Here is a 115343-nt window from a genome sequence, read left to right as displayed (position 1 = left end):
TACGAGGTGCTGTCCGATCCCGAGAAGCGCCGGAACTACGACGCCACGGGGAACGAGAACGGCAACGCCGGCGGCGGCGGACCGGGCGCCGGATTCGGCTTCAACGACATCTTCGAACAGTTCTTCGGCGGACAGGGCCAGTCCGCCGGCCCCGCGTCCCGGCGTAGCCGTGGCCGCGACGCCCTCATCACCGCCACCATCGACCTCAAGGACGCGGTGCAGGGGGTCGTCTACCCGCTGGAAATGGAGACCGCCGTCACCTGCAAGACCTGCGAGGGCTCGTGCTGCCAGCCGGGCACATCGCCCGAGACCTGCACCATTTGCCACGGCCGCGGGCAGATCCAGCGGCCGGTGCGCTCCTTCCTCGGCCAGATGATGACCGTGGAGACCTGCAGTGCCTGCCGCGGGTTCGGAACCACGCTCCCCAGCCCGTGCAACGAGTGCATGGGCCAGGGCCGAGTGCGCGAGCGCGTGAGCAAGCAACTCAAGGTCCCAGCCGGCGTCGCGACGGGCACGCGAATTCACCTCGCCGCACAGGGCGAGGCCGGCCCCGGCGGGGGCCCGGCCGGAGATCTCTACGTCGAAATCGACGTTCGTCGGCACCCGGTCTTCGAGCGCGAGGGCAACGATCTCCACGCCACGCTCACGGTTCCGATGACGGCCGCGGCCCTCGGCGCCGACCTGGACCTCGACACTTTCGACGGCGCCCAGGACATCCGCGTCGAGGCCGGAGCGCAGTCCGCGGACACCATCCGCCTTGCGCAGCTCGGCGTGCCGCGCCTGCGTGGCGGCGGCCGCGGAGACCTGATCGTCCACCTCCAGGTCGAGACGCCCACGAAGCTCGACGCCGAGCAGCGGGACCTGCTTGAACAGCTGGCCCGGCTGCGCGGCGAGGAAGTGGCCGAGGGCCGGCTCTCCGAGCGCGGCGGCGTCTTCTCCCGCTTCTTCGACAAGCTCGGCCACCGCGGCTGATGAGCAACCAGGCGTTCCGCGTCGACCCGGCGGCGCTCGTTGGCGCGGCGCCGGGCGACACCGTGCCGCTCGACGGCCCGGAGGGCCACCACGCCGTGTCCGTCAAGCGGGTGCGGGAAGGCGAGCGCATTGACCTGGTCGACGGCGACGGGCGGCGCGCGGTCTGCGTGGTCACTTCCACGGCGAAAGGATCCCTGGAGGCCAAGATCGAGGGACTCGAGCTCGCGCCCCCGCCGGGCCTGCGCACGGTTTTGGTCCAGGCGCTGGCCAAGGGGGACCGCGACCTGCAGGCCGTCGAGTCCGCCGTCGAGCTCGGCATCGACCACGTGGTCCCGTGGCAGGCCGAGCGCTGCGTCGTGCGCTGGTCCGCCGATAAGGCCGCCAAGGGTCGCGCGAAGTGGGAAGCAACGGTCCGCGCCGCCGTCAAGCAGTCGAGGCGCTCGCGCGAGCCGTCGGTCGGGGAGACCGTGGGCACGGCCCAGCTGGCGGCCCTCGCCGCCGACGGGACGGCGCCGGAGCCCGGCCGCCGCCTAATGGTGGTCCTCCACGAGGAGGCCGCAAGCCCGCTGTCGCGGGTCGTCGCGGAATGGCTCGCCGAAGGGCCGAAGCCGGCCGAAATCCTCCTGGTCGTCGGGCCCGAGGGCGGCATCGCCCCCGGCGAGATCGACAAGCTGGTGGCGGCCGGCGCCACGACGGCGTCGCTCGGAACGAATGTCCTGCGGGCCTCGACCGCCGGGCCCGCCGCACTCGTTTTGGTCCGCCATCTTGCCGGGCTCCTGGACGGGCGGCCCTAGCGCCCCGCGCCCACGGCGGGCGGCCTCCCGTGAGGACCCCCCCGTCGGAAGATTGCCCTATTCCACCGTCAAGCGCTTGGTGTCCTCGCTCAGGCGTTCTCCGCTCTTGGCGCCCTGACCCCACACGGCAAGCTGGTACTCGCCCGGCTCCATGGCGATCACGAGCTCGTATTCGTCGGCGGGGAGGTCGCCGGACCCCAGCGCTACGGCACCCTGGGACACGACCTCTGCCGGGTCGCCGTCCTGCACGCGCCGAACCTCCCAGCGAGTGCCGCCCGGAAACGCCGCCGACACCCCATGGATGGTCAGTCGGCCGGCGGTGTAGGCGCCGTCGTGCTGGGGTTCGATGATCCAGAGGGGGGCGCGCAGGCTGGCCACACGCTCGATGGGTCCCTCCAGGGGGATGTGCCCGAACGCCTGGTATCCCGTGTGGCCGTCCACCAGGACGGTCACACGGGCCGGGGCCGTGCCCGTGATCAGCCCGGCGTTTGCCGCCGCCCCCGTCGCCGTATAGACAAGTTGCTGGACGGCTCGCTCCGCCAGTCCCCGATCCAACTGCCGGGAGAACGCGTCGGCGGAGAGGTCGACGGTGATGACGTTGTCGGTGTCGATGGACGTACCGATGCGCGCCGCCGGCGACCAGACATTGAAGTAGTCGGGATCCGTGGGTGTCTGCTCCAGCATGTACTTGATGCTGGTTGTGATGGGATCGCCCTGGTCCTCGGCCTGGCGGTACTCGCGGTAGAGGTACACCGTGGAGTCCCGCTCGCCCAGCCAATAGATGGGGGAGAGGCGGTGGCTGCTCAGCTTCTCGAGCGGGGCGGCGTCCGTCTTCGCCGAGGCCACGGGAGCCGAGGCGGAGGCTCCGTCCGGCATGGTGCTGGTCGACGCGCCGGTGCCCCCCGCGCACGCCGAGACTGTGCCGAGGCACGCCACAAGCGCCAAAACAGCCAAGCGGGAGCTGGTGCGCCTGCGGTGCCGAGGGCTTGTCAACGTGGTCCTTTTCATGGTGGAGGGGCGCGGTCGCCATGGCCGCCCACACCAAGCTTGGCATAGTGGGCCCCCTCGGGAGCACCGGGTTCCGGTGTTGACGCCGGACTGTTGTACTACCGATATGTCCCGTTGTTGCACTAATTACCGGTGCGTACAAGTGGCGGGCGCGCTACCGCGCGGCGGGCCGCCGTGCCGCCGCCCGTGTTCGACAAGCGTGTTCAAGTACGATGGAAGGGCGCCGGAAACGCCTCGGAGAACCCCGGGTCGGGATAGGCCGGCGCACAGCAACGGGAGGCGACGCCGCCAGCATGACCCAAGACGCCGACAAGCCACAACAGGACTCCGGTGCGGCCGACGTGGTGCGCTTCGACACCACGGATCAGATGGTCGCAACACTAGGAGCGCACGACGAGGTGCTGCGGATCGTGCAAGGCGTCTACCCGCTGGCGAAGCTCCACGTGCGCGGCAACGAATTGACGATCGCTGGCGACGCCGTGGACGCCGCGAAGGCGATGCGCGTCGTCACCGAGGCGCGCGGGCTCGCGGCCGGCGGCACGCGGATTTCGGCCCACCTGGTCGAACAACTCGTTCGCATGGTGGAGGCGCCCTCGTCCGTCCCTGGAAGCGCCAGCGGTGTGTTCGGCCTCAACATCCTTTCGGGGCGCGGCCGCAGCATCCGCCCCAAGACCGTGAACCAGAAGTCGTACGTGGACGCCATCGACGACAACACGGTCATCTTCGGCATCGGCCCTGCGGGCACCGGCAAGACGTTTCTCGCCATGGCCAAGGCCGTGCAGGCCCTCCAGGCCAAGGAAGTCAGCCGCATCATCCTGACCCGCCCGGCGGTGGAGGCCGGAGAGAAGCTCGGCTTCCTGCCGGGAACCCTGACGGACAAGATCGATCCCTACCTGCGCCCCCTTTACGACGCGCTGCACGACATGGTGGACCCGGAGTCCATTCCGCGGCTCATCGCCGCGGGGACCATCGAGGTGGCACCTTTGGCGTACATGCGCGGCCGCACCCTGAACGACGCCTTCATCATCCTCGACGAGGCGCAGAACACAACGCCGGAGCAGATGAAGATGTTCCTGACCCGCCTTGGCTTCGGCTCCAAGATCGTGGTCACCGGGGACATCACCCAAATCGACCTGCCCGGCGGCACGAAGTCCGGCCTCAAGGTGGTCAGCGAGATTCTCGACGACGTGGAGGACATCGCCTTCCGCACGCTGGACGCCAGCGACGTGGTGCGCCACCGGCTCGTCTCCGACATCGTGACGGCCTACGAGACCTGGACGGAACGCGAGTCCGCACCGCCCATCGACTGGCGCACACGCCGCACCAACCGCCGTCCGGGACGGCCGTCCGCGGCCGCGCCCGCAGACGGGGAGGGCTAGCCGTGTCCGTGGAGGTCAACAACGAGTCGGCCTTGGAGGCGGACCTCGAGCAGCTGAGCCGCCTCGGCCGCCACATCCTGGACTCCCTCTATGTCCACCCCGAGGCCGAGGTTTCGATCATCCTGGTGGACGAGGACGCGATCGAGCGCCTGCACATCGATTGGATGGACCTCCCGGGTCCCACCGACGTGATGTCGTTCCCGATGGACGAGTTGCGCCCGGGCAGCCCGGGAAGCCCCACACCGGCCGGGATGCTCGGCGACATCGTAATCTGCCCCCAGGTCGCGGCCCAACAGGCGCGGCGCGGGGGCCACAGCACGGCGGACGAGATTCTCCTGCTGGCCACCCACGGCATGCTGCACCTCCTCGGCTACGAGCACGACGAGCCGGAGGACAAGGAAGAGATGTTCTCTCTCCAGCGCGGCCTGCTCGAGGCCTTCCTGGGGCGCCCCGCCCCACGCGAGACCACCGAATGACCGCAGTCGTCCTCGCGGCGCTGTCGGCGGCGTTCATTTCCTGCGCCGCCCTGCTCACGGCCGCCGAGTCGGCGTACCTGTTCCTCCCGCGGTCCGAGGCGGAGCAAATGCTCGCCGAGCGCCCCCGGAAGCGGCTGCGGCAGATCCTTTCCGAACCCACGGCCCACACGCACGCCGTCCGGTTCTGGCGCATTTGGTTCGAGACCGCGTCGGCCGTCGCCATCGCCATCCTCTACTTCGACCTCCTGGACGACGTCTGGCTCGCGGGTCTCCTCGCCACCGTGACCATGGCCGCCATCGGCTTTGTGCTGGTCGGGGTCTCTCCCCGCCGGCTCGGCCGGGTCCGGGCGGCCGGCGTCGTGGCCTTCACGGCGCCGCTGGTGCGTTTCCTCCGCGTCATCCTCGGCCCGGTGCCCGGTTGGCTGGTGCGGCTGGGGTCAGCCATGGCTCCCGGCACGCCCGTGCAGGAGGAGGCGTTCTTCACCGAAGAGCAGTTCCGGGACATGGTGGACCGCGCGAACGAGGCCGACATGATCGAGGACGTCGAAGCGGACCTCATCCATTCCGTGTTCGAGCTCGGCGACACGCGCGTCCGCTCCGTTATGGTGCCACGCACCGACATGGTCACGGTCGACGTCGGCACGTCCCTGCGTAGCGCCATGAGCCTGTTCCTGCGTTCGGGCTGCTCGCGCATCCCCGTCATCCGCGACAACACGGACCAGATCGTGGGCATCGTGTACCTCAAGGACGTGGCGGCCCGGCTGCACACCAACCCCGACGACCACCGTCCCGTCGAGGCCGTCTGCCGCGACGTGAGGTACGTGCCCGAATCGAAGTCCGTCGCCGAGCTCCTGCAGGAACTCCAGCGCGAGTCCACGCACGTGGCCATCGTCATCGACGAGTACGGTGGAACCGCGGGTCTGGTCACGCTGGAGGATCTCATCGAGGAGATCGTCGGCGAGATCGACGACGAGTACGACACCACCAGAACCGAATCCGAGCACGTCGGCGACGGCGTCCACCGCATCAGCGCGCGCATGTCGATCGACGACTTGGGCGAACTGTTCGACCGGACCATCGACGACGACGAGGTCGACACGGTCGGCGGGCTGCTTGCCAAGACGCTTGGACGCGTGCCAATTGTCGGGTCCGAGGTCAGCGTTGGGGGCGTACGCCTCCACGCCGAACGGCTGGAGGGGCGCCGCAACCGGATCGGGTACATCCTGGCCTGGCTCGACTCCGGAACGCCGGGCGACGGCACGGCATCGGAAGACGGCTCGACCGGCCGCATGGAAACCGCCCACCCGGGCGACACCACAAGGGAATAGGAACCATGCCAGACAAGAACACCGGACAGGGCGGACTGCTCCCGAGCGAGTGGCCTGCGGGCTTCCGCGCCGGCTTCACCTCATTCGTCGGCCGCCCCAACGCCGGCAAGTCGACGCTCACCAACGCGCTGGTCGGCCAGAAGGTCGCCATCACGTCCGCCAAGCCGCAGACGACGCGGCACACCATCCGCGGCATCGTGCACCGGCCGGACGCGCAGCTTGTCCTCGTCGACACTCCCGGGCTCCATCGCCCGAGGACGCTCCTGGGCCAGCGGCTCAACGACCTGGTCGCGGACACCCTCAGCGAGGTGGACGCCATCGGCTTCTGTCTGCCCGCCAACGAGAAGATCGGTCCGGGCGACCGGTTCATCGCTGCGCAACTGGCGCAGCTGCGCAGCAAGCCGATCGTCGCAATCGTCACCAAGGCCGACCTGGTGGACCGGGCCGCCCTGATGCGGCAACTGCTCGCCGTGACGGCGCTGGGCACCGAGACACTGGGCGAGCGCGGTTGGGCGGCCGTCATCCCCGTCTCGGCCACCGGAGACTTCCAGGTCGGGGCCGTCGCCGACGTTCTTGTGGAGCAGATGCCGGTGTCCCCGCCGCTCTACCCGGACGGCGAGCTCACGGACGAGCCGGAGGCCATCATGGTCGCCGAGCTGATCCGCGAGGCCGCGCTCGAGGGACTCGGCGACGAGCTCCCGCACTCGCTGGCCGTTGTGGTCGAGGAAATGATCCCGCGGGAGGGCCGCCCCGAGGACAACCCGCTGTTGGACGTGCACGTGAACCTCTTTGTGGAGCGTTCGTCCCAGAAGGCCATCATCATCGGGCGGGCCGGGTCCCGCCTGCGGGAAGTGGGCACGCGCTCCCGCAAGGCGATCGAGAAACTCCTCGGGACGCGCGTCTACCTGGATCTCCACGTGAAGATCGCCAAGGACTGGCAACGCGATCCGAAGCAGCTTGGGCGGCTCGGATTCTGACGCCGGGGGCGCCGCCGCCCCCGGCGCCGCAACAATGCGCGGGCGCCGCGGGGGATGTGCGTCACGGATGCTAACCTGAGAAACATGCGTGCGGGAATGCTTCTACTTAGCCGCCGCGGCGAGGCAACACGGGGCCAACGGTCCTAGGCCGAACCCTCGCTGCGGAGTTTCGTGCTGCCGGCCACCATTTTCAACCTCCACTGAAAAGGCCACCTGAACATGCGTAACGCCCAAAAGCCCTCCGGAATGCCGATCCACAAGTACGTCCCGTTCCAGGAACAGATCGAAGTGTACCTGCCGGATCGCACCTGGCCGGACAAGACGATCACCAAGGCCCCGCGTTGGTGCGCGGTCGATCTGAGGGACGGCAACCAGGCCCTCATCGACCCCATGAGCCCCGAGCGCAAGCACAAGATGTTCGACCTGCTGGTGTCCATGGGTTACAAGGAGATCGAGGTCGGCTTCCCGTCGGCCTCGCAGACGGACTTCGACTTCGTCCGCCAGCTCATCACCCAGGACCGCATCCCCGACGACGTCACGATCCAGGTGCTCACGCAGTCCCGCGAGCACCTGATCGAGCGCACCTACGAGTCGCTGCAGGGGGCGAAGCAGGCGATCGTCCACCTGTACAACTCGACATCGATCCTGCAGCGCCGCGTGGTTTTCAACCAGGACGAAGACGGAATCGTGGACATCGCACTGAGCGGCGCCCGGCTGTGCAAGAAGTACGAGGAACAGCTCACCGGCACCGACGTGACCTACGAGTACTCGCCGGAGTCCTACACGGGAACCGAGCTCGAGTTCGCCCGCCGGATCTCCGATGCGGTCGCCGACGAATTGGGTGCCACGCCCGAGCGCCCCATGATCCTGAACCTCCCGGCCACCGTGGAGATGGCGACGCCCAACGTCTACGCCGATTCCATCGAGTGGATGCACCGCAACCTCGCCAACCGGGACTCGATCATCCTGTCCCTGCACCCGCACAACGACCGCGGCACGGGTGTCGCCGCCGCCGAGCTGGGCTACCTGGCGGGAGCGGACCGCATCGAGGGATGCCTGTTCGGCAATGGCGAACGCACGGGCAACGTGGACCTCGTCACCCTTGGCATGAACATGTTCGCGCAGGGGATCGACCCGATGATCGACTTCTCCAACATGGACGAAATCCGGCGCACCGCCGAATACTGCAACCAGCTGCCCGTGGCGGAACGGTCCCCATACGGTGGCGACCTGGTCTTCACCGCCTTCTCCGGCTCCCACCAGGACGCCATCAAGAAGGGCTTCGAGGCCATGGAACGCGACGCGGCGTCCGCGGGCAAGCGCGTCGACGACCTGGTCTGGGCCGTCCCGTACCTGCCGGTCGATCCCAAGGACATCGGCCGCAGCTACGAGGCGGTCATCCGCGTGAACTCGCAGTCCGGCAAGGGCGGCGTCGCCTACCTGCTGAAGAACGACCACCACCTCGATCTCCCGCGCCGCGCGCAGATCGAGTTCTCCGGAGTGATCCAGCGCAAGACGGAGGGCGAGGGCGGGGAAATCAGCCCCTCCTCCATCTGGCGCACCTTCCAGGACGAGTACCTGCCCTGCGAGGACGTGGACGGCGCCGAGCGGTGGGGCCGCTACGAGCTCGGCAGCGTCACGACCGAGACGGCCGACGACGGATCGTTCTCCCTGACCGCGACGGTGATCGTGGACGGCGTCCCGCAGCGGCGCCGCGCCGCGGGCAACGGGCCGATCAATGCGCTGGTGAACCTCCTGTCCGAGGACGGCGTCGACGTGCGCGTGCTCGACTTCACGGAGCACGCACTCAGCGAGGGCGGCAGCGCACTGGCCGCCGCCTACGTCGAGTGCGCCGTGGGGGAGCGCGTGCTCTGGGGCGTTGGCATCGACACGAACACCACCATGTCCTCGCTGAAGGCCGTGGTGTCCGCCGTGAACCGCGCCATCAGGGACTCCCACTAGTCCCCGAGGGCGGCGTCCGCCGCACAGGTACGGGCCCGCGCCGCACGGCGCGGGCCCGTTTTCTTGAGAGAATGTCTACGTGTCCCGATCCAGCTTCGCCTCAAAGTCCTACCGCACGCACGGCCTGGTGCTGCGCACGCACAAGCTGGGCGAGGCGGACAGGATCGTGGTGCTGCTGACGCCGGACCACGGACAGGTGCGGGCCGTGGCGAAGGGGGTGCGGCGCACCAGTTCCAAGCTCGGCGCCACTCTGGAGCCGTTTATGCTGGTCGACGCCCAACTGGTCCACGGCCGGTCACTCGACATTGTGACCCAGGCCCAGCTCCGCGCGCCCTATGGCCAATCCCTTGCCGAAGACTACGGACGCTACACTGCGGCCCACGCCATGGCCGAGACCGCCGAGCGCCTCACGGACACGGACGAGCAGTCCGCCGGTCCTCAGTTCAGGCTGCTGCACGGCGCGCTGGCGGCGCTGGCCCGCGGGACCGGCGACGCCGGGCAATTGCTGGACTCGTATCTGTTGCGGGCGCTGGCCACGGCCGGTTGGGCGCCCAACTTCACCAACTGCGCGCGCTGCGGCGCGCCCGGTCCGCACACGGCGGTCAACATCCCCCTCGGCGGCGTGGTGTGCGCGGACTGCCGGCCCGCCGGCTCCAGTTCACCCGCCCCGGAGACCATAGCGCTGCTGGCCGCCCTGCTGGCGGGAGACTGGGAGCGCGTGGCGCAGGGCGACGCGCAGGGCCGGCGGGAGAGCGCGGGCATTGTGGCAGGATACCTGCAGTGGCACTTGGAACGAGTGGTCAAATCCCTGAAGCATGTGGAAAGAGCGTGATCTCCCTGAGGAGCCCAGCAAGTCCCCCCAGTACCCGGACGCCGGTGGCTCCGGCTCCGCACCCCAGCGGCGCCGTCCCGCCCAAGTTGCCGCGCGAACTCGTCCCGCGGCACGTCGCCATCGTGATGGACGGCAACGGTCGGTGGGCCAACCAGCGCGGCCTGCCGCGGACGGAGGGGCACCGCGCCGGGGAGGCCGCCCTGCTGGACGTGATGGCCGGCGCCATCGAGATCGGCGTCGAATACGTCTCGGTCTACGCGTTCTCCACGGAGAACTGGAAGCGCAGCCCGGACGAAGTGCGCTTCCTGATGGGCTTCTCGCGGGACGTGCTGCGCCGCCAGCGGGACCAACTCGACGCATGGGGCGTGCGCGTGCGCTGGGCCGGCCGCCGGCCGCGACTGTGGCGCACCGTTGTCAACGAGCTGTTGGAGGCCGAGCGCGCCACGGACAAGAACACCGTCTGCCAGCTCACGATGTGCGTCAATTACGGGGGACGGGCGGAGATAGCCGACGCCGTCGCCGCCATCGCGCGCGACGTGGCGGACGGACGGCTCAAGCCCTCCGGCGTTTCGGAGAAGACGATCGCCCGCTACCTCGACGAGCCGGACCTGCCCGACGTCGACCTGTTCCTCCGGACGTCGGGGGAGCAGCGGACCTCGAACTTCCTTCTGTGGCAGTCCGCCTACGCCGAGATGGTGTTTATGGACGTCCTGTGGCCGGATGTTGACCGCCGAACCCTGTGGCGGGCCATCGAAACCTACGCCAGCCGCGACCGCCGCTACGGCGGCGCCGTGGACCAGCCGACGGAGGCGGGCGACAGGTAGCCGTCGGACCAGCGCGTCACGGCCCGGTACGCTTCCGCCCGCGCGGGCGCGGAGGACGTGAAGAGATCGTGCATGCCCCGCTCGATCCGAACCACCGTGACTTCCCGACCGAGCTTCAGGGCGCGCTGCCTGACCACGTCGACCTCAAGGACGGCGTCGGAGCTGAGCATTTGCGCGTCGAACTGCTTTCCCAAGTGCGACCTCTCCGAGGTGAGCACCAACACCGGTTCCCTGATGTCCAGGCCCTTGGCCACCGAGGCGTGCCCCGCCAGGACGGCCGTGAGCCAGCCGGCGGTCACCGGAAAGGCATGCCGCGGCCTCCACAGCGGGTGCAGCTTCCATTCGCCATGGGCCTCCACGCTGAGGGACTGCCAATATGTGTCAACCTCGGGCAGTTTCAGCTTGGCCCGGGGCCTGCGCTTCGCAACGGGGTCCAAGAGTCCGGCCGCCGCGTTCCTCACCATCCAGCTGCCCTGCATCTCGAGCCACGGCGAATTCAACACAAGCCCCGAAAGCACCCCGGGGTTCCTGTCCGCCCACAGGGATGCGATCAGGCCGCCGGTCGAGTGCGCCACGCACACCACGCCCTCCAGCCGGCCGACATCGGCGCGGATCGCGTCCAGCGCGGTCTCTATGTCGGCGTCGTACTCCCGCAGATCGGTGACGAACCCGGGGGTCTGCCACGGACGCAGGCTGCGCCCGTAGCGCCGCAGGTCCAGGGCATAGAAGCGGTAGCCGCGGCCTGTCCAGTACCTGGCCAGCTCCACGTTGTAGAAGTAGTCCGTCCAGCCGTGCACCGACAACACCGCGCGGACCGGCCGCCCGTCACCTTGCCCGTGGATTGCCGGCCCGCCGAAGGAACCATCCGCGGCACCCCCGTGCCGGGTTGCCCCCCACTTGCCGTCTCGCGTGCCCGCGTCGGCGCGCAACGCCCCCGTCAGGTCCCGGAGCGCTGCCCGCCAACCGTTCCATACCGCCACGTCCGTCCGGGCCGGCTCCCCGAGGGACGGCAGGTAGCGCACCAGCGTGGCCCGAACGGGGCCTTCCTCATCCGCCCCCTCCCCAAGGGTCGTGAACCGAAACCCCGGCCCCAGCGGGTCCGAAACCCACTGCCCGGGGGGCGAATCCTCGGCGAAGCCCTCGCCCTCTCCAACCAGTTCCGCCGCCGGGGGCACCGTCCCCGCGGAAAGCGGCATGTCCGACGCCACGCCGGTCGGATCGATGCCTTCGTCGCCCGCCTCGAGAGGATCCGCCCGAACCTTGTCCATTACCCGAGCATAACCAGCCGCAACTTGGCAGTCGCGCCCGCTGCGCGGGAGACTTGAGACCATGCGCATCTACCCGACCTTCTTCCGCCTTGTCTTCTCCGGCATGGATCCGGAGAAGGCACACCACATTGGCTTCAGGATGATCCGGCTGGCGGAGCGGGCCGGCGCCTCCGCGGTGTTGCGGCGGATCTGCCGTCCACACCCCTCGCTCGCACGCACCGTCATGGGCATCGACTTCCCCTCGCCGTTCGGTCTGGCCGCCGGATTCGACAAGGAAGGCCACGGCGTCGCCGCCCTCGCGGACCTCGGGTTCGGGCACATCGAGGTCGGCACCATCACCGGGCAGGCCCAGCCGGGAAACCCGCGTCCGCGCCTGTTTCGGCTGGTCGAAGACCGCGCGGTGATCAATCGGATGGGCTTCAACAACGACGGCGCCGCGGCCGTAGCGCCCCGGGTGGCCGCGGTGCGGCCCGTGCTGGCCCGGCGCTATCCGGCCACCCGGCCGGTGGTTGGCGTGAACATCGGCAAGACGAAGGTCGTGGAGCTCGCCGACGCGGTGGGCGACTACCTCGCCGGCACGGCCCTGCTGGCCGAGCACGCAGACTATCTTGTGGTCAACGTCAGCTCGCCGAACACTCCCGGGCTGCGTCTGCTCCAGGACATCGACTCCCTGCGCCCCCTGCTCACGGCGGTCGGCGCGGAGGCGGACCGTGTGGCCGGGCGCCACGTTCCGCTGCTCGTGAAGATCGCGCCGGACCTCTCCGACGAGGACATCGACGATGTGGCGGGCCTGGTCGCGGACCTGCGCCTCGACGGAATCATCGCGACGAACACGACCATCGCCCGAGAGGGCCTCGGACTACGCACCGCCCCGGGGCGCCTTGCCGAGATCGGGGCGGGCGGCCTGAGTGGTGCGCCCTTGAAGTCCAGGTCCCTCGAGGTGCTGCGGCGCCTGAGGTCGCGCCTGGATCCGGGGACCGCCGTCGTGTCGGTGGGCGGCGTCGAGACCTCCGCCGACGTCCTCGAGCGTCTGGAGGCGGGCGCCGACCTGGTCCAGGGGTACACGGCCTTCCTCTACGAGGGACCGTTTTGGGCGTCCCGCATCAACCGCGGGCTGCGGAAGGCCATCGCCTCGCGGGGCGTGGGGTACGCACGCCCGTAAGCGCCCGGACATGGAAACGGGGCCGACCACCAACGGTCGGCCCCGTCGTCGTACCGGACGAGGATGTCCTAGCTGGGCGTCTCGCCGCGCTTGACCTGGGGCTTGGGCAGGCGCATCTTGCGGAACTGCAAGCCGCGCATCGCCGCGTACCAAAGGACGCCGCGCTCGTTGGAGCCGAACTTGGCGACGAGTCGGTTCTTCAGCTGACGGGTCATGATGAAAGCGTCAATAATGGTGATGCCCAGGACGACCCAGAGTCCCAGGGTGATGTAGGCCTGGAGCTGAAGCGCGCCGGGGAGCGTCAGGGCAAGGATGAGGAACGCGAAGATGATGAACATCAGGAACTCGCCCACCATCCAACGCGAGTCGACGAAGTCGCGGGCAAACCGCTTCTGCGGGCCCTTGTCGCGCGGCATCAGGTAGCGCTCGTCGCCGGTTTCGTTGGCGATCCGGACCTTCTCCTGGGCCTCCATGCGCTGGCGTCGCGCCTGCTCCTTCGCCAGCTTGCGGTCCGTCGGGACCAGGGGGCGCTTGCGCTGTGCCTCCTGCTGGTTCCGGCGGGGCGTCGGAGAGCCCTTGCCCCCGTAGGGGTTGGCTACTGTTTCCTCTGGGGCGGCCGGCGTTGCGGCGGCGTCATCCTTCTTGCGTCCAAACACCCGTCAAGTCTAGCGGCCCGGCGTCGGGCGTCCGAACGGACCGGACCGACCTTCGGTAGGGTACTTGCCATGACTACCCCCGACACCCTCGACAACACCGGAAGCGTAGACGTCGGCGCCATCTCTGCCCACGTCGCCGATTCCTTCGCCCGCACGGTCTCCGAGCTCAAGGAACTGGTTGCGATTCCCGGAATCGCCTGGGATGCCTTCGACTCCTCCCAGCTGGACCGCAGCGCGGAGGCCGTGGCGGCCCTGGCACGCGACGCCGGCATGGACGACGTCCAGATCCTTACCGCGACCACGCCGGGCGGCAAGCAGGGGAGCCCCGCCGTGGTGGCCAGGCGCCCCGCCCGCGAGGGCAAGCCCACCGTGCTGCTCTACGCCCATCACGACGTCCAACCCCCTGGCGACGAGGACCTGTGGAACACGCCGCCCTTCGAGGCGACCGAGATCGGCGGCCGCCTCTACGGGCGCGGTGCCGCCGACGACAAGGCCGGGATCATGGTGCACGTGGCCGCGCTGCGCAGCGTTCTCGCCGCCGTCGGGGACCTGGGCCTCGGCGTGACGTTCTTCTTCGAGGGCGAGGAGGAGGCGGGTTCGCCGTCGTTCCGCCCGTTCCTTGAGAAGTACCGCGACCTCTTGGCCGCGGACGTGATCGTCGTGGCGGACTCCAGCAACTGGAAGGTCGGCGTCCCCGCCTTGACCACGAGCCTGCGCGGGATGGTGGCCGGGGTCATCGACATCAGGGTCCTTGACCACGCCGTGCACTCCGGCATGTTCGGCGGTCCGGTGCTGGACGCCCCCACGCTGGCCGCCCGCCTGATCTCCACCTTCCACGACGCCGAAGGCAATGTCGCCGTGGAGGGCCTGGTCTCCCACGAGCGGGCAACCGTGGACTACCCGGAGACCGACTACCGCAAGGATTCCTCCGTGCTGGACGGCGTCCGACTGGCCGGAACGGGCCCGCTGGCCGACCGCCTGTGGAACAAGCCGGCGCTTTCGGTCATCGGCATCGACGTGCCGTCCGTCGCCGTCTCCTCCAACACGCTGCTGCCGACGGCGCGCGTGAAGGTCAGCGTTCGGCTCGCGCCCGGCCAGGATCCCGCGGAGGCGGGTGCGGCGCTGGAGCGGCATGTCCTGGCGCAGGACCTGTTCGGCGCCTCGGTGGGCATCGAGATCGTCGAGACGGGCAACGCGTTCTCCACCGACACCTCGGCCCCCGCCGCGAGGGCCAGCCTGTGGTCCCTCGACCAGGCGTGGGGGGTTCCCGCCGTGGAGACGGGCATCGGCGGCTCCATTCCCTTTATCGCCGACCTGACCGAGGTCTATCCGGGCGCCCAAATCCTGGTGACCGGCGTCGAGGACCCCGATTCGCGCGCCCACAGCGCCAACGAGTCCCTGCACATCGAAGATTTTCGGAGGGCAGTCCTCGCGGAGGCCCTCCTCCTCGCCAAGCTGGACGCGGAGGGCCTGTAACAATGGCCCGGCGACGTACCATGGAGTGGAGAACGCGGCGCGCTACGGCGCCGTTTTCCACCACGAGCAGCAACGGAGGACCCAGATGACCGCCACCACGAACGACTCAACGCCCAGCGCCGCAGAGCTGGAGACCCACGAGGTCCAGCTTTCCGACGTCGCAGCCGGGAAGGTCCGGAGCCTCTTGGAGCAGGAGGGACGCACCGATCTCCGCCTGCGCGTCGCCGTCCAGCCCGGCGGCTGCTCCGGCCTCATCTACCAGCTGTACTTCGACGAGCGCCTGCTGGAGGGGGACGCGGTCCGCGACTTCGACGGCGTGGAGGTGGTCGTCGACAAGATGAGCGTCCCGTACCTCTCCGGCGCCTCCATCGACTTTGAGGACACGATCTCCAAGCAGGGCTTCACCATCGACAACCCGAACGCCGGCGGTTCCTGTGCGTGCGGCGATTCCTTCCACTAAGGGGGGAGCGGTAACTCCGGCGGTGCGCGCCAAAGACGCGGGCCGCCGGGGTTTCTGTCTGCAATTCGCATCACCAGAGGGTAAGCTCTACAGCAAGTAGTAAAACTATGCTTTCCTTCGGCCTAGTCAATGGCGGTTATTCCCTAGGGACCCGTCGCGTCGGCCGAAGAATCATTCAGCACCAAACATAAGAGGAAGGGCCGTCTGTGAGTTCGCAAGACCGAACCAGCAGCAGCCGCCGGGGTAGGGCCAAGGTTTTGGCCATCGCCAGCGCGGGGGCGTTGTTGTTGACGGGTTGTTCAGAACAAGTCCAGCGAGGCTGGCTGCCCAATGTGGAGCGTGACACCACGAACCACACGGGATCCATTCAGGATCTCTGGGTCAATTCGTGGATCGTTGTATTGCTGATCGGCCTCATTACGTGGGGTCTGCTCATCTGGTGCATCGTGGCCTACCGCCGCCGCAAGGGCGACACGGGCTACCCCCGCCAGCTCAGCTACAACCTCCCGATCGAAATCTTCTACACGGCCGTTCCACTGATGCTGGTGCTGACGTTCTTCTCGTTCTCGGACGCAACGGAACGCCAGCTCAACACGCCGGTCGACTCCGAACTCGTCGTCGACGTGCGCGGCAAGCAGTGGTCGTGGGACTTCAACTACAGCTACCAGGGCCAGGAGAAGTACTTCGCCGGCGTCCAGGCCGAGCTTGACGGGACAGAGGGCACCAAAGAGACCCTTCCCACGCTCTACCTGCCGGTCGGCAAGTCGGTGACCTTCGAGCTGAACAGCCGCGACGTCATCCACTCGTTCTGGATCCCCGCTTTCCTGCAGAAGCTGGACATGATCCCGGGCAAGACCAACTACATCTACCTGACCCCCGAGGTCGAGGGCACGTTCGACGGCAAGTGCGCCGAACTGTGCGGCGAGTACCACTCGGAGATGCTCTTCAACGTCAAGGTGGTGTCGGAACAGGAGTTCCTCGACCACCTCGCGACGCTTGAGGACGGACATCTCGGCGAGGAATACGACCGCAAGCCGGACGAGGTAGCCACCATCTCGCAGCCCCACGGCGAAGGAGAGTAGGAATCATGACCACCTACGAGTACGCCACGGACGAGACCAGGACAGTCGCCCCGCGCGTCGTCCCCGTCTCCAAGGGCCGGATCATCGTCAACTGGATCACCTCCACTGACCACAAGACGATCGGCTACATGTACCTGATCGCCTCCTTCGTCTTCTTCTGCATCGGCGGCATCATGGCGCTGCTGATCCGCGCCGAGCTCTTCGAGCCGGGCATGCAGTTGCTGCAGACCAAGGAACAGTACAACCAGCTCTTCACCATGCACGGCACCATCATGCTGCTAATGTTCGCGACGCCGCTGTTCGCAGGCTTCACGAACGTCATCATGCCGCTGCAGATCGGCGCGCCCGACGTCGCCTTCCCGCGGTTGAACGCCCTGGCGTTCTGGTTCTTCCTGTTCGGTTCCACCATCGCGGTCGCCGGCTACATCACGCCGCAGGGCGCCGCCTCCTTCGGGTGGTTCGCCTACGCGCCGCTGTCCAACACCACCTTCAGCCCCGGCGTCGGTGGCGACCTGTGGGTCTTCGGCCTGGCGCTGTCGGGCTTCGGCACCATCCTTGGCGCCGTCAACTTCATCACCACCATCATCTGCCTGCGCGCGCCGGGCATGACCATGTGGCGCATGTCGATCTTCAGCTGGAACGCGCTGATCACCAGCATCCTGGTGCTGATGGCGTTCCCGCCGCTGGCGGCGGCACTGTTCGCCCTCGGCGCGGACCGGAGGTTCGGGGCGCACATCTTCGACCCCGAAGCGGGCGGCCCCGTCCTGTGGCAGCACCTCTTCTGGTTCTTCGGACACCCCGAGGTCTACATCATCGCCCTGCCGTTCTTCGGCATCGTCTCGGAGATCTTCCCGGTCTTCAGCCGCAAGCCGATCTTCGGCTACAAGGGCCTGGTGTTCGCGACCATCTCGATCGCGGCCCTGTCCGTGGCCGTGTGGGCGCACCACATGTACGTCACCGGCTCCGTCATGCTCCCGTTCTTCGGCTTTATGACAATGCTGATCGCGGTGCCCACCGGCGTGAAGTTCTTCAACTGGATCGGCACCATGTGGAGGGGCTCGATCACGTTCGAGACCCCCATGCTGTGGAGCATCGGCTTTATGGCGACGTTCCTCTTCGGCGGCCTCACGGGCATCATCCTCTCGGCCCCGCCGCTGGACTTCCACGTCTCGGACACCTACTTCGTGGTCGCGCACTTCCACTACGTGGTCTTCGGAACCGTCGTGTTCGCCATGTTCGCCGGGTTCTACTTCTGGTGGCCGAAGTGGACGGGCAAGATGCTCAACGAGCGCCTCGGCAAGATCCACTTCTGGATGCTGTTCGTCGGCTTCCACGGCACGTTCCTGATCCAGCACTGGCTGGGCGTTATGGGCATGCCGCGGCGGTACGCCGACTACATGCCGGAAGACGGCTTCACGGCGATGAACCAGTTCTCCACCATCTTCGCGTTTATCCTCGGCCTGTCGATGATCCCGTTCTTCTGGAACGTCTGGACCACGCACCGCCACGGGCAGCGCGTCGAGGTCGACGACCCCTGGGGCTTCGGTGGCTCGCTCGAGTGGGCGACGTCCTGCCCGCCGCCGCGCCACAACTTCCACTCCATCCCGCGCATCCGTTCGGAGCGCCCCGCCCTTGACCTTCACCACCCGGAGCTCGGAATGCGTTCGACGCCCGAGACCGGCGTCGCGAAGATCTTTGGCCCGGCCGACCAGAAGGACAAGTAACCATGAAGATCGAGTCCTGGCTCTTCCTCGGTGGAGTGTTCTTCTTTGTGCCGGTGGGCGTCGTCTACGGCTTTATGACCAACTGGAGCGAATGGGTCGGCTTCCCGGCGCTCTTTATGGTCGCGGGCCTGTCGGCGATGGTCGGCTTCTACCTCTTCTTCACGGCGAAGCGCGTCGGGCCGCGGCCCGAGGACCGCGTCGACGGCGAGATCCACGAGAACGCCGGCGTGGTCGGCGCCTTCTCGCCGTGGAGCTGGTGGCCGCTGGTGTTGGCGACCGCGGCCGCGACCGGTTTTCTGGGCCTCGCGATCGGCCCTTGGATCACTTTCATCGGTGTCGGCCTGGCGATCATTGCCTTGGTCGGATGGGTCTACGAGTACAGCCGCGGAGACCACGCACACTAAGCAACAAGGTCATTGGGGCGGCGACGTCTCGGCCCGAAGGACGGCGCATCACTGGATGCGCCGTCCTTCGGCGTTTAACCCGTCGGGATCCGACGCCCTGCCGCACGCCGGCAATCCGGCGGGGGAGCGGCCTCCGCTGACACCACCCCGCCGGCCCGCAGGACGGCCGTAGAATGGGCTCGTGACCACCAAGCCCCCCAGGAGGACCGGCAATGCCCGGTAGCCGCGCAGAGTCCATCCGGGGCCGCCTCGACGCCGGAGCGGCGCGCTCCAAGCACGGACAGATCAAAGCGATCCTCAAGGTCCACGCCGAGACCGTCTGCAAGCCGGGTCAGGCCATCCCTTCGGAGCGTGACCTGACCCAGCACTTCGGCGTGGCACGCATGACCATCCGCCATGCGATCGACTCGTTGGTGGAGGACGGCGTACTCGAGAGGATCATCGGCGTTGGCACCTTCGTGGCACGTCCCAAGCTGGACCTCCAGGTGAAGCTGACCTCGTACACCGAGGAGATGCAACGCCGCGGCATGGTTCCGGCCGCAAGGGTCCTGAGGTTCGACGAGATCCCCGCCGTCGGCGCGCTGGCCCGGGAGATGGAATTGGAAGAGAACACCCCAGTCGTCCGCTTCCGCCGCCTGCTGCTCGCCGACGGTGCCCCCATGAGCGTTGACGAAAACTATCTGCCCTCGCACAAGGTGCCAGGCTTCCTGGACGAGCCGGCGCCGACATCGCTCTACAGCAGCCTCAACGAGCGCTACGGCCTGGTGATGGAGTGGGGCGAGGACCAGATCGAGGCCACCGCGGCATCGGGCGGGAACGCGCAGCAACTGGGTGTGGATGTGGGTGCCCCGCTGCTGCGCATCCAGCGCCACGCCTACGTGCGGCGAGAGTTGCTCGACTACTCCGTGTCCCTGTACCGGGCCGACCGCTACAAGCTCTGGGTGCCCCTCCAGCGGCCCGGCAGCCGCCCGCCGCACTACTACGACGCCCAGCGCGATTAGGAGCCCCTGCGGGCCACCCAGGCCCCGCACTGTTTTGGGGGCCGGCGGACCAACTTGTGGCACGGCCGCTTGGCGTGGTGGGCGACATACGAAGAGGCCCCGACCTGATGGTCGGGGCCTCTTCGGCGTTCAGTCTCCGCGGAGTGCCTGACTAGTGCCGCTCGATGGCGGCCTGGCGCTCCTCGGTCTCCACCGCGGCCGGGCCGTGGTGGGCGTGTGCCTCCGCGAGCTCGGTCGGGGTAACCGGCGCGACGCGGTCCTCGAAGAAGAACCTGGAGATGGCGCCGCGCGCCTTCTCGCCGCGCGTGATGTGCCCGGCGCGGTCCGCCTCGGCGGGCAGGACCTCGTGGGACTCGAAGGCGACCAGCTTGTACCGCTTGTACTCGTCCAGCTGCGCGTGGCGTTCGGAGAAGCCGCCCTCGGGCGACATTTCGATGACGCCGGCCTCGCGGCCGTGGAGCACGATGTCGCGGTCCTTGCGCTGCAGCGCCAAGGCGATGCGGCGGGCCACGATGAACCCGACGATCGGACCGGCGAAGAACAGGACGCGGAGCCAGTAGGTGACATCGTTCAGCGACACGTGGAAGTGCGTGGCGATGAGGTCCGAGCTGGCCGCGGCCCAGAGGACGCAGTAGAAGATCACACCGGCGACGCCGATTCCCGTGCGGGTCGGGGCGTTGCGCGGGCGGTCCAGGATGTGGTGCTCGCGGTTGTCCTTGGTGACCCAGCGTTCGATCCACGGCCAGGTGAACATCAGGCCGAGCAGCAGCATTGCCGGGCCCAGGGCCGGCGCGAGGACATTGAGCACCAGGGTGTTCGAGCCCCACGGGAACGGGATGATCCACTCGAAGGAGAAGTTGCCGATGTACCCGGGCATCAGGCGCAGCGCGCCGTCGACCCAGCCGATGTACCAGTCCGGCTGCGTGCCGGCGGAAACGGGGGAGGGGTCGTACGGTCCGTAGTTCCAGATGGGGTTGATCGTGAACAGTCCTGCGATGAGCGCCACGATGCCGAACACGATGAAGAAGAAGCCACCGGCCTTGGCCGCGTAGACCGGTCCCACGGGGAAGCCGACGACGTTGTCGTTCGTGCGGCCCGGGCCGGGGTACTGGGTGTGCTTGTGGACAACAACCATGAACAGGTGGATGGCTACCATCAGCAGGATCATGGCCGGAATCAGCATGATGTGCAGCATGTACAGTCGGCCGACGATCGCGGTGCCCGGGAACTCGCCTCCGAAGAGGAACGCCGAGATGTAGGTGCCCACGACCGGAATGGCCTTGACGACTCCGTCGATGATGCGCAGGCCGTTGCCGGAGAGCAGGTCATCGGGGAGGGAGTAGCCGGTGAAGCCCGCCGCGAGGGCGAGTACCAGCAGAACGCCGCCGACGACCCAGTTGAGCTCGCGGGGCTTGCGGAACGCGCCCGTGAAGAACACGCGCAGCATGTGCACGGAGACCGCCGCCACGAAGAGCAGTGCGGACCAGTGGTGTACCTGGCGCACGAACAGGCCGCCGCGGACGTCGAAGGAGATGTCCATGGTGGACGACATCGCCACGGACATCCCCACACCCTTGAGCGGGTTGTAGGAGCCGTTGTACACGGTGTGCGCCATGGAGGGATCGAACCAGAACGTCAGGAACGTCCCGGAGAGCAGCAGGATGACGAAGGTGTACAGCGCCACCTCGCCGAACATAAAGGACCAGTGGTCCGGGAAGATCTTGCGCCCGAACTCCTTGACCATCTGGGACCCGCCGACGCGCTGGTCGACGAAGTCCGCGATGCGGCCTGTGGAGGTCTTGGGCTGGTATGCGTTAGTGGTGCTCATGGTTTAGCCACGCTCCCAGTAGCTCGGCCCGACGGGTTCAAGGAAGTCGCTCCGCGCCACAAGGAACCCTTCGGCGTCCACCGTGATGGGCAGCTGCGGCAGGGGGTGTCCGGCCGGTCCGAAGATGACCTTGCATTCCTGCGTGAGGTCGAAGGTCGACTGGTGGCAGGGGCACAAGAGGTGGTGGGTCTGCTGCTCGTACAGCGCCACGGGGCAGCCAACGTGCGTGCAGATCTTCGAGTAGGCAACAATGCCGTTGTAGTGCCAGTCCTGGCGTTCCGGCGAGATCTGCATCTGCTCGGGATCCAAGCGCATCAGCAGCACCACGGCCTTGGCCTTCTCGTTCAACGGGTCCTCGGTCTCGTTCAGGCCCTCCGGGATCACGTGGAACGCGGAGCCGATCTGAACGTCGGACGCCTTGATTGGCGTGCCCGAGGGGTCGCGGGTGAGCTTCACGTCCTTGTCCCACATCGTGTAGCGCAGCCGGTCCACAATCTGGCCGGCGGTCGCCCCGGTGTTGTCGAGGTCGCGGAACATGAAGATCGCCGGAATCGGGGCCAGCGCCAGCGCGCCGATCAGCGAGTTCCGGATCAGGGGACGGCGCATGATGCCCGTCTCCTCGATGACATCGTTGATGATGCGCTCTGCGTCCGCGCGGTCCGCCTCGGGGCGGATCTCGTGGCGCGACTCCGCGATCTCGTGGTCGGGCATCAGCGTGCGTGCCCAGTGGACGATGCCGACGCCGATCCCGAGCATCGCGAACGCGGTGCCGAGCCCGAGGAGCATGTTCTGGGTGCGGATCTCGCTGATGGACTCGGTCCTGCCCACCACGAAGTACGCGATGAAGAACGACAGCGTGCCGATGATCGAGATGACGAACAGCAGCGCCACCTGACGCTCTGCCCGCTTCGCGGCCCGGGGATCAAGATCCGCGAGGCGCTTCCGATGCGGCGGAATGCCGGGGTCCTGGAAGGTTTCCAAGGAGCCCGGACCAGCCTTAGCAACGGTGCCCGGGTCGTTCGGACTGCCGTGACTATGGTCGCCCATGTTGTCTCTCATCCTTTTATCTCAAAATGGCTTGGTACGAAGTGATCCGGTGTGTGGTGGCCCGCCGGAAGCCCTAGGAAGGACGCGAAGTCAACCAGATGGTGAAGGCGATGATGATGCCCAGTCCGGCGGTCCAGATGAACAGGCCCTCCGATACGGGGCCCAACGAGCCGAGCTTGGCGCCACCGGGGGAGCCCTGCGCCTCGATCTCCTTCAGGAAGGTGATCACGTCGCGCTTTTCCTCCGGGGTGATGTTGGAGTCGTTGAAGACGGGCATGTTCTGCGGACCGGTGGCCATGGCCTCGTAGATGTGCTCCTCCGAGACGCCCTCGAGCGACGGCGCGAACTTGCCCCGGGTCAGGGCGCCACCTGCGGCGGCGGCGTTGTGGCACATGGCGCAGTTCACGCGGAAGATCTCGCCACCATTGGCGGAGTTTCCTGCCGACGCGTCGACCATTTCCTCGTCCGGCACTGCGGGACCGGCACCGAGGGATGCCACATACGCTGCCAACTGCTGCGTCTGCTCGTCGTCGAACTGCTTGGGCTTGACCTGGGCCTGCGGGCCCTGCATCTGCATAGGCATGCGGCCCGTGCCCACCTGGAAGTCCACGGCGGCGGCACCAACACCCACCAGCGAGGGACCGTTGGAGCTGCCCTCGGCGTTGAGCCCGTGGCAGGTGGCGCAGTTCGCCACGAAGAGCTTGTTGCCCTCTTCGATGTCGCTTGCGCTGTAAACGGTCGAAGCCTGGGCCTCGTTGACGCTGCCCGCCGCGGCATATAGGCCGCCGGTGACGAGCAGACCCATCAAGAGCAGCGCGACGGCCGCGAGCGGATGGCGGCGCCTTTGCGAAAGAGCCTTCACTTGCTGGTTCCTCACTAGTTTCTTGGGAGTGGTGGAGCTTGTTCGGCCGTCTCCGGCCGGGGCGCTACTTCAGGAAGTAGATGATCGCGAACAGCGCGATCCAGACGACGTCGACAAAGTGCCAGTAGTACGAGGTGACAATTGCGGAGGTCGCTTCAAAGTGACCGAACTTCCGCGCCACGTAGGCGCGGCCGATGATCAGGAGGAAGGCAATCAGGCCGCCGGCCACGTGGAGTCCGTGGAATCCGGTGGTGATGTAGAAGGCAGACCCGTAGGGGGTCGAGTTCAGGGCCACTCCATGGTGCACCAGTTCGGTGTACTCGTAGGCCTGGACCGCGACGAAGATGGCGCCGAGGAGGAAGGTCACGATGAACCACTCGACCATTCCCCATTCCTTGAAGTTGAAGAGCCCGCCGGTGCGGCGGGGCTTCAGGTCCTCCGCACGGAAGACCCCCAACTGGCAAGTGAAGGAACTGGACACGAGGATGATCGTGTTGATCAGGGCGAACGGAACGTTGAGTTTCGCGGATTCCGTTGCCCACATCTCCGGCGACGCCGCACGGAGAGTGAAGTACATGGCGAAGAGCGCGGCAAAGAACATCAGCTCGCTGGAAAGCCAGACGACGGTTCCTACCGACACCATGTTGGGACGGTTCAGCGCAGGATGCGCCGGGGCATTGAGGGCATGAGTCGCAGTTGTCACAGAGCCATTATGTCTATAAAAGTGCCGCCCGCACCAATGCGTGAGAGGCCGAGTCGTCGCTTTTCGGGCCGGTCAGGCCTAAGTTCCGCGGAATACCGGGGGAGAAACAATTCCGCACTTTCTACAAAACGTAGATAACCTAGATGCGTGTCAACGACTTCAGCCGCCCGCAAGTTCCCAAATTGGCCTTCGCTACTGACCGCGCTGATCGGAGGAAGGGACCTTTCCGCCGCTGAAGCCGAGTGGGCCATGGGCGAAATCATGGCCGGAAACGCCACCGATTCGCAGATCGCCGGCCTCCTTGTTGCGCTGCGCGCCAAGGGCGAAACGGTCGAGGAACTCACCGGATTGGTGTCGGCCATGGTGCAGAGCGCACGGCCGCTGCCCCTTCCGGGCGAGAAGCTGGACATCGTCGGAACGGGCGGCGACAGGCACAACACCGTCAACATCTCCTCGATGGCGTCCCTGGTTTGTGCGGGTGCGGGAGCGCGGATCGTCAAGCACGGCAACCGTGCGGCGTCGTCCTCCTCCGGCTCCGCAGACGTGCTGGAGGCGCTGGGCGTGAGGCTGGACGTTGGCGTGGATCGGCTCGAGGAGGTGCTCGACGCGGCGGGCATCACGTTCTGCTTCGCGCAGGTGTTCCACCCGTCCATGCGCTTTGCCGCCGTCCCGCGGCGGGAGCTCGGCGTCGCGACGGTCTTCAACTTCATGGGGCCCCTGACGAACCCCGCACTCCCGACCGCGTCGGCGATCGGCTGCGCCGACCTTCGCATGGCACCGCTGATGGCCGGCGTCCTCGCGAACCGCGGCGTACGCGCCCTGGTGTTCCGGGGCGGTGACGGCTTGGACGAGATGACGACCACCACGGTGAACCGGGTGTGGGAGGTCCGCGGCGGTTCGGTGCGGGAATCCGAATTCGACGCCGCCGAACTGGGCATTCCACGCGCGACCCTAGATGACCTGCGAGGCGGCGACGCCGCACATAACGCCGAAGTGGTCCTCAGGCTCCTGGCCGGAGACACGGGGCCCGTCAGGGACGCCGTCGTCCTCAACGCGGCGGCGGCACTGGTGGCCTTCGACGAGAACGCCGACGGGACGCTCCTCGAGCGCATGGCGGCCGCCCGGCTCCGGGCGGAGGAAGCGATCGATTCCGGCCGCGCCCGCTCCGTCCTGGAAAACTGGGTGCGGGCCACGGCACCGTAGCGGCGCCCGTTGGGACGTCTACTCGAGGCCCAGTGAGAAAGCCGCGTCGAGGTCGTGCTGCGAGTAGGCGCGGAAGGCGATGTGAGTCGAGGTGTCCACCACGCCGGAGACCTTGGAGAGCCGGTTGGCGATGACCTCCGCGAGATCCTCGTGGTGGCGGACGCGCGCAACGGCGATGAGATCCCAATCGCCGGCCACGGAATACACCTCGCTGATGCCGTCGATCTCGGAGATCTTCTGCGCGCATTCGGGAATGCTGTCCGCCTGCGTCTGAATCATCACGAACGCTGTGATCATGGTGCCTGCCTCCGGTTCTCTCCGCGGGCGCGTGGGCACCCGATCATGCACCCGAGCCTAGTTCACGGCCCGCCCGCCACGCACTTTGCGGGCGGCGACCAACGACGCCACCGCGCGCCGGCCCAGCAGCAGGATGCCTAGGGTCACGGCAGCAACGATCACAAAGGGGAGCGCCGCCGTCGCGCCCGTCAACACCCGGAGGATCAGTCCCAAGGCGACCGTGCCGACCCACAGGACGACGCCGTGGGGCCAGACGCGGTTCGACGTCGTTGTGAAGCGGGTCACCGCCGCGAACACAAGGAGAGCGACGAGGAACGGTGCCGCCGTCTCCATGATGCCCAGAACGCTCAACCCGCGCTCGTGCGAACGCCGGCCCAGACCGGCGAACAGCACCACGAGGGCGACGTCGATGAGAAGGAGGGAAACCCAAGATTTTCGCGCGGCCATGGGTACCAGCGTAGAGGCCCGCGGGGGAGCGGCATCGCTACCGTTAACAATTCGACAAGTGTCAGAGGTTGTTATCTCTCGAACAAGACCATAGCCTTGTGCGATGATTGTCATCACCATCGACCAACGCGCCTCGCGCACGCGCCCAGACCATGTCGATGCGCTGATCCAGCGGCTCAACGGGTCCTACGAGACCCTCCGTCGCTTTGAACGGACTGCCGGCGACGAGCTGCAGGGAGTCTTGGAGAACGGGCGGGTTGCCTGCGCGCTCGCGTTGGACGTCGCGAGAACCGCGGACTGGAGCGTCGGCATCGGCGTGGGGGCCGTTAGGGCGCCGCTGCCGCGTCAGACGCGTGCGGGCGCGGGGGAGGCGTTCGAGATGGCGCGGCTCGCCGTCGAGCGGGCCAAGAACGCGCCGGCGTCGATCGCCGTCGCGGGTCCCGGGGGAGAGGCGGGTCGGATCGAGGCGGAACTGCAATTGGTCGCCGACATCGGCCGGCGCCGAAGCAAGGCGTCGGAGGAAGCGGGCACAATGGTTTCTTCGGGGCTGTCGCAGAAGGAGGCGGCCGCACGGCTGGGCATTAGCCAACAGGCGGTCTCCAGCCGGCTGGCCTCGGGACTCTGGCACCAATGCCAGAACCTCGCGGCACACGCGGCGGAGGCGCTGGACAGGTACTCGCGGGAATCGGATGGAGGGCGCTAGATGGGCGTGATGGCCATTGTGCTCTCGGTGTTCGCCGCCGCAGGTGGGGTACCCCAATATTTCCGGCGCTTCCGCGGGCGTTCGCACAGGGTCCTCTATACGACGGCGCTCGCCCAACTTGTGCTCCTCGGAACCGCCGCGCTCATCGCGGCGGTCGCGGTCGCCACGGGCACGCTGCAACCGGTGTCGCTACCTCTGGCGGCCGCCTTTTCGGTTGCCGCGGCGGCGCTGGGCGGCGGCCCGGTAACCGTGGCCATCCTCCGTCTCTCGCAGCGGGAAGACCACCCTTTGGGCGAAGAGCTGGAACCCGAGGAGCAGCCGCGCCCCGTCCTGCAGGGAGGCGCGTGGATCGGCGTGCTCGAACGCACGGCCATCGCGGCCACACTCTGGGCATCATGGCCGGAGGGACTGGCCGTGGTCCTCGCCGTCAAGGGCCTGGGCCGCTATTCGGAGCTGGGGCAGGAAGGCGCGGCGGAACGCTTTATCCTTGGCACCTTTTCCAGTGTCCTCTGGGCGTGCGCGTGCACGGGAGTGGGCCTGATGGTCCGCGGCTAACCCGGCGGCACCCCGTGTGCCGAGGCGCCTGAGGCAACGGGCCCCGGCAGGCAAGCGTTCGACGGGTGCCAAGTCTTTGTGCGGACCGCCGGACATGCGATCATTCGCCATGGAAGAGAATGTCGACGACACCGATAGCGGGCCGAGGGAGACCGAGTCGCCTTCGCTCGACATGCCGCCCCGTCCAAGGGCCGCTCCACGGATCCGAGGGATCGTTCGGCGCCAACGCGGCATCGAACGCTAACCGAAACGCGCCTGCCGCCCCCGAGGCGAGGGTCGGCACGCCGCCGCGGAGCCGCGATGATGGCGTGTGCGCGCACAGCCATATCGGTGGTGAACCGACCTTGGTAGGATCGCCGACCATGGACATGCTGATGGGCAAACAGATCGCCGAAGCCAACCTGACCGACTGGCGCAAACTGGCCCAGGGACTACACGCCCGCTACCTGATCGACGATTTCCGTGCCGGCGCCCGGTTCGTCGCCGCGGTGGGGGAGGCGGGCGACACTCTCGGGCACTACCCGCGCGTGTCGATCGCGAATGGATGCGTCGACCTCAAGCTGGTCACCGACGACGCCATCTACCGCGACGGAGAGGGTACCGAACACGTTGTTGAATGGGTGACCCAGCGGGACATCGACCTTGCACGACGGATCACCGAGATCGCCGCCGACCACAAGGTCGATGCCGACCCCGCCTCGGTCAGCGATATGGAGCTCGGCCTCGACACGGCGCGCTCAGCGACCATCGCGCCCGTTTGGGCCGCTCTGTTGACCGGGAGCGCGGAGTCCCAGGGCCGCGGGTCCCCAAGCGACGAAATCCGCGACGCCACGGGTCGGGTACCCAATCTGTGGTTCGGGGATGCCGATGCGGCCGAGTCCACGCGTGAGCGGTTCCACATCGAGGTTTATGTGGCACCCGAGTCCGCGGAACAACGCATCGACGCCGCCCTCGCCGCCGGAGGGGCGGTCGTCGATGACAGCAACGCGCCCTCGCTCACGGTCATCGCCGACCAAGACGGCAACCGGGGGATCGTCTGTGTGGACGTGTCCGCCGCGAGAAGGAACTGAAGGCCGATACCGGCCGCCTCGACTCTCCCGAGGCGCCGTTTGGCGTGCTACTTGACATAATGTACATTATCGGCGTTTGAGATTGGGGGGCCGGAGAGGGGTTCAGGGTGCAAGGGAAGCTATCAACACTCTGTCCGATATGCGGTACTCGACACACGCTATGGCAATGCGCCTCGGCGCCTTTGCACCACCGCAATGTCCGCCGCCGATCACAGCGGACGTCGCACGGAATGGTCCGAGTCCTTGGCGGTCGTCGCATGCCGTCGACTGTCACCCAAGCACGCTGTCCGCGTCGTGACAGGCCAGGCAGGCGTTTTCCAGATGGCCCACTGTCCTGGCGGGCGTTATCCCGACGAGCCGTTTCCGGGCCAACCGTGACAACCGACGCCCTCCGCAAGACCGCCTGACGCTTGGGACCTGTCGCTTTACCGCCAGGCAACTCCCTCCTCCTACCCCGCATTCCTCGAGATAATCCAACATGACATAACTACGACCATTTTGTGGCAACGGACACCGAGCGCGGCCATCGTCCAATGTCGTCCATTCTACGAACCCGGCATCATGGCCGATCCGCCCCTCACGGGGTTCGTAGGATGGACGCATGCTCTTCCTCCCCGTCGCCCTGGGTTCGTCCCCCTTGCGCCGTCCGGACATGCCCCGCACCGGGGAACCTGCCGGTCGGAGTCCCGGCCGCCCCTCCCCTGCCCCTTGGCGTGGGTGCGACGGCGAGTGAGGGTCCCCTCTCCCACCTTGCGCACCCCGAGCTCCGCCCACGGCGCCGGCCGCATAGCGGACAAGATGCGTCGGGCCGCGGCCGGCAGCTCGCTGGAACTGGACGCCGCCCAACTGCACATTGTCGACGTGCTCGCCGCCTCGGCCGCCGCCGCGCTTGGCCGGCGCGCCCCCATCGGCGCGGCCGGCCCCGGTGCCCACGCAAGGCCGGGCACCGCCGACGCGGGCGTCTACCTGTGGGGCCCGCCGGGACGCGGAAAGAGTTGGCTGGTGTCGGCCCTGCACAACGCCCTCGACACGCCGCTCGCGATGCGCGTCCACTTCCACGAGTTCTTCGAAAGCCTCCATGCCCGCGCCCACGCCGCCGGCGCCGGGGCCTCGTCCCCACGCGGGTCCGCGATCGCGCAGGCACTGGACGGGCTCCTTGGGAGCGTGCGGATCCTAATGTTCGACGAGTTCCACGTCCACGACCCCGGCGACGCCATGTTCATCGCCAGGGCTTTCAGGGGCCTCCTCGAACGCGGAATCACCCTCGTCGCCACCTCGAACTACGCGCCCGACGACCTCCTTCCGAACGAGTACTTCCACCATCTCTTCGAACCGACGATCGACGTCGTCAAGAGCCGCCTGGCCGTGCTGGAACTCGACGCCGGCGTCGACTACCGAACGCTCGACGCGCCACGGGCAACCGACGGCTTCGCGGCGGGCCATATCCTCGTCCCCGGCACGCCGGGACAACTGACGGGCGCCGGACTTGCGCCGCCCGGTCCCGCGGAGCGGACGGACGTCACTCCCACCACGCACACCTTCACGGCGCTGCGCGTGGCCTCGGGTCAGGTGTGGTTCGATTTCGCCGACCTGTGCGACGCGCCGTCCGCAACCTCCGACTATCTGGATGTCGCCCGAACCTTCGGCCACGTGGTCTTGCAGGGAGTGCCGCGCCCCCAGGGCGCCTCCCCCAGCGCCTGGCAACGGTTCGCCAACCTCGTCGACGTACTCTACGACCGGGATGTCCGCTTCGACATCATCGGGCGCGGGAGGCCGGATCCCGCGGCCGCGGCGGGACATCCGGTCGACGCGGCGCGCCTCACGAGCCGCCTTGCCGCGTTACGGTCTCCCGATCCCGCCTGACACCCCCGAGGGTGGCTAGTGTTCGAATAGGCAGAACGGGTGGCCGACGGGATCCAGGTACACGCGGACCTCGCGCTGCGGCTGGAACTCCGCCACCGTCGCCCCAAGCCGCTCGGCCCGCGCACACGCGGCGGGAAGGTCGTCGACCAAGAGGTCCAGGTGGGACTGCATCTGCTGGTCGCCGGGACCGGCCGGCCATACGGGCCGCATGTGTCCGGGCTCGCCCTGGAATGACAGCCCCACTCCGCCGCCTGGCGGTTTGATCATGACCCACCCGGGCTCCTCGAAGTGGAGTGCCCATCCCAGCAGCTCGCGATAGAACCGGGCAAGTGCCGAGGGGTCGGGGGCGCCGAGCACCACCGATTCGAGACTGATAGCGGCTTTGACGTCCATTGACCCAGCATGTCCGCCCGGGACGGCGCTGTCGAGTGCCGCAAGTGGACCCAGCGGCCGTTCCCTGTGCCACGCTTGTTGGCATGAGCCACGATTTGCCGCACGCACACCACGCCGCCTACCCGGCATCCAGGATCTCGGAACTGGTGCACGGCATCGTCGAGGCGCACCGGCGGGGCCTGCTGCCACCGATCGTCCAGCTCGGCCATCCCGTCTTGCGCATGCGGGCCTTGGAGTTCGACGGGCAGCTAGATGCCGAGCTGCTGCACAACTTCCTCCAGACCATGCGCGCCACCATGCACGACGCGCCCGGCGTTGGGCTCGCCGCGCCGCAGATCGGCGTGCCGCTGCGCATCGCCGTCCTCGAGGACCACTACGACGTCGCGCCGGAGATCGCCGCCGTTCGGGAACGAAGCCCGCTGGACTACTTTGCAGCCATCAACCCCCGCCACACGCCCAATGGGCGGCGCACAGCGGAGTTCTATGAGGGATGCCTCTCCTTCGCCGGTTACCAGGCCGTCGTCAGCCGGCCCGCCGAGATCGAGGCAAGGTACACGGACGGAGCCGGCGCCACGGTCGTCCGGACGTTCGCGGGATGGCCGGCACGCATCTTCCAGCACGAGTCGGACCACTTGGACGGCACGGTCTACATCGACCGCGCCGAGACCCGTAGCCTCGCCAGCAGCTCCGAATACCTTGCCCGCTGGTCCGCCCCTGGAATCGAGCGCGCCCGCGATGGCTTGGGCTTCTAGGGCCGGCCCGAAGCCGCCGGTTCCCGGACCGGAAGATAGCGCGCGAACCATTCGAGGATCGCTTCGAACCGCTGACGCCGGTGCCAAGGGGTTCCCGCCCGGGAAAGCTCGTGGTTCTCACCGGGAAACAGCAGGAACTCGGTCTCGACTCCGTTGCGCAGCAGCTCGACGTAGTACCGCTGCGCTTGCTCCAGCGGGCAACGGTAGTCCTCCTCGGAGTGCAGGACCAGCGTGGGTGTCCGCACGTCCCCGACCCGGGCCATCGGGCTCTGGGTCAGGACATGGTCGGGATCCTTGCCCGTGTAAGCCTCGCTGAAGAACCAGCCGATGTCCGAGGACCCCACAAAGCTGAGCGGATCCAGGTAGCCGCGCTCCACAACGGCCGCACGAAAGCGGTGGTCGTTGGCTATGGTCCAGGCGGTGAGGTAGCCGCCGTAAGAACCTCCGAGCACGCCCACGCGGTCGCCGTCGAGGGAATCGTCGGAAGCCACGGCCCCGTCTAGGAATGCGAGCACGTCCTGCAGGTCCACGGTGCCCATGGCGCCCTTGATCGCAAGCCCGTGGTCGCGTCCGTAGCTGGCGCTCCCACGGGGATTGCACTGCAAGACGGCGTAACCCGCCTCCACGTAGACCTGCGCCTCGTCGAAATACGACCAGCCGTACTGCGAGAAGGGCCCGCCGTGGATGTTGAGCAGCACCGGGTGCGGCCCCTCTCCGGCCGGGCGGAACACCCAGCCGTGGACCGGATACCCGTCCGCCGATTCGACGACAAGTTCACTCGGCTCGGCGATCCGCGTCGCCTCGCGCAACGCGGAAGCGAAGTCGGTCAGACGGCGGACGACGCCGTCCTCGACGACCCCTGCCTCGCCCGGCGTTCGTGGCGTGGAATAGCCCACAACGACGCGGCCGTCGGCCTCCGCGGCCCCGGCGACCTCGAGTGGTCCCGCGATGAGGACGTGGGTGGTGCCGTCCGGGTCGACGACGTGGAGCTCTCCGCTGCCGCGAACCCGGGAGAAGGCCAAGACGGACGACTGCCCGTGTGGGACCAGCGTGGAGTGCACGTCCCCGTAGTCGATCGACTCGGCGTCCGTGATTTCCCTCGGCTCACCGCCACCGAGCGGGTCCAGGGCGAACACGCCCGTGTTGCGGGCAACGAAGTCGGTGCCCTCCGGGCCGAGGTCCTGGCCCAGAAGAAAGAGTGTGGCCCCGTCGCGGGAAAACGTGGGCGTTCCGAAGGAGGTCGACGAGGTCGGCGACCCCGCGACGGCTTCGGGGCCGGCAGCCGGGTCGCCCACGGCGATGCGGTGCACCATCGAGCGCAGGTCCCTGTCCTCCCCCTCGTGCAGGGAGGCGGTGAAATAGATGTGGCGGCCGTCGGGCGAGAACGCCGGCTCGTGCGCGTCGCTCGCCGCCGGCGTGAGCAGCCGAGGCTCGGGAAGCCCCTTCGACGCTTCGCCCCCCTTGCCGTTACCGTCGTCCGGCGTCGACGCCTTGCGCGCCTTGGCCGCCCGGCCCACCGGCGCCACGAACGGCTCGTCGTCGAGGGAGGGAACGTCTATGAGGTAGATGCCCTGAACCTTGTCGCGGCTGAACCCCAGCCCGTTCGCGCGGTACTTGTACCCCGTGATGCGGCGCGGGTCCTCGGCACCCGCGCCGACCCCCTCGACCGTGCCGTAGCGGCCCTCCTCCGGAGTGCGGCTGGCGAACGCCAGTCGCGACGAGTCCGGAGAGAAGGCGAAGGAGGCGACCCCGAGTCGCCGGTCGGTCAGCAGCCGGGGCTCCCCTCCCCTGGCGTCGACGATCGCCACTTGGGGGCGCCCCTCGTCGTCCTGCCGCAGGAAAGCGATCATGCGCCCGTCGGGCGAGAAGCTGGGGCTGGAGTCCGAGCGCCCGCGGGTGAAGCGGCGGGTGGAGCCATCCTCGAGGCCGATCATCCACAGCTGCCCCACCGACGCGTCGGCCTCGAAGCTGGGGTGGGAGGCGGACACCACCGCATGGCGCCCGTCCGGGCTGATCGACGGCGCGGATACAGTGGTCATCAGGTCGAGCTGCGTCGGTTTCACAGCGAGAGCATATCTGAAAGATTTATTGAAGGAAATAGCCCGTGAGCCCCGCCCAGCACCCCGTCCTGCAGTTGAGTTGCCCCGTCTGCCAACGGCCGCTCGGTCCCGCGGAGGCCGTGTCCGGACCGCTCGTGTGCGGGGGCGGCCACCGCTTCGACGCCGCGAGGCAGGGGTATTTCAACCTGCTTACGGGGAAGGGGACGGCCTTCAGGGAGGACACCGCCGCGATGGTCCAGGCCAGGGCCGACTTTCTGGCCGCCGGCCACTACGCCGACCTCGCCGACGAAGTCGCCCGCAGGGTGGCCGCGGCCTCCCGCGGGGCGGCGCACACGCGGATCCTCGACGCCGGGGCGGGCACCGGCTACTACCTTTCGGCCGCGCTCGCCGCAGTCCGCGCCCAGGGCGCCGCGGCCACCGCGGTCGCCATGGACATTTCACGCTTCGCCATGCGCCGGGCCGCCCGCCTGGAACACACCACCGCGCTGGTCTGGGACCTGTGGCGGCCGCTCCCGCTTGGTGACGCGTCCGTCGACGTCGTGCTGAACGTGTTCGCCCCGCGCAACGGCGCCGAGTTCCGCCGGGTCCTCCGCCCAGGTGGAACGGCCGTCGTCGTCACGCCCCTGCCCGAGCACTTGGCCGAGGCGGCAGGGCCGCTGGGGCTCCTGGCAATCGCGGGAGGCAAGGAGGAATCCGTCGCGGCGGCGTTGGGAGAGGGCTTCGAACTCGCCTCCACGGCCGAGGTCCGTTCCGCGATGCGCCTGCCCGAGGACGACGCCGCCCGCCTGGCCCTGATGGGACCCGCCGGGCACCACCTCGACCCCGAAGCCCTGCGCGGCCGCCTGTCCGCGTCGCGGCTCCCGCCGACGGTCACGGCCGCGTTCCGCGTGCAGTCGTTCCGGCGGACAGAGCGTCCCGCCGGGGAACATACGCCTCAGGGGTGACGAGTCTGGAGGACACGATCGGGCAAGATAGAAGACAGTGAGGGCTATCCGGGCCCTCCCCGTTGAAACCCGGTGGACCAATGTTTGAGTGGATCGTCACCAACGGCTGGGTGTTTTGGCTCGCGCTGTTCCTGGTCCTAGCCATCATCGAAATGATGTCGCTGGACCTGTACTTCATCATGCTCAGTGGCGGCGCCCTGGGCGCGGTCTTCGTGGCGCTGGCCGGTGGCGACTTCTGGCTGCAGGCCCTTGTCTTCTGCGTGCTCGCCCTGGCCATGGTCTTTTTCCTGCGCCCCATAGCGCTCCGGCACCTGCGCAAGGGACCAGCCAACCAGCGCACGAACGTGGACCGGCTCCTGGGACAGGACGCACTGGTGCTCGAACCCACGTCGCGCATGTCGGGCCGCGCCAAGATCGGCGGCGAAACCTGGAGCGCCCGCACCGACGACGACGCGCCGCTGGATCCCGGCGTCTACGGGACCGTGGTGCGGATTTCCGGGGCGACCGCCTATATCACCGCCCGCATGCCCGAGGGCAAGGGCGCCTAGCACACCTACGGTCGGAGGATCCGGCCACAGCGCCCCGCGGCGCGCAACGAAGGGGGAACACCATGTTCGATTCGCCGGGTACCGGCGTCGGAATCGTCCTGATAGTACTGGCCGTTTTCGTCATCATCGTCCTACTGCGCTCGGTGCGCATCGTGCCGCAGGCGAGGGCCGGAATCGTGGAGCGCCTGGGCAAATACCAGCGCACCTTGGGCCCCGGGCTGACGATCCTCATTCCGTTCGTCGACCGCCTGCTCCCACTGCTGGACCTGCGCGAGAACGTGGTTAGCTTCCCCCCGCAGCCCGTCATCACCGAGGACAACCTCGTGGTCTCGATCGACACGGTGGTCTACTTCCAGATCACCGAACCGCGCGCGGCAACGTACGAGATCGCCAACTACATCCAGGCCGTCGAGCAGCTGACGACGACGACCCTCCGCAACGTCGTGGGCGGGCTTAACCTCGAGGAGGCGCTCACCTCGCGCGACCAGATCAACGGACAGCTGCGAGGCGTCCTCGACGAGGCGACCGGCAAGTGGGGCATCCGCGTGTCCCGCGTCGAGCTCAAGGCCATCGATCCGCCGCTGTCCATCCAGGACTCGATGGAGAAGCAGATGCGCGCCGAGCGGGACCGCCGCGCGGCCATCCTGACGGCGGAGGGCACCAAACAGTCGCAAATCCTGACGGCCGAGGGGCAGCGGCAGGCCGCCATCCTCGCCGCCGAGGGAGACGCCAAGGCCGCCATCCTCAGGGCCGACGGCGAGGCACAGGCGATCGCCAAGGTTTTCGGGGCCATCCACGAGGGCAATCCCGACCAGAAGCTGTTGGCCTACCAGTACCTGCAGACGCTCCCCAAGCTGGCCGAGGGATCGTCCAACAAGCTCTGGATCATCCCCAGCGAGGTGGGCGAGGCGCTCAAGGGCATCGGCGGCGCGCTGGGCAACCTGCGCCCGGATACCGAAGCCGAAAACGGGACGCACCGCGCACCGTAGCGGCACATCAGGCATAAAGGGCCCCTGCGGACGCGCGTCCGCAGGGGCCTTTGCGCGATGGCGCGTATACTTGACTCTTCGAGACTTCCGTCCCGCGGGGAATCTTTGCCCCGGCGGGGACGTTGAACACCATAGTCGTTACCGTCAGCCGTTGTAACGCAGTAGGGAGAAATGATGAGCGATCGCAGTCTGCGCGGAATGCGCCTCGGGGCACAGAGCATGGAGACGGAAGCCGGAGTCGAGCCGGCACCGCGCCAGCGCGTCGAGTACCGGTGCGAAGACGGCGAGCAGGTCTTCGTGACCTTCTCGTCGGAGGCGGAGATCCCGGCAACATGGGTCTCGAAAACGGGCAAGGAAGCCCTCCTCGTCAACGGCGAGAAGCCGGTCGATTCCAACGAGAAGCCCGTCCGCACACACTGGGACATGCTGCTCGAACGCCGCTCCGTCGAGGAGTTGGAACAGATCCTCAAGGATCGCCTGGACAAGTTGCGCACCGCACGCGGCGAAAAAGTCTCCTAGGGGACACTGGCTAGCCCCGGCCGTTCGGCGTCCGGGAAGCGCAAGCCACGCCGCAGCCCACACCAAAGGGGAGACCCGCACCGTTCACGGTGCGGGTCTCCCCTTTGGTGCGGGCTGCGGGGACCGATCGTCCCGCGCCCCCCGGACCGGCTAGCGGCGGACCTTGCCCGCCAACTTGTTCCAGCGAGCGGACAGACCCCACCGGGTCACGTTCCACATGGCCTCGAGGACAATGTTGCCGCTCATCTTGGACACGCCGAGCTCGCGCTCGACGAAGGTGATGGGCACTTCGACGATCTTCTTGCCCAGCTGCGCCACGCGGAAGGTCATGTCAACTTGGAAGCCGTATCCGACCGACTCCACGGCGTTCAAGTCCAGGGCCTCGAGGGTCTCGCGCTTGAATGCGCGGAAGCCGGCCGTGATGTCCTTGAGCCCGAGGCCCAGCATGGTGCGCGAGTAGAGGCTGCCCACCCGGGAGATCAGCTTGCGGTGCAAGGGCCAGTTCACGACTCCGCCACCCTTGACCCAGCGCGAGCCGATGACCAGGTCGGCGCCCTTGGGGATCTCGGCCAGCAGGAGCGGGAGCTGCTCCGGCTTGTGGGAACCGTCCGCGTCGAGCTCGACCAGAACGTCGTAGCCCCGGTCCAGCGCCCAACGGAATCCGGCGAGATATGCAGCGCCCAGGCCCGCCTTGCCCGTCCGGTGCAGCACGTGGATCCGCGGATCCTCCGCGGCCATCCGGTCCACCAGATCTCCGGTGCCGTCCGGGCTGTTGTCGTCGACCACCAGGACATCGGAGTCCGGAACGGCTGCACGCAGCCGACCCATGGTGATGGGAAGGGACTCGAGCTCGTTGTAGGTCGGAATGATGGTGACTACCCGCACGCGGTATTACCCCTCTGCACAAATTTGCGGAGCCCGCGGCGCGGGTCCGTGTCCTTGGCCGGGGCTGCGTGCCCCTCCCCCGCGTCGGACGAACCGGGCACGCGGGAGCCAGTGAACAATTATACGGCCGCGAATCCGGGAGGTTGGAAGCCACTCCGTGGAGGCACGGAAAGACCCCGGGAACTTCGGACCGACATCCCCGTGCGCTGACGCGCGGAAAAGTCGTTTTCTACTGCTCCCGGGGCCTTGTCCTGTGGTGTTTGCCGTGATGCCGGCACGGCGACCCAAAGATCATCTAGGTCGCCGTTGAGAATCCAGCCTAGCCGCTGGTTACCGTGTGTCAACCAAGCCCTGACGAGGTAACGACCGCGAAACATACTAGTCAACCCAGTTCACGTGCCGTTGCCCAATGCTTGCCCGGATTCCCGCCCTACAGGCGGTCGAAGATCACGCGCCCCGCCCGGACGGTGCGCAGGCACGTGGGAAGTTCCTCGTCCAGGACGGGCAGCATGGGGGTGCCGGCGCGTGCGTCCGTGCTCCATGATGACACGCGCGCATCCGGCGTCTGAACGGCGAGTTCCGACGCGGCCCAGACCGCGAACGTCGCGTCGGAACCCGGTGCCAGCTGACCCGCCAGCGGGTCGGCCGCACCAACGGCCCGGTATCCCGCGCGCGTGTGCGCGAGGAAGGCGGCCCTCGCGGACACACGGGCCTCCGGGGTGTTGTGTTCCAGGCAGGCCTTCACAGCGGCCCACGGGCTGGCCGCCGTGACCGGCGTGTCCGAACCGAGGCAGACCGGCACACCCGCGGCCAGGAACCGCCCGACCTCGTTCATGCGTCCGCTCCTGGCCGCGCCGAGCCGTTGCTCGTACTGCCCGCCCGGCGCGCCCCAGTAGGCGTCAAAGGCCGGCTGTAGTGACACGGTGACGCCGAATTCCAAGAGGACGTCGACCCCCGCCTGGTCCGCCATCTCCACGTGCTCCAGGCGGTGCCGGCCGGCTTGCACGGCGGGCAGCCCGATCCGCTCGGCAGCGAGGCGGAAGCCGGCGACCGCCGCATCCAGCCCGGCGTCTCCGATCACGTGGAATGCGGCCTGGACACCCGCCTCGGAGCAGGCGGCAACGTGGTCGGCGATTCTCTCCGGTTCGAGAAACAGGGTGCCACGGTTGCCGGAATCGTCGGCGTAGGGCTCGCGCAGGAATGCGGTGCGCGAGCCGAGGGACCCGTCGATGTTCAGGTCTCCCCCGAGGCCGCAGAGCCGGCCCGGGCCGAATCCGTCGGAGAGGCGCCGCGCCTCCTCCGCGGTCGAGGCAGGTTCCGCCCAGTAGACGTGGACCGCCGGGTACTCGGGACCCTCTGCGTCCAGTAGCTCCAACAGCACTTCGACGTCGCGACGTGTGCCGATGTGCGGCGCCGCCATCTCCGCCACGCCCGCATGGCCCGTCGACGCGAGGTGCCTCAGCGCCCGCTTCTGGTGTTCGGCCCGGGCGGCGTCACTGAAATCCAGGACGGCGGCCCGGACGCGCGCATGCGCCTCGCGCACCACGGTCCCGCGTCCGTCCCAGCCGTCAACTCCATCGAGGGCCAGCCGGTCCGCCAGCGCTGTGTTGACGAGGCCGGAATGCACGTCCGCCCGCGTCAGGTAGACGTCGCGCCCACCCGCCGCGGCCTCCAGCTCGGCACCGGTGGGAACCCGCTGGCCGGGCCAAGAGCTCTGGTCCCAACCCGCTCCGATCACGGCGCCGCTCGACGCGGCCGCGTGGGATGTCACTGCGCCGAGCAGCTCGTCCGCGGAACCGACGCGGCTCAGGTCCAACGATGCCAATGCGGCTCCCGTCTCCGTGAGGTGGACGTGCGAGTCGAAGAACGCCGGCGCCACCAGGGCGCCCTCAAGGTCGACCACGGTCATGCGGTCGTCCAGCATGACTGCCGCTGCCGCCTCCTGCCCCACCCAGGCCACGGTGTCGCCGTCGACCAGCATGGCCGTGGCGAAGGGATCGGCGGGTGAATAGATTGCGCCGTTGCGGTACATGACCAGCGAAGACATGTGGTGGTTCCTTCCGTGGTTCGTCCGGCCAGGGTGGCCGGCTGGGCGCGCCGCCGGCACTCGGCCAACGGAGCGGTCCGGGCGCCGTCCAGTGGCGGCGCCCGGGTGGGGCGTCGTCAGTCGGCGACGCTCGAGTAGGCCACAACGCCACGGCGTACCGCCAAGACAGCGTCCCGGCAGTTGCGGGCCAACGGCGTGGGCAGGTCCGGGACCTTCGCGAGCTGGTCCAAGGTGTCGATGACCTGCTTCGCCCAGCGGACGAAGTCGCCGGCGGCCAGATCGGTCCCCCGCAGGCAGTCCTTGAGTTCCTTGCCCCGGGCCCAGCCGTACATGGGCCACACCAGCCCCGACTCGGGCTCCGCGGTCTCGGGCAGCCTGTTGGCCACCTCGAGGTCCGTGAGTTCGGACCAGCAGCGCACGGCCGTGTCCCAGGCCCTCTCCATGGCCGGGCTCGGGAGTTTGGGATGCACACCCTTGTCCTCCCGTTTCGCCTGGTAGACGAGGGTGGTGATGAAGCCCGCGAGCTCAGCTGCGCCGAGGGTGTCCAGGGCGCCGGACTCCAGCACCAGGGACGTCAGCAGGTCGCGCTCCCCATAGATGCGGCGGAGCCGGTTCCCGGAGGCCGTCGTCACGGGCACGTCCGAGTCCGGTTGCCCCTGCCCCGACTCCGGCAGACCGAGGTAGCCGTAGGACTCCAACACGTTGCAGACCCGGTCGAACGTCTTGGCGATGGTGTTGGTGCGACCGCTGATCTGCCCGGAAAGCCGGTCGGTCTCCTGCCGCAGCTTCCACCATCGCTCGGCCCAGCGGGCGTGGTCCTCGCGCTCGCCGCACCCGTGGCACGGATGGCGCTTGAGGGCGTTGCGCAACTTGGCGATCTTGGCGTCCTGCGCGGCCGTGCCGGAGAAATCAAACCCGGCGGCGTCCCGGCGGGGCGGGCGGTGGTCCCGCAGCGCGTTCCGGACGGACGCGGCGAGGTCGCGGCGCTCCTTGGGCGACCGGCCGGTGAAGGCCTTGGGCACGCGGATCCTGGAGATGACGTCGACCGGGCCGTCCAGGTCCTGGACGCCGATGCGGCGGATCTGCTTGTCCTCCGTGAGCACCGTCGGGCGCGTGTCGCGGTTGGAGTCGGAAAGCGAAATGACCACACAGCGGCCAAGCCGCCGCGGCCCGGGCACGTCCACCACGTCCCCGGGCGTCAGCTGCTCCAGCGACTGCTCCGCCGCGGAGCGCCGCGCACGGGTGGCCGTCCGCGTCGTCTCACGTTCGGCGTCCTTGAGCTCCTGGCGCAGCCGGGCGTACTCCGCGAAGTCGCCCAGGTGGCACGTCATGGCCTGCGCGTAGCCGGCCAGCGACTCTTCGCGGCCGCGAACCTGACGTGCCAGGCCAACCACCGACCTGTCCGCCTGGAACTGCGCGAAGGAGGACTCGAGGATGCGGCGCGCCTGGCCCCGGCCAAACTGCGAAGACAGGTTGAGGCTCATGTTGTACGTCGGCCGGAAGCTCGAGTTCAGCGGGTACGTCCTCCGCGAGGCGAGCCCGGCGACGGCCGCGGGATCCGTGCCCGGCTGCCACAGGACCACCGCGTGGCCCTCGACGTCGATGCCGCGGCGCCCGGCGCGCCCGGTGAGCTGTGTGTACTCCCCCGCGGTCACCGAGACGTGTTGCTCGCCGTTGAACTTCTCGAGCTTCTCCAGCACGACCGAGCGGGCGGGCATGTTGACGCCGAGGGCCAGGGTCTCTGTCGCAAACACGGCCTTGACCAGGTTTTGCGCAAACAGCTTCTCGACGACCTCCTTGAAGATCGGCAGCAGCCCCGCGTGGTGCGCCGCGAAGCCACGCAGCAGGCCCTCGCGCCAGGCCCAGAAGCCCAAGACCTCGAGGTCGTCCGGCGGAAGGTCGTAGGCGGCCAGGTCCACCGTCTGTTCGATCCGCCGCGCCTCCTCTTGGGTGGTCAGCCTTAGCCCGGAACGCACACACTGCGCCACGGCGGCGTCGCATCCCTTGCGGGAAAAGATAAAGACGATGGCCGGGAGCAGCGCGGCGCGGTCGAGCGTGGCGATCATCTCCGGCCGAGACACCTGGTGCCGGACGACGGGCGGCTCGGGCCTGCGGGGCGCGCCGTGGTCCCGCCCCCGTCCGCGGGGGCGCCCCGATCCGGGCCTGAAGGACCTCCGCTCGTCACGCTGGGCCAGTTTGGTCAATTCGGGGTTGACGGCGATCGGAATCTCGCCCCCGGCGGCCTCCGTGGCGGCCTCGTCGAAAGACACCTCGCCGGCGAACAGGTCAAGGAGCCGGCCGCCGGCGAGGACATGCTGATAGAGCGGAATCGGGCGGTGCTCGGACACCACGATCGCCGTGTCCCCGCGCACGGTGTCCAACCAGCCGCCGAATTCCTCCGCGTTGGAGACGGTGGCGCTGAGTGAGACCACCTGCACCTCCGAGGGGAGGTGGATGATGACCTCTTCCCAGACCGCGCCGCGGAACTTGTCCGCCAGATAGTGCACCTCGTCCATCACCACGTAGCCCAGCCCGGACAGCGTCGCCGAGTCGGCGTAGAGCATGTTGCGCAGGACCTCGGTGGTCATGACCACGACGTCGGCCTCGCCGTTGATCGTCGTGTCGCCGGTCAGTAGGCCAACACGGTCCGATCCGTAGCGGGCGCACAGTTCGGCGAACTTTTGGTTGCTGAGCGCCTTGATCGGCGTCGTGTAGAAGGCCTTGAGCCCGCGGTGCAGGGCCAGGTGCACGGCAAACTCGCCGACCACCGTCTTCCCGGCCCCGGTGGGGGCCGCAACCAGGACGCCCTTTCCCGCCTCGACGGCGCCGCACGCCTCGATCTGGAAGGGGTCGAGTTCGAAGCTCAGCGTCTGGCGGAAGCCGTAGAGTTCGGTCTTCGCCTCCTTGGCCCGTTCGCGTGCGGCTGCGTACTGTTCAGCCGGGGAGCCCATGGTGTCCGCCCTTCGGATTCGCCGTATTCGATTGGATCTTGACTACAGCGTATCTATGTCGGTGGAAGTTCCGATATCGGTGCCCTCGCCGCGCGCCGCGGCCGCGTTCTTCGCCTCGAGCGCGGCCAGCCTCTTCGCCTTGCGCTTGTCGTGGACCAGGCAGAACACGGTTGCGGCCGCGAACACGACCAGCAGCGGGCCCGCCAGCGCAAACATGGTGAGCGCGTCGCCGCCGGGCGCGGCCATGGCGGCAACCAGGCAAATGATGAACACCGTAATGCGCCAGTTCTTTACGATCAGCCGTCCCGGGAGGATGCCGATCAGGTTCAGCCCGACCATCAGCACGGGAATGATGAGCGCGATGCCGAACGCGAGCAGCAGCCGGATCACGAAGTTGAGGTAGACGTCCACCTCGACGATGTTGGTGGCCTGGTCAGGTGTGAGGCCAAGGAAGAAGCGCAGCGCCTGAGGTAGGATCCAGTAGGCCAGCCCGAGGCCGAGCAGGAACAGCGGAACGGCGGCGCCGATGAAGGCCAGCGCCGTGCGCTTCTCGTTCTTCTTCAGCCCCGGAACGATGAACGCCCACAGTTCGTAGAGCCATACCGGGCTGGACATGATCAGGCCCAGGAAAACCGAGATCTTGATCATGTTGTCGAACGGGGACACCACCGAGGCGAAATTGACCTCGCCGCCGACGGCGTTGACCGGCTCGACGAGCAGCAACAACACGGGGTAGTAGAGGAAAAAGCCGCCAACCGTCGCGAGAAACAGCGCGATGAGCGCTACAAAAAGCCTGTTTCGAAGCTCGATGAGGTGGTCTTTGAGCGCCATCCGCCCATCGGGGTTGGACGCGCGTCCTACCTTTGCCGCCACCGAATGCTAGAGGTTGCGGTCGCGGTGGTCTGGGTCGACGATCTTGCCCTCAACGGTGCCGTCGGTGGAGTCCGCGGCCTTCGGATCGTCGTCCTTCATCTGGCGCACCTCGGATTTGAAGATCCTCAGCGACTGGCCCATCGACCGGGCCAAACCCGGGAGCTTCGGGGCACCAAAAAGCAGCAGTGCCAGCACGACAATGATGACAATGTGCCATCCCTCAAGACCGAACATCGGGACTTCCTTTCGTCTGCTGCCAGTCTACGTCACGGCAGGTGCAGGTCGCGTATGCGCTGGGGCTGGCCGCGGCGCTTTTTCCCTTCCACGCGCCGCACGCGGCGGGCCTCGCGGCGGGCCGCCTTGCCCTCGACATATTCGCTCCTGACCTGCGCCGGATCCCGGAAGACCGCGGCCGGTCCGTCGCCCGGCCCGCACGCTTCGCCGCCGTCCGGAACCGCGTCGAGCGGTCCAAGCTGCAGCCTGTCGGCGGACTCCCCGACGTCGTCCAGCAGTCGCATGACCCCCCGGTAGAGGCGGATGCCGCACAGCACCAGAAACAGCGCCGAACCCGAGAGCAGGAACAGCCAGAGCAGGACCCAGAACCACCACGGCATCATGCCGCCACCTCCCCGTAGCCTGCCAGCGCGGCGGCCAAGAAGTCCCGCGCGGCCACCGCGAGATCGGGCGGGTCGACAACGGCGAGGTCGCCGCCGTGGCGCGCGATCAGCCCGGGAAGGCGTTCGGGGGAGGCGATCCGAACCTCGGCAAGGATCCTGCCGTCCGTGCCGCGGGCCGTGCGGCTCGGCGCGTAGTCCTCCAAGAGGCTCTCGAGCCTGGCCGCGAAGGAAAGAACCACCACGGCGTCGTCCGCCCCCGGCATAAACAGACGGTCCTGGACGGCCGCGTGCCGCTCGGCGGAAGGTTGGAAGGTTTCCCCGGTAGGCGAGATGGCCTGGATCCGGTCCACCCTGAAATTGCGGGGACCCTCGGCCCGGCGGCACCATGCCTGCAGGTACGCGCGCCCGCCGTCCTCCAGCAGCCGGACCGGCTCCACGTCCCGGTTGGCGATCTCGTCGCGCGCGGCGTTGTAATAGGCCAGCGTGACCACGCGGTGCCCCCGGACGGCCTCGCCGAGGGCGTCCATCCGTTCCTTGTCCTCGGAGGAAGCGGGCCGTGCGGAGACGAGATCGCCGATCTCGCCGAATTCGCCCGCCGCCAGTTCCAGCTTGGCCAGCGCGGAGCGGGCGGCCTCCGGTCGGCTCAGCGTCGGCAGGTCCAGCATGGTGCGCAACCCGACGATGAGCGAGAATGCCTCCGTAAGGTTGAGCCTGATTGGCTTGGACAGCCCGTCCGCGTTCGTGATGCTCACGGTGTCCCCCTCGTAGTCCACGTCGATCAGCTCGTCGTGGTATCCGTTGGGGACGCCGCACATCTGGATCATGGCGAGGTCGCCTATCAGTCGCTGGCGCGTCAGGCCAAAGCGGGCGGCGGTCTCGTCGATCCGCGGCGCGCCCTCCCGAACCACGAAGGCGATGATGTCCAAGGCCCGGGCGACGACGTCGGTCGCGGGCGGCCGGCCGGTCGCGCGGTTCTCCTTCAGCGTGTAGGTGGTCCGGGGCCTGGACTGCTCGCGCAAGGCCTCCCGCAGGCGTCGCGCCACGGCCTCGCGCAACTGGTCCGGCGAGGCCACCCGCGCGGCGTCCCCCAGCTCGGCGATCTCCGCCGACGTCGCCTCCGCGTCGTGGAACGGAGTGCGCACAACGTCGTATCCGTCGTCGGCCGTGCGCCGCTCCCCCACGCCGAGCGGGGAATCCCCGGCGGCAGTTGCTGCAGCCGCGCGGAGCGCCAACCCACGCCCGGCACGCAGTTCGAGTTCGGCCCACGCCGTGGCGGTCGCCGGGTCCAGCGCGTCCAGGACGTCGGCCACCCGGAAACCGTCCGGCCGCTCCACCTTGCCTGGCGTCCGGGCGATGCCGGAAACGATGCGGGAGAGGCGGAAGATCCGCTGTCCGTCGCGGTCCTGGTCCCTTGCCACGAGGTACCAGTTTCCGAACCGGCTCCCGATGCCCCACGGGTCGACCCGGCGCTTCGATTCGGTGCCGTCCACGGAGCGGTAAGTGAAGCGCACGGGAGACCGGTCCCAGACCGCGCGCAACACGTCCGGGAAAACGGCGTCGCCCGCATGCAGCCTCGGCTCGAACGTCTCGAAGCCCGCCTCCGCCTCGGCGGGCTCTCCCGCTGACAGTCGGCTGATGGCGCGCGCGGCCGCGGTCTCCACCGTGGGGTCCTTCCAGATGCGGGCGGCGAGCCCGAGCGCCAGGGCCTCCTCGGCGTCGAACCCGACCTCCGGCAGCCGGTACTGCTCCGGGAGGATGCGGTAGCGGCTGTCCTGCCTGTTGTTCTCGCTGAGGGCGTCGCCACCGAGTGTTTCGAGGGGCACGCCGAGCGCGCGGAGGTCCTCCTTGTCGCGCTCGAACTTGCGCTCGAAGGCCTCGTCGCTGAGGCCCTTGTAGTCGTCGACCCGCTGGCGGAGTTCGTCCTTGGTGTACCCGCGCTTGTGGTACATCAGGGCATATGTAAGGCTGACGAGCTTCTCGGTCCGCGAAGGAAGCACGACGTTACGTTTGGTGGACACCCTTTCTACGTTACTACGCAGGAGGGCGGCGCGGCCCGTGGTGTCACGGTCCGCGCCGCCCGGGCGCTGCAGGGGTGTCGCTCCGCGTTTAGCGGACGTTGACGAGGTCCACCACGAAGATGAGCGTCTCGCCGGGGCCGATGGCGCCGCCCGCGCCACGCTCGCCGTAGGCCATGTGCGGCGGGATCTCCAGGCGACGGCGGCCGCCGACCTTCATGCCCAGAAGGCCCTGGTCCCAGCCCTGGATGACCTGGCCGATGCCGACCTTGAAGTCGAGCGGCTGGCCGCGGTTCCACGAGGAATCGAATTCCTCGCCCGAGGACCAGGCAACTCCGACGTAGTGGGCAGAGACGGTGCTGCCGGCCACGGCCTCCGCGCCGTCGCCGACGATGATGTCCTCGCTGACGAGCTCGGTGGGGGCGGTCTCGCCCGGGAACTCGATTTCCGGCTTGGTGCGGTCGTACTCGCGCTGTCCAAAAGACATGGCGTTCCTTTCGGTGGGTGTGCGTTTGCCGGTAACTAGGCTACTTGGCGGACTTGATGTCGACCACGAACACGAGGGGCCCGGCGGGGCTTCCCTCGGCCGCGTCGTCGCCGTAGGCCATGGCGGCGGGGATGCTCAGGACGACCTTGGAGCCGACCTTCTGACCGGCCAGGCCCTTCGTCCAGCCCTGGATGACCTGGGTAAGGCCGAATTCGGCCGCTTCGCCACGCTCGTAGCTTGAATCGAAGACCTTGCCGTCTTCCCAGCGCACTCCGGCGTAGTCGGCGGTGATCGTGGAGTCCTCGGTCAGGGCCTCGCCCTTGCCCTCTTCAAGGACGTGCACGGCGAGTCCGTCGGGCGCCTCCTTGCCCTCGGGCAGGGAAATGGTCGGCTTGCCGTCCTTGTCGAACTTGACGGTCGGGAAGGCGCCGGAGTCGACGAGCTCCTTCACCTCGGACTGCTCGAGCGTCCGCGGCGGCTCTGGAATGTTCTCGGCTCCGACGACCTTCAGGACCAGGACCTCGCTGGCGGTGGCCGGTTCGGCCGGCGCGCTGCTCGCGCCGTCGGTGCTTGCGGCCGGAGGGGTCGGGCGCACATAGGCGACCCAGGATCCGACCTTGGAACCCAGCAGGATGTTGTAGATCTCGGGATCGGCTTCCTTCATCTCGTCGGTGAGCGAGAGGATCTGCGGGTCGCTGGCGAAGAGGTTGCCCAGCTCGCTGCCGTCCGTGGTGCTGTAGCCGGCCAGCTTGTAGGAGACGTTCTGGTTCGCCGTGATCTCGGCGCCGTCGCCCTCCTCGATGACCTGGGCACCCGCGGCGGTCGCGTTCAGCGGGGTGTCGAACTTGACGGTGGGTGCCGTGTTGTCGTCCCCGCCGGGGGTGATGTCGATGGAAGAGAGGGGCGCGGCGTCCCCCACGGTCTTCGGGGTACCGGCCCCGCAGCCGGTCAGGGCCAAGAGGGCCAGGGCCAGCACTATTGCGAAAAGCTTGCGCACGAATTCAACTTTCGTTGGGGTCACTGTCTTCCAGCCCGTCCGGCGCGCCGAACGAAATGAGTCGCCACCAGCTTAGGCGCATTCCCTGTGAGGATTCTAAGCAGGCCGCGTCCCCTCGACCGTAGTGTGGCGCGGGAAGACGCTACAAGAGTGCCAGCAGTTCCTCGACGCGCCGATCCGAGCTGGCGAACGGATCCTTGCAGAGCACCGTCTGTCCCGCGTGGTCGTTGAGCTTGAGGTGAACCCAGTCGACCGTAAAGTCCCGGCCCGCGTCCTTGGCCGCCCGGACGAAATCGCCCCGCAGTTTCGCGCGGGTGGTCTGCGGGGGCAGCGACCGGGCCTCCCGCACCTGGTCCTCGCCAACCACCGACGCGGCGAGCCCGCGGGCCCGCAGCAGCTGGAACAGCCCGCGCGTCGGCGAGATGTCGTGGTATGTCAGGTCGAGTTGGGCGATCCGCGGCGCGGACAGATCCAGTCCGTGGCGGTCCTGGTACCCGCGCACCAGCTTGTGCTTGATGGCCCAGTCGATCTCCGTGTCGATGCCTGAGGCGTCCTGGCCGGCGACGGCGTCGAGCGCGCGGCGCCACAAATCCATGACGCGCGGGACGTGCTCCGTGTGGGCGCCCTCCCGGTCCAGAAAGGCGCCGACCTTGGCGTAAAACATCTCCTGAAGCTCCAGGGCGGACATCTCGCGTCCGCTGGCGAGCCTCACGGGTGTGCGCCCCGTGAGGTCGTGCGAGATCTCGCGGATGCTGCGGATCGGATTCTCCAGGCGGAAGTCGTCCATGATGGTTCCGGCCTCGATCATGCGCAATATCAGGTCCGTGCTGCCGACCTTGACCAGCTGGGTGGTCTCGGACATGTTGGAATCGCCCACGATCACGTGCAGCCGCCGGTAGTGCTCGGCATCGGCGTGCGGCTCGTCGCGCGTGTTGATGATGGGGCGCGACCGCGTTGTCGCGGAGGAGACACCCTCCCACACGTGGTCCGCGCGCTGGGAGAACGCGAAGCGGTGTTCACCGTCGACTGGCAGGACCTTGCCGGCGCCCGCGAAGAGCTGGCGCGTGACGAGGAAGGGGATCAGGATCTCCGCGAGGCGCGCGAATTCGAGGCGGCGGGGGATGAGGTAGTTCTCGTGGCACCCGTAGGAGTTGCCCGCGGAGTCGGTGTTGTTCTTGAACAGGTACACCGAACCCGGGAAACCGTCCTCCCGCATCCGCTCCTCGGCACTGACCACAAGGTCCTGGAGGATCGCCTCTCCGGCCCGGTCGTGCGCGATCAGCTGGGCGACGTCGTCGCACTCTGCGGTCGCGTACTCGGGGTGCGATCCGACGTCGAGATAGAGCCTGGAGCCGTTGGTGAGGAAGACGTTCGAGCTGCGACCCCACGCGACCACCTTGCGGAACAGGTACCGCGCCACCTCCTCCGGCGTCAGCGGCCTCCCGCCCGGCGCGGAGTACGCGATCCCGTATTCGGTCTCGATGCCAAAAATCCTGCGGTCCATGCCCTACTCCCCTCGGCCGGCGGCCAACACCGCGGCAACGTCGGCGGCGCCAAGGCGCCGGAAGGCGCGCCTGGTTCCGTGTTGTGCCAGCGGATCGCGGTCCAGCACGGCCACTTCCAGCATCCGGGCGCCGTCCGGTCCGTCCGCCACGCCCGGCAGGGCAGTCGCGGCCGCGCGGATGGCCCCAGCGACTCCGCCGTCGGGCCCGTTGTGGCCGCCCCACGCGCCGTCCATGGCCCGTGAAACCGTTTCGGAGTCGCCGCCCATGATGATCAACCCCGGCTCGTCGGAGATGGAGCCGTCGAAGTTGATCCGGAACAGGTGGTCGCCGGCGGGAACGGCACCGACCTCGACAACGGCCAGCTCCACCTCGAACGGCTTGTTCTCGGCGGTGAAGACGCCACCGAGACTCTGCGCGTAGACGCTGGCGAGGCCTCGCCCGGTGACGTCCTCGCGGTCGTACGAGTAGCCGCGCGTATCGGCGTAGCGGACGCCGATCTGCCGGAGCGACTCAAATTCGTTGTACTTGCCGACCGCGGCAAACGCGATCCTGTCGTATATTTCGCTGACTTTCCGCAGCGAGGCGGAGGGGTTCTCCGCGACCAGCGCGATGCCGTCGACGCAGCTCGCGACGACCACCGACCTTCCGCGGGCGATGCCCTTGCGCGCGAAGTCCGCGCGGTCCTTCATCAGCTGCTCGGGCGAGACATAGAACTGTGCGGACACCTAGGCTTCCCTTCCCACGGTGGAGCGGCGCCCGACGATGCCGCCGGCCACCCGGGCCAACGCCTCGTCGGCGACCTTCAGCGTGCCGCCGGCGCCCACCGAGAAAACCACCGGCCACAGCTGCCGCACCAGGTCCGGCCCCCCCGTGGAGGAATCGTCGTCGGCAGCGTCGTACAGCGCCTCGACGGCCACCTCGACGGCCGCGTCGGCGTCCAGGCCCGGGCGCCACAGTTTCTTCAGCGCGCCACGCGCGAAGACCGCACCCGAGCCGATGCTGTGGTGTTCCTGCTCCTCGTAGCGGCCGCCGGTGATGTCGAACGAGAAGATGCGACCGCTCCCGCGGTTGGGGTCGAACCCCGCAAACAGCGGGACAACGGACATGCCCTGCATGGCCATCGGCAGGTTGCCTCGGATCATCGCGGCCAGCCTGTTGGCCTTGCCGTCCAGGCTGAGGAGCGTTCCCTCGATCTTTTCGTAGTGCTCCAGTTCCACCTGGAAGAGCCGGGCGATGTCCATCGCGATCCCGGCCGAACCGGCGATCCCGACCACCGAGTAGCGGTCCGTGGCGAAGACCTTTTCCATGTGGCGACTGGCGATCACGTTTCCGATGGTCGCCCGCCTGTCCCCCGCCATGACCACGCCGCCGTCGTATTCGAGCGCGACGATCGTGGTGGCGTGCCTGAGTCCTTCGGTGGCGGAAACCGCCTCGCGGGCCGGGAGCAGGTCGGGTCGTTCGCGGACGAGGTACTCGAGGAACGAGGGGCCGGCGGGCACATCCACCGCTACTGGCCGCCCTTCTGCACGAAGCCGCGCACAAACTCCTCGGCATTCGTCTCGAGCACGCCGTCGATCTCGTCGAGCAGGTCGTCGACGCCCTGGGTCTGGTCCTGCTTGCCCGCGGACGCGCCGGCTCCTGCCGGGGCCGGGGCCTCGTCGATGTCCTGCGTCTGCTCCACCGGCTTGGCCTTGAACTGTTCCTGGGCCATGGCGTCCTCCTTATGTCGCGTGTCGGCGGCGACGCCGCCACGTCCATCTTGCCACTCGTTGCGGCGGGGCGGTGCCTAGGGCCGGCCGGAGCGCAGCCGGTCCACGAATTCGCCGATCTCCAGGCCCGCCTCAAACAGCGGGCCGACCAGACCGCGGGTGCCCCGCAGGGGCTCGAGCATGGAAACGCGCTCGAGGCCCGCGCGGCCCGGAACGCTGAAGATGACGGAGTCCCAGCTGGCCCCCACCACGTCGTCGGGATAGTCCGCCAAGGCCCGTCCGCGGAAGTAGGCGCGCGTGTCTTCCGGCGGGGCCGCCACGGCGGCGGCGATCCGGTCCGGCGTCAGCAGGGTCTCGACGACGCCGCGGGCGGCCAGCCGGTGGTACAGGCCCTTCTCCGGGCGGATATCGGCCCATTGGAGGTCCATCAGCGAGATCCGCGGATCGTCCCAGGCGAGGGAGTGCCTTTCCCGGTACTGCTCCATCAGCCGGTACTTGGCGATCCAGTCCACCTGCGCGGCGGCACCCATCACGTCGCGCCGGAGGACATCGAGGGTGTCCTGCCAGCGCCGGAGCACGTCCAACGTCTGTTCGTCGTCGGCTCCGGTATCGGCGCAGAGGAGCCGCGCCGCGTCGAGGTACTGCTCCTGCAGGTCCAGCCCAGTCATGCGGCGGCCGTCGGTGAGCTCCACGACGGTCCGCAGCCCGGGATCGTGGCTGATGCGCTGCAGTGCCCCCACCGGGTCCCGGAGCTCTATGGCGGGCGCGCGGCCGGCTTCGATCAGCGAGAGCACCAGCGAAGTGGTGCCCACCCGCAGGTATGTGGAGACCTGCCCGAGGTTGGCGTCCCCGACGATCACGTGCAGGCGGCGGTACTTGTCCCAGGCAGCGTGCGGCTCGTCGCGGGTGTTGACGATGGGACGCCGGATCGTTGTTTCCAGCCCCACCTCCGCCTCGAAGAAGTCGGCGCGCTGGCTGATCTGGTAGCCGGGGGTGCGCCCGGTGACGCCCAGCCCCACGCGCCCGGATCCGCACAGGATCTGCCGGGAGGCAAAAAACGGGATGAGGCCGGCCGCGATGTCCCCGAACGGAGTCGACCGCGGCATCAGGTAGTTCTCGTGCGCGCCGTAGCTGACGCCCTTGTTGTCGGTATTGTTCTTGTAGAGCAGCACCTCGGCGAAACCCGGCGTCTGGGCGATGTGCCTGGCGGCAGCCAAGGCCACCTGGTCGCCGGCCTGGTCCCACAGGACCACGTCGAGCGGATTTGTGGTCTCCGGCGACGAGTACTCGGGGTGCGCGTGGTCCACGTAGAGGCGCGCCCCGTTGCCGAGGACCATGTTCATCAGGACGTGTCCGGCCGCGTCCGGAGTGCCAGTCTCCTCCGCGTAGAGCGTTTCGCCGATGCGCGCCTCGCCGCCCGCCAGCGCGATTTCCTCGGCGGTGAGTTCCCGGGGCTCGTCGGTCAGTTGCGAACTGTCGGCGTCGGCCCGGGACATCGAGAAACCGCGGGCGTCGACCAGCGGCGTCTCGTCCGCGTAGTCCCAGCGGGTGCCCGCCAGATGGCCGTACCCGTGCCGCACGGTGGCGGCATACGCGTTCACCACCTGGGCGGACAGCAGGGTGGAGTTGGCGCCGGGCTGCGTGGGCGCCAGGACGCCGTACTCCGTCTCCAGGCCGACGACGCGGCGGACCGTCACAGGTACTGCCCGGTGTTGGAGTAGGTCCCCGTGCCGTCGTCGGCCAAACTGCGCCCCACCCCCGACCCGGTCTTGTCCTGGACGATCGTGCGGATGTAGGTGATGCGTTCGCCCTTCTTGCCGGAGATCCGCGCCCAGTCGTCGGGGTTGGTGGTGTTGGGCATGTCCTCGTGCTCGTGGAACTCGTCGACCACACCGCGCAGCAGGTGCTCGATGCGCAGGCCCCTGATTCCCGTGGTGAGGAAGTCCTTGATGGCCGATTTCTTGGCCCGATCCACCACGTTGCGGATGACCGCGCCGGAATTGAAGTCCTTGAAGTACAGCACCTCGGTCTCGCCATTGGCGTAGGTCACCTCGAGGAACTCGTTGTCCTTGTCGGTGGCGTACATGGCCTCGACCGTTTGCCGGATCATTTCGCGGACCGTCGCGTCCCGGTCCCCGGCGTGCTCCGCCAGGTCCTCGGGGTGCAGGGGGAGGTCCTGCGTGAGGTACTTGGCGAAGATCTCCGCCGCGCCCTCCGAGTCCGGCCGCTTGACCTTGATCTTCACGTCCAGCCGCCCGGGACGCAGGATGGCAGGGTCGATCATGTCCTCGCGGTTGGACGCGCCGATCACTATGACGTTGTCGAGCTTCTCCACGCCGTCGATCTCGCTGAGCAACTGCGGGACGATCGTGGTTTCGACGTCGGAGGACACTCCGGTGCCGCGCGTGCGGAACAGCGAGTCCATCTCGTCGAAGAACACCACCACCGGATTGCCGCCCGTGGCCTTCTCACGGGCGCGGGCGAATATCAGGCGAATGTGGCGCTCCGTCTCGCCCACGTACTTGTCCAGCAGCTCGGGACCCTTGATGTTCAGGAAGTAGCTCCGCGCGGCCTCGCCGCCGCGCAGCTCGGCCGTCCGTTCCGCCAGCGAATGCGCCACCGCCTTGGCGATGAGCGTCTTTCCACAACCCGGCGGTCCGTAGAGCAGGATGCCCTTAGGCGCCTTCAGCCCGTGCTCGCGGTAGAGGTCGGCATGGAGGAACGGCAGCTCGACGGCGTCGCGGATCTGTTCGATCTGCTGGCCCAGGCCGCCGATGTCGGCGTAGGAGATGTCCGGCACCTCCTCGAGGACCAGCGACTGCATGTCGGAGAGGTGGACCCGCTCGATCGCCAGACCCGTGCGCGGGTCGATGGCCAGGCTGTCGCCGACCCTGACGCGTTCCCTCAGCAGCGGACCGCCCAGGCGCACCACCTTCTGGTCGTCGGCCCTGCCGACTGCGAGCACCCTCCCGTCGTCGAGGACCTCCTTGACGGCGACCAGTTCGCCGGAGGCCTCGAAGCCGAGCCCGGCCACGACCGTCAGGGAGTCGTTGAGTAGCACCTCCTGGCCGATCTCGAGCGCCTCGAAGTTCAGCAGCGGGCTCACCGACACCCGCAGCTTCCTCCCGCTCTGGACGATGTCGACGCTTTCGACGGCGGCGGAGGCGATGGACTTGCCCGCCTCCGGATGGCGCTTCGGATTGATCTGGACGATGGTGCCGTGGCTGAACGGCGTGTCGCCGTCCTTCTCCAGCGCCTCCTTCAACGTCACGATCTCGGCGCGCGTCCGCTCCAGCAGGGCCACCATCCGCGCGTTGTTCTGGGTCGCGGTGCCCAACTGGCGGTCGAGCTGCCGTGCCTTGTCGCGCAGGACGTTGAGCTGGCGTTCGGCGAGCCCCAACTGGCTTTGGAGCCGGGCCTCGCGGTCCGCGGCTTCCGGTCCGGTTCCGGCCTGCGGTTCCGTCGGCATGTGAGCACTCCTTCGCTGTTCGCCGCCCGGGCGGGGCGGCTACAAACCATCGTAGTCAGCCGCGCACTCACGCCCTATTGTTCGGAGTCTTCGTTGCGCTGCGCCGCGCCGGCCCCGTCGGCCCGGGTGCCGCCGGGCGTCTCACCGTCGCGGAAGGCCCCGCGCTGGACGGTCGAGGCGGCGTCCTTGGCGGCCCGACGCAGCCGCTTGTCGGAGACGCCGCGCTCCCCCAGCGCCGGCGCGTCCCACGCCTCCGGGTCGTGGCCGCGGGTCCACGCGTTGACGTCCTCCGCGGCGAACTCCATGTTCTTCATGCGCTTCTGTCCAGGGATTCCGGCAGCGCCGTCGGCGAGGCGGCGGGCCGTCATCAGGAAGCCGGTATGGGCGACCATGCGGTGGTCCGGACGGACGGCGAGACCGTCGAGGTGCCAGCCGCGGACCATCGACTCCCAGGCCTCGGGCTCGGTGAACCGGCCGTCGGCGCGGATCGCCTCGGCGGTCCGCGAGAGCTGGGTGACCGTGGCGACGTAGTTCACCCACACGCCCCCGGGCGCCAGTACGGTCGCGACGGCGTCGACGCACTCCCAGGGCGCCAGCATGTCCAGCACCACACGGTCCACGGAGCCGGGCTCCTCGGTCTCGAGGACCTTCTCCTGGAAGTCGCCGATCGTGATGTCCCACGCCGGGTGCGAACCGCCGAAGATCGTCTCCACGTTGCCGCGGGCGATGTCCGCGAACTCCTCGCGGCGCTCGAAGCTGTGCAGGTAGCCGGCGTCGCCGACCGCACGCAGCAGGGAGATGGACAGGGCGCCCGAGCCGACGCCCGCCTCGACGACACGCGCGCCCGGAAAAATGTCGCCCATGGTGACGATCTGGGCGGCGTCCTTGGGGTAGACCACCGCCGCCCCGCGCGGCATGGACAGCACGAAGTCCTTCAGCAGGGGCCGCAGGGCCTGGTAGCGGTGCCCCGTGGTGTTCTCCACGACGACACCCTCGGGCTGCCCAATCAGCGCATTGTGCGCCAGGACGCCCTTGTGGGTGTGGAAGGCCCCGTCCTGGGTGAGCGTGATCGTGTTCATCCGGCGCTTTTCGTCGGTCAGCTGGACCCGGTCCCCGGCGCGCAACGGTCCGCGGCGGGCGATCGCGCCGTGCGGGCCCGCGTGCGTATTCATGCCGTCCCGCCCGGCGGCGGCGTCGGGCTCGTTCTGCCCGGTGGTGTGTGCGGGCTGCTGCTCGTCTGACATTCTGTGGCTCATTCCGTGTGGTTCAGTGCTGAAGTGTTTAGGACTGGGGCCGGCGGCCGGTGATGGCGCCGACGACGGCCGATTGGACCAGGAGGCCCGTGATCTTGCCGGAGGCGTCGGTGACCGCGTATTCGCTGCCGCTGAGGCCCGCCAGGAAATTGATGAGGTCGCGCCCCGAACCCGACTCGGAGACCACCGCTCCGGAGGCCAGCGCCCGCGCGACGCTGCCGGCCGGCGTCGTTCCGCGCAGTTCGAGGGGCACGGCGGCCAGGGACGCGTTGTCCACCACGGCCTCGGGCCTGCCGTCGCCGCCGAGCAGCAGCACATGGCCCGGACGCGCCGCCAGCACTGCGTCGACGTCCGCAACGGTGAACGAGGACGGGACGGCCGTGGCCGGCTCCATCAGCGCGCGCACGGCGACGAGCGGAAGTCGCTGGCGCATGCGGGCGTCGCGGATCGCCTGGGTGGCCCCTGTCCACAGGAAACCGGCAACAAGCACCGCGACGATGGTGAACTGCAGGTCCAGCGGGATACCCAGGGCGAGGGGGCGGACCACGAAGTAGGCGATGAGCGCCGCGACGATGATCCGGCCCGCCCAACCGGCCGCGACGGTGCCGCGCTCCTGCGATCCGGTTGCCCGCCACACGATCGATTCGACGAGCCGGCCGCCGTCCAGGGGCAGGCCGGGCAGGACGTTGAACAGGGCTACCAGGAAGTTGGCCCAGACAAGAATGGTGACGAGCAGTCCGACGACGCCGGCCGGTTCGGCCACAAGGGCGTAGGCGTGGCCCAGTCCGGCCAGGACGAAGTTGGCGACCGGGCCGGCGAGGGCCACCACTAGCGACTTGCCGGGAGTGGCGTGGAAGCTGCCGAACTGCGTGTGGCCGCCCCACAGCGTGAGAACGATCCGCGCCCCGGGCCACCCGAAGGCCTTGGCGCTGACCGCGTGCGCGAGCTCGTGGATCAGCACCGAAACCAGCAGCAGGACGGCGTAGGCCAGGGCGACAACGTACGCCCCGGGGCCGATGCCGGGCAGGGCGCGGGCCACGTCCGGCCCGAAGACCGCCACGATGAACGCGGCGATCACGAACCAGGACCAGGCCAGGGACACGGGCACGCCGAACAGCCGTCCCAGTGGGATTCCCTCGCGACGGGCCGGTGCCACCATGGTCATTGGGCTCCGCCGGCCGTGTGGCCCGCGGGCACTTGGCGCAATGCGCGGACGAATTCGTCCAGGTCGCTGGCCGTCAGGCCGGCAAGCGTCGGGTAGACAGTCCACGCGTCAGATGCGGGCAGTGGCGTGATGTGCGGAACGGCGATGGTCGACGCGCCGCTCGCGGCGGCCGAGGCGACTCCGGGCACGGAGTCCTCGAGGGCCACGACGCGGCGCGGGTCGAGGTTCGGCAGGTCCACCTCCAGAGTGCGCATGGCCAGCAGGTACGGCTCCGGGTCAGGCTTTCCTTTGGAGACCATGTCTCCGGTGACGAGGAAGCGGAAGGTGCCTTCCGGCAGCGCTTCAGCGACCAGCCCGGCCAGCGGCCCCTCGGACATGGTCACCATGGCGCAGGGGACGCCGTTCGCGGCCAGGTCCTCCAGCAGTTCACGTGCTCCCGGCCGCCAAGGCACGTGCCCGCGGACGCCTTCGATCACGGAGGCCGTCAGGATGTCGATGATCTCGCGGATCTCCAGGGCGACCCCGGCGTTCTGGAGCATCCGCGCACTGTTGGGCAGGGCCTGCCCGACCAGGCGCTCGGCGTCCCGCTCCGTCCAGGTCCCGCCGTGCGCCTGCACGAGTTCGATCTCGGCGGCGATCCAGTACGGCTCGGTGTCGACGATGGTTCCGTCCATGTCCCAGAGCACGGCCTGCACGCCGTTGTCGGCGTCGAAGGCGTTCTGGGGCACGGAGGGCGGCAGGGAAGTCGGGGGCATGCTTCGATTCTACCGGCGGAGCACCACGCGCCCGGCCGCTATGGCGTTAGGGTGAGACCGTGGCAGAGGATTTCCAGGAACGCAGCTCACTGACCGAGGTCGTGGCCGCCGGGGCTGAGCCCAACGGGGGTAAACGGCCCACGATCATGGTGGTCGCCTTCGAGGGATGGAACGACGCCGGCGAGGCGGCCAGCGACGCCGTGCGGCTGCTGGCCCGGTCGTGGAAGGCGAAGAAGGTCGGCCAAGTCGGCGACGACGACTACTACGACTACCAGTTTTCCCGCCCGACGGTCCGCCGCAACGCGGCCGGCAAACGCGTCATCCATTGGCCGACCACCCGCCTGTTCCGGGCCGCGATGCCCAACAGCGGGGTCGATGTTCTGCTGGTGCGCGGCGTTGAACCCACCTACCGCTGGAAGGCCTTCACGGGGGAACTGCTGACGCTCGCCGAGATGGAAAACGTCAAGGCGGTGGTGCTGGTCGGCGCCCTGCTTGCCGACGTCCCGCACACCAGGCCCATTCCCGCCACGATGACCAGCGAGGATCCCCACCTCCGGGAGGTCCTGTCCGCGGAGCCGGCGACGTACGAGGGCCCCACGGGCATCCTGGGCGTGCTGGCGGAGACGGCGGACTCGGCGGGCCTGCCCACGGTGTCCATCTGGGCCGCCGTGCCGCACTACGTGGGGCAGTCCCCCTCGCCCAAGGCCTCGCTGGCCCTGTTGCGCCAGCTGGAGGAACTGCTGCGGGTCACCCTGGACGTGCACTCCATCGCGGAGGACGCCGAGGCGTGGGAGCGCGGCGTCAACGAGCTCGCCGGCGAGGATCCGGAAATCGCCGCCTACGTGCACCAGTTGGAGGAGGCGCAGGACGCGGCCGACCTACCGGAGGCTTCGGGGGAATCCATCGCCCGCGAATTCGAACGGTACCTCAAGCGTCGGGCGCGGGGGGGCCGCGACCGGGACGGCCGCGAGGGCTACGGCGGACCGTCCGGAGAGTCCGGCTAGGACCCCGCCGGAGCCTCCACCAGGCGAAGACCCAACAGCGCGTCGACCGCGGCGGCCGCCAGTTTCGTGCCGGTCCCCGCCGCGGACGGATCCGCGCTGGTGCGGGACCACGTGTCCAGGGCGTCGAGGGCGCCCGGAGCATCCAGATCGTCGGCCAGTCGCTCGCGGATGGCGGACAGCAGCTCCGCGGCCTCGGCCGCGGTGGCGCTGGGGAGCCGCTGGCGCCAAGCCCCGACGCGGCCGCGGGCCGCCTCCAGCAGCGCGTCCGTCCAGAACCAATCGGTGCGGTAGTGCTGGCCGAGCAGGACCGCGCGGATCGCGACGGGGTCGACGCCCGCGGCGCGGAGCTTGGAGACGAGCACAAGGTTCCCGCGGGACTTGCTCATCTTTTCCCCGTCGAGGCCCACCATGCCCGTGTGCACGTAGTGCTCGGCCAGCGGCTTCGCGTCCGACGCCGCGGCGTGGCCGGCCGAGAACTCGTGGTGCGGGAAAATCAGGTCCGATCCCCCGCCCTGAACGGTGAACGGAGCGGGAAGGAAGCGCCGGGCGATCACCGAACACTCGATGTGCCACCCCGGGCGGCCCTCTCCGAGGGAGGCCCCGTCCCAGAACGGCTCTCCGTCGCGGCGCACGCGCCAGACCAGCGGATCGAGGCTGTCCCGCTTGCCGGCCCGGTCGGGGTCGCCCCCGCGCTCGGCGAAGAAGCCCATCATGGTCTCGCGGTCGAGGCCGCTCACGCTGCCCAGCGACCAGACGGACGACGCCGCTGCCTGCGCGTCGAAGTAGACGTCGCCGTCGGGCTCGCCGTCCGCGCCGGGGACCCGGTAGGCGAGATCGCGAGCGACAAACTCCTCCACCACGGGAACGATCCAGTCCACGGACTCGACGGCGCCGATGTAGTGCTTGGGCGGCACAACGTTCAGTGCCTCCATGTCGCCGCGGAACAGGTCTGTCTGTTCGCGCGCCAGATCGCGCCAGTCAACGCCGGTCGCCGTGGCCCGCTCGAGCAGGGGGTCGTCGACGTCGGTGACGTTCTGCACGTAGGTGACGTCGAGGCCGGCGTCGCGCCACAGGCGGTTGAGCAGGTCGAAGGCGACGTAGGTCGCGGCATGCCCCATGTGCGTCGCGTCATAGGGGGTGATCCCGCAGACGTAAAGGCCGGCTTCCGCCGACGTGGCGGGAACCTCCAGGCGCCCCGTCGCGGAATCGTGGATCCTCGGCGCGGGAGCGGCGCCGGGGAGGGAGGGAATGCGGGGGGCGGACCAGGCGTGCACGGGGGGTCCTTTCTGCGGTTTGCCGGGAAGGAAGGCTGGCGCGGTTAGGCGCTGATGACGTTGAAACCGAGCAGGAGGTACAACGCGAGCCCCAGCAGGACGCGGTACCACACGAACAGCCGGTAGCTGTGGGAGGAGACGTACTTCAGGAGCCACCCGACGATCACGAAGCCGACGACGAACGCGATGCCGGTCGCCAACAAGGTTTCACCCATGCCGTACGGTCCGCTCATGCCCCCGTCGCCGAGTGCCTTGGCCAGCTTGTAGAGGCCGGACGCGAAGACGGCGGGTATGGCGAGCAGGAAGGAGTAGCGCGTGGCAGCTTCCCGCGTGTAGCCCATCAGCATGCCGCCGGTGATCGTGCCGCCGGAACGCGAGACGCCGGGGATTAGCGCCATGGCCTGGGCCAGGCCGTAATAGATACCGTGCCGGTAGGTCAGCTTGTCGAGTGTCCGGTCCTGCTTGCCGATCGTGTCCGCGACGGCGAGGATCAGGCCGAAGACGATCAACGTGGTCGCGACCAGCCATAGACTCCGGAAAGTCGAGTCGATCTGCTCCTCGAAGAGCAGGCCCAGCACGGCGATCGGAAGGCTGCCGAGGATGATCAGCCACCCCATGCGGGCGTCCGGTTCCTTGCGGTCCACCCGGCCCACAAGGGAACCGCACCAGGCCTTGATGATCCGCACGATGTCGCGCCAGAAGAACAGCACGACCGCGGTCTCGGTTCCCAGCTGCGTGATGGCGGTGAAGGCAGCCCCCGGATCGCTGGCGTTGGGCAGGAATTCCCCGACGATGCGCAGGTGTGCGCTGGAGGAAATGGGGAGGAACTCGGTGAGCCCTTGTACAAGGCCTAGGAAGGCAGCTTCGATCCAATTCACAGGTGAGACACTACTTGACACTGTGCGCGCACCTCGATTCGGCACGCGTGAGTCACATCATGCGCGGACCGGAGTCTCCTGGCCGGACTGTCCGTTTTCCGGCTGTCCCCGATCGTCGGCCGCGTCTTCTTCGTCGTCGTAGAGCTCCAGCGGCGTCACTTCGCCGTAGGCCTCGTAGAGGGCGTCCTCGTACTCCTCGAACGCGTCGGCAATGCCGTAGAACGCCGTCTCGACGGCCGGATCCGATTCCCCCCGCCGAGAGGCGACGGCAGACAGGTGTTCCTCGAATGCGGATACCAGGGCCTGCAACGCAACACGCGGATCAGTGCTCATGGACTAGACGTTACCCGCTGAATGAGCACAATGGACAGGAGATGATGGAAAAAACCAGCCCGACACCGGAACTGTATCGAGACCCCACGGGGGCCTTCGAGTACATGGTCATGACGTTCCATCCGGGGCATTCGCTCTCCGAGGCGCGCCGCGCCCTCACCGAGCAGGCCGAGTACGGCAAGTGGGAGTTGCGCCGGAGCCTGACCTATGTGGGCGGCAGGCGGCGCTTCTGGCTCCGTCGGCGCCTGATGCGGGTCGAGCGCACACTGCCTCCCCTTCTCTAGGCCCCGCCGGCGACGGGACCGTCCGGCCGGGAACCGTCCGACGGCGGGCCAAGCAGCCAATTGGCCACGGTCGCGTGCGCGGACTCGGCGTCCGAGGGGTGATACAGGCCGGCCAGGGCGTCGCGGTACAGCCGTTCCAGTTCGCTGCCCCTGAAATACTGGCCACCCCCGGAGACCTGAAGGGCCAGCCGAACGGTGCGCCGGGCGGTGTCGCCGGCGTGGGTCCGCAGCGCCACCAGCCGCGGGAACCACGACTCCCCATGGTCGACCAGGTCGTCGAGGTCTCTCGCCACGAGACGCAGTTGGGGATCCAGCGCAAGCACCGCCAGGCCCGCATCGGCAACCTGCCACCGAATGTCCGGATCCTGCGTGTAGGTACGCCCACCGGCCCGCAACGAGGTCCGCGTGGCCGGCAGGGACGCCGCGAGTTCCGCGCCCCGTTCGGCGAGGCCGGTGTAGACGGACGCGGTCAGCGTCAGGAAGGCGGCGAAGACGCCGAAGATCAGGGGATCGGCGCTTGGCCCGACCGGCAGGGAACTGTGTATGCGCTCCGCCGGAACGGCGGCCCCGCTCAGCCGCGTGGAATGCGATTGTGTGGCGCGCATCCCCAGGGTGTCCCAGTTCGCCAGGACCTCTACCCCGGGGGCTCCCCGGTCCAGGAACCCGTGGACCAAGCGCGGCCGGTCGACGTCCTGAACCTTGCCGAACACGCCCAACTTGGTCCACACCGGAGCCAGCGAGGTGAACACCTTGGTGCCCGTAAAGGCGTATCCGCCGCCGTCAAGGGGTTCGGCCCTCGTCGTCGAGTCGAAAAGCACGGCATCGTTGCCGGACTCGGAGATGCCGAACGCCATCGTCTCACCATCCGCCACCCAGTCGAGGACCATGTCCAGACGGTGGTCTCCGCGCGCCGCCAAAAGGCGGGAGACGCCCGTCCACACCAGGTGCATGTTGACGGCAAGCGCCGTGGCGGGCGCGTGCGACGCCAGCCGCCGTTGTGCCGCCGCCGTCCGCTCCATCCCCCAATCGAAACCGCCGCGGTCCACCGGCAGCATCGCCTTGAGGTAGCCGACGCCGCGGAGCTCCTCGAAGTCCTCCGCGCAGAACGCGTTGGCCTCGTCGTAGCCCGCGGCCCGGCCCCGGATACGCCCCAGCAGCGCCGGGGTCAGGATGTCGGAAATGTCCGGCACGGGGCGGCTCCTAGTACGTGGTCAGCAAGCGGTGAAGGACGCGCGTGCCGAACTCCAGCGAATCGGTGGGGACCCGCTCGTCGACGCCGTGGAACATGCCGGTGAAGTCCAGATCCTCCGGCAAACGCAACGGCGCGAAGCCATAGCCGGTGATACCCAGGCGGGAGAGCGACTTGTTGTCGGTGCCGCCGGAGAGCATGTACGGAAGGACAACGGCCTCGGGGTCCTCCGACCTCAGCGACTCGACCATGCTGTCCACAAGGTTGCCCGCGAAGGGCACCTCGAGGGCCGTGTCGGTGTGGACCTTGGAGATGTCGATTCCCGCGCCCGCCAGCTCGCGCAGCGTATCCATCACCAGCTGGTCCTGCCCGGGCAGCGTGCGGCAGTCGATGAGGGCCTCGGCGCCGCCGGGAATGACGTTGTGCTTGTACCCGGCCTTCAGCACCGTCGGGTTCGACGTGTTCCGTAGCGTGGCGCCGACGAAGCGCGCCACGGTACCCAACTCGTCGAGCAACTTCTCCGGGTTGTCCTCGGTGAATTCGACGCCGGTGAGTTCGGAGACGCCCTCAAGGAAAGCCCGAGTGGTTTTCGTGTACTCGATCGGCCACTCGTGGCGTCCGATCCGGGCGACCGCCTCGGCGAGCCTCGTGACGGCGTTGTCGTCGTTGACTTGCGATCCGTGGCCCGCCCTGCCGGCGGCCGCCAGCTTGAGCCAGGCGATCCCCTTCTCCGCGGTCTGCAGGAAATAGGCCCGCTTGCCGCCGACGGTCGAGGAGAACCCGCCGACCTCGCTGATCGCCTCCGTTGCCCCGTCGAAGAGCTCGGGGTGCTTGTCCACCAGCCAGGAGGCGCCATAGTCTCCGCCGGCCTCCTCGTCCGCGAAGAACGCGAATACCATGTCGCGGCGCGGCCGGACTCCATCCCGGTGCATCTGGCGCTGGACCGCGAGGATCATGGCGTCCATGTCCTTCATGTCCACGGCGCCGCGGCCCCAGATCATGCCGTCCCTCACCTCCGCGGCGAAGGGATCCACGCTCCAGTCCTCCTTGAGCGCGGGAACAACATCGAGGTGGCCGTGGACCACCAGCGCGGGGAGGCTCGGATCGGTTCCCGCCATGCGGGCCACAACGCTCGCGCGGCCGGGAGAGGACTCGAAGATGCGCGGCTCGAGGCCCCCCTCCCCCATCAGCCCCGCCACATACTCGGCCGCCTGGCGTTCGCCCCGGCTGTCGTTTCCGCCGAAGTTGGAGGTATCGATGCGGATGAGGTCGCGGCAGATGCCGACCACCTCGTCTGCGGCGCTGACGCCCCCCGGGCCGTCGTTCGGTTCTTCCGTCATGGCTCCACCTTCCGCTAGTACTCGTGTAACCAGCCTATCCAGCGCCGCAAGGAGGGCGGAATTGGGAATGGTGCCCGGACCGTGTTAGAGTCTTACTCGCCGCTTTCGCCGGTAACGCCGCTCTTAGGAGGGGCAACTACTGGGGGAAGCTATCACCTGCGCGGGTGGCGGAATAGGCAGACGCGCTAGCTTGAGGTGCTAGTCCACGTATAGTGGGTGGGGGTTCAAGTCCCCCCTCGCGCACAGATCGAGGCCCTGGTCGGAACAATCCGACCAGGGCCTTTTTCATGTCTCCGGCGCCTCCCGGCCCTTCCGGCCCCAAGCAACAAGCAACAAGCTGCGACCATTGTGCATCTGGATACAAGCCCTAGACCTTGTCCCCATCATTGGCCGCACAACGCCGCAAGACAGCCGCGGGTTCTCCCTAGACCCGCCCCGCACCCGCCTGTACGGTGGGGCTACGCAGCTGTCGTTCCGGCGGGTTGGCCCATGGTTGGCCCGACCGGATGCTTAGGGGAACAAGATGACGACGCAGGGGAGCGTGCGGCGAACTGGGGTTAGCCGCAGCAATACGCTATTGACTTGGCGCTGGTTGGCTACTGCCACGGCGGCGGCACTGATCGTGGGATCGGCGCCGGCCACCGGAGGAGTGCCAAGCACGCGCGGACATTGGGCCGCACCCGGACCCGGCACGGTGCTGGCCAGTGCCGTCTCGCCGGTGGTGGTCGGCGGATCGGGCTCCGCCGGCTACCTGCCGCCCTCGGGCGTGCTGGCGAGACAGGCCAGCGTCTGGGAGCGGCCCAGCGGGCTCGAGGTGAACCGGGACGGCAGCGCGGCCGACGGCGAAAGCGTGCTGCGCGCCGTGGACAAGCTGGCACTGGTCGGCGCCAACGCCGGACTTCCCGGTGGCCTGCGACTGGCCCACCCGGTGTCCACCCGGCACATCACCAGCCCGTTCGGATGGCGCACCAATCCCACCGGCAGCGGCCAGCAGATCCACATTGGGCAGGACTACGCCATTGCCTGCGGGTCGCCGGTACGCGCGGCGGAGGCGGGCACCGTGGTCCAGTCCGCCTGGGCGGGCCACTCCGGACACCGGATCACGGTCGACCACGGGTCCGGCGTGCAAACCGCCTACAGCCACAACTCACTGCTGGTGGCCAAGGTGGGCGACAAGGTGGCGCAGGGCTCCCTGGTCGCGTTGTCCGGCACGACCGGCAATTCGACCGGCTGCCACGTCCACTTCGAGGTTTACCTCGACGGCAAGTGGACCGACCCGGCTCTGTACCTTCCGCGGATACCCGGGCAGCCCAAGCCGCTGTCCCCCAGCGAACTCCGCGACGTGCAGGGTGTCGGCAAGGTTCCGGACGCCATCTCCACCGCGTCCCTGAAGACACCGGCCCCGTCGACGGAAAAACCATCGACGCTGGTCCCCGCAGCGGATCAACCCCCGAAGCCGGGGGCAGCCGCACCAAGCACGGAGCCGCCGCGCCACAGCGAGCCCCCCGCCGCGAAGCCCGCCGCACCCAAGCCGCCGGCCAAGCCCTCGCCCACTCCCCCGCCGGCGCCGAGCGCACCCACGCCGAAGCCGCCCGTGGAGTCCCCGAAGCCGATGCCGCCATCGACACCCGTGCCGACTCCAACGACCCCGACCCCGAGCCCGCTACCGGCGCCGGCGCCCACACCGACGCCCGTCCCGCAGCCCGCTCCCCCGGAGACGACGCCGCCGACCACACCGCCTGCCACGCCGCCCGCAACACCGGACCCGGCACCGTCGGATCCTGCGCCGATCCCGCCCGCGCCGCAGCCTACGGACGCGGAGCCCCCCGCGTCGCCAGTCGCCTCGGTCCCCGCCGACCAGGGCACGCTGACTGCGGCCGAGCTGGAGGCGGCGGCCGCCAAGGCGCCGGGCGACAGGACGGCGGAGGAACAGGCGGCACTGGAGGCCGCGGGCATGGCGGACGCGCCGTCAGGGACGCCCTAGGAGCCCGCGCGGTCGGCTGACGTAGCGGCGGCGAGCCGGGCATAGAGCGCTGCGCTGGACGCGGCGAAAGACTCCGGAAGGAACTCCCGTGCCGCCGCGGACGACGCCGCCGTCAGTCCCTCCGCGATGGCCGGATCGTCGGCCAGAAGGACAAGGGCGTCCGCCATCGATTCCGCGTCCGGTCCGCCGGCGAGGAGCCCGCACGCCGCCAGGCCTTCTTTGAGGTCCGGATCAACGTAGAAGACGCCGCGCCCCAGCAGCACCGACTCGACCACCGTCATCGGCTGGTTGTCGAAGCCGTGGGAGGTCAGGCAGGTCAGATGCGATTCCGCGATGAGCCTGCGCACGCGCGCATTGTCCACCCTTCCGAGGAACTCGACCTCGTCGAGCCCGGCGGCCGCGGCGCGGGCCTCGCCCAGCTGCAGACCGTCGCCGACGATCGCCACGCGCAGCCGGCCGGGACCCAGCCGGTCGGCGGCGAGGCGGACGGAGTCGATGAACGGCAGGAGTCGCTTCTCGGCGACGCAGCGCCCAATCCAGGCGAGCCGGAGCGGGTCCTGCGCGCCCCGGCTCGGCAGCGCCGCCGGAGCCTCCTTGATGCGGAACGTGTTGGGTATGACCACTACGTCCACCAGCCCCGCCGAACGAAGCCGGACCGCCTGGTGCGCCGACGGCGAGACGACCGCGTCGGCGAGCCTCGCCGTCGTGAGTGTCATGTTGCGCAGTGCGGTATCAACGGGGCGGTCGCCGAGCCGCGCGCCGGTCATGCCGCCCGCCGTGAGCCACCGGTAGAAGGCGCGCATGAGCGATGCGATCGGGCGCTGAAAGGGCCCGAGGGCCTGCCAGAAGAACGTGTGGACGGTCAACACCACGGGCACGCCGGCGCCCCGCGCTGCCTGGAACCCAGCGCGGACCAGCCCAAACTCGGAGTGGCAGTGCAGCACGTCGCAGCCTTGGTCCGCCAGAATCGAGGCTATCCGGCGGCGCAGTGCTGGAGTGTTCCGGATCAGCGGCAGCCCGACGACGGGCAGCGTGAGCGGGAAGTCGATGGGGGCGACGCCGATGTTCGGGTGCTCCTCGAGTTCCGCGACCGCCGCCGTGGGTCGGGGCGCGATGACGGTGACCCGGTGGCCGGCGTCGGCAAGGACGCGCGCCTGTTGGATAAACGCCGTCTGGGCACCCCCGAGGTATTCCAAGGAGTAGTCGCACATCAGGGCCAGGCGCATGCTTCCACCCTAGGCCAGCGTTGCGCCCCGATCGAACACCGCACCCCAGCGTCCCCGGGCTGACTGGCGGCGCCAGACACGCGGGGCTAATCTTCTAGGGTGATACCTCCGGCCGGAAGCCCGGCCGCCCTGCGAGTGGCCATGCTCTCCCTGCACACGTCTCCACTGATCCAGCCCGGCTCGGGCGACGCGGGCGGCATGAACGTGTATGTTCGCCAGCTTTCGTCCGAACTCTCCAAATACGGCGTGCACGTCGACATCTTCACCCGGGCCGTCGACGGCACGGGGACTGTCCACCTCAGCGACGGCGTGACCGTGCACCACATCGCGGCCGGGCCGCGGGGCCCCTTGTCGAAAGAGAAACTCCCCCGCTACCTGCCGGAGATCGTCGATGCGATCAACGCCTGCTGCTCGGGCCGGTTCGACCTGCTGCACAGCCACTATTGGATGTCCGGGGTCGCGGGAATCGAACTTGCCCGCGACTGGAACGTCCCGCTGGTGCACACCATGCACACGATGGGCAGGGTCAAGAAGCAGCACCAGGCGGACGCCAACGAACCCGACAGGCGCCTGGAGGCCGAGTCGAGGCTGGTGCTGGAGGCGGACCGGCTGACGGCCAACACGCCGGCCGAGGTGGGGGAGCTTGTTTCCCTTTACGGCGCCGCACCCGACCGGATCGATGTGGTCCCACCGGGCGTCGACCTGCACGTCTTCCGTCCGGACGGGCCCGTGAGGTGGAGCGGGTTCGGAGCGCCGGCCGGCGCGACCGAACGCCCTCCGCTGCGGCTGCTGTTCGCCGGGCGCATCCAGAAGCTCAAGGGACCGCACATCCTGGTCCGTGCCCTCGGCCTGCTGGCGCGGACCAGACCCGACCTCGCCTTCGAGTTGGCGGTCCTGGGATCGCTGAGCGGGGCCCCGGAGTTGAACCTCCACCGCCTCGTCGCAGAAGAGGGGGTCGGGGACAGGGTGCGCCTGTTGCCGCCCGTCCCCGCAGGCGAGCTGGCCGAGTGGTTCCGTGGCGCGGACCTGGTGGCGGTCCCCTCCTACAGCGAATCGTTCGGGCTCGTCGCCATGGAGGCGCAGGCCTGCGGCACCCCGGTCCTGGCACACGACGTCGGCGGCCTCCCCCACACCGTGCTCGACGGCGAAACCGGACTGCTGGTGGGCGATCTGGATCCCGAGAACTGGGCGAAGGCCCTGGTGCGGCTCGCCGAACAGCCGAACCAGCTGGTCTGGTGGGCTGCCGCGGCGGCCCGGCACGCCGCCGGCTTCAGCTGGGCGCGAACCACGGAGGCGGCGCTGGGTTCCTACGCCCGCGCCCTCGGCACCGGCTAGCGACGGACCGCCTAGGGTGCCTCCCACCCACGTGTCACCGGCCGCACCGAACCGGAGAAATGCCGCTTGGACGTCTTTTCGTGCCAGCCCACGAACCGGCTTCCGGCGTCGTCCTCCTCGACCCCGAACTGCACGGTGCCCGGGAGGAACACCGGAGCCTCGAAGTTGATCGACCAGGCATAGCCGCCGTCGTGCGGGGCCGTGGCGGCCAGCGCCCGGCCCGCCAGGTACATGCCGTGCGCAATGTGGCGCTTGATGCCAAGGGCCCGTGCCGGCAGCTTGCCCAGGTGGATGGGGTTGTAGTCCCCCAGCACGCCCGCGTATCGGCGGCCGACGTCGCTTCCGAGGCGCCACACGGCCGTGCGGAGCGGGAGCTCGGCCTCCGCCTCCCGTTCCGGGCGTTGCGGGCGCGGACCGTCCCACACGCCTTTCGCCAGGTAGGTGGAAACGCCGCGCCACGCCAAGGCGCCGGCGGCGGACACCTCGCACACCACGTCGAACTGCGTTCCCGCATGGTGCGGCCGCAGGTTTTGGGTCCAGGCGCGCGCGTCCAGCAACTCGTCGGATGCGATGGCCCGCCGGTGCTCAACCTCGTTGGCAAGATGGACCATGCCCAAAAGCGGCAGCGGAAAAGCGCGGTCCGCGAGCACGGACATCGCGACGGGGAAGACCATTCCGTGCACAAGAACGCTTGGAAGCACATCGCGCACGGTGTCTCCCATCAACCGCTGGTAGGCCAGCAGGCGCACCGGGTCGGCACGCACCCCGCCAACCCTGTATTCCAGATCGGGTAGCGCCAGTGCCCCGACCGGCCGGGCATCGAGACGGGCTCGAACGCGGGAGGCGGTCTGGTTTGCCAGGGCGGCGGCATAGAGGCCGCCGAGGCGCGGCACCGTGTCCAGGACCACGGATCGGCGGCTCATGCCCCCACCAGGCTCTGGCCACAGACGCGCAGCGTTTGCCCGTTGATCCCGCCGGCGGCGTCCGAGGCGAGGAACGCGACTGCCTCGGCGACGTCCACCGGAAGCCCGCCCTGCATCAAGGAGGGCATCAGCAAGCGCGCGACGGCGCGGGTCGCCACGGGAATCTTCGCGGTCATGTCCGTCTCGATGAAGCCCGGGGCCACGGCGTTGATGCCGCCCGTGTTCTGGGCCAGTAGGGGCGCCGTCGAGGCAACCATGCCGATGACCCCCGCCTTGGAGGCCGCGTAGTTGGTTTGGCCGCGGTTGCCGGCGATGCCGCTGGTGGACGCCAGCGACACGATGCGCAGGCCGCGCGTACCCGACTCGAGGAAGAACCGGTTCATGCGCAGCTGCGACTCGATGTTCACCGCGAGCACCGAGTCCCACTTGGCCCGGTCCATGTTCACGAGCAGCTTGTCCCGCGTAATGCCCGCGTTGTGCACCACGATGTCCAGCCGGCCGTGTCGACCCGTGGCGTGCTCGAGGATCACGCGTCCGGCGTCCCCGCGTGTGATGTCGAGCTGAAGCGCGGTGCCGGAGACCTCGTTGGCGACCCGCGCCAGGGCGTCCCCCGCTGCCGGGACATCGACGACCACAACCGTGGCCCCGTCCCGCCGGAGCGTCCGCGCGATCGACGCGCCAATGCCGCGCGCCGCGCCGGTGACGACGGCCACCTTGCCGGCCAGTGGCGCCTCCCACGACGGGGGCAACGAACCCAATGCCGCGTCGACGCCGAGGAACTGCCCGTCCACATAGGCGCTGCGGCCCGAGAGGAGAAAACGGAGCGCCGCGAGGGCGGATGGAGCGTCGGCCCCGACCCCTTCCGCCAGCAGGATGCCGTTGGCCGTGGACCCGCCACGCAATTCGCGGCCCAGAGAGCGCAGCATACCCACTACCCCCTGTCGAGCCGCCGCCGTCTCCGGCGCATCCTCCGGCCGGGCCGGGCGGGAGAACGCGATGACGCGCCCGCCGGGCAGAAGTTGCCGCACGGCGTGCCCCGTCTCAAGGGCGACGGCGGCCAGGTCCCCCGGCGCCTCCAAGGAGTCGAGTGCAAGGACGACGGCGCCGATCTTGTCCCCGCCGGCGTCGTGGCGGCGGACATCGAGCCCCCAGCCCAGCAGCGTCTCGGCCACGTGGAACGCGGTTTCGCCGGCGCCGAGCAGGACAACGGGGCCCGGGACCAGCGGGGCGTCGGGCGCATGGCGCCGCAGCGTGGCCGGGCGCGGCAGGCCCAGGGCCTTGGCGAGTTCCCTGGTCAGCCCCGTGTTGACGAGTTTAAGGTAGGTGTCCGCCATGGTCAGCGCGCCTCCAGGATCGCGACGACGCCTTGGCCTCCGGCCGCGCACACGGAAACGAGTCCGCGACCGCTGCCCTTCTCGTGAAGGAGTTTGGCGAGGGTCGCGACGATCCGGCCGCCGGTGGCCGCGAACGGGTGCCCGGCCGCCAGCGAGGATCCATTCACGTTCAGCTTCGCCCGGTCGATCGCTCCCAGCGGCCCCTCCAGGCCCAGCTTGTTGCGGCAGAAGTCGGGGTCTTCCCACGCCGCGAGCGTGGAGAGGACGGTGCCCGCGAACGCCTCGTGGATCTCGTAGAAGTCGAAGTCCTGCAGCGTGAGCCCGTTGCGTTCCAGGAGACGGGGGACCGCGTACGCGGGCGCCATCAGCAGGCCCTCCTTGCCGTGGACGAAGTCCACGGCCGCCGCCTCGAAGTCCACGAAGTTGGCCAGCATCGGCAGGTCGTTGGCGCGGGCGAACTCTTCCGAGCCGAGCAGCACGGCGGAGGCGCCGTCGGTCAGCGGCGTGGAGTTGCCGGCCGTCATGGTGGCCGCCTCACCCAGGTTTTTGCCGAAGGCCGGCTTCAGGGAGGCGAGCTTCTCCAGGGTTGTGTCGGCGCGCAGGTTCGTGTCCCGCACCACCCCGCGGAATGGCGTCACCAGATCGTCGAAGAAATTGTTGTCGTAGGCCGCCGCAAGATTCCGGTGGCTGTCCAGCGCAAGTTTGTCCTGGGCCTCGCGGGTGATGCCCCACGCCGCGGTCGTCTGCGCCTGGTGGTCGCCCATGGAGAGCCCGGTCCGGGGTTCCCCGGTTCCGGGGGCGTTGGGGGTGATGTCGCGGGGGCGGAACTTGGCAATGGCGGCGAGCCTCTGCTGCAGGGTCCTGGCCCGGGAGAGGTCCAGCAGGACCGACCGCAGGCCCTCGCTCACCGCGATCGGAGCGTCCGACGTGGTGTCCACACCCCCGCCGATCGCGGATTCCAGTTGGCCGAGCCTGATCTTGTTCGCCAGCGAGCCGATGGCCTCCATGCCCGTGGCGCATGCCATCTGGACATCGTAGGCGGGCGTTTCCGGGGCGAGTGCCGTGCCGAGCACCGATTCGCGCACCAGGTTGAAGTCCTTGGAGTGCTTGAGCACCGCCCCGCCGGCCACGGCCCCGATGCGTTGCCCCTGGAGTCCGAAGCGCGCCACCAGCCCGTCGAGCGCCGCCGTCAGCATGTCCTGGTTCGACGCATGCGCGTACTTCCCGTTCGAGCGGGCGAACGGGATGCGGTTGCCGCCGATCACGACGGCGGGTCGGACGGTTCCGGCGCCCGCGCCGGATGTGGGGTTCGCTGCCATGGACTTCTCCTGGATGTCGTGTGACCTGGGTTACCGATACCAAGCGTACCTGATACGCTGGGTATCGTGAACATCACCACACATCCGCCCACGGACCACGCGCCGCCCTCCGGCGACGGCCGCTCGGCGCGTTGGGACGCGCACCGGCAGTCCCGCCGGCTTGAGCTGGTCCGCGTCGCGCGACGGGCGATCCACCGCCTGGGGCCGGACGCCTCCATGGAGGACCTCGCCGCCGCCGCCGCAACGAGCAAGTCCGTCTTCTACCGCTATTTCGGCGATAAGAACGGCCTCCGGCGTGCGGTCGGCGAGGTCGTCATCAGCCAGATGCGATCCAAGGTCATTGACGCCGCGCGCGGCGCCTCGACCGAGGAGCAGGGCTTGCGGGCCATGGTCGGCGCCTACCTTCACATGGCGCAGACCTCCCCCAACGTCTACTTCTTCGTGACGTCCGCCGCCCAGGATCCACTGGCCGTGCCCGCCGCGGAGACAGACGGCGAGGACGGGGAACCGCTGCACCACTTCTTCGCAGACATCACCGCCATGATGCGCGAGCGCCTGAACGCGTACATCGACACCGGTGGCGCGGTTCCCGGCGGCCAGGCCGCGGTGGATCTGTGGCCGCGCGCCTCCATAGGGATGGTGCGCGCGGCCGGCGAGACCTGGCTCAGACTCCCCGACGGCCCCGGCCGGCCCACCGAGGAAGACCTCACCGAAACCATCACCCGCTGGCTGGTGCACGGCATCGTCCGGCGCACCCCCACAGGCACAGTCCCCGCGGCAGCCACCGACCCCACCGATGAAAGGCCACAGAAGTGACACAGGAAACACCGACCTCCGCAACCCTTGACCCGCGCGTCGATGTCGCCGCCCTGGGCGAACAACTCCTGGGCAAGTGGGCGGACGTCCGCAAGCAGGCCCGCGAGTTGGCGGGCCGGCCGGAGTTGCAGCGCGTCGAGGGGCTTGGCATGGCCGAACACCGCGAGCGAGTCTTGGGCCAACTGCACCTTCTGGTGGATGCCAACGCCATCTCCCGCTCCCTGCCGAAGCGCCTCGGGGGCGAGGACAACCACGGCGGAAACATCGCCAACTTCGAGGAGCTTGTGGTCGCCGACCCCTCGCTCCAGATCAAGGCGGGCGTCCAGTGGGGCCTCTTCGGGTCCGCCGTGATGCACCTCGGCACGGAGGAGCACCACGACAAGTGGCTCCCCGGCATCATGAACCTTGAGATTTCCGGGGCGTTTGCGATGACGGAAATCGGCCACGGATCCGACGTCGCCAGCATCGCCACCACGGCCACGTACGACGAGGCGACCCGAGAGTTCGTCATCCACACCCCGTTTCGCGCCGCATGGAAGGACTACCTCGGCAACGCGGCGCTCCACGGACGCGCCGCCGTCGTCTTCGCGCAGCTCATCAGCCGCGGCGTGAACCGCGGCGTTCACGCGTTCTACGTTCCCATCCGGGACGACAATGGCTTCCTGCCAGGGATCGGGGGCGAGGACGACGGCCTGAAGGGCGGACTCAACGGCATCGACAACGGCCGGCTCCACTTCACGCAGGTCCGCATCCCGCGGACCAATCTGCTCAACCGCTACGGCGACGTGGCCGAGGACGGCACCTACACCTCCCCGATCGCCAGCCCCGGACGCAGGTTCTTCACCATGCTTGGCACGCTCGTGCAGGGCCGCGTGTCGCTCGACGGCGCCGCTGTGGCCTCCAGCAAGGTCGCGCTTCAGATCGCCGTGGGCTACGCCAACGAACGGCGCCAGTTCAACGCCACCTCCACCACAACGGAGGAGGTCCTGATGGACTACCAGCGCCACCAGCGCCGGCTCATCCCCCGGATCGCCACAACGTACGCCATGTCCTTCGCCCACGAGGAACTGTTGGAGAAGTTCGACGACGTCTTCTCCGGCAAACACGAAACCGACGAGGACCGGCAGGATCTGGAGACCCTGGCCGCTGCGCTCAAGCCCACGTCCACGTGGCACGCGCTGGACATCCTCCAGGAGTGCCGAGAGGCGTGCGGAGGCGCCGGCTTCCTGACGAAGAACCGGTTCACGTCCCTGCGGGCGGACCTGGACGTCTACGCGACCTTCGAGGGCGACAACAACGTCCTGCTTCAGCTGGTGGCCAAGCGCCTGTTGGCCGACTACGCCCAGGAGTTCCGGCACCTCGACGCCGGCGTGCTGGCCCGCTACGTGGTCCGTCGCGCCGAAAACGCGGCCATCAACCGGACCGGCCTCCGCCAACTGGCGCAGACGTGGGCGGACACGGGTTCAGAGAAGCGCTCCGCGAACTTCCTGAAGGACGCCGACACCCAGCGGGACCTGCTCACCGACCGCGTGCGCACCATGGTGGGCGAGGTCGCGGACCAGATGCGCGGCGCGGCGAGGCTGCCGCAGGCCGCGGCGGCCGCCGTCTTCAACGACCACCAGAACGACGTCATCGAGGCGGCGCGTTCGCACGCGGAGCTGCTCCTCTGGGAGGCGTTCACGCGCGGCGTCGAGCGGGCGCAGGACCCAGGCACCAAGGCCGTGCTCACCTGGCTGCGCGACCTCTATGGCCTGGGCCTGATCGAGGCGAACCTGTCCTGGTACCTCATGCACGGACGCCTCTCCAGCCAGCGCGCGCGCACCCTTGGTCCCTACATCAACCGGCTGCTGGCGCGGTTGCGGCCGCACGCGCAGGACCTCGTCGACGCCTTCGGCTACCGGCAGGAGCACCTGCGGGCGGAGATCGCCACCGGAATCGAGGGGGAACGCCAGGCCGAGGCGATGGAGTACAAGCGCAGGGAGCGGGCCTCCGCCGACGCCCCGATCGACGAGAAGGCGCTCGTCGCGCGCCAAAAGGCCGAGGAGAGGGCCGCGCGCCCCTCGTCTAAGAAGATCGCCGTCGGCTAGGACGCCGAACTGCGGCCACCCACACCTGGCGCACGGCGGCACGCCTACCCGAGGGAGGCGTGCCGCCGTGTTTGTGGACGGGACGGGCGAAAGCGCCGCCCCCGGTCAGTCGCCGGCGATGGCGCGGCGGTAGACCTCGAGGGTCTTTTCGGCGATCGCTTCCCAACTGAAGTTCTCGGCGGCGCGGCGGCGGCCCGCGAGGCCCATGGCGCGGGCCCGCTCGGGATCCTCGAGGGCCCGGTTCAGGGCGTCGGCGAAGGTCCTGACAAAACCCTCCGGATCCAGCGGCGTTCCCGTTCCGTCCTGCACCTGTTCCAGCGGCACCAGATATCCGGTCTCGCCGTCGACGACCACCTCCGGGATGCCGCCCGTGGCGCTGGCCACGACGGCGGTGCCGCAGGCCATGGCCTCCAGGTTGACGATGCCCAGCGGCTCGTAGACGGAGGGGCACGCAAACACTGTCGCGTGGGCCAGTACCTGCGTCAGTTCGGCCCGTGGCAGCATCCGTTCGATGACAACGACGCCGCTGCGCGTGGCCTTGAGGCCATCGATGAGTTCCGAGACCTCGGCCGCCAGTTCGGGAGTGTCCGCGGCTCCGGCGCACAGCACCAGCTGCACGTCGTCGGGCAGGTGCGCCGCGGCGCGCAACAGGTACGGCACACCCTTTTGCCGGGTAATCCGGCCAACGAATACCACCGAGCGGCGCTCGGGGTCGATCCCGAGTCCGGCCAGCGCGTCGTTGCCCGGCGTCGCGCTCCACGCGTCGACGTCGATGCCGTTGTGGACCACGTGGACCCGCTTCGGGTCCACGCCCGGGTAGGAGCGCAGGATATCTTGCCGCATCCCGTCGGACACGGCGATCACGGCGGCGGCCGCGTGGTAGGCGGTGGACTCGGCCCACGAACTGATCGCGTAGCCCCCGCCCAGCTGCTCGGCCTTCCAGGGGCGCAACGGCTCGAGGGAATGCGCGCTGACCACGTGGGGAATGCCGTGGAGTAGGGAGCCGAGGTGCCCGGCCATGTTCGCGTACCAGGTGTGGGAGTGGACCAGGTCGGCGCCGGCGAGGTTCTCGACGATGCCGAGGTCCGTGCCCAACGTCTGCACGGCGGGGTTGGCGGAGACCAATTCCGCCGGCACCGCGTAGCTGGCGACCTGGGCGCCGTGGTAGTCCTCCGGACGAGGTTCTCCGAAGGCGTGGATCCGCAGATCCACGAGTGGCGCCAGGACGCGTCCGAGCTCCGCAACGTGCACCCCCGCGCCCCCGTAGATGGTTGGCGGGAATTCTTTGGTAACAATGTCGATTCGCACATTGCCAACGTAGTCGCTGAGTCGCCGGTCACATAGTGTGACACTGTAGTTATATCGCGGCCGGGCGGCGTTGCCCGGCAACAATCGAGGGAGTTCGCATGCCGACGAAGAAGGTCCTAGCCGTTGTCCTGGCCGGTGGAGAAGGCAAGCGTCTGATGCCCCTGACCGCGGACCGGGCGAAGCCCGCCGTGCCGTTCGCCGGGAGCTACCGCCTCATCGACTTCGCGCTCTCCAACGTCGTGAACTCCGGGTACCGAAAAGTCGTCGTCCTGACGCAGTACAAGTCGCACAGCCTCGACCGCCACATTTCCGAGACCTGGCGCATGTCCGTTCTGCTGGACAACTACGTGGCCTCCGTCCCTGCACAGCAGCGGCTCGGCAAGGACTGGTTCCTCGGATCGGCAAACGCCATTTACCAGTCGCTGAACCTGATCCACGACGCGCGCCCCGAATACGTCGTTGTTGTGGGCGCGGACCACGTTTATCGCATGGACTTCTCGGACATGCTCGACGCCCACATCAAGGCCGGCGTCTCCGCCTCCGTGGCGGCGGTCCGCCAGCCGCTGGAGCTGGCCAACCAGTTCGGCGTCATCGAGGTGGACCCGGCGCGCCCCGACCGGATCGGCGCCTTCGTCGAGAAGCCCGCCACCACCGAGGGCCTCCCCGACGACCCGGGCATGTTCCTGGCGTCCATGGGCAACTACATCTTCAACACGGACGCGCTGATCTCCGCGCTCGAGGAGGACAACGCGCGCCAGGACACCAAGCACGACATGGGCGGGGACATCGTCCCGCACTTCGTCGAACGCGGGGACTGTGGCGTGTACGACTTCTCCGCGAACCCCGTGCCGGGCGAGGACCCGGGCAACGGACGCTACTGGCGCGACGTGGGCACCTTGGACTCCTACTACGACGCCCACATGGACCTCATCGCACCCATCCCGCAGTTCGACCTGTACAACAAGGAGTGGCCGCTGTTCACCCGGCAGACCGTTTCGCCGCCCGCAAAGCTGGTCCGCGGGGCCGACGGCACCAACGGCGAGGCGCACGACTCCATCCTCGCCGCCGGCGTGTTGATCTCCGGAGCGCGGGTCGAGAACTCTGTTCTCTCGACCGACGTGCGCCTGGGCAACGGCGCCCACGTCACCGGCTCCGTTCTGTTGGACAACGTGGTGGTCGGAGAGGGCGCGCGGGTGAACCGCGCCATACTCGACAAGAACGTGGTGGTCCCGGATGGCGCGGAGATCGGGGTGGACCCCGCCCGCGACCGCGAACGCGGCTTCACCGTGACCGAGTCGGGCATCACAGTGCTCAGCAAGGGCCAAGTGATCATGCCGTAATAGCCCGTTCCGGGCGGTAGAGTTCTCGGGTCATGACTGATGCCCAATACCCCTTTACTCCGGAGGAGCTGCAGGCCTGCCTGCGCGTCCTCGACGCCGTCCACGTGCTGCCAGACGACGACGAACGCTTCGTCGCCGTGCGCCGCGCCACGGGCAAGATGTTCAAGGCCGTCAAGAAGCACCGCCGCACCACGGCCAGGCTCGAGGAACTCGAGGCGGACCGCATCACCATGCAGCGGACGGCGACCGGTGCCGCCGACCGGTTGGACGACGAGACCGAGGGCCTGGCGCTGGCATCGTCGGCCGAGGGAGCGACGGCGGGCGAGTACCGGCAGCCCCGCAAGTGCTACGTCTGCAAGCAGCCGTTCACGAAGGTGGATGCGTTCCACCACCTGTTGTGCCCGGACTGCGCGGCGGATGGACGGCATTGGCGCGAGGCCCGGGTGGACCTCACCGGGCGGACCGCGCTGTTGACGGGTGGGCGCGCCAAGATCGGCATGCACATCGCCCTTCGCCTGCTCCGCGACGGCGCGCACACGACCATCACCACCCGCTTCCCGCGCGACGCCGCCCGGCGGTTCGCCGCCCTGGAGGACAGCGGGGTCTGGCTGCACCGCTTGCGCATCGTGGGCATCGACCTGCGGGACCCCTCGCAGGTGGTGTCGCTCGCGGAGCGCATGGTGGCCGAGGGGCCCCTCGACATCCTCATCAACAACGCGGCGCAGACCGTCCGGCGGACCGGCAACGCCTACCGCCACCTGATCGATGCCGAGTCCGTGCCTCTGCCCGAGGCTCTGACGCCCGCGCGCGGCGGCCCCGAGGTCTGGGGCGCCGGCCACGCGCCCGAGGCCCACCCGCAGGCCCTCGCCGCGGCGTTCGACCTGGCGGCCGGGACGCTGGAGCCCGCCCGGCCGGTCGATCCGCAGCGACTCGCCGAGCTGGCCATGAAGGCCGGATCGGCCTCACTGGAGCGCATCGCCGCGGGAACCGCGATCGATGCGGGCGGTCTGGTCCCGGACCTGGTGAGCGAGAACAGCTGGACGCAGACCCTCGGCGAGGTAGAGGCCCTGGAGCTCCTAGAGGTCCAGCTCTGCAACGTGACCGCGCCGTTCCTGCTGGCCAGCCGGTTGCGCCCGGCGCTGGCCGCCGCGCAGGCTCGCCGCAAGTACGTGGTCAACGTCTCCGCCATGGAGGGACAGTTCTCCCGCCGGTACAAGGGAGCCGGCCATCCGCACACCAACATGGCCAAGGCATCTCTCAACATGCTCACGCGGACGTCCGCGGACGAGTTGTTCGAGACCGACGGCATCCTGATGACGGCCGTGGACACCGGCTGGATCACCGACGAACGCCCGCACGACTCCAAGATCCGCCACGCCGCCGAGGGCTGGCACGCGCCGCTGGACCTGATCGACGGCGCCGCCCGCGTGTACCAGCCCATCGTCGAGGGCGAGCGCGGGGTGGACCTCTACGGCTGCTTCATCAAGGACTACCGCCCCTCGTCCTGGTAGGCGCCGGCTAGGCCACGCGCGTCACCAGGACGCTCACCGTCAGCGTCGCATCGCCGCCGCCCGCCTGGATGCCCTGCAGCGGGCTGACATCGCGATAGTCCCTGCCGCGGGCGACGGAGACGTGCAGGTCTCCGGCGGGCTTGTGGTTGGTCGGGTCCCAGGAACGCCATTCGCCGTCCCACCATTCGATCCAGGCGTGCGACTGCCCGGCCACGGTCTCCCCCACCGCGGCGTCCGGGCGGGGATGGATGTATCCGGAGACGTAGCGCGCGGGGATACCGAGAGACCGGAGCGCACCGAGGGCAAGGTGGGCGAGGTCCTGGCACACGCCCCGCCGTTCCCGCCAGGCGTCCTCCGCGTTGAAGTGCACACCGGTGACGCCGGGCACATACTCCATGGTACCGCGGATCCAGGCGAGGACGGACACGGCGGCCTCATGCGGCGTCGGCAGCTGGCGCAGACCGGCCACGGCCTCGCGGACCTCGGGCCCCGGCTCGCTGAGCCTGGACTGGGGCAGCCAATCCGCGAAGTCGTCCATGGCCCGGCCATCCTCCAGCACGTCCCAACCAACCAGCGCGTCGGGCCCGGCGGGACGCTCGGTGCGGTGCACCTCGACGGTGGCTTCGGCATCGACCTGGAGGTGGTCGTGCGTGCCGGCCATGTCGAACGCGGTCACCCGCGTTCCCCAATAGTCGCGGTAGTTGTTCGTGACGGCCACGCCGGGCAGCACGGACACGTTGCTCTCGAGGACAACCTGCTGCGCGTCGGTCAGTGGCGACATCCGCGCCTCGTTGTAGGACAGCGTCACGCGGCCCGAGTAGTCGTACCGGGTCCGGTGGTGAATCTTGAGGCGGGTCATGAAATCTCTCCTACCCAGGCGGTGTCTGCTGCCCGCGAGAAGTACTTGCGGCTGATGGCATCCGAGGTTTGGGCACAGGCCTTCTGGACGCGTTCCATGTGCTCCGGGAGCTCGAGGAGCAGGTCCTCGGACTGGTGGAACTCAAGGAAGGATCGGGCCTGGCCAACGATTCGGCGGGCGTCGCTGTGGAATCCCACACGCTGGCTTGACGGGTCCAAGCGCTGCAGGCAGTCCTCGGCCTCGGTCAACGAGTAGACGATCGAGCGCGGAAAAAGCCGGTCCAGCAACAGGAACTCCGCCGCGTACTTCTCGCCAAAGGCGGCGCGCTGCGTCCGCAGGAAGGACTCGTAGGCCCCGGCGCACCTGAGCATGTTCACCCAGGACAGTCCCGACGCCTGCGTGTCCGCAGTCGAAAGCATCCGCGCCGTCATGTCGGCCTTCTCCAGAGAGCGGCCGAGCATCAGGAAGTTCCAGGACTCGTCCTTGCTCATGGTTGTGTCGGCAGAGCCGCGCACCATGGCGGTCCGTTCGAGGACCCAGTGGCAGAAGCGGAACGTGCCCACCACGTCCTTTCGGTGCTGGCCGAGCCCGTACCAGGTGGCGTTCAGTGTCTCCCATAGCGAGGACGACACGGTCTCGCGCGCGCGGCGGGCGTTCTCCCGCGCGGCGCCGAGCGCGCCGGCGATAGAGGCGGCGTTGTTTCTGTCGTAGGCCATGTGGTGCAGCAGGTCGGAAAGGTCGAAGTCCTCGCCGTCGGAGCGCACCCCCATCACAGCGAGGAGCTCCTGCGAGGCCGTGCGCTGTTCCGCGAGCGGCAACTGGTTCAGCCGTTCCAGATGGACGTCGAGGATGCGCGCGGTTCCGTCGGCTCGCTCGATGTAGCGTCCAATCCAGAACAGCGATTCTGCGATGCGGCTCAGCATGCTGGCCTCCCGTTCCCGGCCAGGGGGCCGTTTGCTCGCCGTTCCGCGCCGCGGTGGTTGTGCGCGGCCCGTGCGCCGGTGGCGCGGTGGATGGATGTCTGCGGGTTCAGGGTCACTGCTGCTGCTCCTGCTGCTCGCCGGGCTCGGCGTCCCGCTTGCCCACCTCGATCGGCCACACGTTCCTGCGCGGGCGCGCGGCGACAGTCTCCGGGGCCGCCGCCGGCCTGGCGGGCTGCGCCGACTCGTCCACAACCCACGTGTCCTTCGATCCGCCGCCCTGCGAGGAGTTCACGATCAGCGAGCCCTCCTTGAGCGCGACGCGCGTCAGGCCCCCGGGGAGGACCCACACGTCGTCGCCGTCGTTGACGGCGAAGGGCCGGAGGTCCACGTGGCGGGGACTGAAGCGGTCGCCGGACATGGTCGGCACGGTGGAGAGCTGAAGCACGGGCTGGGCGATCCACCCGCGCGGATCCTTCTGAACGCGGACGCGCAGGGCGTCCAACTCCTCGCGGCTCGCGTCCGGGCCGATGACCAGGCCCTTGCCGCCGGATCCGTCGACCGGTTTGACGACGAGTTCCTCGAGCCGGTCCAGGACCTCCTCCCGTGCCTCCGTTTCCTCCAGGCGGTACGTGTCCACGTTGGGGATGATCGGGTCCTCGTGGAGGTAGTAGCGGATCAGGTCCGGCACGTAGCTGTAGACGAGCTTGTCGTCCGCCACCCCGTTGCCCACGGCGTTGGCGATGGTGACGTTCCCGGCCCGGGCCGCGTTGACGATCCCTGGGCATCCCAGGACGGAGTCGGAGCGGAATTGCTGCGGATCCAGGAACTCGTCGTCGATGCGCTTGTAGATGACGTCCACTCGCTGCTCGCCCTCCGTGGTGCGCATGTAGACGCGGTTTCCGCGGCACACCAGGTCGCGGCCCTCGACCAGCTCCACGCCCATGAGCCCCGCGAGCAGCGTGTGCTCGAAGTACGCGCTGTTGAAGACGCCGGGAGTCAGGACAACGACGTTCGGGTCGTCGACTCCCCCGGGCGCCGTCTTGTGCAGGGCGGACAACAGTCGGCGGGGGTATTCGTCCACGCCGCGAATGTTTTGCTGGCCGAAGGCCTCCGGAAGTCCCTTCGCCATGGCGCGGCGGTTCTCCATCACGTAGGAGACGCCGGACGGGACGCGCACATTGTCCTCGAGGACGCGGAACGTGCCCTCCTGGTCCCTGACGACGTCGATCCCGGACACGTGGACGCGGACTCCGCCGGCCGGCCGGAAGCCGTGGACCTGGCGGTGGAAGTGCGCGCTGGACGTGACCAGCCGACGCGGGATCACGCCGTCGGCCACAACGTTCATCTTGTCGTACACGTCGTCGAGGAACGCCTCCAGCGCGCGCACGCGCTGCTTGACCCCGCGTTCGAGGATGTCCCAGTCGTCCCCGGAGATGACGCGCGGAACGATGTCCAACGGGAACGGCCGCTCCTCCCCCGCGAAGTCGAACGTGACACCGCGGTCGAGAAAGGTTCTGGCCATCGAGTCGGCGCGGGCTGCGACGTCGGACGGCGTGAGCCTGCCCAGCGCCGCCGAAACCTGTCCGTAGACATCGCGGACACCATGGTCGCGGCGGAACATCTCGTCGAACGCCGCGGAGCGGCCCTGGGCCAACGCGTAGTCCTCAAATAGATCTGACATAGGCTCAACCTTGTCATGCCGGGGGCACCAATCGCATCCAATGACGCCCGAATCCGATGTGGCGTTGCGCGGCCCGCCCGGCATCGCTTTCCCCGAGAAAGGTTTCCATGCGGCCGAACCTGCACCCGCCGGCGGCACACTTCCGCCCCTTGGCGTCCCTTGCGCCGGGCCTGCTGGCGGCCGCGGCCGCCGTGGCCGCGGCCTTCGGCGCCCACGCCGCGATGCCGGCCGTCCCGGCCCTGACCGCCTGCGTTGTGCTGGGCGCGGTGGCGTCCAACATGCCGCTGCCGCCCACCGCAACGGCCATGCGCGCCCGGCTGTTGCCGGGCATGGGTTTCGCCGCGCGGCGGCTGATGCGCGTGGGCATCGTGCTGTTGGGCCTGCAACTGGTGATTGCGGACGTCGCGGCCCTCGGCTGGCTCGGCATCGGCGCCATCGGGGGGGTTGTCGCGGTGGCCTTCGCGGGCACCTGGGCACTCGCGCGCCTGTTCCGCCTCCCGGGCGACGAACCCGTGCTGCTCGCTGCGGGCTTCTCCATCTGTGGGGCGAGCGCGATCGGTGCCATGGCCCAGGCGCGCGGCACGCAGCGCGACGCCGCGACCCCCGTGGCGCTCGTGACCCTGTGCGGCACCCTCGCCATCGCGGTGCTCCCCGCGCTCGCCCCCCTGTTTGGGCTCGCCCCGGTGGACTTCGGCTACTGGGTCGGCGCCTCCGTCCACGACGTGGGTCAGGTCGTGGCGACCGCCCAGACCGCCGGCACTGCGGCACTGGCCGCGGCCGTCGTCGTGAAGCTGGTGCGTGTGCTGGCCTTGGCGCCGGTCGCGCTGCTCGGATCCCTGGCGGCCCGGCGCTCGGGTGCCCACGCGGGGGGCGCGCGAACGCCGCTGGTGCCGCTCTTCGTGGCCGGATTCGCGGCCATGGTGGCCGTGCGCTCCACGGGCCTGCCTTCGGAGGATCTCCTCGAAGCTGCCCGGGTGGCGCAGGAGCTGTTGCTTGGCGCCGCCTTGGTGGGACTGGGCTACGCAATGGACCTGGTGGCGCTGTTCCGCAACGCGGGGCGTGCGACTGCGGTGGCACTGTCCGCCTGGGCCGTCGTCGCGGGGGCCGGTCTGGCCGCGGCCCACGTCCTGGCGGGCTGAGCGGACCGGCCGGGCCGAGTTCCGCGTTCGGCAAGAAACCTTGGCGCAACAGTGATCTAAAACACTCATTTCATGGTTGAATGGCCCGGTGGAAGAGCAGCCAGGCGTGCCATCGGGTCCCAGCAACCAGAACCTCGGGCGTGAGGAGGCCGCCGGGCGCGCCCGCACTGTCTCCGCGCGGGCGTACGACGTCGAGCTGGACGTGTCCGCGGCCCGCGACCAGTCCGTGGCCGGCTACCGCTCCCGCACGACGATCCGCTTCTCGGCCCGGCCGGGTTCGTCGACGTTTCTGGACTTCATCCACGGCGGCGTCGACTCCGTCGTCCTCAACGGGCGCGAACTCCTATTGAGCGACGCGGTGGTGGGATCCCGGATCCTGCTGGCGGCGTTGGAGGGGGAGAACACCGCCGTCGTCGACGGCACGGCGCTCTACAGCACCAGCGGCGAGGGCATGCACCGGTTCGTGGATCCCTCGGACGGCGAGACCTACCTCTACACGCAATACGAGCCGGCCGATGCCCGCCGTGTCTTCGCCAACTTCGAGCAGCCGGACCTCAAGGCGGAATTCACGTTCTCGGTCACCGCGCCCGCCCCGTGGCACGTGGCGTCGAACAGGGACGTCGCCGACCGCGTGGATCACGGGGACGGCAACGCCACATGGCGCTTCGCGCCCACCGAACGCATGTCCACCTACATCACCGCGGTGCTCGCCGGCCCCTACCACCATGTGACGGACCATTGGCGTGGCGAGCTCGCCGACGGCACCGTCCTGGATGTTCCGCTGGGTCTGGCCTGCCGGGCATCCCTGGCCCCGCACTTCGACGCCGACGCGCTGTTCTCGACCACCAAGCGAGGATTGGACTTCTTCCATGCCCTGTTCGACTACCCGTATCCGTGGGGGAAGTACGACCAGGCCTTTGTGCCCGAGTACAATCTCGGCGCCATGGAGAACCCCGGGCTGGTGACATTCACCGAGTCCTACGTCTTCACCTCGCGAGCCACCGACGCCCAATACGAGGGCCGAGACAACACGCTGATGCACGAGATGGCACACATGTGGTTCGGTGACCTCGTGACCATGCGCTGGTGGGACGACCTCTGGCTGAAGGAATCCTTCGCGGACTTCATGGGCTCGCTGGCGGTCGACGAGGCCACGGACCACAAGACGGCCTGGGTGACCTTCGCGAACCGCCGCAAGGCATGGGCCTACGTGCAGGACCAGCTTCCAACCACCCACCCGATCGTCGCGGACATCCCCGACCTGGAGGCCGCACGGCAGAACTTCGACGGGATCACCTACGCCAAGGGCGCCTCTGTGCTCAAGCAGCTGGTGGCCTACGTGGGCCGCGACGACTTCACGGCGGCCGTCCGGACATACTTTCGGCGGCACGCTTACGGGAACACAACCTTGCGGGACTTCCTGGGCGGCCTCGAAGAGGCCTCGGGGCGCGACATGCGCGCCTGGTCGGCGGCATGGCTGGAGACCGCCGGGGTTCCCGAGCTTGGCGTGAAGATCGAAACCGACTCCGGTGGCATCGTCACATCCGCCCGTCTCGCGCAGCGGTGCACGGACCCGGCCACGGGCCTGCGGGTGGTCCGTCCCCACGTGATGCGGCTCGGAGTGTTCGAGCTTGTCGACGGCGCGCTGACGCGCCGGGGCCGGTTCGACATCGACGTGGAGGGCGACGACACTGCGCTTCCGGATCTTGTGGGGCGCCCCCGTCCCGCGCTGGTGCTTCCCAACGATGCCGACCTCACCTATGCCAAGGTCGGGTTCGACGACCATTCCCTGGCGACCCTGCTCGCCTCGCTGGACACCCTGGGCGAGCCCCTTGCGCGCGCCACGGCGTGGGCGTCGCTCTGGAACATGGTGCGCGATGCCTCCCTGCCGGCGCCCGTCTTCCTCGACGCCGTCCGGCGCATGGCCGACTCCGTGGACGAGGTCGGTGTCCTCCAGTTGCTGTTGGACCAGACCGGCGCCGCGTTGGCGCTGTATTCGCCCCCCGATGCGCGGACCAGGGAGCACACGCCGACGATCGACCGCGTCCTCGAACTCCTGCTGGCGGCCGAGCCCGGATCGGACAGGCAGCTTGCCTATGCGCGGGGGCTCGCCGCGCTGGCCCGCGACGGCGGGGCGGACGCGGCCGTCGCCGGGCTGTTGGACGGATCCCTCGAGGTCGCGGGGCTGGCCGTGGACGAGGAGCTGCGGTGGGCGCTGCTGCAGGCGGGGGCCGCGCGCGGCCGGATCGACGCCGCGACTCTGGAGAGTGAACTGGCGGCGGTCCCGACCGCCGTCGCATCCGTGGGTCACGCCCTGGCCGTGGCCGCGCGGCCGGTCCCGGCCGTAAAGCGCGTGGCGTGGGACGCGGCACTCGCCGGAACGGCCCCGGACGGGCGTCCGCTCTCCAACGACGCGCTCACCGCCACGGTCCAGGGCTTCCGGTTGGGCTCCCACGGCTTGCTGGACGGTTTCTATGACGAATACTGGCCGGCGCTGACGGGCGTCTGGTCGGCCATGAGCATCGGGCAGGCGACGCGCGTGGTTCAGGGCCTGTTCCCCCTGCACCAGGACCTGGGCGCCGAGGGGCCGGACGCGCACCCCGTGCTGCTGGCCGCCGACAGCTGGCTGGACACAAACGCCGACGCACCGCGCGCCCTGCGGCGAATCGTGCTGGAACAGCGCGACCACTTGGCCAGGTCCCTGCGGGCGCAGGCCTTGACTGCCGCCCCGAGGCAAACCTCGGAGTAGGCCCGGGCCAAGCGTCGACCATCGGACGCGCGGAGCCTATTCTGGCCGTGGCGGGCATGCCTTGCCCCCCACTTGGAGCCAGGAGGCCGGGATGCAGAAGCTACGCGTACACAATTTCTGCATCTCCCTCGACGGCTATGCGGCCGGCCCCGACCAACGCGTCGACCAGCCCCTGGGCCGCGGTGGCGAAAGACTGCACGATTGGCTCTTCAGGTCAGCAGCGGACGGCGAGCTCCACGCCGTGGACCAGGCCTACCGCGCGGCCGGTGACGAGGGCATCGGCGCAACCATCATGGGGCGGAACATGTTCGGCCCCGTTCGTGGGCCTTGGCCGGACAACTCGTGGCGCGGCTGGTGGGGCGAGCAACCGCCCTTCGGACATCCGGTGTTTGTGCTCACCCACCACTTCCGCCCGTCCCTGGAGATGCGCGGGGGCACCGCCTTCCACTTTCTTGACGTGGATGCCGCCGAGGCGGTGGAGATCGCCTTCGATGCGGCGAACGGCAAGGACGTCCGGTTGGGCGGGGGCGCGGCCACCGTGCGCCGCTTCCTGCTGGACGGGCTCGTCGACGAACTCCACCTGGTGGTGGTCCCCCTCCTGCTCGGAGCCGGAGAGCGCTTGTTCGAACATGGCGCCGGGGCGGATTATGTGGTGGACAGGCCTGTCGAGGGCGAATCCGGCGTGCTGCACGTTCGCCTGACCGCTCCGGGGTTCGACGACGAGGCCGCGCCGGACGACTAGGGTGGGCGGCGCGTTCCACGGGTTCCGAACGCACCGTGGACTCCACAAAAAGTGCGGTTCCCTCGATGGCCTAAGTATTCACAATCCACCGCGGCGGGAGCATTCTGCTGGTGTCTTCGAATCCGCCCCCCTGTTTGACTGCGCGTGTTGTCGGCAACAGGGCCACGCCGCCCCTGGAGGGGGCCCGCAAGCAACGCAGAGAGATCGAGAGATGAGGAGCCGTGTGATGCCAGAATCCGGCGAAACCGTCCATGGTTCGCCCGACGGCGCGCGTCTGCCGCCCGTCCACTCCAAACACCCGAAACCCCTCCGGGCGACAACCGCGGAAGCCGCGTAGCGGCGGGATCCGACCGATCGTCCCGGCCGGCCCCCAAGGGCCGAGCTCATGGCACGAGACCGAGGGACACCATGCCCATTATCAAAGATCCGCACCTGTTCAACGAGCAGAGCCTGTTCGTGGATCTGGAGGGCGTGCTGGGTCGCCGCCTGTACCTGAAGATCGAGGGCTTCAACTTCGCCGGCTCGATCAAGCTCAAGCCGGCCAGGGAAATGGTCGAGCGCGCCGAGCGGGAGGGCCTGATCGGCCCCGGCTCCGTGCTTGTGGAATCCTCCTCCGGGAACCTCGGCGTCGCGCTGAGCATGATCGCCGCCAGCAAGGGCTACCGCTTCGTGTGCGTGATCGACCCCCGCTGCAACCCCGCGACCCGCCAACTGATGGAGTCCCTCGGCGCGCAGGTGGACCTGGTCACCGAGCCGGACCCCGTCGACGGCTTCCTCGGCGCCCGGCTCAACCACGTCCGGGACCTGTGCGGGTCCGACAAGCGGTACGTCTGGCTCAACCAGTACGCCAACCCCGGCAACTGGGGGGCGCACTACCGCTGGACCGCCCCGGAGATCGCCAACCAGTTCCCGGACCTGGACGTGCTGTTCGTGGGCGCCGGGACCACGGGCACCCTCATGGGGTGCGCCCGGTACTTCCGCGAGCACCGGCCCGGCGTCCGGATCGTCGCCGTCGACGCCGCCGGCTCGGTCACGTTCGGCGGGCAGCCCGGCACCCGCCTGATCCCGGGCCTGGGCATGGGCATGCGCCCGCCCCAGCTCGACGAGTCCTTCATCGACGACGTCGTGATGGTCGAGGAGCTGGACACGGTGCGCGCCTGCCACCGCCTGGCCGCGCGCGGATTCCTGTTCGGCGGCTCCACCGGGACCGTGGTCCACGGCGCCATGACCTGGCTCGCGGACCACCACGCGCAGGACCTCACCGCGGTGGCCATCTCTCCGGACCTGGGCCGCCCGTACCTGGACACCATCTACCAGCCCGACTGGGTACTCGACAACTTCGGGGCCGACGCGCTCGCCAGCGACGACGCGCCCGCCGCGCCCGGCCGAGCAACCACGCAGCGGCAGAGCCACGGAATGCGCCGGTAGAGCCGGCGGCCGCTTCCGTGGCGACTTCCCCACCAAGGAGTATCTCGCAGTGAAAAAGCTCGTCGACACCGTGTCGACGCCCCCAGACCCCTCGCGAAGCAACCCACCATCCGCACCGACAACCGGGAGGCCCGGCACGGACATCCCGCTCGAGCGCCGGCTGGCGGACGTTCTCGCCGCGGTGGTGAAGAAGGACGACGTCCCGGTGGACGCCCACTTCTTCCATGAACTGGGTGCGGACTCGTTGGTGATGGCGCAGTTCTGCGCCCGGGTGCGCAAGCAGCAGGACCTGCCGGCCGTGTCCATAAAGGACGTCTACCAGCACCCGACGATCGCGGCCCTGGCCGCGGCCCTGGCGCCCGCTGAGCAGGTGTCCCTTCAGGCACGGCTGGCCGAGGTGCTGGCCGGTGTGCTCGGCATCGCTCAGGTCCCGGCGGACGCCCACTTTTTCGACGACCTCGGTGCGGACTCGCTGGTGATGGCGCAGTTCTGCGCGCGGGTGCGCAAGCAGCCGGACCTGCCGACCGTGTCCATGAAGGACATCTACGGCAACCCGACCCTCGCCGGCCTCGCCGCTTCGCTGCAGGGCTCCGCGGAGCCGGACCGGCCACAGGGCCCCTCGCCCACTCTGGCGTCCGTGCCGGAAACGCCGGCTCCCATGGATGCGCGGACGTGGGAATACGTCCTCTGCGGCGCCCTGCAGGTCCTCGTCTACGTCGGCTACTGCCTGCTCGCGGGCGTGGTCGCTGTAGTGGGGTACTACTGGATGTTCCCCGACGCGGGGCCGGGCAACCACCACTGGCTGGCCCACGGGACGAGCTTCTGGGAGCTATACCTGCGTTCGGTCGCCTTCGCCGCGGCCACGTTCGTGCTGATGTGCATCCTTCCGGTGGCCGGGAAGTGGCTCATCATCGGGCGCTTCCGGCCCCGGGAGATCCGCATCTGGAGCCTGGACTACTTCCGCTTCTGGCTGGTCAGGACCCTGATGCGGACCTCGCCCCTCGCGCTGATGACGGGATCCCCCCTGACGACCTTCTACCTGCGCGCCATGGGCGCGACGGTGGGCCGCAACGTGACGATCCTGACCAAGCGCCTCCCGGTCTGCACCGACCTGCTCACCATCGGGGAGGGGACGGTCATCCGCAAGGACGTGGTCGCCAACGGCTACCGCGCCCACGGCGGCGTCCTGCAACTCGGGCCCGTGACGCTGGGCCGGGACGTGATCATCGGCGAGGGCAGCGTCCTGGACATCAACGCGGAGATGGGTGACGGCTCGCAGTTGGCCCACCGGTCCACGCTCTACACGGGACAGGCCGTCCCCGGGGGCGAGCGCTGGCACGGCTCGCCGGGCCGGCGCACGGATGTGGACTTCGGCACGATCGACCCCATGCCGTACCGGCCATGGCGCCGCGGAGTCTTTGCCATGTCCCAGCTCTTTGCGACGCTGGGCCTGGGCCGCATCATGCTGGGGCTGGTGATCACGCTGGCCGTCCTGGCCTACCCGCCCGTGGCGGCCCTCCTGGAGGCGCAGCCGTTGGCGTTCGCGAACTGGACGTTCTACGCCGACGCCGTCGCCCTCGCCGGGCTGGGCGTCCTCGGCGGATCGGTGGTGGCGCTGGCCGTTATGTCAACCCTGCCGCGGCTGCTCCAACGAGCCCTGGAGCCCGACACGGTGTATCCGCTGTTCGGGCTGCGGCACGCGGCCGAGCGGGCGGTGGAACGGCTGACCAACAGCCGCTTCTTTGGATCGCTGTTCGGCGACAGCTCGTACGTGGTGAACTACGTGCGGTCGATCGGCTACAAACAGCCGCAACTCCAGCAGACCGGCTCGAACTTCGGCACGGAGTTCAAGCACGACAACCCGTACCTGTCGACAGTGGGCACCGGCACGATGATCGCCGACGGGGTGTCGTTTATGAACACCGACTACTCGGCGACGTCGTTCAAGGTCAGCCCGGCCGAGGTCGGCGCCCACAGCTTCCTGGGCAACTTCGTCCTCTACCCGGCCGGAGCCAGGACCGGGGACAACTGCCTGCTCGCGACCAAGGTGATGGTCCCCGTCGACGGGCCGGTGCGCCACGACGTCGGCCTGCTCGGATCGCCGCCGTTCGAGATCCCCCGCTCGGTCCTGCGAGACGCCTTGCCGGACGAGCATGCCGGCCGGGCCCGGTTCCGGCGGGACCTCGCGGCCAAGAACCGGCACAACCTGCGCACCATGGCCCTAGTGCTGCTGGTCCGGTGGTTCGACGCGTCTTTGGCCATGCTCGCGCTATTCGCCGCCCTCGAACTGTCCGACCGACTCGGCTTCCTGGCCCTCAGCGCGTCGTTTGCCGTGATACTCCTCGTTGGCGTGCTGGTCTCAGTCTTCATCGAGCACCTGGTGAGGGGGTTCCGGCGGCTGCAACCCCAGCTGTGCTCCATCTACTATCCGTACTTCTGGTGGCACGAGCGGTACTGGAAGCTGCAGATCCAGAGCCGACGCATGAACCTCCTCAACGGGACCCCGTTCAAGACACTGGTCTGGCGCCTGCTGGGCGTGCGGATCGGGACCCGCGTCTTCGACGACGGCTGCTCGATCCCCGAACGGACCCTGGTGACGATCGGCTCCCGCTCAACGCTCAACACGGGCACCCATATACAGTGCCATTCCCAAGAGGACGGCGTCTTCAAGTCGGACCGCGACGTTGTCGGCGACAACGTGACGCTCGGCGTCGCGGCCCTTGTGCACTACGGCGTCACCGTCGAGGACGGCGTCGTCGTCGCCGCCGACTCCTTCGTGATGAAGGGCGAGACCCTCACCCGGGGCTGCCTGTGGGGCGGCAACCCGGCCTCCGAGGCCCGTACCACCACGGCGTCCCCCGCGGCCATGGCAAGCCCGGCACCATAAGCGCCCCCGCTCGGCAAACTACGGCACCCTATGCAGCCACTCCGCTGTCCGGAATTTTTGGTCCGCGAGGCGCTCGGCCGCGGCGAGCGATTCATCGCCGATCGTTCCCTGGCGGGCGCCGTAGCGGCGCGAGAAGGTGTCCATCATTGTCCTGACGATGTCCCTGCGGCTCTTGCCGGTCTGCCGCTTGAGCGGGTCGACTCGCTTCTTGGCGCTGGTGGTCCCCTTGTCCGACAACTTCTCCCGTCCGATCCTCAGCACCTCGGTCATCTTGTCCGCGTTGATGTCGTAGGACATGGTCACGTGGTGGAGCATCGCTCCCCCGGCGAGCCGCTTCTGCGCGGCGCCGCCGATCTTGCCCTGAGGTGTGGCTATGTCGTTGAGCGGCTTGTAGAACGCCTCCACCCCAAGGCCGGAGAGCGCCTCCATCACCCAGGCGTCGAGGAACGGATAGGAATCGGCGAAGGACAGGCCGTCGACGAGCGACACCGGAAGGTATAGGGAGTACGTGATGCAGTTTCCCGCCTCCATGAACATGGCGCCGCCGCCGCTGATTCGCCGGACGATGGTCACGCCGTGGCGCCTGGCGCCGCCGGGATCCACCTCGTTGCGCACCGACTGGAAGCTGCCGATGACCACGGCGGGCTCGTTCCACTCCCACAGCCGGAGGGTGGGAGGACGCCTGCCGTCCGCAACCTCCCGGGTCAACACCTCGTCGAGGGCAACCTGCACGGCGATGGGCAGCGCCACCGGTGGGATGACTTCCCATGCGTGGTCCGCCCAGGTGGTGGCGTGGCCCAGCGCGCGCCGGACGGCGATCGCGACCGACTCGGGATCGAACCCGAACATCACGGTGTCCGCATCGACGGCGTTGGCGACTGCGTCGCGCATGGCCCCGTGCGGGGTGGACACCGGGAGGCCCACCAGCGCCGCGTTGATGCCGTCCAGGGCCTCGTCGGGCTCCAGGAAAAAATCGCCGTTGATGTTGGCGGCGCTGATGCGAGGCTCCCCGCCCTCGGCGCGCGTCTCCACGTCGGCCACCACCAGCTTCCCGCCCGGGACCTTGTACTCGCCGTGGTGCGACGTTCCCTCCGAGTGGCCGGCCGCCTGTCGCCCGGTCTCGGGGTGGCGGGGCTCGGGGGCTGGGAAGGAGTCGTTGGGCATGTGAATCATCCTAGCCAGCGGCCGGGCTCGGCGGGGACAGCTTAACGACAAAGGGACCCCCGAAGGGATCCCTTTGCGGCATGGGCCGTAAGGCTACTTCTTGCCGAAGTTCTTGAAGCGTGCGTTGAAGCGCTCCACGCGTCCGGCGGAGTCCATGATGCGCTGCTTGCCCGTGTAGAACGGGTGCGAGGCGGCGGAGATTTCGACGTCGATGACCGGGTAGGTGTTGCCGTCTTCCCACTCGATGGTCTTCTTGGACGTGGCGGTGGACCGGGTGAGGAACTTCTCGCCGGAGGCCAGATCGTTGAACACGATCGGCGCGTACTGCGGGTGTGTATCAGCCTTCATGCGTAAACCTTTGTTCGAGCCACTGGATTTTGCCAGCGGCCATTCGGGATAAGACGCTCCGTTCGACACGGAACCGACTTTCAACTATAGCCCACGAGGACGCCTCGTCCCAAGTCGCGCCGGGGTGCGCCCGGCGTGTACGTCAGCGGGCGCGGAGCTCCCAGAACGCGACGGCGGAGGCCGCGGCGACGTTGAGGGAGTCGACGCCGGGCCGCATCGGGATCATGACGGTCCTGGAGGAGGATTCCAACGCCGCGCCGGAGACTCCGGCACCTTCCGTGCCAAGCACCAGCGCCAGCCGGTCGATGTTCTCCGCCGCGACGGCGTCGATGCTCGAGGCGTCCTCCGCCAGCTCCAGCGCCGCGATCGTGAAGCCCTCGCCGCGAAGAAGGTCCAAGCCGCCCGGCCAGGACTCGAGCCGCGCCCATGGGACTTGGAAGACCGCGCCCATGCTCACGCGGATCGACCGCCTGTACAGCGGGTCGGCGCACCGCGGCGTGACCAGGACCGCGTCGATGCCGAGCGCCGCCGCGGACCTGAAGATGGCGCCGAGGTTCGTGTGGTCCACGATGTCCTCGAGGACGGCGATGCGGCGGGCGGACGCCAACAGTTCCCCCACCGGCCGCGGTGCCGGGCGGTTCATTGCCGCCAGCGCCCCACGGTGCAGGTGGAAGCCGGTGATCTCCTCGAGAACGCCGGGGACTCCGACGAATGCGGGCACGGACGGGTGTTCGGCGAGCACGTCCGACAACCCGTCGAGCCACTTCGGCGCGAGGAAGAAGGACCGCGGCTCGTGCCCGGCGGCGAGGGCGCGGCGGAGGACTTTCGAGCTTTCGGCGATGTAGAGACCGCGCTGCGGATCCGTGCGCTGGCGCAGCGCCGCGTCGCTCAGGCTGACGTAGTCGGCCACCCGGGGGTCGCTGTACGATTCCAGCTCGATGATGGGCATCAGGCGTTGATCAGCTTCGAGACCATGGTCGCCAGGGCCACCACGCCGAGCACCACGATGACTCCGCGGAGCCAGAACGGCGACAGCCGGCGCCCGATCCGCGCTCCAATGAGCCCGCCGACGAGCGAACCCACCGCGATAAGCAGGACCACGAGCCAGTTGATGCGCCCGAACGCGAAGAGCAGGTAGGAGCAGGCGGCAATGAGGTTCACGGCCAGGGACAGGATCACCTTGATGGCGTTGGACTGCTGGAGGGAGCCGTGGAAGAAGATGCCGAGGACACCCATCAACAGGATGCCCTGCGCGGCGGTGAAGTAGCCGCCGTACACCCCGATGAGGAAAACGAGGACGTAGAGGACGGGTGGGAGCCGCAACCGGTCGGCCTCCTCGGGAGCAACGTGTTCCATGTCCTGTCGGCGCTTGGACCAGGCCGAGAGTCGCGGCTGGAAGATCACCAGCAGCACGGCGACCAGGATCAGCACCGGCGCCAAGTACCCGAAGACCTCTTCGGGCAGGTGGAGCAGCAGGAAGGCGCCCGCCAGGCCGCCCAGCAGGGACACCGGCAGAAGTTTCAGCAGGGTGCGCGGCACGCTGGCCGCCTCGCGGCGGTACCCCCACGCCCCCGAGAAGCCGCCGGCGACCAGGCCCATGGCGTTGGAGATGATGGCGTTGACGGGGGCGTAGCCCAGTGCCACAAGCACCGGGAAGGTCACCAGGGATCCGGATCCGACGATGGTGTTGATGGTGCCGGCCCAGAGGCCGGCCACGACGATGAGCGCCTCGCGCCAAAACTCCACGGAAACGGCGCGGCTAGCCGCGGGGGCGTGCCACGGCGGTGTAGCGCCCGCCCTGGGACGCCACCTTGAGCGGCAGGTCGAAGGCGGCGCCGAGGTTTTCCTCGGTCAGCGTCTCTTCGATGGGTCCGGCCGCGACGACCGCCCCTTCGCGCAGCAGCAGCGCATGGGTGAAGCCCGGCGGCACTTCCTCGAGGTGGTGGGTCACCAGGACGATCGCGGGGGCGTCCTCGTCCGCCGCGAGCTCGGCCAGCCGCGCGACCAGGTCCTCGCGGCCGGCGAGGTCAAGGCCCGCGCCCGGCTCGTCGAGGATCAGGAGCTCCGGATCGGTCATCAGCGCGCGGGCGATCTGGACGCGCTTCCGCTCGCCCTCGCTCAGGGACGCGAAGGGCCGGTTGATCATGGTGGACATGCCCCAGTCGTGGAGCAGGGAGAACGCCCGGCGCTCGTCGACCTGTTCGTACTCCTCCCGCCAACGGCCGGTTGTTCCGTAGGAGGCGGTGACCACCACGTTGAGCACGGTCTCGTTTTCCGGGATGTGGCTGGCCAGCGCTGCCGAGGATAGCCCGATGCGCGGTCGCAGCTCGAAGACGTCGACGGCCCCGAGGACCTCGCCCAGGACTCCGGCAAGCCCGGAGCTGGGGTGCATGCGGGTCGCCGCAATCTGCATCAACGTGGTCTTTCCCGCGCCGTTCGGCCCAAGAACCACCCACCGCTCGCCGTCCTTGACCTGCCAGTCGACGTCCTTCAACAGCCTCTTGCGCCCGCGGACCACGTTGACGCCGGCGAAACCCAGCACTTCACTCATGGGGAAAACACTAGGCCAGTGGCCGTCGAAACAACCAAACGTGGGGCCCGAGGCGAACCGATTCCCCGTGTCACGATTAGCGTCGACAGCCCCGGAGGCGGGAGAATCATAGTATGCAAAGAACCGCCTTCGTAGTCCACTATGCCCCCAGCAACCGCGGCGTCGTCCCGAACGGCCGCGACGGGGTGGAGCCCGAAGGCCTCGCCGCGGCGATCGAGGGCGCGGGATTCACGATCTCCAGCCACGAGCCGTTCTCCGGCGCCGGCGCCAGCGGCGCTCGGCTGGGCGTCGACGGGGACGACGTCGAGGCGTTGCGCGCGGCCGTGGCCGCGGCGGCCGCCGGGTTCCCGGCCGGAACGGGCGCCGCCGTCGTTCCCGCAGCGCTGGCCACGGCGCCCCGCCTGCTGCTGGTGATGGACGTCGACTCCACGCTGATCCAGCAGGAGGTCATCGAATTGCTGGCCGCCCACGCCGGCTGCGAGGAGGAGGTGACGGCGGTGACGGAGGCCGCCATGCGCGGGGACATCGATTTCGCCCAGAGCCTTCACGCCCGGGTGGCCACACTCGAGGGGCTGGACGCCGGCGTCATCGAGGCCGTGCACGCCGCCGTCGTCCTCTCCCCCGGTGCCCGCGAGCTCGTCGAGGCGTTCCACGCGGCCGGCCATGCCGTCGGCGTCGTCTCCGGCGGCTTCATCCAGATCCTGGCACCGATCGCCGAGGACCTGCGCCTGGACTTCGCCATGGCCAACGACCTCGGCGTGGAGGACGGGCTGCTGACCGGCACCGTCCGCGGCAGCGTGGTCGACACGGCGGCCAAGGAGGCGCGGCTGCGAGAATGGGCGGCGTCGCTGGGCATACCCCTGGAACACACCATCGCGGTCGGCGACGGCGCCAACGACCTGGACATGGTCCTGGCCGCGGGACTGGGCGTCGCCTACAACGCCAAGCCCGCACTGAGGGACCATGCGGGGGCGGCCATCGATTTCCCGCGCCTCGACGTGGTGCGGCACTTCGCCGGCATCTGATCCACAACGATCCCGCAACGCCCGGCGCCGGGCGCAGGGCGGCGCCGTGGCGCCCCGGCCACGGGGGCTACCCTAGACGGGTGGCTTGTGCCGGGCAGGCCACCAACGTGGATGGAGCGGGATGACCCAGTGGTAAAGGCGCGCAGCAACAACGGCCGGGGTCCGCGCAAGGGCCTGATCATCGGCGGCACCGCGGCGCTCCTTATGGCCGGCGCGTACGCAAGCGGCGCGTGGCTCGTGGGCGGTCAGATCCCCTCGGGGACAACGGTGCACGGGGTGGACATCGGCGGACTCGACGCCGAGCGGGCCGCGCTCACGCTCCAGGAGGAGTTGGCGCCCGTCGCCGCCCGCGACCTGGCCCTCACCGCGGGTGGCCGGACGGCGCGGCTGGATCCGGCGGCCGCGGGGTTGACGCTCGACGTGCCCGCCACGCTGGAGGGCCAGACGGGGTACACGCTGAACCCGACCGTGCTGTGGCACCGGCTCGCCGGCGGCGAGGCCGTCGACCCGGTGCTGGAAACCGACGAGGAGAAGCTACGCGGCGCGATCGAGTCCGCCGCGAAGAAGCTCGACGGCGAGCCGGTCGAGGGCAAGATCGCCTTTAAGGACGCCAAGCCCGTGGTGACCGAGCCGGCCGCCGGTTCCGTCCTGCAGGTCGACGAGGCCGTGGACACTGTCGCCGACTCCTGGTTCGGAGCGAGTGATCCGATCGAACTGCCGGCCGAGGTCGCCGAACCGCAGACACCGGCGTCGGCCTTCGCGGCGGCGCTCAAGGACCAGGCGGAGCCGCTCGTCGCCGGGCCGGTCATCGTCAAGGCGGGCAACCTGAGGGCCAACCTGTCCCCCGCCGCGCTGGCCGGGGCCGCGACGTTCACCGCGGAAGCCGGGAAGGTCACCATGTCCCTGGACAACGGCGCGTTGGCCGACGCTCTGCTCCAGGCCAACCCGAACATGGCCTCCACCGCCAAGGACGCGCGGATCGTGCTGTCCAACGGACGCCCCACCGTGGTGCCCGCGGTCCAGGGGCGCGGCGTCGACACGTCGGGCCTGGCCGCCAAGGTCCTCGCCGCGGCGACCACCGACAGCCGCACGGCCAGCGTGAAGCTGGCGGTGACGGAACCGGAGCTCACCACGGCAGAGGCCAAGGCGCTGGGGGTCAAGGACACGCTGGTGGACTTCTCCACGCCCTATCCCGCCTACGACGCGGTGCGCACCAAGAACCTGTACGCCGGCACGGAACGGCTGAACGGCGTCGTGGTCCTGCCCGGCGAGACGTTCTCCCTGGCCAAGGCGCTCGGGCCGATCACCACCGCGAACGGCTACTACAAGTCCGGCGTCGTGGTGGACGGATTCTCCTCGGAGGCCGTCGGCGGCGGCCTGTCCCAGATCTCCACGCAATTGTTCAACGCGGGCTTCCTGGCGGGCATGGACGACGTCGAGCACCAGCCACACAGCCGCTGGTTCGACCGCTACCCGGCGGGCCGCGAGGCCACCCTCTGGGAGGGTGTCATCGACATGAAGTGGCGCAACAACACCGACCACGCCGTGATGATCCAGGCCTGGGTCGACAACCGCGTGCACACGCGCCTGTGGGGCACAAAGAAGTACGACGTCAAGACCACGACGTCGGACCACTACAACCTGAAGAACCCGACGACTGAGTACAACACCGCGGACGACTGCGTGGCGGAGTCCGGCGGCCAGAAGGGTTTCACGGTCAACGTGACCCGGGAGCGCAGCTCGGCGACCGAGACGCTGCCCAAGGAAACCTTGACCTGGACCTACCGACCCTGGAACAAGGTGGTCTGCGGCGCCAAACCGTAGGGCGGCGGCACAAAAACGCCCGGCCGCCGGAGGGCCCCTTGGGGGCTCGCCGGCGGCCGGGCTTTTCGCTGCCCCGCGGGGCAGAATCTACTTCTTCAGGAAGTCCCCCGCGCCGCCGACCAATTCGGTGTGGCCGGTTTCGACGTCGGCCGTGGCCATGCGCGCCACTTCGGCGCCGAACTCCTCGACGCTGTAGAGCTTGCCGGCCGCCTCGCGCCGCGCCTCGATCGCGCCGGGCTCGGCACGGTCCAACAGGGTCGCGGTGATCGTTCCCTCGATCATGTCACCTGAGACGACCACCAGCGAGATGCCCTTCTCCGCCAGTGCGGGAATGCGCTCGCGGAGAGCCACCTCGCCGGCGCGCTTGGACCGGGCCACCGGCTCGTAGGCGTCCATCGTGGCCACGTCGTCGATGAAGTGCGCCTGGTGGCTGGTCACGAACACCACGCGCGATCCGGCCGGCATGGCCTCCACCGCGGTCTCGAGCATGTTGACCTGGGCGTCGCGGTTGAGGCGCAGGGCATAGTCCTCACCCATGCCGGTTTCCATGCCGCCGGAGGCGTTGAGCACCAGCACGTCCAGGCTGCCAAAGTTTTCGACGGCCGCGTCCACTAAGGCACGGGCGCCCTCCGGAGTCGTCAGGTCGGCGCCGACGGCCACGGCGCGGCCCCCCGCGTCGACTATTCCCTGGACCACCTTGTTGGCGCGCGGCGCCTTCTGGCGGAAGTTGATCACAACGCCCGCGCCCTGCGCGGCCAGGGTCTTGGCAACCTCAGCGCCGATGCCCCGCGAGGATCCGGTAACGATGGCCGACTTGCCGGTGAGATCTGACATCAAACACTCCTAGGGGAATGCGGGCTCCGCCCGCGGTTGTGGGGATGCTTCAAACGTGCCCGTACTGAGGGGGGCGCCTACGACCATCTTGCCAGCATGGCCGCCGGGCATGGTTGTAGGAAACCTCCAAGGATAGGTGTGCACAATTCCCGGAGCCCAGCCGGGGCAAGTCCTAACGCGGGATACCGCCGGCTTCTGGCGTACACCCAGGTTCAGCGACATCATCGGGACGGCACGAGATGCAATGCCTGGTGCTTCCAGCGGGCGCCGCCCAAAACGCCGATAACGGAGCGTGCGAAGTTGGAACGCCAGTGGCCCCCCGCCGGCCCCGGCGATGGGCGACTGGTTCCTCGCGGCTAGTTCAGGCTTGCGGTGGCAAGGCGGATGGACATGACGAAGTTCGCAACGGGTCCGATGAAGCTCAGGACGATCGGGGCCCCCGAACCGCGTGAACAGGACGGAGGCCCACAGGATCAGCGCGGGCGATCCCCATTGCACCACCAGCATGCCATCAAGGTCCTAGACGACGAGGGCCATGCCCAAGACCGCAAACCGCCGCCAGACGGGCCATCGTCCTCGTCGCGCCGCGCCTCACAACTGCCAGGATGCCGCGCGGCGGCGCGAGCGGACCCCGTACCCGGCCGCCAGTGCGACGAAGGACGCCAACATCAGCAAACCCGCGGTCAGCCGCACCCAAGGCGCCAGTCCCCAGAGATCGGCCGCCGGATCCAGCAGACCGAACACGCCACTGATGACCATAAAACCGCCTCCGAAGCCCAGGAGACCGGCGAGGACCGCCACGACGAGGAGTTCCCTCCCGCGCGAGCGGGGCGCGAACTCATCCGCGTACCTGGCCGGTGGACCGAACGTGTCGTATGGGTCCTCCCCCGACTCAACCACGTGGCTCTCGACTTCACCGACAATGCGGGCGACCGCCCGCTCGGGCACGTCGCGGGACTCGAGCGCCTCCGCGAGCTCGGTCGTGTACTCCTCGTTCGGTCCCCCGGTCATGGCGTGCCTTCCTTCCCGTTGATGATGGCCGTGGTGGCCGTAGTGAACGCTTCCCAGTCCAGTCTGAGCGCATCCAGCCTCCGCCGACCAGCGGGCGTGATGGCGTAGTACCGGCGGCCCGGGCCGCTTGGCCCTTCGCGCCACGTCGCCTCGACGTCGCCGTCCTGCTCCAGGCGCGCAAGCAGCGGGTACAGCGTCCCGCCCTTCACCACCCCCAGACCGCCGTCGGCCAGCCGCTGGGCAACGAGGTATCCGTACGTCTCACCTTCCCCGATGAGCGAGAGGACGGAGCCGGTCAGTGCGCTCCGCAGCCATTCGGCCGGCCAGCTGGGATTCTCCATGGCTAGATCGTAGCGCGATCTACTCAGATGAACAACCTAGTGTGGCTCACCCGCGATCGGAGCCGCTGGCTGAGTTCTTGGGACCGAACCATCATGTCCGGCGGGATGCGTACGCGTGCATAGAATGGGTCGCCCACACTTTCCCAAGCGGGCGCGGCGAGTGGGTCGCCACACCGATCGCGTTTTACTCGCCTCCAGCCTTGGGCCGCCGCAAAGATGCGCGGCAAGCGTGCCCTTCCAGTTTGGTTTCAGAGAAGGGCGTCTTCTTCATCCGGCATCAAGATGGACTCGAAGGGTTGGGCGAAGAGACGGGCGATGCGGAAGGCCAGGGGCAGGGCGGGGTCGTAGCGGCCGGTCTCCAGCGCGTTGACGGTCTGCCGCGAAACGCCGAGCTGGTCGGCCAGCGCCCCCTTGGGTCCAGCCGCGCCCCCTCGCGAAGTGACCTGAGGTGGTTGTTCATCGCCGTCCCATGAAGGCGCCGACGGCGATCCAGCCGAGCATCCCAGCACCGTAGATGATCCAGCCCGTCCCCGTCAGGCCGAGTCCGGCGATCTACAGGAAAGCGAGGATTATGGAGGCGATCATTGCGACGGCGAACCCTCCGACCAGGCCCTGCGGCAGCAGGAGCCGTTGGTGAGTATTGCGAGGAGGACTACGGGCCTGACTGGCCCGTAGTGGAGGAATTACGCGGTGGCCACTTCCGCACATTCGAACCCGGCGGGGGTAGCGAGGTCAACTTCGAAGTCGTGACTGTCACGGGTGCCGAGCGGGACCAGTTATGGGCGGTCCTTGAGCACGGGCGCGAGCCACACGCGCGGGGATAGGCGTCATACGCTGCGGCGACCGCGCACAGGCAGCGTCTGGTCAAACGTCTCGCTGAGACGCGCATTGGGCGTCGTGGAGTTGAGATCTGCAATTCACAGCGATAAATGGCGGTGCTTTCGCAGTGCTACGTGGCCAGCCGTTGTACGGCAACCCGTGGAATGATCTGGTCCATGACGTCACTGGAGATCCGCGTTCAGCCATGGGTAACCCTCGCCGGCGGCCCGGACATGCCTGCTTGGGTCACCCGAAGAGTGGAGTCCCGCGTGGAATTCGTCCTCGACGGCCGCACAGTCTCCGATCTCGGAGGGGCCGACGACCACCCCGAAACCGTCACGGTGTTCAATCTGGACGACAAGAGACTTGCCGCCGATGTCCTCATGGGGCGTGCCCCGCTAACGGACTGGTTCCCGCCCACTGGCAGGCTGCCTCTGCTGGTTTGCCCCTGTGGTGATCCCGGGGAAGGAACGCTCACCGTCAGGCTTTCTCTCACGAAGGACACCGTGACCTGGGACCAATGGGCCTGGGAACATGATTCCTTCCCGATCGAACGGCTCTCCCTCCCCGAGTGCCGGTTCCGTCTCGACGAGTACTCCGCAGCGGTCGCGGAGGCTGGCCGGCAGTCCGCGCTGATCGAGGGCAAACCCACCAGCATCATCCGCGTGGCGAACCAAGGCGACGGCATCACACGGTGGCTCGACAGGCGAGTGCGCGGCGAGCTGGCCCGGCAAGTGGAATGGCTCGACATTGACGTGGTCCACCCAGGCGTCCGGGAGAGAAGCACCGAACTGGAACAGCTGCTGGCGGCGATGGCCCTGATGCGAGACGAACTGGCCGGAGCGAAGATGAACCGTCGCTTCGTGCCCGCGGGCGCGCAGTCGCGGCGCGTGATTACCGCGGCTTCTGGGATCGTCGAGTCACCTGAAGCCTTCCGACTTCCCGAGCAGACGCTGAGCGCAGTGCAATGGCTGCGGGATTACCTGTCGGCCGCGGACCAGCGCCCAAGGGCCCAGAAGGAAGGCGTGTATTTCGATGACGTGGACCCAAAACAGGTCCACGCGCTCGCCCCGGGTCAGTTTGCGATTCTTTCCGCCTACTTCGGGGCCTCGGAGGACAACACGCCGAAGTCGCTCATGGAGGATATCCGGCGGCGCTGTTCAGACCTCGGAATGACCCACGAGCACCTGGCCGGGACGCACGTGTGGCAAGGATTTTTGGACGAACCGACACGCCAGCTGGTCTGGTTTGTCCAGCAGGGACTCCACATCTGCGAGGTCTCCGAAGACTGACCCACAGCGCATTCCCGTTCTGCCTCAATAAACAACAGGTCTTGAGGCACTACTCTCTTGCAGAGGATGCACACGTGAAACCGCAACGGGCTCGTGTGCTCTCGCAGCCGCCGACCCATTGGCGCTGGTCGGCCCTAACACCCCTAGGCGGTCCAACAGGTTGCCGCGCTGACCCGGGGGGAAACTCAGGCGTCCGGCAAACTCTGTGGCTTAGCTCCATCCTCGGAGGCTGGCGTCGACGCTCACCGTCGACTCGACCACACGAATCGTCGGCGGAAAACACTCCCGCACGACTGAGTGGCCGGCGGTGGTCCACCGCTCGCCCTCGTGTACTTGGCCGAGGATCACCATGATGGGATTGGGGCAGCGGGCGGGCCGGTGCCGGGAGATCACTCGCAGTGTTTTCCGATCACGTGCACTCGGTATGGGCGCTGCGCCGGGGTGCGTATGCCAGTCGCCCAAGTAGGCCAAGCGTCGACCGGATTGGGAATAGAGAAGCGCAACCTGCTCGGCCTGCCAGTCGGCGTCGGGCATGAAGGAGGTGCGGTCGTGGGTAGCTCTCGGTCCCGGACCGATGATGTTCGTGACGCAAACATCGGTAGCGTCTCGCCAGCCCAGGAGGACACCCCCCGTTTCCAGCGGAGCGCACCTTCTCGCTTCCAATAGCAGTCCCTCCATGACGCCGTTGCCCAACCAAATGGTGCTCACCTGTGGCTGCACTCAAGGTGTTCAGAGAGGGGGAATACATCCCATCGGGGCAAATCTGCCCCGCTTGAATGCTCGAGTGTCAGTACGGCCACGTCATGGGTAGGACGTTGGAGAAGTGCTGCGACAGCCGTCCGTGTGCCGTGGATGGCGATTTCGTTGAGATCGTAGCCAGAACCGACGAAAGTGGGTTCGGCGCAGCCAATAGGTTGGGTTAGGGGTGCGGGGCTCGCTGGCGGGAGAAGCCGTTCGTCCTCGGACCGCGTCCACTCGAAGCAGGCGAAACACCATGCGGCGTCCGGGGGCACTCGAACGACGACGCCTCCCCGGGCCCCATTCGTTCCCCAGGCGGCAATCCACGGCTTTCCCGCCTGTTTGGCGAGGGATGCTGTGAGTCTCTGAACCCCCACTTCAGCGGTGGCATCAATGATGAGATGCGCACGGTCATACTCTTCCGCCAAGATCCGCCGCTGCCCGGTCCCGAAGGCCATTCCTCCCACGGGAAACTGGTGTGACTGCACCTCTATGTAGGGGTTGGCATGCGTGGCAAGTGCGACGGCCGCATCGCTTTTGTGGGCACCGACGAAGGCTAGGTTGCTTGCATGTCGCACGAGGTTGCCCGGTTCGAGAACGTCGTGGTCAATGACCGTGAGGGCGCCGACACCTGCTCTGGCAAGTTGGTCGGCGATGACGCTTCCGACAGCTCCTGCGCCGATCAGGAGAACCCGCTTTGACGACAACGCGGAGTCCGTCCCGGTGCGGGCACGCATGTCCGTTGTTCCGATCCGTCCGGAACGCACCACGTGATAAGTGGTGGCTTCGCGGCGGGGAGAACGCCGGGCAGGGTTTCCGGCATTCCGGTCCTTCTTCGTTGCTGGCATCCACTGGCCCAGCTGTCGCATGAGGAGGATCCAACCGGTGCCCGACTCTTCCTGAGAATGCTCCTCACTGAACGAGACCAGACGCAGGGCGGAATCGGTGCCGGGGTGCACCGGAGCCCCTACGGGTGACGTGTCAGCGTCCTCTACCGCTTTCCACAACTCGGCCCCGCCCAAAGTTTTGATGGGTGCCTCTATGTGGTTCCAGCGGGCTGTCCACTCCTCGCATTCCTTGAACTGTTCTGCCACCGCGGTCGGCATCGCGAATTCCTGGGTGCCGTGTGATTCCTTGATGGTTGTGACCGCGAAGAGGCTCGGCGCTGTGGAGTTCCCGGGCTTGGGTCCCGTGACGCGCAGCGTGGCCGAGCCTCCGGCCGCGCCGGCACGAGGAGCCCACGCGCTATCGACAAGAACCATCGCGTTGGCACCGTACTGGTAGTAGTCGGAGAAGGGCTCGCCCTGGTTTTCCTCGTCCCCGCCACGCCCGTTGGATTGGCCGAGCACGAGCGCTTTTTTTAGTTGTTCCCGAATGAGCCAGCCAACGTCGTTGCTTGTGTCCCAAGCAGACGAGGCGCGGCCGATGAGGCAAAGGTTCTTCCCGAAGGGATGCTGGTGGTGCGGCATGTCGAGGTCCGGTGCGGTCACGTCAGGTCGCAAATACGGGTAGAACTCGGGAAAGGTGACGACAAGCCGAACATCGCCGTGCCCCGTGTACTCGTCCGGCGCGACGAGGTTCCACCTAATGATCCCCTTCATGCGGGAATCGGGGTCCTCCTGAACAACAATCCCGAGGGACTTGAGCACGGCAATTTCGTGCTCAAGTCGCCCGGGATATCGTTCCCACCAAGGCAGGAAACTCAGCATGGAATCAGCCGACCGGCCTGTTGCCGGGAGGATTGGGCGGGTTCGAGGGCCCCGGGGGGACCTCGGGTTTGCCCTTGCCGGGGTGGACCGGATGTGTCGGGTGGACCGGGTGGTCGGGCTTTTTGGGGTTCGTAGGCTGCTCTTCGGGCTTTGCCATGCGGTCACCTTTCTCCTCATATGTCAGGAGCGTGTTCTCCTGCCACAAGAGTGCCACGTCGGTGCGACAATTTGGACGAAAGTCAGCGTGCACCTCTCGAATGGCGGCCTAACACTTTGACCCCCTCCACCAGTGGAAGCTATTCCTGGTCCCCCCCTGCATAGTGTCCGTAAGACGGACGCTGGCATGCCCGTCGCGCGCCGTGAGGAACGGTGCTCGTGTCCGTCGCGGATGTGTGCGAACTGCCAACATTCTGGGTATTGCCTGTGAGTATTTCGTGAGGTACTTTTTTCTCAATTCATTCGAAAAGCCCCTGCCGAGTGCGGGGGCTTCTTTTTAACTGGGGGTAACGGTGCCTGCTGCCGTTAATGTGTCCGTCCGCCGTTTCCTTGCCGTCACCGCGACCGCCTGCTCGTTCGCCCTCGTCGGCGCCGGACTCTTCCCGGCGGCCGCCGAACCCCTCGGCGAAGCCCCGGCCGCCGCCGAGACCGGGCAGACGGACACCCGTCCCGACGCCGTGTCCGCGCAGGTCACCGCGAAGGCCACCGGACACCGGGTGGAGGACACCTCCCAGCGCTCCGAGACCTCCCAGGTGTTCTCCAACCCCGACGGGACCTGGACCCTGGAGTCCTACACCCTGCCCAAGTTCCGCGACGCCGGCGACGGCACCATGGAGCCCATCGGGGAGACCGGGGTGTTCTCCGACGCCGGCGAGGCATACACCGGGGCCGGGGCCCGGCTCGAGGTCTCCAACGGCGAGAAGGCCGGCAGCGACGGGACCGTGCCCCTGGTCGAAATGTCCGGCACCGGCGACGCCTCCGACCACACGCTGGTCCTGGGGTGGGAAGGAACCCTGCCCACCCCGGAGCTGGCCGACGGCGAGGCGGTCTACGACGCAGGCGTCGAGGTCCCCGTCGTCCCCGCCACGGACAACCCCGCTTCCCCCACACCCACCGCACCCACCGACGCTTCCGAGGTCCCGTCCACGTCCCCGGCCCCGGCGACCGAGAGCGGCACGGCCCCGGCCGAGGATTCCTCCGACCCCACCGTCCCGGAAACCTCCGAGGCCCCGGTCCCGGAGTCCCCAGCGCCAAGCGAAACGCCGGAAGCCGCGGCCCCGATCAGCGCACCCTCCACCGAACCCGCGGGCACGGCCGAGGCGCAGGTCGTTGTCCAGCCGACCCGCACCGGCTTCCAGCACAACGTGGTCCTGGACCAGGCGCCCGAGGGCGACGTCGTGCTCCGCTTCCCCCTCACCCTCTCCAAGGGCCTCGAGGCGTCCCTGAACCCGGCAAATTCCGAGATCCGGGTAACGGACCGCGACGGGGAGCTCGTCTTTTACGCCCCGACCCCGCTGATGTGGGACGCGAAAACCAACGAGGCCTCCGGCCTGCCCGCCGCGGAAACACCCGTGCAGACCGAACTTATGGAGGAGGACGGGAAGCAGGTCCTGGTCCTGACCGCCGGAGCCGAGTGGCTGCGGTCCGCGGACCGCGAGTACCCGGTCACGATCGACCCGACCTGGTCCGGGGTCACCAACGGCGACACCTACGTCCAGTCCGGTTCCTCCACCGCGCAGGGCGGCTCGGCCGAGCTGCGCGTGGGAACCTTCGACGGCGGCACCACCCGCGCCCGCTCCTACATCAAGTTCAACACCGTCGACCTGACCGGGAAGAAGATCGTCAGCGCCAACGTGCGGATGAACAACTTCTACTCCTACTCTTGCAACGCCGCCGAGATCAAGGCCCAGCGCGTGACCGAGAACTGGACGGTGAGCACCATGCTCTGGTCCAACATGGCCCCCGCCACCCAGACCGGACAGGGCGCCAACACCCAGTCCAAGGGCTACTCCTCGTCCTCCTGCCCCGCCGGGTCCGTGAACTTCCCCGTCACCCCGATCGCGCAGTACTGGGCGGACAACCCGACCCTGAACTACGGGCTGCGGCTGATCTCGTCGGACGAGACGAACAGCTACTCCTGGAAGCGCTACCGCTCCGGGAACTACGTCGACGGCACCCACACCGCCGAACCCCACCTCGTCGTGACCTACAACTCCTATCCGGGCACCCCTTCGGCGGTCTCCTTCGCGACGGGCCAGATGACGACGTACGGGACCACGAAGTACGTCAAGACGCTCAAGCCCACCTTCCAGGCCACCGTCTCGGACCCGGACAAGGGCAACGTGAAGGCCGAGTTCACCGTGGCCGACAGCGACGGCAACGTCGGGTTCAGCCAGACCGCAGGCTCAACGGTCGCCTCCGGCGCCGTGTCCACGCTCGTCTCACCCAACAACCGGGTCAATGGAAAGACCTACACCGTCAAGGCCTGGGCCAACGACGGGACCCTGCGTTCTAAGAACTCCAGTGCGACCACGACGTTCACCGTGGACACCACCGCGCCCGGCACCCCTTCCGTGGCCTCCACCGCCTACACCGACAACGGGTGGCTGCAAGCCAAGCCGGCGTCCAACAAGTTCACGTTCAGCTCCACCGCCAGCGACACCGCCGTCTTCCAGTACTCCAAGGACGGCGGGACCTGGACCGACCTGGCCGCGGCCGGCACGAGCCCGCGCACCGCCGTCCTGGACTGGAACCCCTCCAGCGCACACCAACTGCGTGTCCGCGCCGTGGACAAGGCCGGCCACGTCTCGGGGATCCGCACGTTCACGTTCATGAACGGTCTTGCCGCGCTCACCTCCCCGACCGCCGGGACCACGACCTCGGACGCGTTCCGCGTTCAGGCCAAGGCCCCCGCCTCCGGTACCGGAACCGTCACCCCCGCCGTGTACTGGCGGCCCGCGCAAAACCCAAGACACCGTCGATGACACCACCTACGGCAGCGCTGACACGGCGCACGGGTGGCTCAAGGCCCAGGAACTCGCTCCGGTCGCCCAAAACGCCGACGTGCTCGTCGATACCACCCTGGACATCGCCGCCTCGCCAACCGACGCGCTGAAGAACCTCGGCAAGGAACGCATCGCGGCCCTCGTCGAGATCCAGGTTTGCTTCACCTACGCGGGCCAGCCGGCCCCCCAGAATGTGCAGTGCTCGACCAACAGCACGAACGACGCGACACCCGTGACCCGGCTCCCCCACGCCTTCGGCAACGCCTTCCCCACCACCGAGGCCGGCGACGGGCAGGTCGCCCTGACCACTGGCGAGCTGAACCTGAGCGAAACCGACGTGTCCATTGACGCCGGCAACACCGGCCTCTCCATTTCGCGCACCCACTCCTCCTATTCCGGGATCGGCGCTAACTCCGCGATCCTCGGTGCCGGATGGCGGGCCAACATCGACGGCCCCGAGGAGGGACTCGCCGGGATGCTGGTGGCCGAGGCCACCGCCGTCGACGGCACCATCACCCTGATCGACACCGACGAAACCACCCTGGTCTTCCGACAGCCCGGCAACACCAAAACCTCCCTGAAGACCGGCGTCTACACCCCGGCCAACGAGGACGCCGCCGCCTCCGGGATCAAGCTCGAACTCACCGGCACCGGCACCGCGGCCCGCATCAAGGCCACCGAACCGGACGGGACCACCACCGCCTTCACCAAGGGAGCGGTGCTGGAATCCGGCACCGCCGTCCACGAATGGACCCCGGAGACCGTCAGCGGCACCGCCGCAACCGGCACCACCCGCTTCACCCGCGACACCGCCGGGAAAACCACGAGAATCACTGCCGGTACCGAAACCGCGATCGACTGCACCGCCCCTGTCGCGGCCAACGCCGCGAAGGGCTGCCGCATCTTGGACCTGGCCTATGAAACCGGGACCAACCGCCTCTCCACCGTGAACTACACCGCGTGGGACCCGGCCGCGAACAACGGGGCCGGAGCCATGGCCACCAAAGAACAGGCCCACTACACCTACAAGACCCACGGCACCCAAACCGTCCTCGCCACCGTCAAGGACTCCCGCACCGGGGACACCACCCACTACGACTACGGCGCGCTCACCATGGCCGGGGTCCCCTCCATCATCCGCACCGAGGAGAAGGCCAGCGACGGTACCCTCACCTCCGCGCCCCTGTACTACGGCTACGGGACCGGTTCCAACCCCGGTGGACGCCCGGACTGGGTGGAAACCGTCCACCGAGGCGACGCTGCCACCGGCGCCGGCAAGATCCAGACCGCGCGCATCGTCTACGGCGTCCCCGCCAACGGCGATGGCACCAACCTGCCCAAACTCGACGCCGGAACCACCGGCCTGTGGGAACAGGAAGCACCTTACGCCGGCGCCGCCGTGTTCGGCCTTGGGAAGACCATCAACACCTCCCGTGCCGACACTCTGGGACTAGCGTCCGCAGACTGGAAGCACGCAGAAATCACCTACTGGGACGCTCTCAATCGCACCACCAACACTGCCTCCCATGGGGCCGGCGCCTGGCAGTACGACGCGACCGTCTACAACGGGGACAACCTCCCCGTACGCGCCTACACCCCGTCCGCGACCGATCAAATTCGCACCAACGCGAGAGACACGAACACCCTCAGCGAAGGCGTCTACACCAGCCATTGGGACTTCGCGACCATCACCGCCTACCCGGTCGCGGAAGATCTCACCGGCCTTCCCGATGGACACGCGGAGCATGTGGGCACCTTCCCCACAGACACGTGGGGACCTGTCAGCCCGACCCACGCCGCCGGCGAGACCCGCGTCCACACCACGACCACCTACACGCCCGTCACCGACCTCGATTCCGGCGGCATGCCCCGCATGCTCCCCCTCACCATCACCTCAAGCGTGGCCGAAGGCGGACAGGGCAAACCGCAGACGACCGCGGAGCTCCAGGCCAAAGCCGCCGACCCGGAAACCGTCATCGGCAAGGTCACCAACGCCTACAACGCATGGGAAAACGACAGCGCCGGCCGGACCGCTACGGAAAAGGCCAACCTGCGCTCCGGCTGGGTCCACGGCACACCGACCCTGTCCAAGCAGGACGTTGGCGACGGAACGACCATCGACACCCGCACCTGGCTGGACGAGAAGGGGCGCACCACCAAGGCGCTGCAGCCTGCCTCCACCGGAACCGACGCCGGCACCGCCCAAACCGTCTACTACACCGCGGGTTCCGGCGCCGACGCCGCGTGCGCGAACAAGCCCGAGTACGCCGGATACCTCTGCAAGACCGTCCCACTGGGCACCGGATCCGTCACCGAACACCAGACCGCGTTCAACCTCTACGGCCAAGTCGCCGAAACCCGGGAATACGCCTCCGGGACCACCACGGTCCTACGCACCACCGCCCAGACCTACCGCGCCGACGGCCAAGACCTCCGGACCACCACAACCACCTCCGGCGTTCCCGGCAGCGCCGCGGTTCCCCCCAAGGAAAAGCTCTACGACTCCCTGGGACGCCACACCGGCAACCGCGTCCTCGACGGCCGCGCCGACGACGACACGACGTGGACCCTGGACCTCTGGGGACGCACCACCAGCTACACCAACTCGAACAACGAGACCACCACGACCACCTACAACGTCCTCGGAGAGGTCGAAAAAACCGAGACATCCCAGTCCACCAGCACCTACTGGTACGGTGCGCGCGGCGGCGACGGCACCACGGAATACCGGCCCCTGCCCACCAAGATGACCCTCACCAACCATGGGCACACCGGCAACACCGCCACCTACACCGCGACCTACAACATCGATGGGAACATCACCCGCCAGGGCATGCCCGCCGACCTGTCCCAAACCCAGGACTACGACACCGCCGGACGACCCACCACCCTCGCCTACCAAGGTCCCGTCACCAACACCGACGGCACCGCAGGAACCGGCACCTGGATCTCCTGGACCCAGGAACGCAACGCCGCCGGACAGGTCGTCGCCGAGTCCACCCCCGACGGGATCCTCCTCGCCGGGCTGGGCGAAGGCGATCCGGCAGCGGCCTACGAACGCGAATACTCCTACGACCAGGCCTCGCGCCTCACCCAGGTGAAGGACCGCACCGCGCCGGCCGGGGAAACCATCAACACCGACTCCACCGAAGGGACGGTGACACCCACCACCACCCGCGACTATACGTTCGACAGGAACGGCAACCGCATCAAGCTGATCACGACGGTCGGCGCTGGGACGGCCACCCCCAGGAACTGGACCTACGACACCGCCGACCGCATCGGAACCGGCCAGGGATACGCGTACGACGGGCTCGGGCGGCAAACCACCATCCCGGCCGCCGACGCACCAGACACCGAAAGCCAGGCCTCCGGAACCGGCGACATCACCCTCGTCTACTACGCCGACGACACCGCCCGCACCATCTCCCGGGGAGGCCACACCACCACCATCGGCCTAGACCCGGACGGGCGACGCCTCACCCTCGACAGCACAGCCAACGGCATCCACACGAAGCACTACACCGACAGCACCGACAACCCGGGGTGGACCAGTCAGACCATCGGAACCACCACGACCACCACCCGCTACGAAAGCACCATCGGCGGCGACCTCGCCCTCACCATCGAAGACGGCGTGGCCAAACTCGCCATCAACAATCCCCACGGCGACACGGTTGCCACGACCACCCTGCCCACAACGGGCATGGCGACAGGAATCGACGCCTGGGCCCAATTCGACGAATACGGCAACCAACAGTCCGTCCCCATCGACACCGGCACCACCGCCTACGGCTGGCATGGCGCGGACCAGCGGGCGCTCGAGGCGAGCGGTCTCATCCTGATGGGAGCCCGCCTGTACAACTCGGCCACCGGCCACTTCACCAGCCGCGACCCCATCGCCGGCGGCAACACAACTACTTATAGCTACCCCCAAGATCCCCTGAACTGGCATGACCTTTCAGGGGAGAGCAAACTGACGGGGGCTAGCGGCTGGCAAGCCGATGGCTACACCCAAGCTGAACTGAAGGCGTCAAGACTTAAGAAAGCGGGCGAAAATTACAACCGCAAAGACTACGCCTCTTACAGCAAGAAGCTGACAAAGAACCAGAAAGCCGACAAGGAACGCAACAAGAAAAAGCGCGGAAATCAAACGAAGCCTTCGAAGAATGGCAACAGCAAGGGTGGCGGAGGCAAGGGCGGCGGTGGCGGCGGTGGCGGCGGCAGAGGCGCACCGCGCGGTGGAGGCGGAGGTATACCGTGGAAAATCAGATGAAAATGCTCAGATTTGCCCGGCTTTCAGAGGCAATCTGACGCCGACGGCAACGTCGCAGAGCATGTGTTTCAGTTGAGCCGATGCTCGCAGGGCAGTAGGCGCACACGTACCCTCGAAAGGAAAGAGCAATGATTGATAACCATGGCAGCCCCCGCCGTCGTGTTTCTTGGGCATACGATGATAGCCCCATACCCATGGTCGTGGCCGACGCCCTGATCACAGCCGCGCGCTACGTCATTGCAGACGGATGGTCTCCACAGCGTCTCCTCGTCAATGCCCACGCGAGCGGTTTCCACGTACATCTCGACCTTGCTCAGGAGGACACCGATGAATGATCCCATCACCCACGACGTTCTTGCCTACGACATCCAGCTACCTGAGGGGCAAGACGTCTCCTCCTTCCACGATCACTTGCTGCACGTCGCAGAAAACATGCGCAATATTGGTGAAGCAGAAGTACTAGATATCGTCGTATCCGAGGAACTTGATGGTCGCTCATTTCCATGGGTCTCTAGCGTGACGTTCCGTCGAAACAGAATTGAGAGCCAGGCGAATCCCAGATAGCCACCGCGCACTGGGCAGTCCCCCCGCATTTGCCAAATCCCCGAATTGCACATCAGCTTTGCGACGCGCACTTTCGAGTCGGCTCCCCCGGCATGGATCCGCGCCCTTCCACCTGCGCGGCCCTCGTTAGCGACCACCTGTGGTGACGTCTCGGCGGTGCCAGCTATAGGCCCGGTGCCTGCACAGGAGCCAGCCGCCCGCGTGAACACCGGAGGCCGGTCTGCGATGTAGACGGATCGATGGAGGCACGCCTAATTGGCGATGCTTACCAGTGTGCTATCAGCCCAGGGCGATCACTCAGATGTCACCTCGTGGGACCTGATTTGGACAGCGACCTGATGGTAGATCTCTTCAAGGTCAGCCTCCAGTTGAACACCCGGCTCTGCAAGGCCTCGAAATGGAACCACTGAACCACCCCGCTGATCGCGCATCTGGCCGGGGCTCTTGGGTCCTCCTCCCAGGCTATTTGGTGGAATCAGACCGATCGATGATGCTGTCTTGCAACCGGCACACAATAAGACACCCTCCCCCGACACTCCCCCAGAACCGTCTTTCAACTGGTCTTCGCAAACCCCCCAATAAATCTGTTGCACATCACTCAAGCCAGACAATCGCGCCCTCCCGGATGTCTCAATAAGCAACAGGTTTTCGAGACACCCGCTTATAGGAGCTTGCGCCGAAGATCCGCAGCGATGTGAATCGCATCGATAAATGGCGCGCCTATCGTGGGGCTATCTGGCGTCCTGCAGGACTGTTGAGCGGTCTGTATCTCCCTGTGCTCGCGTGGACTGCCGTGGTGCGGGTTTCTCCGGGGAGTCACGCCGGGTTGAAAGCAGACAATCTGCCTATGGGGGTGTCGATCCCGCCCGAACGCCGGATATCGTCCCAGGACTTCTTAGCCACCGTGTCCGCGATGGCTTTCATGGTCGCGAGAACCATCAAGGCGTTGAGCGCGGAGCGGGCCTCCACGTCGGCTTCCTGCACCCTACGCCGTCCGAACAATCCACCCCGGCCGTCGGTCTCCTCGAAGAAGGTCTCCCCTCCATAGACGGACCGTCCGTCGGGGAACTCGGCAGAAAACCGGATGTCGTTCGGCGCCCACTCGGCCGCTTCGATCTCGACGCCGTTGACCACGATCCTCGCAATGTCCGCTCCCTCCCCGCCAAACGCCGTGGGATCGTGGCTGAAGGTCACGGCACCGGCAAAGGACCCAAGCTCGGCAAAGAGGGCGCGCCACTGCTCAGCCGCCCGAAGGGTGGCGTCAAGCAGGGCAGGGTTCAGGAAATCCGTCACATGCTGATTCTGCCTGCTTTACCCAAGGGCGGGACCATTTCCCGGCGGCGGCATTTCGCAGCGCCAAGCGTCGCTCTTGGGTCTCGTAAATCGTTCGGTATGGGAAAGGTCTCGAGGCGGGGTGGCCTGGCGCTATCCGGCGCTACTCGGGACTCAGCGTCATACCGAGTTCGTGGCCTCTTCCTCCACGAGCGTCCCAACGAGTTCGGCGATCTTAACGACGATGTCCTCCATAGGCTCCTCCGCCGTGCTGAATCCACCACGCGACGCGAGCGTGGGGCTGACCTGGTCAAGCTCCTCAAACGTCACACCCTGCATGACCGGCACCAAGAGATTCCGGCGCAGCAGAGCGCTGAGCTCGTTGCTCGCGATGCTTCGGTCGGTGCGGAGCTTGTCGAGCATGGCGGGCGTTACCAGCACGATTCCCATGCGCGAACTCACGAGCCCCCTGTCGATTGCTACTCGCATGTCTGTTCCGGGCCGAAGGCTCACCTCGCTGAACCACACCGAGACGTCCTTCCCGACAAACAAGTCGTAGACATCTTTCGCGTCGGCCTGCCGGTCGGGCCAGGCGTGGCAGAGGAACACGTCGTGCCCCTGCTTTCGCGCCACCGTGGCCACGCGGACGGGCTCGAGGTCGCGCACCTGTTGCGGCGTGTACGAGACAGTCGACGTGCTCGGCTGCCAGGCCGGACGGGCGGTTCCGCGTCCTCCGCCCCCGCCGCTGCCACTCGACAGGCCCTTGCTCCTACTCGCCGGCATGCTCGGTGCTGAGTAGGACGGGTACGACCGCGGCGCCGAGTAGCCATACCCTCCTCCGCGACCGTGAACTGGGCAGTCGGCGCCGCCGCCTCGGATGTGACCTCTGATGGGAGCTGTGCACTGGGACATGTGGCTGATACTACTGGCTCCCCCCGACAGGACATGCGTTTCATCCGACTCAATAGCCCCGACCGAGACGGCGACAGACCAATTTGCCACCATGCCCCCTAGGAGTGCACCAAGAACGACCGTCCATGGAACACCTGTGACGCGAGATGATTGGTGTGACTGTTGGTTCGGAGTGGCGGTTTTTTCGCAGTTCGGTTTGGCGGTTTTAGCTGATTCCTATGACGAGGGTCGAGCGTGCGGCTTCAATGACGTCGTCGGTGATGGTGCTGAGTTCATTGATTTTCATGACTCGTTCGACTTGGGTGAAGAGCCGGTCGATTAGGCGGAAGTTGCCTCGGGTAATCCGGGCAACGGCAGCGATGGCCTGGGCATCGGTGAAATCTTCCGGGTCCAGGGTCTGACCGAGTTTGTGCCATCGGCGCTCCAAAACGAAGTTCAGTTCTTCCTGGGCGAGTGGGCGGTATTCGTGGGC

Annotated in this window: 101 protein-coding genes, 1 tRNA gene and 1 pseudogene (2 of these 103 only partly in view); 47 read left to right on the top strand and 56 right to left on the bottom strand. The window is 68.3% G+C overall.

All coding sequences use genetic code 11. From position 1 onward, the window contains the following. Nucleotides 1-972, top strand: the 3' portion of a protein-coding gene (dnaJ, locus tag AC3ZJJ_RS06185) for a molecular chaperone DnaJ (RefSeq protein WP_489894556.1). It extends 150 nt beyond the left edge of the window; only the last 972 of its 1122 coding nucleotides appear in the window; the start codon falls outside the window, past its left edge; its stop codon occupies nt 970-972. Next, on the top strand, nt 972-1766 hold the full coding sequence (locus tag AC3ZJJ_RS06180; RefSeq protein ID WP_489894554.1) for a 16S rRNA (uracil(1498)-N(3))-methyltransferase: 795 nt from the start codon (nt 972-974) through the stop codon (nt 1764-1766). The genes dnaJ and AC3ZJJ_RS06180 overlap by 1 nt, the downstream gene beginning before the upstream one ends. A gap of 57 nt (nt 1767-1823) precedes the next feature. Here AC3ZJJ_RS06180 and AC3ZJJ_RS06175 read toward each other — a convergent pair whose 3' ends face one another. Then, nucleotides 1824-2642 carry a GerMN domain-containing protein gene (locus tag AC3ZJJ_RS06175; protein ID WP_489894552.1) on the bottom strand — a complete coding sequence of 273 codons (819 nt, stop codon included), beginning with the start codon at nt 2640-2642 and terminating at the stop codon, nt 1824-1826. Between the two features lie 425 nt (nt 2643-3067). On the opposite strand from AC3ZJJ_RS06175, the gene AC3ZJJ_RS06170 reads away from it, so the two are divergent. From AC3ZJJ_RS06170 to AC3ZJJ_RS06140, 7 genes are all read left to right on the top strand, one after another. Further along, entirely contained in the window at nt 3068-4153 is a 1086-nt protein-coding gene (locus tag AC3ZJJ_RS06170; RefSeq protein ID WP_489894550.1) for a PhoH family protein, read from the top strand. A 2-nt stretch (nt 4154-4155) separates the two neighbouring features. Next, nucleotides 4156-4629: an rRNA maturation RNase YbeY gene (gene ybeY / locus AC3ZJJ_RS06165; protein WP_489894549.1), complete on the top strand. Its 474-nt coding sequence runs from the start codon at nt 4156-4158 to the stop codon at nt 4627-4629. Beyond that, nucleotides 4626-5957, top strand: coding sequence for a hemolysin family protein (locus tag AC3ZJJ_RS06160; RefSeq protein ID WP_489894547.1), 1332 nt, complete (start codon nt 4626-4628; stop codon nt 5955-5957). The genes ybeY and AC3ZJJ_RS06160 overlap by 4 nt, the downstream gene beginning before the upstream one ends. 5 nt (nt 5958-5962) lie before the next feature. Further along, nucleotides 5963-6934, top strand: coding sequence for a GTPase Era (gene era, locus AC3ZJJ_RS06155; protein ID WP_489894545.1), 972 nt, complete (start codon nt 5963-5965; stop codon nt 6932-6934). 219 nt (nt 6935-7153) lie between these two features. Beyond that, nucleotides 7154-8896, top strand: coding sequence for a 2-isopropylmalate synthase (gene leuA / locus AC3ZJJ_RS06150; protein ID WP_489894543.1), 1743 nt, complete (start codon nt 7154-7156; stop codon nt 8894-8896). Nucleotides 8897-8975: 79 nt separating this feature from the next. Next, nucleotides 8976-9728 carry a DNA repair protein RecO gene (recO, locus tag AC3ZJJ_RS06145; RefSeq protein WP_489894542.1) on the top strand — a complete coding sequence of 251 codons (753 nt, stop codon included), beginning with the start codon at nt 8976-8978 and terminating at the stop codon, nt 9726-9728. Further along, nucleotides 9725-10552, top strand: a complete 828-nt coding sequence (locus AC3ZJJ_RS06140; RefSeq protein WP_489894540.1) for an isoprenyl transferase — start codon at nt 9725-9727, stop codon at nt 10550-10552. The genes recO and AC3ZJJ_RS06140 overlap by 4 nt, the downstream gene beginning before the upstream one ends. Here AC3ZJJ_RS06140 and AC3ZJJ_RS06135 read toward each other — a convergent pair. Continuing rightward, nucleotides 10507-11820, bottom strand: coding sequence for an alpha/beta hydrolase (locus AC3ZJJ_RS06135; RefSeq protein ID WP_489894538.1), 1314 nt, complete (start codon nt 11818-11820; stop codon nt 10507-10509). The genes AC3ZJJ_RS06140 and AC3ZJJ_RS06135 overlap by 46 nt on opposite strands. A 61-nt stretch (nt 11821-11881) precedes the next feature. Between AC3ZJJ_RS06135 and AC3ZJJ_RS06130 the strand changes: the two genes are divergently transcribed. Continuing rightward, nucleotides 11882-12982 (top strand): quinone-dependent dihydroorotate dehydrogenase, encoded by a 1101-nt coding sequence (locus AC3ZJJ_RS06130; RefSeq protein WP_489894536.1) that lies wholly within the window; start codon nt 11882-11884, stop codon nt 12980-12982. Nucleotides 12983-13050: 68 nt separating this feature from the next. On the opposite strand, the gene AC3ZJJ_RS06125 is transcribed toward AC3ZJJ_RS06130, so the two are convergent. Further along, nucleotides 13051-13638 carry a DUF3043 domain-containing protein gene (locus AC3ZJJ_RS06125; RefSeq protein WP_489894534.1) on the bottom strand — a complete coding sequence of 196 codons (588 nt, stop codon included), beginning with the start codon at nt 13636-13638 and terminating at the stop codon, nt 13051-13053. A 69-nt stretch (nt 13639-13707) separates the two neighbouring features. Between AC3ZJJ_RS06125 and AC3ZJJ_RS06120 the strand changes: the two genes are divergently transcribed. From AC3ZJJ_RS06120 to AC3ZJJ_RS06095, 6 genes are all read left to right on the top strand, one after another. Beyond that, nucleotides 13708-15114 (top strand): dipeptidase, encoded by a 1407-nt coding sequence (locus tag AC3ZJJ_RS06120; protein WP_489894532.1) that lies wholly within the window; start codon nt 13708-13710, stop codon nt 15112-15114. Between the two features lie 85 nt (nt 15115-15199). Further along, nucleotides 15200-15574: a HesB/IscA family protein gene (locus tag AC3ZJJ_RS06115; protein ID WP_489895707.1), complete on the top strand. Its 375-nt coding sequence runs from the start codon at nt 15200-15202 to the stop codon at nt 15572-15574. A gap of 206 nt (nt 15575-15780) precedes the next feature. Beyond that, complete coding sequence (gene ctaC, locus AC3ZJJ_RS06110) at nt 15781-16656, top strand: aa3-type cytochrome oxidase subunit II (RefSeq protein WP_489894530.1); 876 nt, start codon at nt 15781-15783, stop codon at nt 16654-16656. Between the two features lie 5 nt (nt 16657-16661). Next, a complete protein-coding gene (gene ctaD / locus AC3ZJJ_RS06105; protein WP_489894528.1) occupies nt 16662-18380 on the top strand; it encodes an aa3-type cytochrome oxidase subunit I in 1719 nt (572 codons plus the stop codon). 2 nt (nt 18381-18382) lie between these two features. Continuing rightward, on the top strand, nt 18383-18784 hold the full coding sequence (locus AC3ZJJ_RS06100) for a cytochrome c oxidase subunit 4 (protein ID WP_489894526.1): 402 nt from the start codon (nt 18383-18385) through the stop codon (nt 18782-18784). Between the two features lie 212 nt (nt 18785-18996). Then, on the top strand, nt 18997-19785 hold the full coding sequence (locus AC3ZJJ_RS06095) for a GntR family transcriptional regulator (RefSeq protein WP_489894524.1): 789 nt from the start codon (nt 18997-18999) through the stop codon (nt 19783-19785). A 151-nt stretch (nt 19786-19936) separates the two neighbouring features. Here the strand turns inward: AC3ZJJ_RS06095 and qcrB are convergent, their stop codons facing one another. From qcrB to ctaE, 4 genes are all read right to left on the bottom strand, one after another. Then, the gene (gene qcrB / locus AC3ZJJ_RS06090) at nt 19937-21613 is read right to left on the bottom strand and encodes a cytochrome bc1 complex cytochrome b subunit (protein ID WP_489894522.1); all 1677 of its coding nucleotides are present in this window, start codon (nt 21611-21613) and stop codon (nt 19937-19939) included. A 3-nt stretch (nt 21614-21616) separates the two neighbouring features. Then, nucleotides 21617-22660: a cytochrome bc1 complex Rieske iron-sulfur subunit gene (gene qcrA, locus AC3ZJJ_RS06085; protein WP_489894520.1), complete on the bottom strand. Its 1044-nt coding sequence runs from the start codon at nt 22658-22660 to the stop codon at nt 21617-21619. Nucleotides 22661-22733: 73 nt separating this feature from the next. Further along, on the bottom strand, nt 22734-23522 hold the full coding sequence (qcrC, locus tag AC3ZJJ_RS06080) for a cytochrome bc1 complex diheme cytochrome c subunit (RefSeq protein WP_489894518.1): 789 nt from the start codon (nt 23520-23522) through the stop codon (nt 22734-22736). A gap of 64 nt (nt 23523-23586) precedes the next feature. Beyond that, on the bottom strand, nt 23587-24225 hold the full coding sequence (gene ctaE, locus AC3ZJJ_RS06075; protein ID WP_489894516.1) for an aa3-type cytochrome oxidase subunit III: 639 nt from the start codon (nt 24223-24225) through the stop codon (nt 23587-23589). A 147-nt stretch (nt 24226-24372) separates the two neighbouring features. Between ctaE and trpD the strand changes: the two genes are divergently transcribed. Then, nucleotides 24373-25428 carry an anthranilate phosphoribosyltransferase gene (trpD, locus tag AC3ZJJ_RS06070; protein WP_489894514.1) on the top strand — a complete coding sequence of 352 codons (1056 nt, stop codon included), beginning with the start codon at nt 24373-24375 and terminating at the stop codon, nt 25426-25428. An 18-nt stretch (nt 25429-25446) separates the two neighbouring features. Here the strand turns inward: trpD and AC3ZJJ_RS06065 are convergent, their stop codons facing one another. Together AC3ZJJ_RS06065 and AC3ZJJ_RS06060 are read right to left on the bottom strand one after the other, a co-directional pair. Further along, on the bottom strand, nt 25447-25725 hold the full coding sequence (locus AC3ZJJ_RS06065; protein ID WP_489894512.1) for an Lrp/AsnC family transcriptional regulator: 279 nt from the start codon (nt 25723-25725) through the stop codon (nt 25447-25449). 57 nt (nt 25726-25782) lie between these two features. After that, nucleotides 25783-26172: a DUF3054 domain-containing protein gene (locus AC3ZJJ_RS06060; protein ID WP_489894510.1), complete on the bottom strand. Its 390-nt coding sequence runs from the start codon at nt 26170-26172 to the stop codon at nt 25783-25785. A 103-nt stretch (nt 26173-26275) separates the two neighbouring features. On the opposite strand from AC3ZJJ_RS06060, the gene AC3ZJJ_RS06055 reads away from it, so the two are divergent. From AC3ZJJ_RS06055 to zapE, 4 genes are all read left to right on the top strand, one after another. Further along, the gene (locus AC3ZJJ_RS06055; protein WP_489894508.1) at nt 26276-26875 is read left to right on the top strand and encodes a hypothetical protein; all 600 of its coding nucleotides are present in this window, start codon (nt 26276-26278) and stop codon (nt 26873-26875) included. After that, nucleotides 26876-27430 (top strand): hypothetical protein, encoded by a 555-nt coding sequence (locus AC3ZJJ_RS06050; protein ID WP_489894506.1) that lies wholly within the window; start codon nt 26876-26878, stop codon nt 27428-27430. A 362-nt stretch (nt 27431-27792) separates the two neighbouring features. After that, a complete protein-coding gene (locus AC3ZJJ_RS06045) occupies nt 27793-28500 on the top strand; it encodes a 4a-hydroxytetrahydrobiopterin dehydratase (protein ID WP_489894504.1) in 708 nt (235 codons plus the stop codon). Between the two features lie 750 nt (nt 28501-29250). Beyond that, nucleotides 29251-30363, top strand: a complete 1113-nt coding sequence (gene zapE, locus AC3ZJJ_RS06040) for a cell division protein ZapE (RefSeq protein WP_489894502.1) — start codon at nt 29251-29253, stop codon at nt 30361-30363. A 15-nt stretch (nt 30364-30378) separates the two neighbouring features. Here zapE and AC3ZJJ_RS06035 read toward each other — a convergent pair whose 3' ends face one another. Beyond that, the gene (locus AC3ZJJ_RS06035) at nt 30379-30756 is read right to left on the bottom strand and encodes a VOC family protein (protein WP_489894500.1); all 378 of its coding nucleotides are present in this window, start codon (nt 30754-30756) and stop codon (nt 30379-30381) included. Nucleotides 30757-30839: 83 nt separating this feature from the next. On the opposite strand from AC3ZJJ_RS06035, the gene AC3ZJJ_RS06030 reads away from it, so the two are divergent. After that, nucleotides 30840-31508, top strand: a complete 669-nt coding sequence (locus AC3ZJJ_RS06030; RefSeq protein ID WP_489894498.1) for a peptide deformylase — start codon at nt 30840-30842, stop codon at nt 31506-31508. Here AC3ZJJ_RS06030 and AC3ZJJ_RS06025 read toward each other — a convergent pair. After that, a complete protein-coding gene (locus AC3ZJJ_RS06025; RefSeq protein ID WP_489894496.1) occupies nt 31505-33571 on the bottom strand; it encodes a S9 family peptidase in 2067 nt (688 codons plus the stop codon). The genes AC3ZJJ_RS06030 and AC3ZJJ_RS06025 overlap by 4 nt on opposite strands. A 41-nt stretch (nt 33572-33612) precedes the next feature. Here AC3ZJJ_RS06025 and AC3ZJJ_RS06020 point away from each other — a divergent pair, with 41 nt between their 5' ends. The 4 genes from AC3ZJJ_RS06020 (at nt 33613) to AC3ZJJ_RS06005 (ending at nt 36568) form a co-directional block, all read left to right on the top strand. Further along, on the top strand, nt 33613-34512 hold the full coding sequence (locus AC3ZJJ_RS06020) for a putative RNA methyltransferase (protein WP_489894494.1): 900 nt from the start codon (nt 33613-33615) through the stop codon (nt 34510-34512). Between the two features lie 80 nt (nt 34513-34592). After that, a complete protein-coding gene (locus tag AC3ZJJ_RS06015; RefSeq protein WP_489894492.1) occupies nt 34593-35060 on the top strand; it encodes an NfeD family protein in 468 nt (155 codons plus the stop codon). Nucleotides 35061-35122: 62 nt separating this feature from the next. After that, complete coding sequence (locus tag AC3ZJJ_RS06010; RefSeq protein ID WP_489894490.1) at nt 35123-36049, top strand: SPFH domain-containing protein; 927 nt, start codon at nt 35123-35125, stop codon at nt 36047-36049. 174 nt (nt 36050-36223) lie between these two features. Then, nucleotides 36224-36568, top strand: coding sequence for an RNA polymerase-binding protein RbpA (locus AC3ZJJ_RS06005; protein ID WP_489894488.1), 345 nt, complete (start codon nt 36224-36226; stop codon nt 36566-36568). A 150-nt stretch (nt 36569-36718) separates the two neighbouring features. Here the strand turns inward: AC3ZJJ_RS06005 and AC3ZJJ_RS06000 are convergent, their stop codons facing one another. The 18 genes and pseudogenes from AC3ZJJ_RS06000 to AC3ZJJ_RS05915 all read right to left on the bottom strand — a co-directional run bounded on the left by AC3ZJJ_RS06000 (nt 36719) and on the right by AC3ZJJ_RS05915 (nt 57296). Then, nucleotides 36719-37453, bottom strand: a complete 735-nt coding sequence (locus tag AC3ZJJ_RS06000) for a polyprenol monophosphomannose synthase (protein ID WP_489894486.1) — start codon at nt 37451-37453, stop codon at nt 36719-36721. Between the two features lie 430 nt (nt 37454-37883). Beyond that, entirely contained in the window at nt 37884-39500 is a 1617-nt protein-coding gene (locus AC3ZJJ_RS05995; RefSeq protein WP_489894484.1) for an amidohydrolase, read from the bottom strand. A 116-nt stretch (nt 39501-39616) separates the two neighbouring features. Continuing rightward, a complete protein-coding gene (locus AC3ZJJ_RS05990) occupies nt 39617-42451 on the bottom strand; it encodes a DEAD/DEAH box helicase (RefSeq protein ID WP_489894482.1) in 2835 nt (944 codons plus the stop codon). 42 nt (nt 42452-42493) lie between these two features. Continuing rightward, nucleotides 42494-43282 carry a twin-arginine translocase subunit TatC gene (gene tatC, locus AC3ZJJ_RS05985; protein WP_489894480.1) on the bottom strand — a complete coding sequence of 263 codons (789 nt, stop codon included), beginning with the start codon at nt 43280-43282 and terminating at the stop codon, nt 42494-42496. 48 nt (nt 43283-43330) lie between these two features. After that, nucleotides 43331-43558 carry a Sec-independent protein translocase subunit TatA gene (tatA, locus tag AC3ZJJ_RS05980; protein ID WP_489894478.1) on the bottom strand — a complete coding sequence of 76 codons (228 nt, stop codon included), beginning with the start codon at nt 43556-43558 and terminating at the stop codon, nt 43331-43333. 32 nt (nt 43559-43590) lie between these two features. Further along, a complete protein-coding gene (locus tag AC3ZJJ_RS05975) occupies nt 43591-43941 on the bottom strand; it encodes a hypothetical protein (RefSeq protein ID WP_489894476.1) in 351 nt (116 codons plus the stop codon). Next, nucleotides 43938-45959, bottom strand: coding sequence for a helix-turn-helix transcriptional regulator (locus tag AC3ZJJ_RS05970; protein ID WP_489894475.1), 2022 nt, complete (start codon nt 45957-45959; stop codon nt 43938-43940). Before AC3ZJJ_RS05970 ends, AC3ZJJ_RS05975 begins: the two co-directional genes overlap by 4 nt. Nucleotides 45960-46047: 88 nt before the next feature. After that, nucleotides 46048-46443 carry an FKBP-type peptidyl-prolyl cis-trans isomerase gene (locus AC3ZJJ_RS05965; protein ID WP_489894474.1) on the bottom strand — a complete coding sequence of 132 codons (396 nt, stop codon included), beginning with the start codon at nt 46441-46443 and terminating at the stop codon, nt 46048-46050. Between the two features lie 40 nt (nt 46444-46483). After that, nucleotides 46484-47440 (bottom strand): FKBP-type peptidyl-prolyl cis-trans isomerase, encoded by a 957-nt coding sequence (locus tag AC3ZJJ_RS05960; RefSeq protein WP_489894472.1) that lies wholly within the window; start codon nt 47438-47440, stop codon nt 46484-46486. A 142-nt stretch (nt 47441-47582) separates the two neighbouring features. After that, complete coding sequence (gene pafA, locus AC3ZJJ_RS05955) at nt 47583-48944, bottom strand: Pup--protein ligase (RefSeq protein ID WP_489894470.1); 1362 nt, start codon at nt 48942-48944, stop codon at nt 47583-47585. A 3-nt stretch (nt 48945-48947) separates the two neighbouring features. Next, nucleotides 48948-49670, bottom strand: a complete 723-nt coding sequence (gene prcA, locus AC3ZJJ_RS05950; RefSeq protein WP_489894468.1) for a proteasome subunit alpha — start codon at nt 49668-49670, stop codon at nt 48948-48950. Further along, entirely contained in the window at nt 49671-50450 is a 780-nt protein-coding gene (gene prcB, locus AC3ZJJ_RS05945; RefSeq protein WP_489894466.1) for a proteasome subunit beta, read from the bottom strand. It lies immediately after the preceding gene. A gap of 2 nt (nt 50451-50452) precedes the next feature. Then, nucleotides 50453-50656 carry a ubiquitin-like protein Pup gene (locus tag AC3ZJJ_RS05940; protein WP_489894464.1) on the bottom strand — a complete coding sequence of 68 codons (204 nt, stop codon included), beginning with the start codon at nt 50654-50656 and terminating at the stop codon, nt 50453-50455. 75 nt (nt 50657-50731) lie between these two features. After that, complete coding sequence (dop, locus tag AC3ZJJ_RS05935; protein WP_489894462.1) at nt 50732-52351, bottom strand: depupylase/deamidase Dop; 1620 nt, start codon at nt 52349-52351, stop codon at nt 50732-50734. After that, nucleotides 52348-54151, bottom strand: a pseudogene (gene arc / locus AC3ZJJ_RS05930) (proteasome ATPase); the annotation flags it as partial. The pseudogene arc and the gene dop, both read right to left, overlap by 4 nt. Before the next feature lie 46 nt (nt 54152-54197). Continuing rightward, complete coding sequence (locus AC3ZJJ_RS05925) at nt 54198-55367, bottom strand: tRNA (adenine-N1)-methyltransferase (RefSeq protein WP_489894460.1); 1170 nt, start codon at nt 55365-55367, stop codon at nt 54198-54200. A gap of 37 nt (nt 55368-55404) precedes the next feature. Continuing rightward, the gene (locus AC3ZJJ_RS05920) at nt 55405-56541 is read right to left on the bottom strand and encodes a site-2 protease family protein (RefSeq protein WP_489894458.1); all 1137 of its coding nucleotides are present in this window, start codon (nt 56539-56541) and stop codon (nt 55405-55407) included. Further along, a complete protein-coding gene (locus tag AC3ZJJ_RS05915; RefSeq protein ID WP_489894456.1) occupies nt 56538-57296 on the bottom strand; it encodes an HAD family hydrolase in 759 nt (252 codons plus the stop codon). The genes AC3ZJJ_RS05920 and AC3ZJJ_RS05915 overlap by 4 nt, the downstream gene beginning before the upstream one ends. A 146-nt stretch (nt 57297-57442) precedes the next feature. Between AC3ZJJ_RS05915 and AC3ZJJ_RS05910 the strand changes: the two genes are divergently transcribed. Further along, entirely contained in the window at nt 57443-58300 is an 858-nt protein-coding gene (locus AC3ZJJ_RS05910; RefSeq protein WP_489895705.1) for a PAC2 family protein, read from the top strand. Here the strand turns inward: AC3ZJJ_RS05910 and mshC are convergent. Genes mshC through AC3ZJJ_RS05895 form a run of 3 tightly spaced genes read right to left on the bottom strand, consistent with a single transcriptional unit; the run spans nt 58297 to nt 60785 of the window. Further along, nucleotides 58297-59574, bottom strand: a complete 1278-nt coding sequence (gene mshC / locus AC3ZJJ_RS05905; protein WP_489894454.1) for a cysteine--1-D-myo-inosityl 2-amino-2-deoxy-alpha-D-glucopyranoside ligase — start codon at nt 59572-59574, stop codon at nt 58297-58299. The genes AC3ZJJ_RS05910 and mshC overlap by 4 nt on opposite strands. 44 nt (nt 59575-59618) lie before the next feature. Continuing rightward, nucleotides 59619-60452, bottom strand: coding sequence for an undecaprenyl-diphosphate phosphatase (locus tag AC3ZJJ_RS05900; RefSeq protein ID WP_489894452.1), 834 nt, complete (start codon nt 60450-60452; stop codon nt 59619-59621). Between the two features lie 57 nt (nt 60453-60509). Further along, entirely contained in the window at nt 60510-60785 is a 276-nt protein-coding gene (locus AC3ZJJ_RS05895; RefSeq protein WP_489894450.1) for a hypothetical protein, read from the bottom strand. 44 nt (nt 60786-60829) lie between these two features. Between AC3ZJJ_RS05895 and AC3ZJJ_RS05890 the strand changes: the two genes are divergently transcribed. After that, nucleotides 60830-61069: a DUF5703 family protein gene (locus AC3ZJJ_RS05890; RefSeq protein ID WP_489894448.1), complete on the top strand. Its 240-nt coding sequence runs from the start codon at nt 60830-60832 to the stop codon at nt 61067-61069. Here the strand turns inward: AC3ZJJ_RS05890 and AC3ZJJ_RS05885 are convergent. Both AC3ZJJ_RS05885 and AC3ZJJ_RS05880 read right to left on the bottom strand, forming a co-directional pair. Then, the gene (locus AC3ZJJ_RS05885) at nt 61066-62259 is read right to left on the bottom strand and encodes an acyl-CoA dehydrogenase family protein (protein WP_489894446.1); all 1194 of its coding nucleotides are present in this window, start codon (nt 62257-62259) and stop codon (nt 61066-61068) included. The genes AC3ZJJ_RS05890 and AC3ZJJ_RS05885 overlap by 4 nt on opposite strands. A gap of 10 nt (nt 62260-62269) precedes the next feature. Beyond that, the gene (locus AC3ZJJ_RS05880; protein ID WP_489894444.1) at nt 62270-63598 is read right to left on the bottom strand and encodes a M20/M25/M40 family metallo-hydrolase; all 1329 of its coding nucleotides are present in this window, start codon (nt 63596-63598) and stop codon (nt 62270-62272) included. A gap of 158 nt (nt 63599-63756) precedes the next feature. Between AC3ZJJ_RS05880 and AC3ZJJ_RS05875 the strand changes: the two genes are divergently transcribed. Together AC3ZJJ_RS05875 and AC3ZJJ_RS05870 are read left to right on the top strand one after the other, a co-directional pair. Further along, nucleotides 63757-63841: transfer RNA gene (locus tag AC3ZJJ_RS05875), tRNA-Leu, on the top strand. A 349-nt stretch (nt 63842-64190) separates the two neighbouring features. Then, the gene (locus AC3ZJJ_RS05870; protein WP_489894442.1) at nt 64191-65582 is read left to right on the top strand and encodes a M23 family metallopeptidase; all 1392 of its coding nucleotides are present in this window, start codon (nt 64191-64193) and stop codon (nt 65580-65582) included. Here AC3ZJJ_RS05870 and AC3ZJJ_RS05865 read toward each other — a convergent pair. Then, a complete protein-coding gene (locus AC3ZJJ_RS05865) occupies nt 65579-66808 on the bottom strand; it encodes a glycosyltransferase family 4 protein (protein WP_489894440.1) in 1230 nt (409 codons plus the stop codon). The two genes, AC3ZJJ_RS05870 and AC3ZJJ_RS05865, sit on opposite strands and share 4 nt — an antisense overlap. 99 nt (nt 66809-66907) lie before the next feature. Here AC3ZJJ_RS05865 and AC3ZJJ_RS05860 point away from each other — a divergent pair, with 99 nt between their 5' ends. Then, nucleotides 66908-68143, top strand: coding sequence for a glycosyltransferase (locus AC3ZJJ_RS05860; protein ID WP_489894438.1), 1236 nt, complete (start codon nt 66908-66910; stop codon nt 68141-68143). A gap of 11 nt (nt 68144-68154) precedes the next feature. Here AC3ZJJ_RS05860 and AC3ZJJ_RS05855 read toward each other — a convergent pair whose 3' ends face one another. The 3 genes from AC3ZJJ_RS05855 to AC3ZJJ_RS05845 are packed head-to-tail and all read right to left on the bottom strand — an operon-like array spanning nt 68155 to nt 71719. Then, a complete protein-coding gene (locus AC3ZJJ_RS05855) occupies nt 68155-69066 on the bottom strand; it encodes a MaoC family dehydratase (protein WP_489894436.1) in 912 nt (303 codons plus the stop codon). Further along, nucleotides 69063-70400: a 3-oxoacyl-ACP reductase gene (locus AC3ZJJ_RS05850; protein WP_489894434.1), complete on the bottom strand. Its 1338-nt coding sequence runs from the start codon at nt 70398-70400 to the stop codon at nt 69063-69065. Before AC3ZJJ_RS05850 ends, AC3ZJJ_RS05855 begins: the two co-directional genes overlap by 4 nt. 2 nt (nt 70401-70402) lie before the next feature. After that, entirely contained in the window at nt 70403-71719 is a 1317-nt protein-coding gene (locus AC3ZJJ_RS05845; RefSeq protein ID WP_489894432.1) for an acetyl-CoA C-acetyltransferase, read from the bottom strand. A 66-nt stretch (nt 71720-71785) separates the two neighbouring features. Here AC3ZJJ_RS05845 and AC3ZJJ_RS05840 point away from each other — a divergent pair, with 66 nt between their 5' ends. Continuing rightward, nucleotides 71786-72535 carry a TetR/AcrR family transcriptional regulator gene (locus AC3ZJJ_RS05840; protein WP_489894430.1) on the top strand — a complete coding sequence of 250 codons (750 nt, stop codon included), beginning with the start codon at nt 71786-71788 and terminating at the stop codon, nt 72533-72535. Next, nucleotides 72532-74622 carry an acyl-CoA dehydrogenase family protein gene (locus AC3ZJJ_RS05835; protein WP_489894428.1) on the top strand — a complete coding sequence of 697 codons (2091 nt, stop codon included), beginning with the start codon at nt 72532-72534 and terminating at the stop codon, nt 74620-74622. Before AC3ZJJ_RS05840 ends, AC3ZJJ_RS05835 begins: the two co-directional genes overlap by 4 nt. A gap of 105 nt (nt 74623-74727) precedes the next feature. Here the strand turns inward: AC3ZJJ_RS05835 and glgA are convergent, their stop codons facing one another. Further along, complete coding sequence (glgA, locus tag AC3ZJJ_RS05830) at nt 74728-75930, bottom strand: glycogen synthase (RefSeq protein ID WP_489894426.1); 1203 nt, start codon at nt 75928-75930, stop codon at nt 74728-74730. A gap of 98 nt (nt 75931-76028) precedes the next feature. On the opposite strand from glgA, the gene glgC reads away from it, so the two are divergent. Further along, the gene (gene glgC, locus AC3ZJJ_RS05825) at nt 76029-77270 is read left to right on the top strand and encodes a glucose-1-phosphate adenylyltransferase (protein WP_489894424.1); all 1242 of its coding nucleotides are present in this window, start codon (nt 76029-76031) and stop codon (nt 77268-77270) included. Nucleotides 77271-77302: 32 nt separating this feature from the next. Further along, nucleotides 77303-78781, top strand: coding sequence for an SDR family NAD(P)-dependent oxidoreductase (locus AC3ZJJ_RS05820; protein ID WP_489894422.1), 1479 nt, complete (start codon nt 77303-77305; stop codon nt 78779-78781). Nucleotides 78782-78788: 7 nt separating this feature from the next. Here AC3ZJJ_RS05820 and AC3ZJJ_RS05815 read toward each other — a convergent pair whose 3' ends face one another. The 3 genes from AC3ZJJ_RS05815 to AC3ZJJ_RS05805 form a co-directional block, all read right to left on the bottom strand. Then, entirely contained in the window at nt 78789-79640 is an 852-nt protein-coding gene (locus AC3ZJJ_RS05815) for a transglutaminase family protein (protein WP_489894420.1), read from the bottom strand. Beyond that, complete coding sequence (locus AC3ZJJ_RS05810) at nt 79637-80563, bottom strand: alpha-E domain-containing protein (RefSeq protein WP_489894418.1); 927 nt, start codon at nt 80561-80563, stop codon at nt 79637-79639. The genes AC3ZJJ_RS05815 and AC3ZJJ_RS05810 overlap by 4 nt, the downstream gene beginning before the upstream one ends. A gap of 112 nt (nt 80564-80675) precedes the next feature. After that, entirely contained in the window at nt 80676-82244 is a 1569-nt protein-coding gene (locus AC3ZJJ_RS05805) for a circularly permuted type 2 ATP-grasp protein (protein ID WP_489894416.1), read from the bottom strand. A gap of 107 nt (nt 82245-82351) precedes the next feature. Here AC3ZJJ_RS05805 and AC3ZJJ_RS05800 point away from each other — a divergent pair, with 107 nt between their 5' ends. From AC3ZJJ_RS05800 to AC3ZJJ_RS05780, 5 genes are all read left to right on the top strand, one after another. Beyond that, nucleotides 82352-83383: a YeiH family protein gene (locus AC3ZJJ_RS05800; RefSeq protein WP_489894414.1), complete on the top strand. Its 1032-nt coding sequence runs from the start codon at nt 82352-82354 to the stop codon at nt 83381-83383. Between the two features lie 88 nt (nt 83384-83471). Further along, a complete protein-coding gene (gene pepN / locus AC3ZJJ_RS05795) occupies nt 83472-86132 on the top strand; it encodes an aminopeptidase N (protein ID WP_489894412.1) in 2661 nt (886 codons plus the stop codon). Nucleotides 86133-86223: 91 nt separating this feature from the next. Then, nucleotides 86224-86874 (top strand): dihydrofolate reductase family protein, encoded by a 651-nt coding sequence (locus tag AC3ZJJ_RS05790; RefSeq protein WP_489894410.1) that lies wholly within the window; start codon nt 86224-86226, stop codon nt 86872-86874. Between the two features lie 408 nt (nt 86875-87282). After that, entirely contained in the window at nt 87283-88302 is a 1020-nt protein-coding gene (gene sbnA, locus AC3ZJJ_RS05785; protein ID WP_489894408.1) for a 2,3-diaminopropionate biosynthesis protein SbnA, read from the top strand. Nucleotides 88303-88351: 49 nt separating this feature from the next. Beyond that, a complete protein-coding gene (locus tag AC3ZJJ_RS05780; RefSeq protein WP_489894406.1) occupies nt 88352-91189 on the top strand; it encodes a Pls/PosA family non-ribosomal peptide synthetase in 2838 nt (945 codons plus the stop codon). An 18-nt stretch (nt 91190-91207) separates the two neighbouring features. Here the strand turns inward: AC3ZJJ_RS05780 and lplAB are convergent, their stop codons facing one another. From lplAB to AC3ZJJ_RS05755, 5 genes are all read right to left on the bottom strand, one after another. Continuing rightward, nucleotides 91208-92353 (bottom strand): lipoate-protein ligase LplAB, encoded by a 1146-nt coding sequence (gene lplAB, locus AC3ZJJ_RS05775; protein ID WP_489894404.1) that lies wholly within the window; start codon nt 92351-92353, stop codon nt 91208-91210. A 93-nt stretch (nt 92354-92446) separates the two neighbouring features. Beyond that, the gene (locus tag AC3ZJJ_RS05770; RefSeq protein WP_489894402.1) at nt 92447-92701 is read right to left on the bottom strand and encodes a type B 50S ribosomal protein L31; all 255 of its coding nucleotides are present in this window, start codon (nt 92699-92701) and stop codon (nt 92447-92449) included. A gap of 142 nt (nt 92702-92843) precedes the next feature. After that, the gene (locus AC3ZJJ_RS05765; protein WP_489894400.1) at nt 92844-93650 is read right to left on the bottom strand and encodes a TrmH family RNA methyltransferase; all 807 of its coding nucleotides are present in this window, start codon (nt 93648-93650) and stop codon (nt 92844-92846) included. Further along, nucleotides 93650-94447 (bottom strand): sulfite exporter TauE/SafE family protein, encoded by a 798-nt coding sequence (locus tag AC3ZJJ_RS05760; protein WP_489894398.1) that lies wholly within the window; start codon nt 94445-94447, stop codon nt 93650-93652. Before AC3ZJJ_RS05760 ends, AC3ZJJ_RS05765 begins: the two co-directional genes overlap by 1 nt. A 13-nt stretch (nt 94448-94460) precedes the next feature. Continuing rightward, nucleotides 94461-95252 carry an ABC transporter ATP-binding protein gene (locus tag AC3ZJJ_RS05755; protein ID WP_489894396.1) on the bottom strand — a complete coding sequence of 264 codons (792 nt, stop codon included), beginning with the start codon at nt 95250-95252 and terminating at the stop codon, nt 94461-94463. Between the two features lie 113 nt (nt 95253-95365). Between AC3ZJJ_RS05755 and serB the strand changes: the two genes are divergently transcribed. Both serB and AC3ZJJ_RS05745 read left to right on the top strand, forming a co-directional pair. Beyond that, nucleotides 95366-96277, top strand: coding sequence for a phosphoserine phosphatase SerB (serB, locus tag AC3ZJJ_RS05750; RefSeq protein WP_489894394.1), 912 nt, complete (start codon nt 95366-95368; stop codon nt 96275-96277). Between the two features lie 129 nt (nt 96278-96406). Then, nucleotides 96407-98101: a VanW family protein gene (locus tag AC3ZJJ_RS05745; RefSeq protein WP_489894392.1), complete on the top strand. Its 1695-nt coding sequence runs from the start codon at nt 96407-96409 to the stop codon at nt 98099-98101. Between the two features lie 87 nt (nt 98102-98188). Here AC3ZJJ_RS05745 and AC3ZJJ_RS05740 read toward each other — a convergent pair whose 3' ends face one another. The 4 genes from AC3ZJJ_RS05740 to AC3ZJJ_RS05725 form a co-directional block, all read right to left on the bottom strand. Next, nucleotides 98189-98935: an SDR family oxidoreductase gene (locus AC3ZJJ_RS05740; protein ID WP_489894390.1), complete on the bottom strand. Its 747-nt coding sequence runs from the start codon at nt 98933-98935 to the stop codon at nt 98189-98191. 591 nt (nt 98936-99526) lie between these two features. Further along, complete coding sequence (locus AC3ZJJ_RS05735; RefSeq protein WP_489894388.1) at nt 99527-99946, bottom strand: hypothetical protein; 420 nt, start codon at nt 99944-99946, stop codon at nt 99527-99529. Continuing rightward, nucleotides 99943-100287, bottom strand: coding sequence for a PadR family transcriptional regulator (locus AC3ZJJ_RS05730; protein ID WP_489894386.1), 345 nt, complete (start codon nt 100285-100287; stop codon nt 99943-99945). Before AC3ZJJ_RS05730 ends, AC3ZJJ_RS05735 begins: the two co-directional genes overlap by 4 nt. A gap of 248 nt (nt 100288-100535) precedes the next feature. After that, a complete protein-coding gene (locus AC3ZJJ_RS05725) occupies nt 100536-100796 on the bottom strand; it encodes a helix-turn-helix transcriptional regulator (RefSeq protein ID WP_489894384.1) in 261 nt (86 codons plus the stop codon). A gap of 579 nt (nt 100797-101375) precedes the next feature. On the opposite strand from AC3ZJJ_RS05725, the gene AC3ZJJ_RS05720 reads away from it, so the two are divergent. Continuing rightward, entirely contained in the window at nt 101376-102398 is a 1023-nt protein-coding gene (locus AC3ZJJ_RS05720; protein ID WP_489894382.1) for a hypothetical protein, read from the top strand. Nucleotides 102399-102608: 210 nt separating this feature from the next. Here AC3ZJJ_RS05720 and AC3ZJJ_RS05715 read toward each other — a convergent pair whose 3' ends face one another. Together AC3ZJJ_RS05715 and AC3ZJJ_RS05710 are read right to left on the bottom strand one after the other, a co-directional pair. After that, complete coding sequence (locus AC3ZJJ_RS05715) at nt 102609-103076, bottom strand: Mov34/MPN/PAD-1 family protein (RefSeq protein ID WP_489895703.1); 468 nt, start codon at nt 103074-103076, stop codon at nt 102609-102611. Between the two features lie 26 nt (nt 103077-103102). Beyond that, complete coding sequence (locus AC3ZJJ_RS05710) at nt 103103-104845, bottom strand: ThiF family adenylyltransferase (RefSeq protein ID WP_489894380.1); 1743 nt, start codon at nt 104843-104845, stop codon at nt 103103-103105. Between the two features lie 509 nt (nt 104846-105354). Here AC3ZJJ_RS05710 and AC3ZJJ_RS05705 point away from each other — a divergent pair. The 4 genes from AC3ZJJ_RS05705 (at nt 105355) to AC3ZJJ_RS05690 (ending at nt 112687) form a co-directional block, all read left to right on the top strand. Then, the gene (locus tag AC3ZJJ_RS05705; protein ID WP_489894378.1) at nt 105355-107826 is read left to right on the top strand and encodes a DNRLRE domain-containing protein; all 2472 of its coding nucleotides are present in this window, start codon (nt 105355-105357) and stop codon (nt 107824-107826) included. A gap of 79 nt (nt 107827-107905) precedes the next feature. Further along, a complete protein-coding gene (locus AC3ZJJ_RS05700; RefSeq protein WP_489894376.1) occupies nt 107906-112123 on the top strand; it encodes an RHS repeat-associated core domain-containing protein in 4218 nt (1405 codons plus the stop codon). 128 nt (nt 112124-112251) lie between these two features. Next, nucleotides 112252-112458: a hypothetical protein gene (locus AC3ZJJ_RS05695; RefSeq protein ID WP_489894374.1), complete on the top strand. Its 207-nt coding sequence runs from the start codon at nt 112252-112254 to the stop codon at nt 112456-112458. After that, complete coding sequence (locus AC3ZJJ_RS05690) at nt 112451-112687, top strand: hypothetical protein (RefSeq protein WP_489894372.1); 237 nt, start codon at nt 112451-112453, stop codon at nt 112685-112687. Before AC3ZJJ_RS05695 ends, AC3ZJJ_RS05690 begins: the two co-directional genes overlap by 8 nt. Before the next feature lie 816 nt (nt 112688-113503). Here AC3ZJJ_RS05690 and AC3ZJJ_RS05685 read toward each other — a convergent pair. The 3 genes from AC3ZJJ_RS05685 to AC3ZJJ_RS05675 all read right to left on the bottom strand — a co-directional run. Further along, the gene (locus AC3ZJJ_RS05685; RefSeq protein WP_489894370.1) at nt 113504-113980 is read right to left on the bottom strand and encodes a hypothetical protein; all 477 of its coding nucleotides are present in this window, start codon (nt 113978-113980) and stop codon (nt 113504-113506) included. Between the two features lie 159 nt (nt 113981-114139). After that, nucleotides 114140-114742 (bottom strand): toll/interleukin-1 receptor domain-containing protein, encoded by a 603-nt coding sequence (locus tag AC3ZJJ_RS05680; protein ID WP_489894368.1) that lies wholly within the window; start codon nt 114740-114742, stop codon nt 114140-114142. A gap of 334 nt (nt 114743-115076) precedes the next feature. Then, on the bottom strand, nt 115077-115343 hold the 3' end of the coding sequence (locus tag AC3ZJJ_RS05675; protein WP_489894367.1) for an AAA family ATPase. It continues 546 nt past the right edge of the window; the window shows 267 of its 813 coding nt (coding positions 547-813); its start codon lies beyond the right edge, outside the window; the stop codon is at nt 115077-115079.

Source organism: Arthrobacter sp. AOP29-A2-19 (assembly GCF_058138025.1).
The sequence above is the reverse complement of the archived record's forward strand: the minus strand, read 5'-3'. Positions and strand labels throughout refer to the sequence as shown.

Excerpts from the sequence above, each read along its gene's own strand:
- AC3ZJJ_RS05680 (WP_489894368.1), bottom strand. The coding sequence starts at position 114,742 with ATGCCGGCGAGTAGGAGCAAGGGCCTGTCGAGTGGCAGCGGCGGGGGC.
- glgC (WP_489894424.1), top strand. The coding sequence starts at position 76,029 with ATGCCGACGAAGAAGGTCCTAGCCGTTGTCCTGGCCGGTGGAGAAGGC.
- AC3ZJJ_RS05805 (WP_489894416.1), bottom strand. The coding sequence starts at position 82,244 with ATGTCAGATCTATTTGAGGACTACGCGTTGGCCCAGGGCCGCTCCGCG.
- serB (WP_489894394.1), top strand. The coding sequence starts at position 95,366 with ATGCAAAGAACCGCCTTCGTAGTCCACTATGCCCCCAGCAACCGCGGC.
- AC3ZJJ_RS06115 (WP_489895707.1), top strand. The coding sequence starts at position 15,200 with ATGACCGCCACCACGAACGACTCAACGCCCAGCGCCGCAGAGCTGGAG.
- AC3ZJJ_RS05890 (WP_489894448.1), top strand. The coding sequence starts at position 60,830 with ATGGAAAAAACCAGCCCGACACCGGAACTGTATCGAGACCCCACGGGG.
- era (WP_489894545.1), top strand. The coding sequence starts at position 5,963 with ATGCCAGACAAGAACACCGGACAGGGCGGACTGCTCCCGAGCGAGTGG.
- AC3ZJJ_RS06095 (WP_489894524.1), top strand. The coding sequence starts at position 18,997 with ATGCCCGGTAGCCGCGCAGAGTCCATCCGGGGCCGCCTCGACGCCGGA.
- AC3ZJJ_RS06060 (WP_489894510.1), bottom strand. The coding sequence starts at position 26,172 with ATGGCCGCGCGAAAATCTTGGGTTTCCCTCCTTCTCATCGACGTCGCC.
- tatC (WP_489894480.1), bottom strand. The coding sequence starts at position 43,282 with ATGGCGCTCAAAGACCACCTCATCGAGCTTCGAAACAGGCTTTTTGTA.
- AC3ZJJ_RS05995 (WP_489894484.1), bottom strand. The coding sequence starts at position 39,500 with ATGTCTTCGCTGGTCATGTACCGCAACGGCGCAATCTATTCACCCGCC.
- AC3ZJJ_RS06130 (WP_489894536.1), top strand. The coding sequence starts at position 11,882 with ATGCGCATCTACCCGACCTTCTTCCGCCTTGTCTTCTCCGGCATGGAT.
- AC3ZJJ_RS05810 (WP_489894418.1), bottom strand. The coding sequence starts at position 80,563 with ATGCTGAGCCGCATCGCAGAATCGCTGTTCTGGATTGGACGCTACATC.
- AC3ZJJ_RS06050 (WP_489894506.1), top strand. The coding sequence starts at position 26,876 with ATGGGCGTGATGGCCATTGTGCTCTCGGTGTTCGCCGCCGCAGGTGGG.
- AC3ZJJ_RS05690 (WP_489894372.1), top strand. The coding sequence starts at position 112,451 with ATGAATGATCCCATCACCCACGACGTTCTTGCCTACGACATCCAGCTA.
- AC3ZJJ_RS06175 (WP_489894552.1), bottom strand. The coding sequence starts at position 2,642 with ATGCCGGACGGAGCCTCCGCCTCGGCTCCCGTGGCCTCGGCGAAGACG.
- leuA (WP_489894543.1), top strand. The coding sequence starts at position 7,154 with ATGCGTAACGCCCAAAAGCCCTCCGGAATGCCGATCCACAAGTACGTC.
- AC3ZJJ_RS05710 (WP_489894380.1), bottom strand. The coding sequence starts at position 104,845 with ATGCTGAGTTTCCTGCCTTGGTGGGAACGATATCCCGGGCGACTTGAG.
- qcrB (WP_489894522.1), bottom strand. The coding sequence starts at position 21,613 with ATGAGCACCACTAACGCATACCAGCCCAAGACCTCCACAGGCCGCATC.
- AC3ZJJ_RS06180 (WP_489894554.1), top strand. The coding sequence starts at position 972 with ATGAGCAACCAGGCGTTCCGCGTCGACCCGGCGGCGCTCGTTGGCGCG.
- AC3ZJJ_RS06030 (WP_489894498.1), top strand. The coding sequence starts at position 30,840 with ATGAGCCACGATTTGCCGCACGCACACCACGCCGCCTACCCGGCATCC.
- AC3ZJJ_RS06035 (WP_489894500.1), bottom strand. The coding sequence starts at position 30,756 with ATGGACGTCAAAGCCGCTATCAGTCTCGAATCGGTGGTGCTCGGCGCC.
- AC3ZJJ_RS05735 (WP_489894388.1), bottom strand. The coding sequence starts at position 99,946 with ATGACCGGGGGACCGAACGAGGAGTACACGACCGAGCTCGCGGAGGCG.
- tatA (WP_489894478.1), bottom strand. The coding sequence starts at position 43,558 with ATGTTCGGTCTTGAGGGATGGCACATTGTCATCATTGTCGTGCTGGCA.
- AC3ZJJ_RS05850 (WP_489894434.1), bottom strand. The coding sequence starts at position 70,400 with ATGGCGGACACCTACCTTAAACTCGTCAACACGGGGCTGACCAGGGAA.
- AC3ZJJ_RS05765 (WP_489894400.1), bottom strand. The coding sequence starts at position 93,650 with ATGCCCATCATCGAGCTGGAATCGTACAGCGACCCCCGGGTGGCCGAC.
- AC3ZJJ_RS05715 (WP_489895703.1), bottom strand. The coding sequence starts at position 103,076 with ATGGAGGGACTGCTATTGGAAGCGAGAAGGTGCGCTCCGCTGGAAACG.
- AC3ZJJ_RS05790 (WP_489894410.1), top strand. The coding sequence starts at position 86,224 with ATGCAGAAGCTACGCGTACACAATTTCTGCATCTCCCTCGACGGCTAT.
- AC3ZJJ_RS05910 (WP_489895705.1), top strand. The coding sequence starts at position 57,443 with ATGGTGGTCGCCTTCGAGGGATGGAACGACGCCGGCGAGGCGGCCAGC.
- AC3ZJJ_RS05880 (WP_489894444.1), bottom strand. The coding sequence starts at position 63,598 with ATGACGGAAGAACCGAACGACGGCCCGGGGGGCGTCAGCGCCGCAGAC.
- AC3ZJJ_RS05845 (WP_489894432.1), bottom strand. The coding sequence starts at position 71,719 with ATGGCAGCGAACCCCACATCCGGCGCGGGCGCCGGAACCGTCCGACCC.
- AC3ZJJ_RS05820 (WP_489894422.1), top strand. The coding sequence starts at position 77,303 with ATGACTGATGCCCAATACCCCTTTACTCCGGAGGAGCTGCAGGCCTGC.
- AC3ZJJ_RS05990 (WP_489894482.1), bottom strand. The coding sequence starts at position 42,451 with ATGGGCTCCCCGGCTGAACAGTACGCAGCCGCACGCGAACGGGCCAAG.
- AC3ZJJ_RS06100 (WP_489894526.1), top strand. The coding sequence starts at position 18,383 with ATGAAGATCGAGTCCTGGCTCTTCCTCGGTGGAGTGTTCTTCTTTGTG.
- AC3ZJJ_RS05740 (WP_489894390.1), bottom strand. The coding sequence starts at position 98,935 with ATGTCAGATCTCACCGGCAAGTCGGCCATCGTTACCGGATCCTCGCGG.
- AC3ZJJ_RS06065 (WP_489894512.1), bottom strand. The coding sequence starts at position 25,725 with ATGATCACAGCGTTCGTGATGATTCAGACGCAGGCGGACAGCATTCCC.
- AC3ZJJ_RS05770 (WP_489894402.1), bottom strand. The coding sequence starts at position 92,701 with ATGAAGGCTGATACACACCCGCAGTACGCGCCGATCGTGTTCAACGAT.
- AC3ZJJ_RS05940 (WP_489894464.1), bottom strand. The coding sequence starts at position 50,656 with ATGGCCCAGGAACAGTTCAAGGCCAAGCCGGTGGAGCAGACGCAGGAC.
- AC3ZJJ_RS05695 (WP_489894374.1), top strand. The coding sequence starts at position 112,252 with ATGATTGATAACCATGGCAGCCCCCGCCGTCGTGTTTCTTGGGCATAC.
- AC3ZJJ_RS06170 (WP_489894550.1), top strand. The coding sequence starts at position 3,068 with ATGACCCAAGACGCCGACAAGCCACAACAGGACTCCGGTGCGGCCGAC.
- lplAB (WP_489894404.1), bottom strand. The coding sequence starts at position 92,353 with ATGCCCAACGACTCCTTCCCAGCCCCCGAGCCCCGCCACCCCGAGACC.
- AC3ZJJ_RS06045 (WP_489894504.1), top strand. The coding sequence starts at position 27,793 with ATGGACATGCTGATGGGCAAACAGATCGCCGAAGCCAACCTGACCGAC.
- ctaD (WP_489894528.1), top strand. The coding sequence starts at position 16,662 with ATGACCACCTACGAGTACGCCACGGACGAGACCAGGACAGTCGCCCCG.
- pafA (WP_489894470.1), bottom strand. The coding sequence starts at position 48,944 with ATGGACCGCAGGATTTTTGGCATCGAGACCGAATACGGGATCGCGTAC.
- AC3ZJJ_RS06010 (WP_489894490.1), top strand. The coding sequence starts at position 35,123 with ATGTTCGATTCGCCGGGTACCGGCGTCGGAATCGTCCTGATAGTACTG.
- AC3ZJJ_RS06120 (WP_489894532.1), top strand. The coding sequence starts at position 13,708 with ATGACTACCCCCGACACCCTCGACAACACCGGAAGCGTAGACGTCGGC.
- AC3ZJJ_RS06160 (WP_489894547.1), top strand. The coding sequence starts at position 4,626 with ATGACCGCAGTCGTCCTCGCGGCGCTGTCGGCGGCGTTCATTTCCTGC.
- AC3ZJJ_RS05755 (WP_489894396.1), bottom strand. The coding sequence starts at position 95,252 with ATGAGTGAAGTGCTGGGTTTCGCCGGCGTCAACGTGGTCCGCGGGCGC.
- AC3ZJJ_RS06135 (WP_489894538.1), bottom strand. The coding sequence starts at position 11,820 with ATGGACAAGGTTCGGGCGGATCCTCTCGAGGCGGGCGACGAAGGCATC.
- AC3ZJJ_RS05975 (WP_489894476.1), bottom strand. The coding sequence starts at position 43,941 with ATGATGCCGTGGTGGTTCTGGGTCCTGCTCTGGCTGTTCCTGCTCTCG.
- AC3ZJJ_RS05730 (WP_489894386.1), bottom strand. The coding sequence starts at position 100,287 with ATGGAGAATCCCAGCTGGCCGGCCGAATGGCTGCGGAGCGCACTGACC.
- AC3ZJJ_RS05925 (WP_489894460.1), bottom strand. The coding sequence starts at position 55,367 with ATGTCAGACGAGCAGCAGCCCGCACACACCACCGGGCAGAACGAGCCC.
- AC3ZJJ_RS05865 (WP_489894440.1), bottom strand. The coding sequence starts at position 66,808 with ATGCGCCTGGCCCTGATGTGCGACTACTCCTTGGAATACCTCGGGGGT.
- AC3ZJJ_RS05920 (WP_489894458.1), bottom strand. The coding sequence starts at position 56,541 with ATGACCATGGTGGCACCGGCCCGTCGCGAGGGAATCCCACTGGGACGG.
- AC3ZJJ_RS05965 (WP_489894474.1), bottom strand. The coding sequence starts at position 46,443 with ATGTCTTTTGGACAGCGCGAGTACGACCGCACCAAGCCGGAAATCGAG.
- sbnA (WP_489894408.1), top strand. The coding sequence starts at position 87,283 with ATGCCCATTATCAAAGATCCGCACCTGTTCAACGAGCAGAGCCTGTTC.
- AC3ZJJ_RS05815 (WP_489894420.1), bottom strand. The coding sequence starts at position 79,640 with ATGACCCGCCTCAAGATTCACCACCGGACCCGGTACGACTACTCGGGC.
- AC3ZJJ_RS05800 (WP_489894414.1), top strand. The coding sequence starts at position 82,352 with ATGCGGCCGAACCTGCACCCGCCGGCGGCACACTTCCGCCCCTTGGCG.
- AC3ZJJ_RS05855 (WP_489894436.1), bottom strand. The coding sequence starts at position 69,066 with ATGAGCCGCCGATCCGTGGTCCTGGACACGGTGCCGCGCCTCGGCGGC.
- AC3ZJJ_RS05895 (WP_489894450.1), bottom strand. The coding sequence starts at position 60,785 with ATGAGCACTGATCCGCGTGTTGCGTTGCAGGCCCTGGTATCCGCATTC.
- AC3ZJJ_RS06015 (WP_489894492.1), top strand. The coding sequence starts at position 34,593 with ATGTTTGAGTGGATCGTCACCAACGGCTGGGTGTTTTGGCTCGCGCTG.
- AC3ZJJ_RS06055 (WP_489894508.1), top strand. The coding sequence starts at position 26,276 with ATGATTGTCATCACCATCGACCAACGCGCCTCGCGCACGCGCCCAGAC.
- AC3ZJJ_RS06005 (WP_489894488.1), top strand. The coding sequence starts at position 36,224 with ATGAGCGATCGCAGTCTGCGCGGAATGCGCCTCGGGGCACAGAGCATG.
- AC3ZJJ_RS05915 (WP_489894456.1), bottom strand. The coding sequence starts at position 57,296 with ATGCCCCCGACTTCCCTGCCGCCCTCCGTGCCCCAGAACGCCTTCGAC.
- qcrA (WP_489894520.1), bottom strand. The coding sequence starts at position 22,660 with ATGGGCGACCATAGTCACGGCAGTCCGAACGACCCGGGCACCGTTGCT.